General features: G+C 66.0%; 107 protein-coding genes and 1 pseudogene (2 of these 108 cut by a window edge). 41 read left to right on the forward strand and 67 right to left on the reverse strand.

Annotation, left to right across the window (positions count from 1 at the left end; all coding sequences use genetic code 11):
- The 5 genes from ACFXIV_RS27295 to ACFXIV_RS27315 all read right to left on the reverse strand — a co-directional run.
- Positions 1-1684 carry the 5' portion of a bifunctional 3-(3-hydroxy-phenyl)propionate/3-hydroxycinnamic acid hydroxylase gene (locus ACFXIV_RS27295; RefSeq protein ID WP_379399051.1) on the reverse strand. Its footprint begins 74 nt before the window's first position, so only the first 1684 of its 1758 coding nucleotides appear in the window; its start codon is at positions 1682-1684; the stop codon falls past the left edge of the window.
- Positions 1681-2709 carry a VOC family protein gene (locus ACFXIV_RS27300; RefSeq protein WP_379399052.1) on the reverse strand — a complete coding sequence of 343 codons (1029 nt, stop codon included), beginning with the start codon at positions 2707-2709 and terminating at the stop codon, positions 1681-1683. Before ACFXIV_RS27300 ends, ACFXIV_RS27295 begins: the two co-directional genes overlap by 4 nt.
- A gap of 2 nt (positions 2710-2711) precedes the next feature.
- On the reverse strand, positions 2712-3575 hold the full coding sequence (locus ACFXIV_RS27305) for an alpha/beta fold hydrolase (protein WP_379399053.1): 864 nt from the start codon (positions 3573-3575) through the stop codon (positions 2712-2714).
- A 510-nt stretch (positions 3576-4085) separates the two neighbouring features.
- Positions 4086-4841 carry a hypothetical protein gene (locus ACFXIV_RS27310; RefSeq protein WP_379399054.1) on the reverse strand — a complete coding sequence of 252 codons (756 nt, stop codon included), beginning with the start codon at positions 4839-4841 and terminating at the stop codon, positions 4086-4088.
- A 274-nt stretch (positions 4842-5115) separates the two neighbouring features.
- The gene (locus ACFXIV_RS27315) at positions 5116-6633 is read right to left on the reverse strand and encodes a flavin-containing monooxygenase (RefSeq protein WP_379399055.1); all 1518 of its coding nucleotides are present in this window, start codon (positions 6631-6633) and stop codon (positions 5116-5118) included.
- A 343-nt stretch (positions 6634-6976) separates the two neighbouring features.
- On the opposite strand from ACFXIV_RS27315, the gene ACFXIV_RS27320 reads away from it, so the two are divergent.
- Positions 6977-7978 (forward strand): hypothetical protein, encoded by a 1002-nt coding sequence (locus ACFXIV_RS27320; RefSeq protein ID WP_379399056.1) that lies wholly within the window; start codon positions 6977-6979, stop codon positions 7976-7978.
- 92 nt (positions 7979-8070) lie between these two features.
- Complete coding sequence (locus ACFXIV_RS27325; protein WP_379399057.1) at positions 8071-8850, forward strand: enoyl-CoA hydratase; 780 nt, start codon at positions 8071-8073, stop codon at positions 8848-8850.
- Between the two features lie 3 nt (positions 8851-8853).
- On the opposite strand, the gene ACFXIV_RS27330 is transcribed toward ACFXIV_RS27325, so the two are convergent.
- On the reverse strand, positions 8854-9519 hold the full coding sequence (locus ACFXIV_RS27330) for a TetR/AcrR family transcriptional regulator (protein WP_379421344.1): 666 nt from the start codon (positions 9517-9519) through the stop codon (positions 8854-8856).
- A 97-nt stretch (positions 9520-9616) separates the two neighbouring features.
- Here ACFXIV_RS27330 and ACFXIV_RS27335 point away from each other — a divergent pair, with 97 nt between their 5' ends.
- The gene (locus ACFXIV_RS27335; protein WP_379399059.1) at positions 9617-10651 is read left to right on the forward strand and encodes an MBL fold metallo-hydrolase; all 1035 of its coding nucleotides are present in this window, start codon (positions 9617-9619) and stop codon (positions 10649-10651) included.
- Here ACFXIV_RS27335 and ACFXIV_RS27340 read toward each other — a convergent pair.
- The 4 genes and pseudogenes from ACFXIV_RS27340 to ACFXIV_RS27355 form a co-directional block, all read right to left on the reverse strand.
- Entirely contained in the window at positions 10633-11955 is a 1323-nt protein-coding gene (locus ACFXIV_RS27340) for a phytoene desaturase family protein (RefSeq protein ID WP_379399060.1), read from the reverse strand. The two genes, ACFXIV_RS27335 and ACFXIV_RS27340, sit on opposite strands and share 19 nt — an antisense overlap.
- A 26-nt stretch (positions 11956-11981) precedes the next feature.
- The gene (locus tag ACFXIV_RS27345) at positions 11982-13142 is read right to left on the reverse strand and encodes an acyl-CoA dehydrogenase family protein (RefSeq protein ID WP_379399061.1); all 1161 of its coding nucleotides are present in this window, start codon (positions 13140-13142) and stop codon (positions 11982-11984) included.
- A gap of 3 nt (positions 13143-13145) precedes the next feature.
- Positions 13146-14345 carry an enoyl-CoA hydratase-related protein gene (locus tag ACFXIV_RS27350; protein WP_379399062.1) on the reverse strand — a complete coding sequence of 400 codons (1200 nt, stop codon included), beginning with the start codon at positions 14343-14345 and terminating at the stop codon, positions 13146-13148.
- A gap of 250 nt (positions 14346-14595) precedes the next feature.
- Positions 14596-14716: pseudogene (locus ACFXIV_RS27355) on the reverse strand (alpha/beta hydrolase); the annotation flags it as partial.
- 97 nt (positions 14717-14813) lie between these two features.
- Here ACFXIV_RS27355 and ACFXIV_RS27360 point away from each other — a divergent pair.
- The gene (locus tag ACFXIV_RS27360) at positions 14814-15527 is read left to right on the forward strand and encodes a TetR/AcrR family transcriptional regulator (protein ID WP_379399063.1); all 714 of its coding nucleotides are present in this window, start codon (positions 14814-14816) and stop codon (positions 15525-15527) included.
- A gap of 45 nt (positions 15528-15572) precedes the next feature.
- Here the strand turns inward: ACFXIV_RS27360 and ACFXIV_RS27365 are convergent, their stop codons facing one another.
- Positions 15573-15764 (reverse strand): ferredoxin, encoded by a 192-nt coding sequence (locus ACFXIV_RS27365; RefSeq protein ID WP_379399064.1) that lies wholly within the window; start codon positions 15762-15764, stop codon positions 15573-15575.
- Between the two features lie 150 nt (positions 15765-15914).
- Between ACFXIV_RS27365 and ACFXIV_RS27370 the strand changes: the two genes are divergently transcribed.
- From ACFXIV_RS27370 to ACFXIV_RS27385, 4 genes are all read left to right on the forward strand, one after another.
- Positions 15915-16712, forward strand: a complete 798-nt coding sequence (locus ACFXIV_RS27370) for an SDR family NAD(P)-dependent oxidoreductase (RefSeq protein WP_379399248.1) — start codon at positions 15915-15917, stop codon at positions 16710-16712.
- Complete coding sequence (locus ACFXIV_RS27375) at positions 16709-17341, forward strand: TetR/AcrR family transcriptional regulator (protein WP_379399065.1); 633 nt, start codon at positions 16709-16711, stop codon at positions 17339-17341. The genes ACFXIV_RS27370 and ACFXIV_RS27375 overlap by 4 nt, the downstream gene beginning before the upstream one ends.
- Positions 17342-17423: 82 nt before the next feature.
- Complete coding sequence (locus tag ACFXIV_RS27380; protein ID WP_379399066.1) at positions 17424-18575, forward strand: acetyl-CoA C-acetyltransferase; 1152 nt, start codon at positions 17424-17426, stop codon at positions 18573-18575.
- 4 nt (positions 18576-18579) lie between these two features.
- Positions 18580-19728 (forward strand): acyl-CoA dehydrogenase family protein, encoded by a 1149-nt coding sequence (locus tag ACFXIV_RS27385; protein WP_379399067.1) that lies wholly within the window; start codon positions 18580-18582, stop codon positions 19726-19728.
- A 542-nt stretch (positions 19729-20270) separates the two neighbouring features.
- Here ACFXIV_RS27385 and ACFXIV_RS27390 read toward each other — a convergent pair.
- From ACFXIV_RS27390 to ACFXIV_RS27405, 4 genes are read right to left on the reverse strand one after another with little or no spacing between them, the layout of a single operon-like run.
- On the reverse strand, positions 20271-21662 hold the full coding sequence (locus tag ACFXIV_RS27390; protein ID WP_379399068.1) for an aldehyde dehydrogenase family protein: 1392 nt from the start codon (positions 21660-21662) through the stop codon (positions 20271-20273).
- 31 nt (positions 21663-21693) lie between these two features.
- Complete coding sequence (locus tag ACFXIV_RS27395) at positions 21694-22959, reverse strand: cytochrome P450 (RefSeq protein ID WP_379399069.1); 1266 nt, start codon at positions 22957-22959, stop codon at positions 21694-21696.
- Positions 22960-22992: 33 nt separating this feature from the next.
- Positions 22993-24540, reverse strand: a complete 1548-nt coding sequence (locus ACFXIV_RS27400; protein ID WP_379399070.1) for an acyl-CoA synthetase — start codon at positions 24538-24540, stop codon at positions 22993-22995.
- 42 nt (positions 24541-24582) lie between these two features.
- A complete protein-coding gene (locus ACFXIV_RS27405) occupies positions 24583-24987 on the reverse strand; it encodes an SCP2 sterol-binding domain-containing protein (RefSeq protein WP_379399071.1) in 405 nt (134 codons plus the stop codon).
- A 215-nt stretch (positions 24988-25202) separates the two neighbouring features.
- Here ACFXIV_RS27405 and ACFXIV_RS27410 point away from each other — a divergent pair, with 215 nt between their 5' ends.
- Positions 25203-25760, forward strand: coding sequence for a TetR/AcrR family transcriptional regulator (locus ACFXIV_RS27410; protein ID WP_379399072.1), 558 nt, complete (start codon positions 25203-25205; stop codon positions 25758-25760).
- A 28-nt stretch (positions 25761-25788) separates the two neighbouring features.
- Here the strand turns inward: ACFXIV_RS27410 and ACFXIV_RS27415 are convergent, their stop codons facing one another.
- The 11 genes from ACFXIV_RS27415 to ACFXIV_RS27465 all read right to left on the reverse strand — a co-directional run bounded on the left by ACFXIV_RS27415 (position 25789) and on the right by ACFXIV_RS27465 (position 37409).
- The gene (locus ACFXIV_RS27415) at positions 25789-26772 is read right to left on the reverse strand and encodes a spirocyclase AveC family protein (RefSeq protein ID WP_379399073.1); all 984 of its coding nucleotides are present in this window, start codon (positions 26770-26772) and stop codon (positions 25789-25791) included.
- Positions 26773-26804: 32 nt separating this feature from the next.
- Positions 26805-27497 carry a hypothetical protein gene (locus tag ACFXIV_RS27420; RefSeq protein WP_379399074.1) on the reverse strand — a complete coding sequence of 231 codons (693 nt, stop codon included), beginning with the start codon at positions 27495-27497 and terminating at the stop codon, positions 26805-26807.
- Between the two features lie 62 nt (positions 27498-27559).
- A complete protein-coding gene (locus ACFXIV_RS27425) occupies positions 27560-28519 on the reverse strand; it encodes an MlaD family protein (RefSeq protein ID WP_379399075.1) in 960 nt (319 codons plus the stop codon).
- Positions 28516-29535 (reverse strand): MlaD family protein, encoded by a 1020-nt coding sequence (locus tag ACFXIV_RS27430; RefSeq protein ID WP_379399076.1) that lies wholly within the window; start codon positions 29533-29535, stop codon positions 28516-28518. The genes ACFXIV_RS27425 and ACFXIV_RS27430 overlap by 4 nt, the downstream gene beginning before the upstream one ends.
- A complete protein-coding gene (locus tag ACFXIV_RS27435) occupies positions 29536-30561 on the reverse strand; it encodes an MlaD family protein (protein WP_379399077.1) in 1026 nt (341 codons plus the stop codon).
- 1 nt (position 30562) lies between these two features.
- Entirely contained in the window at positions 30563-31585 is a 1023-nt protein-coding gene (locus ACFXIV_RS27440; protein ID WP_379399078.1) for an MlaD family protein, read from the reverse strand.
- Positions 31570-32583 (reverse strand): MlaD family protein, encoded by a 1014-nt coding sequence (locus tag ACFXIV_RS27445; RefSeq protein WP_379399079.1) that lies wholly within the window; start codon positions 32581-32583, stop codon positions 31570-31572. Before ACFXIV_RS27445 ends, ACFXIV_RS27440 begins: the two co-directional genes overlap by 16 nt.
- Positions 32580-33677, reverse strand: a complete 1098-nt coding sequence (locus ACFXIV_RS27450) for an Mce family protein (RefSeq protein WP_379399080.1) — start codon at positions 33675-33677, stop codon at positions 32580-32582. Before ACFXIV_RS27450 ends, ACFXIV_RS27445 begins: the two co-directional genes overlap by 4 nt.
- A gap of 3 nt (positions 33678-33680) precedes the next feature.
- Complete coding sequence (locus tag ACFXIV_RS27455) at positions 33681-34481, reverse strand: MlaE family ABC transporter permease (RefSeq protein ID WP_379399081.1); 801 nt, start codon at positions 34479-34481, stop codon at positions 33681-33683.
- 4 nt (positions 34482-34485) lie between these two features.
- Positions 34486-35379, reverse strand: coding sequence for an ABC transporter permease (locus ACFXIV_RS27460; protein ID WP_379399082.1), 894 nt, complete (start codon positions 35377-35379; stop codon positions 34486-34488).
- Positions 35380-35717: 338 nt separating this feature from the next.
- A complete protein-coding gene (locus ACFXIV_RS27465) occupies positions 35718-37409 on the reverse strand; it encodes a phytoene desaturase family protein (RefSeq protein WP_379399083.1) in 1692 nt (563 codons plus the stop codon).
- Positions 37410-37655: 246 nt separating this feature from the next.
- Here ACFXIV_RS27465 and ACFXIV_RS27470 point away from each other — a divergent pair, with 246 nt between their 5' ends.
- From ACFXIV_RS27470 to ACFXIV_RS27480, 3 genes are read left to right on the forward strand one after another with little or no spacing between them, the layout of a single operon-like run.
- Entirely contained in the window at positions 37656-38372 is a 717-nt protein-coding gene (locus tag ACFXIV_RS27470) for a hypothetical protein (RefSeq protein WP_379399084.1), read from the forward strand.
- On the forward strand, positions 38369-38974 hold the full coding sequence (locus ACFXIV_RS27475) for a cytochrome c oxidase subunit 3 (protein WP_379399085.1): 606 nt from the start codon (positions 38369-38371) through the stop codon (positions 38972-38974). Before ACFXIV_RS27470 ends, ACFXIV_RS27475 begins: the two co-directional genes overlap by 4 nt.
- Positions 38971-39234, forward strand: a complete 264-nt coding sequence (locus ACFXIV_RS27480) for a cytochrome C oxidase subunit IV family protein (protein WP_379399086.1) — start codon at positions 38971-38973, stop codon at positions 39232-39234. The genes ACFXIV_RS27475 and ACFXIV_RS27480 overlap by 4 nt, the downstream gene beginning before the upstream one ends.
- Before the next feature lie 63 nt (positions 39235-39297).
- Here ACFXIV_RS27480 and ACFXIV_RS27485 read toward each other — a convergent pair whose 3' ends face one another.
- From ACFXIV_RS27485 to ACFXIV_RS27495, 3 genes are read right to left on the reverse strand one after another with little or no spacing between them, the layout of a single operon-like run.
- Positions 39298-39930, reverse strand: coding sequence for a TetR/AcrR family transcriptional regulator (locus ACFXIV_RS27485; protein WP_379399087.1), 633 nt, complete (start codon positions 39928-39930; stop codon positions 39298-39300).
- Between the two features lie 54 nt (positions 39931-39984).
- Positions 39985-40971, reverse strand: a complete 987-nt coding sequence (locus ACFXIV_RS27490; protein ID WP_379399088.1) for a MaoC family dehydratase — start codon at positions 40969-40971, stop codon at positions 39985-39987.
- A complete protein-coding gene (locus ACFXIV_RS27495; RefSeq protein WP_379399089.1) occupies positions 40968-41840 on the reverse strand; it encodes an HpcH/HpaI aldolase/citrate lyase family protein in 873 nt (290 codons plus the stop codon). The genes ACFXIV_RS27490 and ACFXIV_RS27495 overlap by 4 nt, the downstream gene beginning before the upstream one ends.
- 77 nt (positions 41841-41917) lie before the next feature.
- Between ACFXIV_RS27495 and ACFXIV_RS27500 the strand changes: the two genes are divergently transcribed.
- Entirely contained in the window at positions 41918-43075 is a 1158-nt protein-coding gene (locus tag ACFXIV_RS27500) for an acyl-CoA dehydrogenase family protein (protein WP_379399090.1), read from the forward strand.
- A gap of 74 nt (positions 43076-43149) precedes the next feature.
- Here the strand turns inward: ACFXIV_RS27500 and ACFXIV_RS27505 are convergent, their stop codons facing one another.
- Positions 43150-44583 (reverse strand): wax ester/triacylglycerol synthase family O-acyltransferase, encoded by a 1434-nt coding sequence (locus ACFXIV_RS27505; RefSeq protein ID WP_379399091.1) that lies wholly within the window; start codon positions 44581-44583, stop codon positions 43150-43152.
- Positions 44584-45073: 490 nt separating this feature from the next.
- Between ACFXIV_RS27505 and ACFXIV_RS27510 the strand changes: the two genes are divergently transcribed.
- The 10 genes from ACFXIV_RS27510 (at position 45074) to ACFXIV_RS27555 (ending at position 55751) form a co-directional block, all read left to right on the forward strand.
- Positions 45074-46588 carry a PEP-utilizing enzyme gene (locus ACFXIV_RS27510; protein WP_379399249.1) on the forward strand — a complete coding sequence of 505 codons (1515 nt, stop codon included), beginning with the start codon at positions 45074-45076 and terminating at the stop codon, positions 46586-46588.
- Positions 46585-47481 (forward strand): hypothetical protein, encoded by an 897-nt coding sequence (locus ACFXIV_RS27515; protein ID WP_379399092.1) that lies wholly within the window; start codon positions 46585-46587, stop codon positions 47479-47481. The genes ACFXIV_RS27510 and ACFXIV_RS27515 overlap by 4 nt, the downstream gene beginning before the upstream one ends.
- 29 nt (positions 47482-47510) lie before the next feature.
- Positions 47511-48125, forward strand: coding sequence for a hypothetical protein (locus ACFXIV_RS27520; protein ID WP_379399093.1), 615 nt, complete (start codon positions 47511-47513; stop codon positions 48123-48125).
- A complete protein-coding gene (locus tag ACFXIV_RS27525) occupies positions 48122-49627 on the forward strand; it encodes a pyruvate, phosphate dikinase (RefSeq protein ID WP_379399094.1) in 1506 nt (501 codons plus the stop codon). Before ACFXIV_RS27520 ends, ACFXIV_RS27525 begins: the two co-directional genes overlap by 4 nt.
- Positions 49624-51249 carry a PEP-utilizing enzyme gene (locus tag ACFXIV_RS27530; RefSeq protein ID WP_379399095.1) on the forward strand — a complete coding sequence of 542 codons (1626 nt, stop codon included), beginning with the start codon at positions 49624-49626 and terminating at the stop codon, positions 51247-51249. The genes ACFXIV_RS27525 and ACFXIV_RS27530 overlap by 4 nt, the downstream gene beginning before the upstream one ends.
- On the forward strand, positions 51246-53591 hold the full coding sequence (locus tag ACFXIV_RS27535) for a nitrate- and nitrite sensing domain-containing protein (RefSeq protein ID WP_379399096.1): 2346 nt from the start codon (positions 51246-51248) through the stop codon (positions 53589-53591). The genes ACFXIV_RS27530 and ACFXIV_RS27535 overlap by 4 nt, the downstream gene beginning before the upstream one ends.
- An 11-nt stretch (positions 53592-53602) precedes the next feature.
- Positions 53603-54043 carry a roadblock/LC7 domain-containing protein gene (locus tag ACFXIV_RS27540; RefSeq protein WP_379399097.1) on the forward strand — a complete coding sequence of 147 codons (441 nt, stop codon included), beginning with the start codon at positions 53603-53605 and terminating at the stop codon, positions 54041-54043.
- A complete protein-coding gene (locus ACFXIV_RS27545) occupies positions 54040-54420 on the forward strand; it encodes a DUF742 domain-containing protein (RefSeq protein WP_379399098.1) in 381 nt (126 codons plus the stop codon). Before ACFXIV_RS27540 ends, ACFXIV_RS27545 begins: the two co-directional genes overlap by 4 nt.
- Positions 54401-55012, forward strand: coding sequence for an ATP/GTP-binding protein (locus ACFXIV_RS27550; protein ID WP_379399099.1), 612 nt, complete (start codon positions 54401-54403; stop codon positions 55010-55012). Before ACFXIV_RS27545 ends, ACFXIV_RS27550 begins: the two co-directional genes overlap by 20 nt.
- Positions 55013-55121: 109 nt before the next feature.
- Entirely contained in the window at positions 55122-55751 is a 630-nt protein-coding gene (locus tag ACFXIV_RS27555) for a TetR/AcrR family transcriptional regulator (protein ID WP_379399100.1), read from the forward strand.
- A gap of 82 nt (positions 55752-55833) precedes the next feature.
- Here the strand turns inward: ACFXIV_RS27555 and ACFXIV_RS27560 are convergent, their stop codons facing one another.
- The 8 genes from ACFXIV_RS27560 to ACFXIV_RS27595 all read right to left on the reverse strand — a co-directional run bounded on the left by ACFXIV_RS27560 (position 55834) and on the right by ACFXIV_RS27595 (position 63228).
- Positions 55834-56565: a hypothetical protein gene (locus tag ACFXIV_RS27560; RefSeq protein ID WP_379399101.1), complete on the reverse strand. Its 732-nt coding sequence runs from the start codon at positions 56563-56565 to the stop codon at positions 55834-55836.
- A gap of 49 nt (positions 56566-56614) precedes the next feature.
- The gene (locus tag ACFXIV_RS27565) at positions 56615-56893 is read right to left on the reverse strand and encodes a cytochrome C oxidase subunit IV family protein (protein WP_379399102.1); all 279 of its coding nucleotides are present in this window, start codon (positions 56891-56893) and stop codon (positions 56615-56617) included.
- An 11-nt stretch (positions 56894-56904) separates the two neighbouring features.
- Positions 56905-57480 carry a cytochrome c oxidase subunit 3 gene (locus ACFXIV_RS27570; protein WP_379399103.1) on the reverse strand — a complete coding sequence of 192 codons (576 nt, stop codon included), beginning with the start codon at positions 57478-57480 and terminating at the stop codon, positions 56905-56907.
- Positions 57468-58991 carry a pyruvate, phosphate dikinase gene (locus tag ACFXIV_RS27575; protein ID WP_379399104.1) on the reverse strand — a complete coding sequence of 508 codons (1524 nt, stop codon included), beginning with the start codon at positions 58989-58991 and terminating at the stop codon, positions 57468-57470. Before ACFXIV_RS27575 ends, ACFXIV_RS27570 begins: the two co-directional genes overlap by 13 nt.
- Positions 58988-59602 carry a hypothetical protein gene (locus tag ACFXIV_RS27580; RefSeq protein WP_379399105.1) on the reverse strand — a complete coding sequence of 205 codons (615 nt, stop codon included), beginning with the start codon at positions 59600-59602 and terminating at the stop codon, positions 58988-58990. The genes ACFXIV_RS27575 and ACFXIV_RS27580 overlap by 4 nt, the downstream gene beginning before the upstream one ends.
- Complete coding sequence (locus ACFXIV_RS27585; RefSeq protein ID WP_379399106.1) at positions 59602-61212, reverse strand: PEP-utilizing enzyme; 1611 nt, start codon at positions 61210-61212, stop codon at positions 59602-59604. The genes ACFXIV_RS27580 and ACFXIV_RS27585 overlap by 1 nt, the downstream gene beginning before the upstream one ends.
- A 99-nt stretch (positions 61213-61311) precedes the next feature.
- Positions 61312-62349 carry a tyrosine protein kinase gene (locus ACFXIV_RS27590; RefSeq protein ID WP_379399107.1) on the reverse strand — a complete coding sequence of 346 codons (1038 nt, stop codon included), beginning with the start codon at positions 62347-62349 and terminating at the stop codon, positions 61312-61314.
- A gap of 15 nt (positions 62350-62364) precedes the next feature.
- Positions 62365-63228: a hypothetical protein gene (locus ACFXIV_RS27595; RefSeq protein WP_379399108.1), complete on the reverse strand. Its 864-nt coding sequence runs from the start codon at positions 63226-63228 to the stop codon at positions 62365-62367.
- Between the two features lie 142 nt (positions 63229-63370).
- On the opposite strand from ACFXIV_RS27595, the gene ACFXIV_RS27600 reads away from it, so the two are divergent.
- Both ACFXIV_RS27600 and ACFXIV_RS27605 read left to right on the forward strand, forming a co-directional pair.
- Positions 63371-64003 carry a TetR/AcrR family transcriptional regulator gene (locus ACFXIV_RS27600; RefSeq protein ID WP_379399109.1) on the forward strand — a complete coding sequence of 211 codons (633 nt, stop codon included), beginning with the start codon at positions 63371-63373 and terminating at the stop codon, positions 64001-64003.
- Between the two features lie 153 nt (positions 64004-64156).
- On the forward strand, positions 64157-65779 hold the full coding sequence (locus ACFXIV_RS27605; RefSeq protein WP_379399250.1) for a phytoene desaturase family protein: 1623 nt from the start codon (positions 64157-64159) through the stop codon (positions 65777-65779).
- 76 nt (positions 65780-65855) lie between these two features.
- On the opposite strand, the gene ACFXIV_RS27610 is transcribed toward ACFXIV_RS27605, so the two are convergent.
- The 18 genes from ACFXIV_RS27610 to ACFXIV_RS27695 form a co-directional block, all read right to left on the reverse strand.
- Positions 65856-66605, reverse strand: a complete 750-nt coding sequence (locus tag ACFXIV_RS27610; protein WP_379399110.1) for a hypothetical protein — start codon at positions 66603-66605, stop codon at positions 65856-65858.
- A 206-nt stretch (positions 66606-66811) separates the two neighbouring features.
- Positions 66812-67762 carry an SDR family oxidoreductase gene (locus ACFXIV_RS27615; protein ID WP_379399111.1) on the reverse strand — a complete coding sequence of 317 codons (951 nt, stop codon included), beginning with the start codon at positions 67760-67762 and terminating at the stop codon, positions 66812-66814.
- A gap of 470 nt (positions 67763-68232) precedes the next feature.
- Positions 68233-69471, reverse strand: a complete 1239-nt coding sequence (locus tag ACFXIV_RS27620) for an NAD(P)/FAD-dependent oxidoreductase (RefSeq protein ID WP_379399251.1) — start codon at positions 69469-69471, stop codon at positions 68233-68235.
- Positions 69472-69528: 57 nt separating this feature from the next.
- Positions 69529-70392 (reverse strand): SDR family oxidoreductase, encoded by an 864-nt coding sequence (locus tag ACFXIV_RS27625; RefSeq protein WP_379399112.1) that lies wholly within the window; start codon positions 70390-70392, stop codon positions 69529-69531.
- 83 nt (positions 70393-70475) lie between these two features.
- Positions 70476-71669 (reverse strand): acetyl-CoA acetyltransferase, encoded by a 1194-nt coding sequence (locus tag ACFXIV_RS27630; protein ID WP_379399113.1) that lies wholly within the window; start codon positions 71667-71669, stop codon positions 70476-70478.
- The gene (locus tag ACFXIV_RS27635; protein WP_379399114.1) at positions 71666-73096 is read right to left on the reverse strand and encodes an OB-fold domain-containing protein; all 1431 of its coding nucleotides are present in this window, start codon (positions 73094-73096) and stop codon (positions 71666-71668) included. The genes ACFXIV_RS27630 and ACFXIV_RS27635 overlap by 4 nt, the downstream gene beginning before the upstream one ends.
- A 20-nt stretch (positions 73097-73116) precedes the next feature.
- Positions 73117-74322, reverse strand: coding sequence for an acetyl-CoA C-acetyltransferase (locus ACFXIV_RS27640; protein ID WP_379399115.1), 1206 nt, complete (start codon positions 74320-74322; stop codon positions 73117-73119).
- A complete protein-coding gene (locus tag ACFXIV_RS27645; protein ID WP_379399116.1) occupies positions 74319-75590 on the reverse strand; it encodes an acetyl-CoA hydrolase/transferase family protein in 1272 nt (423 codons plus the stop codon). Before ACFXIV_RS27645 ends, ACFXIV_RS27640 begins: the two co-directional genes overlap by 4 nt.
- A complete protein-coding gene (locus ACFXIV_RS27650; RefSeq protein ID WP_379399117.1) occupies positions 75587-75835 on the reverse strand; it encodes a hypothetical protein in 249 nt (82 codons plus the stop codon). The genes ACFXIV_RS27645 and ACFXIV_RS27650 overlap by 4 nt, the downstream gene beginning before the upstream one ends.
- A 10-nt stretch (positions 75836-75845) precedes the next feature.
- Positions 75846-76328, reverse strand: coding sequence for an aromatic-ring-hydroxylating dioxygenase subunit beta (locus tag ACFXIV_RS27655; protein WP_379399118.1), 483 nt, complete (start codon positions 76326-76328; stop codon positions 75846-75848).
- A complete protein-coding gene (locus tag ACFXIV_RS27660) occupies positions 76325-77602 on the reverse strand; it encodes a Rieske 2Fe-2S domain-containing protein (RefSeq protein WP_379399119.1) in 1278 nt (425 codons plus the stop codon). Before ACFXIV_RS27660 ends, ACFXIV_RS27655 begins: the two co-directional genes overlap by 4 nt.
- A gap of 2 nt (positions 77603-77604) precedes the next feature.
- On the reverse strand, positions 77605-79329 hold the full coding sequence (locus ACFXIV_RS27665; protein ID WP_379399120.1) for a class I adenylate-forming enzyme family protein: 1725 nt from the start codon (positions 79327-79329) through the stop codon (positions 77605-77607).
- A 70-nt stretch (positions 79330-79399) separates the two neighbouring features.
- Positions 79400-81013, reverse strand: a complete 1614-nt coding sequence (locus ACFXIV_RS27670; RefSeq protein ID WP_379399121.1) for a class I adenylate-forming enzyme family protein — start codon at positions 81011-81013, stop codon at positions 79400-79402.
- A complete protein-coding gene (locus tag ACFXIV_RS27675; protein ID WP_379399122.1) occupies positions 81010-81783 on the reverse strand; it encodes an enoyl-CoA hydratase/isomerase family protein in 774 nt (257 codons plus the stop codon). Before ACFXIV_RS27675 ends, ACFXIV_RS27670 begins: the two co-directional genes overlap by 4 nt.
- A 5-nt stretch (positions 81784-81788) precedes the next feature.
- Positions 81789-82598 (reverse strand): enoyl-CoA hydratase/isomerase family protein, encoded by an 810-nt coding sequence (locus ACFXIV_RS27680; protein WP_379399123.1) that lies wholly within the window; start codon positions 82596-82598, stop codon positions 81789-81791.
- Positions 82595-83368 (reverse strand): enoyl-CoA hydratase/isomerase family protein, encoded by a 774-nt coding sequence (locus tag ACFXIV_RS27685; RefSeq protein WP_379399124.1) that lies wholly within the window; start codon positions 83366-83368, stop codon positions 82595-82597. The genes ACFXIV_RS27680 and ACFXIV_RS27685 overlap by 4 nt, the downstream gene beginning before the upstream one ends.
- Entirely contained in the window at positions 83365-84105 is a 741-nt protein-coding gene (gene fabG / locus ACFXIV_RS27690; protein WP_379399125.1) for a 3-oxoacyl-ACP reductase FabG, read from the reverse strand. Before fabG ends, ACFXIV_RS27685 begins: the two co-directional genes overlap by 4 nt.
- Positions 84102-84554 carry a MaoC family dehydratase gene (locus tag ACFXIV_RS27695; protein ID WP_379399126.1) on the reverse strand — a complete coding sequence of 151 codons (453 nt, stop codon included), beginning with the start codon at positions 84552-84554 and terminating at the stop codon, positions 84102-84104. The genes fabG and ACFXIV_RS27695 overlap by 4 nt, the downstream gene beginning before the upstream one ends.
- Positions 84555-84668: 114 nt before the next feature.
- Between ACFXIV_RS27695 and ACFXIV_RS27700 the strand changes: the two genes are divergently transcribed.
- The 3 genes from ACFXIV_RS27700 (at position 84669) to ACFXIV_RS27710 (ending at position 90413) form a co-directional block, all read left to right on the forward strand.
- Positions 84669-85571, forward strand: a complete 903-nt coding sequence (locus ACFXIV_RS27700) for an alpha/beta fold hydrolase (protein ID WP_379399127.1) — start codon at positions 84669-84671, stop codon at positions 85569-85571.
- A gap of 198 nt (positions 85572-85769) precedes the next feature.
- On the forward strand, positions 85770-86753 hold the full coding sequence (locus ACFXIV_RS27705; RefSeq protein WP_379399128.1) for a lytic murein transglycosylase: 984 nt from the start codon (positions 85770-85772) through the stop codon (positions 86751-86753).
- A 117-nt stretch (positions 86754-86870) separates the two neighbouring features.
- Positions 86871-90413 carry a protein kinase gene (locus tag ACFXIV_RS27710; RefSeq protein ID WP_379399129.1) on the forward strand — a complete coding sequence of 1181 codons (3543 nt, stop codon included), beginning with the start codon at positions 86871-86873 and terminating at the stop codon, positions 90411-90413.
- Positions 90414-90461: 48 nt separating this feature from the next.
- On the opposite strand, the gene ACFXIV_RS27715 is transcribed toward ACFXIV_RS27710, so the two are convergent.
- Positions 90462-91466 carry an ABC transporter ATP-binding protein gene (locus ACFXIV_RS27715; RefSeq protein WP_379399130.1) on the reverse strand — a complete coding sequence of 335 codons (1005 nt, stop codon included), beginning with the start codon at positions 91464-91466 and terminating at the stop codon, positions 90462-90464.
- 155 nt (positions 91467-91621) lie between these two features.
- On the opposite strand from ACFXIV_RS27715, the gene ACFXIV_RS27720 reads away from it, so the two are divergent.
- Complete coding sequence (locus ACFXIV_RS27720; RefSeq protein ID WP_379399131.1) at positions 91622-92917, forward strand: TetR/AcrR family transcriptional regulator; 1296 nt, start codon at positions 91622-91624, stop codon at positions 92915-92917.
- Between the two features lie 37 nt (positions 92918-92954).
- On the opposite strand, the gene ACFXIV_RS27725 is transcribed toward ACFXIV_RS27720, so the two are convergent.
- Positions 92955-93533: a TetR/AcrR family transcriptional regulator gene (locus tag ACFXIV_RS27725; RefSeq protein ID WP_379399132.1), complete on the reverse strand. Its 579-nt coding sequence runs from the start codon at positions 93531-93533 to the stop codon at positions 92955-92957.
- A gap of 156 nt (positions 93534-93689) precedes the next feature.
- Between ACFXIV_RS27725 and ACFXIV_RS27730 the strand changes: the two genes are divergently transcribed.
- Positions 93690-96038, forward strand: coding sequence for an MMPL family transporter (locus ACFXIV_RS27730; RefSeq protein WP_379399133.1), 2349 nt, complete (start codon positions 93690-93692; stop codon positions 96036-96038).
- A 51-nt stretch (positions 96039-96089) separates the two neighbouring features.
- Here ACFXIV_RS27730 and ACFXIV_RS27735 read toward each other — a convergent pair whose 3' ends face one another.
- Together ACFXIV_RS27735 and ACFXIV_RS27740 are read right to left on the reverse strand one after the other, a co-directional pair.
- A complete protein-coding gene (locus ACFXIV_RS27735) occupies positions 96090-96530 on the reverse strand; it encodes a DUF4913 domain-containing protein (protein WP_379399252.1) in 441 nt (146 codons plus the stop codon).
- 281 nt (positions 96531-96811) lie between these two features.
- The gene (locus ACFXIV_RS27740; protein WP_379399134.1) at positions 96812-97441 is read right to left on the reverse strand and encodes a TetR/AcrR family transcriptional regulator; all 630 of its coding nucleotides are present in this window, start codon (positions 97439-97441) and stop codon (positions 96812-96814) included.
- 102 nt (positions 97442-97543) lie between these two features.
- Here ACFXIV_RS27740 and ACFXIV_RS27745 point away from each other — a divergent pair, with 102 nt between their 5' ends.
- Together ACFXIV_RS27745 and ACFXIV_RS27750 are read left to right on the forward strand one after the other, a co-directional pair.
- Positions 97544-98650, forward strand: coding sequence for a phosphotransferase family protein (locus ACFXIV_RS27745; RefSeq protein WP_379399135.1), 1107 nt, complete (start codon positions 97544-97546; stop codon positions 98648-98650).
- Between the two features lie 31 nt (positions 98651-98681).
- On the forward strand, positions 98682-99671 hold the full coding sequence (locus tag ACFXIV_RS27750; RefSeq protein WP_379399136.1) for a hypothetical protein: 990 nt from the start codon (positions 98682-98684) through the stop codon (positions 99669-99671).
- Between the two features lie 169 nt (positions 99672-99840).
- On the opposite strand, the gene ACFXIV_RS27755 is transcribed toward ACFXIV_RS27750, so the two are convergent.
- From ACFXIV_RS27755 to ACFXIV_RS27765, 3 genes are read right to left on the reverse strand one after another with little or no spacing between them, the layout of a single operon-like run.
- Positions 99841-99963 (reverse strand): hypothetical protein, encoded by a 123-nt coding sequence (locus ACFXIV_RS27755; RefSeq protein ID WP_379399137.1) that lies wholly within the window; start codon positions 99961-99963, stop codon positions 99841-99843.
- Positions 99964-99987: 24 nt separating this feature from the next.
- Complete coding sequence (locus ACFXIV_RS27760) at positions 99988-100536, reverse strand: DUF302 domain-containing protein (protein WP_379399138.1); 549 nt, start codon at positions 100534-100536, stop codon at positions 99988-99990.
- 27 nt (positions 100537-100563) lie between these two features.
- Positions 100564-101301 carry a hypothetical protein gene (locus ACFXIV_RS27765; RefSeq protein WP_379399139.1) on the reverse strand — a complete coding sequence of 246 codons (738 nt, stop codon included), beginning with the start codon at positions 101299-101301 and terminating at the stop codon, positions 100564-100566.
- Between the two features lie 129 nt (positions 101302-101430).
- Between ACFXIV_RS27765 and ACFXIV_RS27770 the strand changes: the two genes are divergently transcribed.
- From ACFXIV_RS27770 to ACFXIV_RS27780, 3 genes are all read left to right on the forward strand, one after another.
- On the forward strand, positions 101431-102057 hold the full coding sequence (locus ACFXIV_RS27770) for a TetR/AcrR family transcriptional regulator (protein WP_379399140.1): 627 nt from the start codon (positions 101431-101433) through the stop codon (positions 102055-102057).
- Between the two features lie 608 nt (positions 102058-102665).
- Positions 102666-103088 (forward strand): ribonuclease domain-containing protein, encoded by a 423-nt coding sequence (locus ACFXIV_RS27775; RefSeq protein WP_379399141.1) that lies wholly within the window; start codon positions 102666-102668, stop codon positions 103086-103088.
- A gap of 188 nt (positions 103089-103276) precedes the next feature.
- Positions 103277-104467: an AI-2E family transporter gene (locus tag ACFXIV_RS27780; protein ID WP_379399142.1), complete on the forward strand. Its 1191-nt coding sequence runs from the start codon at positions 103277-103279 to the stop codon at positions 104465-104467.
- Positions 104468-104592: 125 nt separating this feature from the next.
- On the opposite strand, the gene ACFXIV_RS27785 is transcribed toward ACFXIV_RS27780, so the two are convergent.
- From ACFXIV_RS27785 to ACFXIV_RS27795, 3 genes are all read right to left on the reverse strand, one after another.
- Positions 104593-105516 (reverse strand): universal stress protein, encoded by a 924-nt coding sequence (locus tag ACFXIV_RS27785; RefSeq protein WP_379399143.1) that lies wholly within the window; start codon positions 105514-105516, stop codon positions 104593-104595.
- A 126-nt stretch (positions 105517-105642) separates the two neighbouring features.
- A complete protein-coding gene (locus tag ACFXIV_RS27790) occupies positions 105643-106947 on the reverse strand; it encodes a family 1 glycosylhydrolase (RefSeq protein WP_379399144.1) in 1305 nt (434 codons plus the stop codon).
- A gap of 121 nt (positions 106948-107068) precedes the next feature.
- On the reverse strand, positions 107069-107437 hold the full coding sequence (locus tag ACFXIV_RS27795; protein WP_379399145.1) for a YrdB family protein: 369 nt from the start codon (positions 107435-107437) through the stop codon (positions 107069-107071).
- Positions 107438-108667: 1230 nt separating this feature from the next.
- Between ACFXIV_RS27795 and ACFXIV_RS27800 the strand changes: the two genes are divergently transcribed.
- The 3 genes from ACFXIV_RS27800 (at position 108668) to ACFXIV_RS27810 (ending at position 110780) form a co-directional block, all read left to right on the forward strand.
- A complete protein-coding gene (locus tag ACFXIV_RS27800; protein ID WP_379421345.1) occupies positions 108668-108937 on the forward strand; it encodes a hypothetical protein in 270 nt (89 codons plus the stop codon).
- 770 nt (positions 108938-109707) lie between these two features.
- Positions 109708-110277 carry a hypothetical protein gene (locus ACFXIV_RS27805; protein WP_379399147.1) on the forward strand — a complete coding sequence of 190 codons (570 nt, stop codon included), beginning with the start codon at positions 109708-109710 and terminating at the stop codon, positions 110275-110277.
- A gap of 302 nt (positions 110278-110579) precedes the next feature.
- Positions 110580-110780, forward strand: coding sequence for a three-helix bundle dimerization domain-containing protein (locus ACFXIV_RS27810; RefSeq protein ID WP_379399148.1), 201 nt, complete (start codon positions 110580-110582; stop codon positions 110778-110780).
- A 62-nt stretch (positions 110781-110842) separates the two neighbouring features.
- Here ACFXIV_RS27810 and ACFXIV_RS27815 read toward each other — a convergent pair whose 3' ends face one another.
- Positions 110843-111988: a methyltransferase gene (locus ACFXIV_RS27815; protein ID WP_379399149.1), complete on the reverse strand. Its 1146-nt coding sequence runs from the start codon at positions 111986-111988 to the stop codon at positions 110843-110845.
- 284 nt (positions 111989-112272) lie between these two features.
- Between ACFXIV_RS27815 and ACFXIV_RS27820 the strand changes: the two genes are divergently transcribed.
- The 3 genes from ACFXIV_RS27820 to ACFXIV_RS27830 form a co-directional block, all read left to right on the forward strand.
- On the forward strand, positions 112273-113127 hold the full coding sequence (locus ACFXIV_RS27820) for a hypothetical protein (protein WP_379399150.1): 855 nt from the start codon (positions 112273-112275) through the stop codon (positions 113125-113127).
- 101 nt (positions 113128-113228) lie between these two features.
- Positions 113229-113819 carry a TetR/AcrR family transcriptional regulator gene (locus tag ACFXIV_RS27825; protein ID WP_379399151.1) on the forward strand — a complete coding sequence of 197 codons (591 nt, stop codon included), beginning with the start codon at positions 113229-113231 and terminating at the stop codon, positions 113817-113819.
- 83 nt (positions 113820-113902) lie between these two features.
- On the forward strand, positions 113903-114917 hold the 5' portion of the coding sequence (locus tag ACFXIV_RS27830; RefSeq protein WP_379399152.1) for a cytochrome P450. It continues 185 nt past the right edge of the window; the window shows 1015 of its 1200 coding nt (coding positions 1-1015); it begins with the start codon at positions 113903-113905; its stop codon lies off the right edge, out of view.

Consider the following 114917-nt stretch of genomic DNA (forward strand, 5'->3'; position numbering starts at 1 on the left):
GGGTCGATCCGAGGACCTGCCGAAGCAGCTCGGTGGCCAGCGGGCCGCCGTGCCCGGCCGCGGCGGTGCCGAAGACGAACCGGTCCGGGCGTAGCAGCACGAGCCCGCGGGCGCCGACGCCGGCCTTGCCGAACCACCGGGTCAATGCACCGGTGTGGTCCTCGACGTCCGTGTGGTCGTGTCCCGCGGAGCGGCCGTCGCCCACCACGCCCTGTGGACGGCCTCCGAAGGGGTAGACGGTGATGAACCGCGTGCCCAGTGCCCGCAGCGCTGCGAGGTCGTCCGCGTCGAACGCTGTGCGGGGGTCCATTCCGTAACCGAGCACCGCGAATCCGAGCCCGAGCACATCATCGAGACGCTGATGGTGGCCGGCGTAAGTGCGTACCTCCGGCTGAGGAGAAAGGGTGCCCTCGACCCCGCGCAGCCCGAGCCGATGGCGGGGCAGTCCGAGGTAGGCGTCGTTCCGGAATCGCGGTCGCGGCTTCATCTTCGCCGCGCGAATCCAGCCGCCCAGCCCGGGGACACGCAGCGCGGTGGCGAGCGCGAGGTCTCGGCCCGCGGCCAGCAGCTTGTTGTCGATGGAGACGAAGCTCTTGTTGAACACCGAAAAGTCGATCATGGCTTTGGCATGCGGCGCACGTTCCGATTCATAACTGTTCAGAATCGCCTGGCTCGCACCGTGTTTGATGACCGCGGTGAGCTTCCACGACAGGTTGTCCGCGTCCCGGACCCCGGAGCCCATGCCCTGGCCGACGAACTGTGGGGTCATGTGCGCGGCGTCGCCCGCAATGAGGATCCGGCCGACTCGCCACCGGTCGGCGACGACTGCGTTGAAGGTGTAGACCAGCTTGCGCAGCACCCTCACCTCGTCCGGATCGACGTAGCGAGCGATGTGGCGGCGGACGGTCTCCGGATCCTCCATCTCTTCCTTCGTCTGCGAATCGGTCAGCATGAACTCGAAGCGGTGATGCCCGCCCGGCTGCGGACAGGACACGACCGGCAGCTCGGGATCACAGACGAAGTTGAAATAGGGCAGATGCCGGAACGCGTCCACGCCGTCCTTGGCCGCGAGGTCCACCACCAGCCACCGCTCGGGAAAACTGGTGCCGGTCATGTCGATTCCCAGCTTGGTCCGTACCACGCTGCGGCCGCCGTCGCAGCCGACCAGGAACTTGGCCTGCACCCGCTCGGTGGTGCCCGCGTCGATGTCGGCTTCCTGCTTGCCGTACCCGGTACCCCGGCACTCGGCGTGCTCGACGGTGACGCCATCGGCATCTTGGTCGAAGTCGACGACCGCCCGGCCGCGGCGCACGGTCACGTGCGGATATTCACCCAGCGCGCCTTCGAGGGTGTTTTCCAGGTACGGCTGGTACAGGAAGTTCACCACCGGCCAGCTCAGTGGCCGCTCGACCTGCTTGAACTGCACCAGCACGTGGCCGTCGCTGCGTACCCATTGCACGGCGGAGTCGACGTTCATGTCGGCCACGAGTTCTTCTGCGGCACCGGCGGTTTGGAAGATCCGCATGCATTCGTCATCGGTGTAGACCGCGCGCGCCAGGCCGTAGTACTCCGGTTCGCGTTCGAGTACCAGCACGCTGATCCCGCGCCGACCGAGCAGATTGGCCAGGGTCAAACCGGTCGGACCGAGGCCGACGACCACGACGTCGTAGTCGATGGTGTTCATCGTGACAATCCTTCTGCGAGCTGAGGAACGGTGATCTCCGGTGTTCCGACCGAACGCAGGGCCTGACGGAACTGGGCGAACTTGTCCAGCACGGTCTCTCCCACAGGGGTGTGCCCCCAGATGCTGATGCCCTGGTATGTGGTGGGCTCCCAGGTGGATTCGAGTTCCGGGCCGATGACGATCGGGTTCCAGCCCACCTCGAGTTCGAAGCCCGACGGGGTCACGCTGTAGTACGACAGCTGCCGATCGTTGGTGTGCTGGCCGACCGACCACGCCATCCGGAAGCCCAGGTCCTTCACCCGTTGGAAGGAGGCGAGCATGTCGTCCAACGTCAGGGACTGGATATTGATGTGCTGCACCCGGGTCCGGATCGGATCGATCTTCACGCCGCGCAGATTGGCGATGGCAATGGAGTGGTGGCGCTCGTTGACCCGCAGGAAACGGATCTTCATCTTCAGCCCAGAGACGTTCTCGTCGATGTAATCGGACAACCGGGAGTCGAAGACGGTCTCGTAATAGCCGCGCAACGCCTCGGGCTCCCGCGAGACGATCGCGACGTGCCCCATGCCGGCCTCACCGGTCACCCAGCCGGAGCTGAGCATCCGCAAGGGCTCGGGGGTGGTCACCGGCACCGTGAAGATCTCCTGCACCATGCCCTTCGGCCCGGCGAAGCGCCACAACCGCTCCACGCCGCGCAGGGCCGCCTCGTCGGCGGTGCCCTCGGCGATCGGCACGCCGCGATCGGTGACCCGGGCGATGATGCGGTCGAAGGTCTCGTGGTCATCGATCTGCCAGCCGAGTGCGGTCACGTCCTCGGCGGGACCACGCTGGACGAGGAAGCGACAGGTGTGGTCGTCGAGGCGGAAACGCAGCCCGACGCCGTCGAGGGCATCGACGTGCATCCCGATCGCATCGGCACCGAAGCGTCGCCAATCGGCCTGCCGATTCGATTGCACGACAATGTATCCGAGATGCACCGCGCCGAAGACCGAGCCGTCGGTGTTGGGACGCAGGAACGCGTTCACTGCTACGCCTCCAGAAAAGCGGTGGCCAGTGTGTTGAACAGATCCGCGCGCTCCCACTGCACCCAGTGGCCGGTGTTGGCCGCCAGGTAAAGGTCGCAGTTGGGCATGGCGTCGACCAGCATGCGACCGCCCTCGGGCCGGTTCACCTTGTCGCCGGTCCCCCAGACCACGAGCGTCGGCTGTTCGACCTTGCGCAGACGCGAGTCGCGCGTGAAGTCCATGCGCAACAGGGTGCGCAGCGCCAGCGGCCCGGACGGCCGCCGCAGCGGCGGATTCGCCACCACGGCCGGATCGAGGCTGGCCTGATAACGCGCCTCGATGAGCTCCTCGGGCACCGAATCACCGTCGAACACCAGGTATTCGCGAATGAACCGGGTGAGCTTCTCGCGGCTCGGGCCACTGCCGGTGTAGTAGTTCAGCAGCTGCTGAAGTCCGGCGGTAGGCAGTGCACGCGTGGTGCCCACACCACCGGGTCCCATGAGAATCAGCCGGTCGACCTTCTCCGGGCTGTCCATGGCCAACCGCAGCGCCGCGGCGCCGCCGTAAGAGTTGCCGATCAGATGTGCGGAGGCGATGCCGAGCTCGTCGAGCAGCCCGCCCACCGCCTGTGCGAGATCACCGAACGGGTCCGCCGGGTCGATCCACTTCGACGACTGCCCGTATCCGGGCATGTCCGGCACGATGACATGGAACCGCTGCGCCAACGCCTCGATATTGCGGGAGTAGTTCGACAACCCGGACGCCCCGGGCCCGCCACCGTGCAGCAGCACCACCGCGGACCCGGAACCGGCCTCGTTGAAGTAGATCTGCCGTCCGCCGACCCGGACCGTCCGCCCGGTGTCGACGCCCTTGTCGATGCTTGTCATCTCCGCCTCCAGAACCGATGTTGATCAAATCATCAGTTGCGATGGCATCCCTTGTCAAGACGATTCTGATAAGAGCATCAGAAATGCTGGATATTGACAGATACATCCATGCCCGGCGGCGGTGACCGGATCGAGGAGGAGACTGGTGGGCCGGCGGGCCTGGTCGCGGAGTCCTATGCCGATGCCGACCGGCATCCGCCCGTATTCGACCGGCCACCCATACGCTGCGGCCGCGGGAGTCGATCGACGCTTTGTGCGCGCATGGCGCCCCGAAGCTTCTTCCGCTCCCACCCGGCCAGTGGCGACCGGCCGGGTGGGAGCGATTCACCGCGGAAGGAGATCGTCGGAAGCCCGGGTGGCGTAGCAGGTTTCCAGTTCGCCGCACGCGTCTTCGAGACAGGAGGCCACGTCAGACGCTTGGCCCATCCGGCTACTCGGCCGCCGATCAGTCCGATCCCGACATCCAGCCTTCGGTCCCCTCACGCCTGGCGAAAGCGATCGACGGCGATGTTATTTCCCGCGGATCACGGCGACCGAGCGCTCGACCGTATAGGCGTGGGCCGCGGTGAGCACTCGGGCCTGATCTTCGATCACGGCCGACATGCCGGGCGAGGCGAGCAACTCGGTCAGGTGGTCGCGGCTGCTCGCACCTATCACGACCGCACCGTGGTAGCGGCGGTGTGTCGGATTGTCATGGGAGACACCGGGAGTCATGTGGGCGAGCGGGGTGTAGGGCAGGAAGGTATACGTCCTGAGGTCGCGGGCGTCCGCCGCGTGGAGGGCGGGACCGAGCTCGTCATGGACGAAGCGGCGGAAGGCACGGCCGCTCACGCCCCGGCGTCGCCGCAGCAGCACGGCGGTCCGATGCGGCACCGCATCGTCGTGGCCGGTGGTCCACCACCGACCACCGCCCGGACCAGTGGGCTGGCCGAGGACGCGCTGAAAAACGTTCTGCTCGTCGAGAAAAACTCCCCGCATGTGCACCGGCACGGTCAGGGCCGCGACCGCCAAGCTTCGCAGCCGCACCTCGGCGAACCCGTCCACCCGCCACACCGGGGCAACCAGCGTCCCGACCTGCGGTGTCGCCGGCCAGTACCCGTGGTCGGAGGGCGAGAACTGACGCTGGACGTACTCACGGATATGCGGATGCCGCCTGACGATCTCAGCATGCGGCCCGGCCCAGTAGGCCGTGGCGATCTCGCGCGGCATGTCGTCGCGCAACGACACCGGATACAAGGCGGAGCTCGTGCGGAGGGAACCGGTCATCGTCGAGCCTCCTTGTCGGCCAGGTCCAGCCCCGCGGCGAATCGGCCACTGCGCGTCAACGACCGTGCGCCCAACGAGATCTCCCTGCATGCCTTCTCCTAGTGATGCTTTTGTCAGATGTGACTCTAGCATCACTTCAATCAAAACTGATATCTCCATCACATTTGAGTGAGTGAGTCAGAATGCTGGAGGAGTGTGAGGTGGTCGACAGCCCGCTGAGCGAATCTCTCGAGATCGGCCCCATGCGGGGGTCACCACCACGCAGGATGAACAATCAACCCGTAATCGCCTGTGACGCTTCGGGTTCGATATCTTCCGCGAAGCGATGCTCCGCACGGGTGAATTGCAGGATGCCGTCCTCGAGTCTGTGGTGTCGGAAGGTCGGCAGGTCGCGGAGGTAGTTCATTCGCAGCCGCCAGGGGGCGCGGTCGCCGCTGATCGGGAAGTGGGCACCGCCCCGGCGGAAGTAGCCCGGAGTGAAGCCGGGGACAAACGGTGCGCGGACTGTATCAGGGTCGCGGACAGGCGTCACGCTGGTGTAAGCACGCCTGTCGAGGTGGCGCAGGAGCCGGACGACGTAATCGCACACCAGATCTGCCTTGAGCGTCCAGGATGCGTTGACGTAGCCAATGGTGAAGGCGAAGTTCGGGACGCCGGACAGCATCATCGCCTTGTAGGCCAGCCGCTTCGGGACATCGACCGGCTCTCCGTCCACGCTGAGCGCAATGCCGCCGAAAACCTGCAACTCCAAACCTGTTGCCGTCACGATGATGTCGGCGGGGACCTCGGCACCCGACGTCAACCGGATTCCCGATTCGGTGAGGGTGTCGATCCGGTCGGTGATCATCTCCAGCGCGCCGATACGGATCGCCTCGAACAGGTCGCCGTCGGGCACCAGGCACATCCGCTGATCCCACGGGTCATAGCGGGGAGTGAAGTGGGTGTCGATGTCGTATCCGTGCGGCAAGGCCGATGTTTGGCGAGCGCGCAGCCATGCCCGCGCCCGCTCGGGATACCGGCGGGAGAGTTGATAGATCGCGGTGTCGACGGCGATGCCCTTCGCCCGCAGCACTCTGTGTGCGACTCCGCGGGGAAGAATCCGTGGTAGCCAGGCGACCCAGCGGTCGCGAGCGGGCACGGACAGGATGTAGCTCGGTGAGCGCTGCACCATGCTCACCCGCGCGCCCAGCCGCCCCAGCGCGGGACCGAGGGTCATGGCGGTCGCGCCGGAACCCACGATCACGACTCGCTTGCCGGCCACATCCATATCACGCGGCCAGTGTTGCGGGTGTACGATCGGACCCGAGAAGTGTTGCCGCCCAGGAAACTTCGGCGTATAGCCGCGATCATGGCGATAGTATCCGGAGCAGCAGAACAGGAAGGACGCGGTCAGGACCACGGTTTCGCCGGTGTCGGTTCGCTCCGCGCTCACCGTCCAGCGCCGCGTCGTCGACGACCATTCGGCTGCGACCACCCGATGCCCGAATCGGATCTGCTCGCCGATTCCCTCCTCGCTCACGGTGTCGCGCAGATACGTCAGGATCGATGCCCCATCGGCGATCGACCGGTCCCCCGCCCACGGCCGGAACCGGTACCCGAGGGTGAACATGTCCGAGTCCGACCGGACGCCGGGGTACCGGAACAGGTCCCAGGTCCCCCCGATGTCGGCCCGCGCCTCCAGGATCAGGCAGCGGCGCTGCGGGAAGGCCCGCCGCAGGCGACTCGCCGCCCCGATGCCGGAGAGCCCGGCCCCGACGATCAGCACATCGACATGCTCGACAGCGTCAGCCACGGTAGGAACCCTTCGATCCGGCCTACCCCCTTTCGAATTACGACAGCCTAAACGACAGCCGACCACGCACCGGCCACGCCTGCGGGCTACTGCCTGGTAGCCAGCCACTCCCGTCGAAGCGGCTCCTCTTCCACAGCGCAAATATTTGAATATATCTTCAATAAGAAGCCCTTGCGGCTGCCGAACTAATATTGACACGTGCGTCAATATGTGGCTAGCATCACCACATCGGCCTGGTCTGTCGATCTGCCAGCACCGCCCGCCGAGTCCATGCAGCACACAGCGACCTCCCCCAACCGGCTCGACTTCCGGCGGAAGGTGCTGTTCAGAAAGGAAGACGGTGATGAACGACCCTGGCTACACGCCCGCGCCGGGCTACGGCAAGCTACTCCCCGACCCCCCGCCATTCCACGCCAGCACCTTCGGTGCGTGGTTCTTCCTGTTCTGGGCGGGCGCGGCCGTGGTGCTGATCGCCCTGCCCTGGGCCTTCAAGCGGATGCTCCGGGACCGCGACAACCTGCCGATCCTCATGCTGATCTCGGGTGCGCTCACCTCGGTCGGCGAGCCGATGCTCGACCACGTCGGTCACCTCCGCTGGGCCCACAACCTGCTCGGCCCCGCGTTCGTGAACTTCGATCTCCCGATTCCGGTGCTCATTCCGCCCTGCTACATGCTGTTCATGGGCCTCGAGTCGTACTGGGTGTGGCTGGTCATCCAGCGCGGTGTCGACGTGAAGCGCTTCTTCATGATGTTCGCGGCCATCGGCCTGAGCGACGCGATCATGGAACACCCCGGGCTGATGCTGAACACGTACGAGTACTACGGTCCGCAGCCGCTGAAGTTCTACAAGTTCCCGTTCTACTGGTCGTTCACGAACGCGGTCGCGATCACCACCATCGCCGTTGTCGTGCATTTCGTTTGGCCGCTGGTCCGCGAAAAGGGCTGGAAGCAGGTCTACATCATTCCGATCGGCCTCATCGCCACCACCGCAGGCGAATTCGGCTCCGGTTTCCCGGTGTTCCTGGCCATCAACGCGAACATCCCGACCTGGCTGCAGTGGGCGATCGGCTGCCTCACGGTGCCGCTGTCGCTGCTGTGGACGCGCATGCTGGCCGACCTGGTCTGCACGGAGAAGTCGGTGCCGTGGACCTTCTGGGGCCTGTTCAAGTCGCGATTCATGACGCCGAAGCAACGCGAGGCGTACATGGACCGCATCGGATGGGACGACGGCTATCGACCACAGCTGCCGACCTGGCCGCCGAACCACTGGCGGGCAAAGCAGGAGCAGACGGTCGCATCGTCCGAGGTGCGTTCGGCCGATGAGGTGGCGCCGGTCCGGGCCTGACATCGCCGTCCGAACAGAACAAGCGTGGTGTCGCATCCGAAGTGGGTGCGGCACCATGCTTTTCGACTATTTCCACGATTGACGAGGTAGTGGTGACAGCAACACACGACACGGTCCTGGTGACACGAGACGGCGCAGTCCTGGTCGTGACCTTCAATCGGCCGCAGCGGCTCAATGCCTTCACACTCGAAGACCTGCGCCGAACCGCGGAGGTCCTCGCCGATGCCGCACAGGATTCGACCGTCCGGACCATTGTGCTCACCGGCGCCGGCCGCGCCTTCAGCGCAGGCGCCGATCTGGGTGATCAGCAGGACCAGAAGCCCGCGTTGGCGATGCTGGATGCCGCCAATGACGTGGCGCGCGCGATCCGTGCCACGCCGCAGCCGATCGTGGCCGCGGTCAACGGACCGGCGATCGGTGTGGGCTGTTCGTTGGCCCTGGCCGCCGACATCGTCGTGGCCCGCGAGTCATCGTATTTCCTGCTCCCGTTCACGGATCTGGGTCTCATGCCCGACGGCGGCGCGACCGCGCTGCTCCCGGCTGCCGTCGGCCGCGCCCGAGCCATCCGGCTCACACTGCTCGCCGAGCGCCTACCAGCGGCCACAGCTCACGACTGGGGATTGATCTCCTTCGTCACCGCCGAGACCGATTTCGAGGACAAGGTCGCCGACATCGTGGCGAAGCTGGCATCGGGGCCGTCCGCCGCGTACGCGCACCTCAAACGCGCCCTCGATGCGGGCGCGCTGGCCGGGTTCGAGCAGGCCCTCGAAACCGAACGGGCCGGACAGGAGATCCTCTCCGGCACAGCCGATTTCACGGAGGGTGTGGACGCGTTCCGGCAGCGGCGCAAGCCGCGTTTCAGCGGCCAGTAGCGCCTACCAGAGCGCGCCCGCGAGCAGGTCGACGAACTGGTCCACCACCGATTCGAGCTGCTCGTGGCTGCCGACGAATCCCGCGTACATGCTCATCCCCCACATCACGGCGATCAGCATTTCGGTGATGGCGCGCAGGTCCGCATCCGGGCGGACCGTACCGTCCGCCACCGCGTCCTCGAGCGACGCCATGATGAATGAGCGGAGATCGTCGAGCTGTCCCAGCGCCCGGTCCCGGAACTCGGGGTTCCGGAACGAATCGAACAGCGACGCGGCGATGAAGCGCGCGAGCGTCCGATCCTCCGAGTCGATCTGCACGGCGGCCCGGAGAAAAGCCGAAAGGCGTTCGATCAGACCGCCTTCCAGCTCGGCTTCGCCGAGCCCGACCGCCACGACGCTGTCCCGGGTCGATTCGAACAGCGTCTGATACAGCTCATCCTTGCTGTGGAAGTAGTGGTTCACATTGGTGCGCGTGACATCGGCCCGCTCGGCGATGTCCTTGAAGGTCGCACTCTCGAAACCGACCTCACTGAACACTTCACGTGCCGCATGCAGAATGCGTTCCCGGGTATCCGAACCACTCGACCCGGACGGGCGGCCTCGCCCCCTGCGTTGTGCGCGCGCCACCTCGACCACGATTTCCTGCCACCTCGCATCCTGTACGCACACCGATGCCGGCCAGTTTACCGAGGCCGAAGGGGACCGGGTCCGGGCTCGCCGCAGGGCGAGCTCCCCGTAGCGGTTTAACTTATATTAAAATAACCCCGTGACCGATATCATCGAACAACCCGAGGACTGGATCGAGCCGGGACCACACCCGGTGGCACACGCCGTGCACCGGATCCCGCTGCCGCTCCCCCTCGACGGGTTGGCCGCGGTCAACGCCTATCTCCTGGAGGGCGAGAGCGGCCTGATTCTCATCGATCCCGGCTGGGCCGGCCCGACGACCGAGCAGGCCATGACCGCCGCTCTGCGGGTGTTGGGCTACCGGCTCGACGATGTGGCCGTGTGCCTGGCCACCCATCACCACTGGGACCATTACACGCAGGCCTACGCCTGGCGGTCGACCATTGGCAGCACATTGTTCGTCGGCGCGCAGGAGCGGCACAGCATCGCGGATTTCGATGCCACGAGCAGCCGGTTCCCGAATCATTCGACGCTCCTCATGCGCTGCGGCGCACCGAATCTCGCACGGCGGCTGTCCACCCGTTCGGCTCCGGCGCACGAAGTCGGCGTCCCTTTCGGCGCTCCCGACGGCTGGCTCGAGCACGGTGATCGGATAGCGCTCGCCCACGGTGCACTGGAGGTGGTGGCGACACCCGGGCACACCCGCGGTCACGTCGTTTTTCATCACCGGGAGCTGAACGTGCTGTTTTCCGGCGATCACGTCCTGCCGAGCATCACGCCGTCCATCGGGTTCGAATTGGCTCCCGAGCCACAGCCGCTGCGTTCGTTCCTGGCGTCGCTGCGGCTGGTCCGGGACCGCCCGGACGCCGCGCTGCTCCCCTCACACGGCCCGGTCACCTCGAGCACCCACAGCCGAATCGATGCTCTGCTCGAACACCACAGGGGCCGCCTCGATCAGGTGTCCGAGGAGGTCGCGGCGGGCCACGCCACCGCGTACGAGGTGGCGCGCGCCCTGCGGTGGACTCGCCGGTCCCGGCACCTGGACGATCTTCCGCTCGATCACCAACTGTCGGCGATCACCGAGATCGACGCCCACCTGGACGTTCTCACTCACCTGGGAAGACTGGCCCACGACGATGCCGGGCCGGCGCGCCGCTATTCCATCGCCGGCTGAATTGGAAAGCGATCGGCGATCCGGCGCACCACGAGCTCGGCCGTCTCGGCGCACGCGGTGGTGCCGCCATTGGCGTACTCCTTGACCGCGTCGCCGACATTCCACAGGTTCGCGATCGGCGTGGTGTTCGGCAGATCGAAGCCGGCGACGGCGCGCTGGGGCGGCCAGCCGTCCCGGGTGATCACGGTCGACAGGATGCGCGCATCGTCGAATCCCGGAATCTGTTCGCGCAGATCCTGCATCAGCAACGCGACCTCGGCGACCTCGTCGAACGAGCCGACGGCGGGCTTCGGCACGGATGTTCCGACATAGAGATGCCACCCGGCGGGCGCCATCTCCGGGCAGGTCTCGGTGAAGTTCGCAACGTAGCAGAGCCGCCGGGTGCTGGCGAAGCTCAACATGCCCGGCGCGGTGATCAGCGGGGTCCGGCTGGCGAAATTCACGGTGACCATGGCGCAGGGCCGGTCACCGCGGCGGACGAGCTCGCGATAGTCTCCGGGAAAGTGTTCCGCGCCAACCAATTCCACCGTCGCGGCCGGACCGATATCGCTCACCGCGAAGGCCGCGTCGATCTCGATCCGTTCGCCGGTCTCCCGCTCGATGACCGCACCGGCGATCGCCCCGTCCTGGACGCGCAGCGATCGGACCTCGCTCGACAGCCAGATCTCGCCACCCCCGGCGACGATCGTGTCGGCCAGCGATCGCCAGATGCCAATGGTGCCGTCCGGACAGAAGCCGAACTTCTTGAAAGCGCTCTTGCGCGTGAAATAGGTGAGGAACACCCGCGCCGGGAGTTCCTCCGAGCCGACCGCGAACACCGATCCGCACATATTGCGGAAGATGCCGTGCACCGCTTCGTTATTGGTGTACTTCGCCACCCACTGCGCGGTCGAGAGTTCGTCCTCCGGCAGTCCGTCGTCCTTGCGAGCGGCGCCGATACCCTTCGCCAGCTGCGCGCCGCGCCGCGTGAGCTTGGACAGCAGGAACCCCCACCCACCGCTGGTCACGTCCACGTCCTTCCCGCCGATCCGGTAGAGAATCGGCGGATTCGGCTGCCGGACATCGAATTTCGCGCCGACCTCCTCGAACGTGCGCTGGGTGACGCCGTCCACCTCGATGACGATGGCCCCGTTGTTGACCTTGAAGCCGTCGAGGTCGTAGGTCGACGCGCGCCCGCCCACCCGGTCCAGCCGCTCCACCACCAGGGTGCGGTAGCCCAGATGGGTGAGCCGGGCCGCGGCGCACAGCCCGCCGGCCCCGGCCCCGACGACCAGCGCATCGAAACGATGAGTGCGATCGACCATCATCAGTCCTTTCCCTCCGCGCCGTCTCAATACGACTGCGGTAAGCCGAGGCTCGTGTGAGCCACGAAATTGAGCACCATCTCGCGGCTCACCGGCGCGGTGCGCATCAGCCGCGTGATGAACCAGAGGTCGGTGAGTCCGTACTCCAGCGACAGCCCGTTCCCGCCATGGGTTTGAATCGCCTGATCCAATGCCTTCAGACCCGCTTCCGCGGCAGCGAATTTCGCGATGTTCGCCGCATCCGCGGCAGGCCGCCCGCTGTCGAGCAGTTCGGCCGCGCGCGCTGCGGCCAGCCGGGCCAGCTCGACCGCGATATAGGACTCGGCCAAGGGGTGTGCTATGCCCTGGTGCGCGCCGATCGGCGTGGACCACACCGTGCGCACCGAGGCGTAGGCCCGGGCCTTGTCCAGCGCGTACCGGCCGACGCCATTGCAGATCGCCGCCGCCAGAATCCGTTCCGGATTCAGTCCGGAGAACACCTGCCGCAGACCGTTGCCCGCCGCGCCGATCAACGCGTCAGGGCCGACTCGCACGTCATCCAGAAACACCGTGAACTGCTTGTCCGGGGAAACCAGTGCCGTCGGCAATGGCTGCAGGGTCACCCCCGGCGCATCGGTCGGCACAACCAGCAGCGAAAGTGGTTGCCTGCCATCGGATACCGGATTGCCATCGCGAACCACCAACAGCATGGCGTCGCAGTCGTCCACCGCCGAGATGAAATACTTACCACCGGATACGATCCAGCCCTCGCCATCCTTGCGCGCCGTGGTGCGCACATTGTGACTATTGGATCCCGCGTCGGGCTCGGTGAGCGCGAAGGCCATCTTCCGGGTGCCCGCCGCGATTCCGGGCAACCAGGCTCGTTTCATCTCGGCGGACCCGTGCGCCGCCAGGATCGACCCGCAAATGGCCGGAGAGATGACCGAGATCAGCAGCGGCAGGCCGTGCGCGGCAAGCTCTTCGACGACAATATTGAGCTCGGAAAGCCCGGCCCCACCGCCGCCGTACTCCTCCGGCAGGTGAACACCGAGCAGGCCGGCGGCACCGAGCTCCGCCCACAATTCGCCGATCCCGCCACCATTGCGCGAGCGTTCGGAGTAATACGACGGCCCGTACTTCGCGGCGATCTTGCCGACGCTTTCCCGAAGCAGCCGATGCTCGTCGCTGTCGATCAGGAGTCCATTCATCCTTCAGTTCCCCTCGAATTTCGGTGCGGTCTTGTTCACGAAGCCATGGACGGCGCGGGCGGTGTCGATGGTGCGCGCGGTGCGGGACAGCGCATCGATCTCCGCGGTCAGCTGCTCGGGCAGCGACGTCGACCAGGAATCCCGCAGCAGCCGCCGGACCTCCCCGAACGCGCGGGTGGGTCCGTCCGCCAGCGTCCGCGCTACGTCCAGGGCCCGGCCCTCGAGCGCCTCGGGCGGCACGACTTCCGACACCAGACCCCAGTCCAGCGCTTCATCGGCGGTCAATACCCGATTCCGGAAGTAGAGTTCGGTGGCGCGGCGCATACCGACCAGGCGGGGCAGGAACCACGAATTCCCGCCGTCCCCGGACAATCCCAGGGCCGCGAAGCCAGTGGCGAATTTCGTTCCGGCAGCGGCGAGTGCGATATCGGCGCTGTACAGCAATCCCAGTCCGCCACCCGCGACCGCACCGTGCACCGCCGCCACCACCGGCACCTCGAGGGCGTTCAGCAGGCGCAGTGACTCGTGGTACGGAGTGACCATGCAGCGCAGCAGATCCGGCAGCTCCGCCGGGTCGGTGGCGGCGAACAGCTCGATGTCACCGCCGACGGTGAAGGCCGGGCCCGCCCCGCTGATCAGCACCGCGCGGATATCGTCGCGGTCCGCGCAGCGCTGGGCGGCCTCGCAGAGCTCCTCCGCCAGCGCGAGATCGATCGCATTGCGGTGGCCGGGACGATCCAGCGTGATCCGCGCGACGGCGGCCTCGACGGTGAGCCGCACGCTGCCGAGTTCGCGATGGACCGGCTCGCCGAGGGCCGCCCGCCATCGGGCACTGTCGGTCATCTGGACCAGGCCGATGATTCGATCGCCGGAGAACGACAAGATGTGCACGAATCCGGCGTCCAGTACGCCACCTCCGGCGCGGGCTGTGCCGGTGTAGCGGCCTGTCACCATGAGCCGGCCGCCATCGAGTGCGGTGAATCCGGCGGGTTCGGCTCTGGCGGCGAAGTGTTGAGCGATCTTGCCCCAGAAGCCTTTTCGCATCGCTTCGGGTCCGCGGTAGTCACCGCCGAGTCCCAACGGCAACCCGGCTGTCGTCCGACCCTCGAAGTCCGGGTGCAACAGCCGGTCCAGGCCCGCGCGGTCGCCTTCGGCCAGGCACCGGTACAGCTCGGCGGCTCGATCCACTGCGTCCTGATTCACCGATGCATCACTCCTCTGTGTCGCATAATCTAACGTAAAGTAGATATTAGCAACACGTCAACAGGTTTCCGGAAACTCCCCGAGTGGGCCCCGGTCCGCCGCGAGAGCGACAGCCGGGCAACGCATTACGCCGATCGAGCTCGCCGCGTGACATTCGGGACCAGCGGATGGTGGGCGAACCCGGCCGCCTGCGCGACCCGGGAGAACCCGAGGAATTTGCGCCGCACCAGTGCCGCGGCGCGACTGTCCGGGCGCCAGCGACCGGCCGGCGCGATCGCGGTGACGGACCGGGCTCGACCACGCGCGGCGAGCTCGAGGGCCAGCCAGCCACCCAGCGAATTCCCCGCCGACAGGCCGACACTCCATCGCATAATGCAGATTCAAAATAGACGCAAGGTTCGACCGCGCAGCAGTCAAGATCGGCGAGCCAACTGATTTTCCATACCGCGGCTGCCATATAGTTGAACGGTGGCTAGAAAATCACGGGCGGAGTCGACACCGGAAGATACGCAGGCAGCCGAGTCGAAGGCCGCCAAGACACGTCGACGCATCCTCGACGCGGCAGCGCATGTCCTGAGCGTGAAGGGGTACTCCGGAACCCGCCTCAGCGATGTCGCCGAGTACGCCGAGATCCAGGCGCCCGCGATCTACTACTACTTCCCGTCCCGGGAGGACCTCATCGAAGAGGTCATGTGGAGCGGCATCGCCGAGATGGTCAAGCATCTCCAGTCGGTCCTGGACGAGGTTCCCAGCGATGTGTCCCCGCTGGATCGGATCATGATCGCGATCGATGCGCACCTGCGGCACGAACTCGACCTGTCCGACTACGCGACGGCCTCCATTCGCAACACGGGGCAGATTCCCGAGCACGTGCGCGCCCGCCAGCTCGCCGAGGAGGCCAACTACGGTGCGATCTGGCGCAAGCTGATCAAGGATGCCGCCGCCGAAGGGCAGGTGCGCGGCGATCTGGATCTGCATGTCACCCAGATGCTCATCATGGGTTCGCTGAACTGGGCCGCCGAGTGGTGGACGCCGCGCCGAGGATCACTCGAGACCGTGATCCGGACGGCACAGTCGTTGATTCGCAATGGAATCGCCACGCCCGGCTCGGTCGAGGAGACCTCGCCCCCGCGGCGCAGGCGCGCACCGCGGAAGGCCGTGGCCCGGGCCGACACCGCGTAGTCTCCGCCGACACCGCGTAGCCTGCGCCGAACCACGTAGCGCGGGTCAGCGTTCGATGCGCAGCGCCTCGGTCGGGCATCCCTGAATCGCCTCTTCGACGGCCTTGAGCTCGTCGCCGGCAATGTCCTCCTTCAGCAGTACCAGGTCGCCGCTGTCATCGACCTCGAAGAAGGCCGGCGCGAGCGATTCACAGATGCCCAGGCCCGTGCACTTGCTGCGGTCCACGACCACCTTCATTACTGCCTCCTCCGGCTGGATTCGATCCGGGTGTGCGGGTGCGGTCCGTACCGCCGCCCGCCGCGCTCCCGGGTGCTATCTTTTGAATCGAAGATAAATTAGATTCCCGATCCGGTCAACCGGCGGGAACCCGAGATGGAGGACGTGAACATGGACCTCGGACTCTCCGGCGCGCGTGTGCTCGTGACGGGCGGCGGATCGAACATCGGTCGCGGTATCGTCCACGGTTTCGCCGGCGAAGGCAGCCGCATCGTCATCGCCGATATCGACGGCGAGCAGGCCGAGAAGGTTCGCCTGGAGGCACTCGAATTGGGCGCCGCGGCAGCGGAAGTCGTCGCGGACGACCTCACCTCCCCCGCGGCCGCCGGCCGCGCCGTGCAAGCGGCGGTCGACGCCTGGGGCGGCTTGGACGCACTGGTCAACAATGCCGGGTGGAGCAGGCCCGGATTCCTGACCGAGGACACCGATCCGGCCCTGTGGCAGCGCACGGTGGAGGTCAATCTGTTCACCGCAATCGCCGCCACCCAGGCCGCCTTGGCCCCGATGATCGAGGCCCGGCGCGGCTCGATCGTCTTCATCGCCAGCGATGCCGCGTTCGGCCAGATCCGCCAGGGCATCTACGGCGCGACGAAGGCCGCCATGATCGCACTGGCCCGGACCACCGCGAAGGAGCAGGGACGCAACGGAATTCGCTCGAACATCGTCTGTCCCGGCCTGGTGGTACCCGAGGGGCCCGAGGCGGTGGGCCAGGACAGCCTCTGGGCGGTGGGCAATGACGCGGTCTTCAATAAGAAGCAGATCGATTTCCTGCTCAAGGACATTCCGCTGCGCCGCCTGACGACGGCCGCCGACGTGGCCAATTCGGTGCTGTGGCTGTCCTCGGAGCACGCGGCCCGCCAGGTCACCGGCCAGCTGTTCTCCGTGAGCGGCGGGTACACGATGCCATGACCGCCGACCGGTACTCCCCCGCCCCGATGAACGCGACCAGGGATCGCATTCTCGGCGCGGCCGCCTACGTGCTGAGCCGGCGCGGCGTGGCGGGCACGCGCCTCGCCGATATCGCCGCGCACGCGCAACTTCGCACTCCGGCCGTCTACTACTACTTCCGGTCCCGCGACGACCTGATCGAAGAGGTGATGCGCGAGGGTCAGCAGCGGGTTCGGAAGCATGTGGAACAGGCGATCGCCGCCCAGCCGCCGGACATTCCGGCCCTCGCCCTGCTCGACGCCGCGGTCGAGGCCCACCTGCGCATCGAGTTGGACATGTCGGATTTCGCGTCGGCGGTCACCCGCAACGCCGGGCAGTTACCGCCCGCGATGCGGGATTCCCTGCGCCAGGAGAGCGCCGCCTACCACGCCCTGTGGCGCGGCCTGCTGGAGCGGCTCGGCGACGCCGGAGCGCTGCGTCCGGGGCTCGATATCGGAATCGCCCGGATGCTCGTGATCGGCGCGCTCAACTGGACCGCCGAATGGTGGAATCCGGAACAGGATTCGCTCGACCACCTGGTCGCCACCGCGCAATCGATCGTGCGCCACAGCCTGTCTCCATCCGAAGGCACTCGATCCCGGATCGCGTGACCCGGGTCGTCCGGAGCGCATTGCACGCTGTACAAATTTGAGTCTATATTAAATTAATTCGCTCGACCATCAGGAGACACTCATGCCCGAGGCGTACATCATCGATGCCGTTCGCACCGCGGTTGGCAAACGTGGCGGCGGCTTCGCCCGGTCGCATCCGGCCGATATGGCGGCCCATGTGATCAAGACCGTGGTGGGCCGCAACGACTTCGACCCGGCCGATATCGACGACGTGATTCTCGGCTGCCTCGACAACATCGGTTCGCAGGCCGGCGACATCGCCCGGACCGCCGCGCTGGCCGCCGGTCTGCCCGAGTCGGTTCCGGGTGTCACGATCGACCGCCAGTGCGGTTCCGCCCAGCAGGCCGTGCATTTCGCGGCGCAGGCGGTGATGAGCGGCACCAGCGATCTCATCGTCGCCGGTGGGGTGCAGAAGATGAGCCAGTACCCGATCCTGTGCGCCTTCCAGGCGGGCGAGCCGTTCGGTTCGTCGGATCCGTGGACCGGCTGCGAGGGCTGGGAGTCCCGCTACGGCACCCAGGAGATCTCGCAGTTCCGCGGTGCGGAGATGATCGCGGAGCACTGGAATCTGAGCCGCGAGGCCAATGAGGAGTTCGCCCTCGAGAGCCACCACCGGGCGCTGCGGGCGATCGACGCGGGCTACTTCACCCGCGAAATCACCGAATTCGCAGGCATTTCCGTCGATGAGGGCCCGCGACGCGACACCTCCCTGGAGAAGCTGGCCCAGCTGAAGACGCTGCGCGAGGGCGGTCGGCTGACCGCGGGTGTCGCGAGCCAGATCTCCGACGGCTCGGCCGCGCTGCTGATCGCCTCCGAAGCCGCCGTGGAGCGCTACGGCTTCACGCCGCGTGCGCGCATCCACCACATGTCGGTGCGCGGCGCGGATCCGGTGATGCTGCTCAGCGCGCCCATCCCCGCCACCCAGCACGCCCTGAAGCGAGCCGGCATGAGCATCGACGACATCGACGCCGTCGAGATCAACGAGGCGTTCGCGCCGGTCGTGCTCGCCTGGCTCGCCGAGATCGGCGCCGACCCGGCCAAGGTCAACCCGAACGGCGGCGCCATCGCGCTCGGCCACCCGATCGGCTGCACTGGCGCCCGTCTCATGACCTCGCTGCTGCACGAACTCGAGCGCACCGGCGGCCGTTTCGGTCTGCAGACCATGTGCGAGGGCGGCGGCCAGGCCAACGTCACCATTATCGAAAGGCTCTGAACCTATGCGTCGCACCCTGTACGAGGCCGACCAGGAAGCGTACCGCGAAACCGTCAGGGCCTTCCTCGAGCGTGAGGTCGTGCCCTACAAGGACAAGTGGGACGAGGACCGCTGGATCGACCGTGAGGTGTTCAAGAAGGCCGCCGCGGCAGGACTGTACGGTCTCGAGATCCCGGAAGCCTACGGTGGTTCGGACGTGCACGATTACCGGTTTCGAATGGTGGTCTGTGAAGAGGTCGCTCGCATCAACGCGCTGTCGTTCGGCGTGACGGTGAGCCTGCAGGACGATCTGGTCCTGCACTATCTGCTCGACCTCACCAACGACGAGCAGAAGCAGCGGTGGCTGCCCGGGTACGCCTCGGGCGACACCATCGGCGCCCTCGCCATGACCGAGCCGGGCGCGGGCAGCGACCTGCGTGGTATCCGCACCAGCGCGGTGCGCAATGGCGATCACTGGATCGTCAACGGGCAGAAGACCTTCATCTCCAGCGGCATCATGGCCGACCTGGTCGTGCTCGCCGCGCGCACCGATCCGGACGCCGGTTCGCGCGGGTTCAGCCTGTTCGTCGTCGAGCGGGATACGCCCGGATTCCAGCGGGGCCGCAAGCTGGACAAGATCGGCCTGCCCGGACAGGACACCGCGGAGCTGTTCTTCGACAATGCGCGTGTGCCGCACGCGAATCTGCTCGGCGAAGAGGGCAAGGGCCTGCAGTATCTGATGAGTCACCTACCGCGGGAACGCCTCGGGGTCACCGCCAAGGCGATGGCGACCACGCGGGCGATCCTCCACCTCACCATCGAGTACTGCAAGCAGCGCCGCGCCTTCGACAAGCCGATCGCCGAATTCCAGCATGTCCGTTTCGAACTCGCGGAGATGCAGACCGAGGTCGAGATCGCGGAGACCTATGTGGATCGGTCCGTGCTCGCCTACAACGCTGGCGAGCTCGATCCGATCGACGCGGCCAAGGGCAAGTGGTATCTCAGTGAACTCCAGAAACGCGTCGTCGACCGCTGCCTGCAATTGCACGGCGGCTACGGCTACATGACCGAATACCCGGTCGCCAAGGCGTACATCGACACCCGGGTGCAGACCATCTACGGCGGCACCACCGAGATCATGAAGGACCTGATCGGCCGGGCCATCGTCCGCTGATCTTCGGAAGGCCTTCGCGCACAACAGAGGAGACCGCCTGAAACGAAGGCCCCGAACCCGCACGGCGGGTTCGGGGCCTTCGTCTTGCGCTGCGAGCCGTCATGTTCCGAGATACGGATCGCAGGGTGTGTTACCTCGTTGCTCGGGCGGATACAACGAGGCGTCGGTGGACGACACGTGCCCCGGGACCAGTCGTTGGTGGCTCGTAGGTCCCGGGGCACGCAGACCCTGGCCGCGAGTGGGGGTAGTGACTCGGGGCCAGGGGTCGCCGTCGTGGCCCGGCGGTGTCCGGACCGCGGGCCACGACGTGTTCGGTCTCCGGGAACGGCAGATGATCGCGAGAGGCGCCGTTCCTGGAGCCTATATCCTTGCCGCGCTGTCACCCACCGGCGGCAAGGAGTCGAGCGGCCGAGATGGCCACGTGTTGTGAAATGGTGCGCCCCGGGCTCCGTGAACGGTGGTTCTATGGGGCAGGCGGAGCCCGGGGCGCGCCGGCCTTGCCGTCGAAGGTTGGGATTCGCGGCAAGGGGTATTCGGCGGGGTCAGAAGATCTTTCGCATGACCTTCAGGGCCCACGCGGCGTAGGGCGGGTAGGTGAACTTCGGGTCCGGCTGGAAGGTCTTGCGCAGCACCGATTTCCGATGGCTGAGCGCCTCGAATCCCCAGCGGCCGTGGTAGGCGCCGATACCACTGGCTCCGACGCCGCCGAACGGCAGCTGCGGCACTAGGAAGTGCATGGCGATGTGGTTGATCACCGCACCGCCGGACGGGATTTCGTCGACGAGCCGGCGCTGCACCGGGCCGGACTTGCTGAAGAAGTACGCCGCCAGGGGTTTCGGCCGCGAGTTCACGAATTCGATGGCATCGTCCAGCGTTTCGTACGACAGCACCGGAAGGATCGGACCGAAGATCTCCTCTTGCATCACCGGTTCCTCGGGATGCGGATCGACCACGATGGTCGGCTCGATCGAGAGCGACGAACGAGTCGCCCGGCCGCCGAGTGCAATCTTGCCCTGAGTCTTCTCCAGGTAGCCCGCAAGGCGGTCGAACTGCCGTTCGTTGACGATCCGGCGGCCGTCGGACCCGCCGTCCCGCTCGAAGTCGGCGACGGTGGCGATGATCTTGTCCACCAGGCGATCCCGGATCCGGTGATCGGCCAGGACGTAGTCCGGCGCGATACAGGTCTGCCCCGAGTTCATGAACTTCACCCAGGCGACGCGACGGGCGACCACGTCGAGATCGGCGTCGTGGGCCACGACCACGGGGCTCTTGCCGCCGAGTTCCAGCGTGACCGGGGTCAGCGTCGGGGCGGCACCGGCCATGATCTTCTTGCCCACCTCGGTGCCGCCGGTGAAGATCGCGTGATCGAATCCCTGTGCCAGCAGTTCCTGCGTGACGGCGGCATCGCCCTCGACCACGGAGACCGCTTCGGCGTCGAAGTACTCGGGCACCAGCCGAGCCAGCAGCGCCGAGGTGGCCGGGGCCAGCTCCGAGGGCTTGATCACCGCGCAGTTGCCCGCGGCGAGGGCGGCGATCAGTGGTCCGAGGGTCAGCACGACCGGGTAGTTCCACGGGCCGATGATGAGAACCACACCGAGCGGCTCATATTGGACCCAGGCCGATCCGGGGTATTGGATCAGCGGCAGCGGCTGTCGCTGCCGGCGCATCCAGCTGCCGACGTGCTTGACCGCGTACACGGCCTCGCCGCGGGTCGACGCGATATCGCCGAACCAGGCTTCAGCGCGGCTGCGCCCGAGATCGCTGTGCAGCGCTTCGGCGAGCTGCTCCTCGCGTTCGTCGAGCAGCCGAATCAGGCTTTTCAGTTGTGTGACACGCCATTCCCGGTCTCGGGTTCGACCGGTCGCGTAGGCACGCCGGGCCCGGTCCATGACCGCGGGGACGTCCGCCGCTGTCGCAGTGGCAGGTGTGGACATATCGTCACCTCTTTGTTCCGATATCGGTCGTTCAGCCCAGGGTCGCGGGCAGGTGCTTCACCGAGCGCACGAAATTGCCGACCATGTACGAGGGTTCGCCGAACTGCAGGTTCGGCGCGCGGTGCAGCAGCTGCTCGAAGATCTCGCGCAGCTGGATCTTGGCGACGAAGTTGCCCATGCAGTAGTGCGGGCCGCCGCCACCGAATCCGACGTGGGGGTTCGGCGACCGTGTGATGTCGAACAGGTGCGGATCGGTGAACACCGTCTCGTCACGGTTGCCGGAGGAGAAGATCGTGGCGACCCACTCCCCCTTCTTGATCTCCTGGCCGGCGAGGACGGTGTTCTGGGTCGCGGTGCGCCGGAAGGTCATCACCGGGGTGACCCAGCGGACGAATTCCTCCATGGCAGTGCCGATCCGGCCCTCGAAGTCCTCGGTCAGCAGCGCTTTCTGTGCGGGGAAGTCGTGCAGTGCCTTGGCCGCCAGCGAGATGGTGTTGCGGGTGGTGTCGTTGCCGGCCACCGACAGCAGCACGAAGAACGAGGCGATCTCCTCGTCGGTCAGCTTCACACCGTCGACCTCGGCCTCGACGAGGTTGGTCATGAGATCGGCCTGCGGGTTGCGACGCCGCTCTTCGGCGAGATCCATGCCCATCATGAGCAATCCGACGAGCGAATCGTTGAGCGCCTCGACGGGTGCCTTGCCACCGGTGACTTCCTCGTCGGCCCAGGCCACCATGGAGTCGGCCATGCGGGCGCCTTCTTCCCGTAACGACGCCGGCAGCCCGACCATCTCGTAGATGGTCCACATCGGCAGTCGCTTGGAAACCTGCTCCACGAAGTCGAATTCACCGCTCCCGATCCGCAGCAGGTCGTCGACGATAACGCGCGCCTGGCTCTTGATCTGGTCGTGGATCTTCGCAACCTGCTTGGGGGTGAACGCGGAGCTGATGAGCTTGCGCAGGGCAGGGTGCCGGGGCGCGTCCATCGCGAGGAACGAGGAGGCGGCCTCGAGGATGTCCGCGGGCACCTCTTCGAGCTGAATACCCAGGCCCGAGCAGAAGATATCGGGCTTCTTGCTCACCTCTGTGATCAGGCGGTGACTCGTCACCGCCCAGACACCCTCGTTCTCCGGCGGCATGAGCGCGCCCTCGATGGGCGGGTGCCAGCTGATCGGGCGTTCGGCGCGCAGCACGCGGAACGTCTCGTCGCGCTCCTCCGCGGTCTTCGACCAGAAGGCCAGCGGGGAGATGCTCAGCGGATCGTAGGCCCGGGTGGGCGGTGTGATTGCCGTGGTCATGTCAGCACTTCCTCTGAAATCGGTTGAGCATCTTCAGCTCTGGGCGGACGATGCGGAGCTGTACAGCTTTTCCAGCTCGCGCTTGACGAGCTTGCCGGTGGCCGTGCGGGGCAGGGATTCGACGAAATCCACGCTCTTGGGCGCCTTGTAGTGCGCGACGCGGTCGCGCGCGTAGTCGATGATCTCCTCGGCCATGTCGTCGCCGCGGGCGACGCCGGGGTGCAGTTGCACGACCGCCTTCACCTGCTGGCCCATCACCGGATCGGGCACCCCGATGACGGCGACGTCGAAGATCGCGGGGTGCAGGGTGAGCACGTTCTCGACCTCCTGCGGGTAGATGTTCACCCCGCCGGAGATGATCACGAACGACTTGCGGTCGGTCAGGAAGAGATACCCGTCCTCGTCGACATAGCCGAGATCTCCGACGGCGGTCCAGTTCGGGTGCTCGGGATGCTGTGCGGCAGCAGTCTTCTCGGGGTCCTTGTGGTACTCGAAAGGCAAGGTCTCGCGCTCGAAGTAGACCGTGCCTACCTCACCGGCCGGCAGCTCCGTTCCGTCTTCGTCGCAGACGTGCACCGGCCCGAGGATGCTGCGCCCCACCGAACCCGGCCTCTTCTCCCATTCGGCCGCGCTGACAACAGCGAGACCGTTGCCTTCGGTGGAGCCGTAGTACTCGGCGACGATCGGCCCCCACCAGTCGATCATCGCGCGCTTGACCTCGGGCGGGCACGGCGCCGCCGCGTGCACCGCGAGGCGCAGGCTCGACAGGTCGTATGCCGACCGGGTTTCGGCGGGCAGTTGCAGCAGCCGCACGAACATGGTCGGCACCACCTGGGTGACCGTCGCGTGGTACTGCTCGATGGCGCGCAGGAATTCCTCGGCGCCGAACTTCTCCATCACGACCACGGTGCCGCCGTAGGCCTGGACGACACCACACCACCGCAGCGGAGCGGCGTGGTAGATGGGCGCGGGCGAGAGATAGACGTCGGATGCGTTGATGCCGAACAGCTTTCCCAGCGCCATGGTCAGCGGATCGCCGGGCTGGTCGACCGTCAGCTCGGGCAGCGGCGGCTTGATGCCTTTGGGCCGGCCGGTGGTTCCGGACGAATACAGCATGTCCGCACCACGCGGCTGTTCGGCGAGCCTCTCCCCCGCGGCGGCCAGCGCGTCTTCGTAGGAACGGTAGCCCGCGACCGGGCCGCCGAAGGCGAACCAGTGCTCGACCTCCGGTGCCGATTCCCGCACGGCGAGCGCGAGGTCGGCGATCCCGGCGGAGGCGATGACTGCCTTCGCATCGCTGTCGTCGACGATGTACGCCACCTCCGCGGCGGTCAGGTGCCGGTTGATCGCCGTGATGTACAGGCCGGATCGCAATGCGGCCCAATAGATTTCGAAACACTCCGGCGAATTGTCGGACAACATCGCCAGGACGTCGCCCGGACGGAGGCCGAGGTCGTGCAGGACCCGGGCCAGCCGGGCCGAATTCTCGTCCAGCTCACGGTAGGTGATCATCCGGCCCGTGCCGGCCATCACCACGGCGGGTTTGTCCGGGGTCGAAAGGGCGTGTACGCCTGGGAACATGGTGCGATACCTCTTCGCTCGATTCGTCGCGCTGGGCCTGGGTCAGACCAGCAGGTCCGCGCGCCCGTCCCGGTGGAGGCTGTCGAGGTAGACCGGGTACAGCTTGCTGCCGAGCGGTGCGAGCTTGAGCATGCTCGCCACATTGCCCCCGACCTTGATCTTGCCGCGCGCCATGGCGAACGGCAGGTTCACCTTGCCCTGCCAGTAGGCATTGCCGATGTCGGCCGTCATCCGCATGGTGGCGGTCGAGCGGGTGAAGTGGTCCGCCCCCGACTCCACCCGCTTGGCGGGCGCGTCGACGACGAGGTATGCCTCCGGATCGGAGAACTCGAATCCGAGCACCACTCCGGTCGCCGCCAGCTTCGGTCCGATCTCGGGGTCCGCGAAGGCGGCCTCGAAGATTCCCCCGATGTACTTGCGCACCTCGTCCGCGTCCTTGAAGGCCATCTCGATTCCTCTCCGGGACGACGCGCGCCCCAGTTCTCAGAATATAACTTTGATTAAATTTCTGTCGGCGATTCGGGTGGTGCCCACCCGACCGTTTGATTCGGACCCGATTCGAGGGGCCGTCCGACTGCGCCGCCACCGGTGTGGCGCGCCCCACATGCGATGGGAGTATCGTAAGCATAAGTCGACTTACGCACAAGTACCGATGGAGACTCATGGCCGTCAAGCAGGACTACTTCGATGCCGCCTTCGAGCTGCTGTCCGAGGAGGGCTACAGCGCGCTGAAGCAGGCCCCGCTGTGCCGCCGCCTCGGCGTGACCACCGGGTCGTTCTATCACTACTTCGAGAACTGGCACGATTTCACGTCGCAGTTCCTCGATCACTGGCTCACCGAGAGCACGACGCAATTGGTGACCATGGCGCAGCAGCGCGGCGATGCGGTCGACCAGCTCGAGGCCCTGCTGCAATTCACCCTCGCCCTCCCCCATCGGGCCGAGGCCGCGATCCGGGTCTGGAGCCGGGCCGACCCCAAGGTGCGCGCCGTCCAGGACACCGCCGACGCGCTGCGCACCCAGGTGGTGCTGGAGGCGGTCCGGGCCGTGTTCGACGACGAGGAAGAGGCGCTCAACCATGCGCGGTGGGGCATCTACCTGCTCGTCGGCTATCAGCAACTCGATACCGGTGAGGACACGAGCCCACTGGAATGGGTGTTGCGCAGGCTGCTGCGGGACGTCGTCGAACGACGAGCGGACTCCCCGGCGCAGGCAGGGTAGCCGGGGCGGCCGGTATCGCACCGGTCGCTCAGCCCGCGCGCATGTACGACGGCAGATCGACAACGGAGTCACCGGTCAGCCCGACCCAGTTGGTCGGCAGGTGGTAGATCAGAATCGTTGCGACCGAACAGAATCCGATGACGGCCAAGGTTCGGATCGGTCCCTGCCACCGCGCCGGCCAGCGCTCGAAGCCGCGCTCGACCGGTGACAGCCCGTCGGGATGCTCCTGGGCCGCCATGCGCATCCACGTGTACAGACAGCCCAGGGTCGCCACGAAAATGGCTTCGGTGAGCGGGAATTGGTGGATCTGCCCGGGCCAGAGGGTGAGCACGCGGAAGGTCCGCACATACGCGTACGCGTGTGTGGCCCGCATGATCACGACCTCGACGACGAGATCGAAGAAGAATTCGCCGAGCCAGACCAGGCCGAACAGCGTCACATTGCTCATGGCCGGGAACCGGGCGCGCAGCTTGTTCGCGTAGACGCAGGCGACGATCGCGACCCCGGCGCAGAAGTACACGTACATCGGCGGCCCCCACAGCAGCGCCTCGGCGTACCGCCCGGACACCGCCGGGTCGTGCAGGGGCATGAACGGCGACCAGCTGCCGAGGTTGACGCTGTGGGCGTTCCAGGCGAAGACGTAGGCGCGCAGGTTGAGCACCACGTCCGCCGCGAACGCCACCAGCCCGCCCAGGACGAATTTGCCGTCCAGGCTGAGCTTTCCGGAGGCGCGCCACGGTTTGACGACGCAGAACCACAGGAAGCCGGCCAGCACCGCGGTGCTGGCGACCTCCAACACGCGGATGCCCACCAGCCGCCACGGCTCCAGTTCATCCGGGCCGAGCACCGGGGCGGGTGCGAACTGGCTGTCCGAAAGCATCCAGCGCACATACGCTTGCGCGCTGATGATCAGCCAGACCGCACCCGCCAGGGCCCACACGGTGACAGCGCCTTTACGGCGGTCGTCGGTCGGTGCCGCCGTGGTGGCGACGACGATGTCAGGGTTCGTCATGTAGCTCTCCGAACGAGAGGGTGCCCGGTGGGTCATTTCGGTTGCTGTGGCGTCTGCGGGGACGAACCCTTGGGCGCGAGCGCGGAATCGATGCCGCCGATGTCGGTGATCACCCAGTTGTTCCGGCTGTCGATGGTCAGCTGGTAGGTGGCCGTCGACTGGATTCCGTCGGGCGCTTGATTGTTCTTCGTCAGCACGCTGACGAAGCAATCGATCGAGTAGACGCCGTTCGACTCCGACAGCGCCTTGGCGGCGACCGGCTTGGCGGTCGAAACCCATTGCAGCGGTGAGATGATCTGCTCCATCGAGGACGCGGCCTGGGTCAGCCGGTTCGACAGTTCGGGGCTGGTGCCCTTGGTCAGCCGCGAGCGCCAGGCCGCCAGATCATGGAAGTCCATATCGGCGGCCGCCGTCGCATAGTCGAGCGCGACCTGTTCGGCATGGGCGCGCTGCGAGTCGGCGGCACGCATGCTGTCGACGTCATTCGATTTCGCGTGCACCTGCCAGCCGAGCACGCCGGTCGTGACAACCAGTGCCGCGAGCACTCCGGCTGTCACGAGCGTCTTGAGAGTGACGGTGGATTCGCCCGCCAGCCGGCCGCGGCGGACCGCCGCGCCGAGGTGCGAGCGTCCGGCATCGCTCTTCGCGGTGGTCGCGTCGATCCCGGCTGCGGTGGAGTCCTCGTCGCGAAGGGTGTCGTCCAGCACTGCTGACTTCTTGCTCATGTCCATGTTCTTTCCTGAAATGTCTTGTCGGCGTGGGATTTCGGTCGGCATGCGGCGCGGTATCACCTCCCCGGAATCTGGACGTGGATGGCCACCGCGTCACCCGAGGCGGTTGCGGCGAGGGCGTTGTCGAGGACCTGCCCCAGATTCACCGTCCGCATCGCGGCGGCCCCGGCCCGGACTCCGGGCAGCAGATCGACACCAATTACCTGCAGATCCCCGGCGGACTTGTCGAGGAAGCCCTGCAGATCGTCGAGGAACGGACTGGCACCGTATTTGATGCCGTCGCGCAGCGGCCCGAAGTCGACCGCGAAGTGCATGCCTTCGATCACGTCGGTCAGACCTTGCGCGAACCCAACCATGTCGGGCGCGGCGCCCGCCAGATCGCCCGGTACCGAATCGCTCTGCAGCAGCAGCGGCTGCAGTGCCTTCAGCAGTGTGGTGAGATTCCCGGACTGCTGGGTAATGGTGGACGCGAGGAGTTCACCGGCCTGCTCGAGATCGCCGAGGACCCGGCTATCGTCCGGGAGAGCGACGTCGAGCATATGGAAGATGTCCTGAACCCGTTGTGGATCAACCTGTTCCAGCAGCCGCGTGAGCCGTGCCGAGAGCTCCTTGAAGGTCGTGGGCACAACGATCTGCTTCGTGTCGATGGTGGCGTGATCGCTCAGGTAGGGCCCGGCCTCGGTGTCGGGCAGCACGGCGAGGTAGGTCTCGCCGAGCGCCGAGAGGTTGTCGATGCGGAAGCGGCTGCCCGCGGGAATGTGATACCCGTCGTCGTATTTCAACGCGACCTCGATGTGGTCGGCCGACGCGTCGACCTCGGTGACCGTGCCGATCGCCACCCCGCGCAGCAGGACCCGGGACCCGGCCACCAGGCCGTTGGTGTCCGACACGGCCATCATCGCGGTTTTCGCGTGTTCGAATGCGCCCGTTTGCAATCCGAGATGGTTCATGTACACGAACGAGGAGGCTGCGATGACCGCCATGCCCAGCACCGATACTGCCGTCCGGTTGATCATTTCACGGCCCCCAGCATGCGCAGGACGTTCTCGACGTCGCCGATGAGCTGATCGCCCTGCGGCGCTTCGACCGAGCGGATGTTCACCGATGGATGCTGGACGAACGGCAGCAGCGTCGCCCGCAGGAAGGTGGAGAGCTTGTCCGTGGTCGCCGGTCCGTCGTCCCACAGCGCGCGCAGCGTCCCGCCCGCGCTCGCCAGGGAATCGAGCATGGGCACCATCCACAGGCCGCCTTCGAAGATGCTGCCGATGGACGGCAGCACCAGGCTGACGTAGGAGACGATGCTGACGGCCCAACGCCGCCAGAAGTACGTTCCGGAATGGGTGCTGTCGTCGGTGAACATGGTGGACAGCAGCGACGATTTACCATCGATCGCGACGGCCGTGGCGTCGAATCCATTGAGCATCCGGTCGATCTCGCCGGTGTGCTCGGACAGGTCGCGCAGATCGGTCGACACCACCGTGGCCAGCTGCCGCACATCCTGCATCGCGGGCATCACCGAATTGATGCGGCCCATCGCGTCTTCGACCTTCTGGATGCTGCCGCCGTTGACGAAATAGGCGAGCACCGCCATGGTGTCCTCCAGTTGCGGCGGTGAGGTCGTCCGGCTCGCGGGAACGGTGCCGCCCGGATCGAGGAAACCGGTAGCGGGGTGGTTCGGGTCCTGATCCAGTGCGATGTAGGTGTCACCCAGCAGGGTGTTCTGCCGGATCACCGCCCGGATGTCGGCGGGTACCCGGGTACCGGATTTCAGCTCGGCGGTCACCGTCACCGCCTGTCCGGCGACATCCACCGCCTTGACCTCGCCGACCTGCAGGCCGTTCATCATGACGTCGGCGCCGGCGGGCAGATTCATCACACTGCCGAATTGCAGGGTGATGTCGTATCCGTTGTCGACGCCGCCGCGCACCGACGGCAGATCGTTGGGCCCCAGTGAGCACGATGTCGTCACGAGGACCGTGCCGCACAAGAAGATCGCGCCGAGCCCTGCCCTGAGCCTCGTCGAATGATTCATCTACTTGCCTTTCGCGAGAACCAGGTCCAGCAGTCCCGTCACCGGAACCGGTGCCCCCGAGCCGATGTCGACCGTCGGCGGCTGATAGCTCATGGTCAGACCGTCCGCACCCGACTGCTGCCGCAGCATCGCGGCCACCGGCGGGATCGACGACAGCAGGCTCGCAATGTCTTTCGACCGTGTCGCGGCGAGATGGATGACATCCGCCACCGGGCCCTTCATGAACGGCCAGAGCGTGTCACCGTAGTTGTGCTGGATGTCATTGAGCGTGGCGACCAGCCAGCCGACGTTGTAGGCGACCGAGGTGGGCCCGGACCACAGGTCGATGCCCGCCGCCAGCACCCCCGGCATCTGGTCCAGGATCGACCGCAGGATCGCCCAGCGCCGCAGGGCCTCGTCGGTCAGCGGCGCCATATTCATGATGCTGGAACCGATATCGGAGATCAGCTGGTCCGGACTCTGCGCGGCGGAGGCGGCGTGCTGCAGCAGGGCGCGGGCGTTCTGATCGTTGCCGCGCATGGCGTCGTCGAAACCCGCGACCGCCGATTGGAAGCTCTGCTTGCCGTCGGCCGGCGCCATCGCATCGATGAAATCGGCGGCAGATCCCGCGATTTCGGAAATGCTCTTCGGAGTGAAGCTGTGCGACAGCGGAATACAGGAGCCGGAGGCGAGCTGCGCCCCGGATCCATAGTTTCCGACGAGTTCGAGACTACGATCGGCCAGCAGGGACTTCGACCTGGTCACCGCCTTCACATCGGCCGGGAGCCGGCGGTCGGAGGTCAGCGAGAAGGTGACCTCCACGTGGTCGCCCTTCGGCTCGATGCGGTCGATCCGCCCGATCCGGTAACCCATCTGGGTCACGGGGTTTCCGGCGTAGAGACCGACCGCGTCGGGCATAGCCGCGCAGAAGCCGGACCGGCTCTCCGGTGTGACTCGCGCGGCCACGGCATAGCCCCCGCCCGCGACGGCGGCGGTGACGCTCACGGCCGCGACCGTGATGATCAGTCGTTTGCGTTTCATGGTCATGTCAGCAGGTCCGTCCTGGAACAGGGACGCAGAGCGCCGCGGCCGAGATCGCTCCCCCGCTGACCGTGGCGAGGCCGTCGGGCCCCAGCCAGGCGACGAGCCGGTCCCGCAGGCCCTGCAACTGGTCGATCGCCGGACCCATGTTCTGCTGGAAGCCCTCGATGGCGCCGCGAATGTTGGTGACCGCGGACAGCACCTCTTCCTTATGGTTGAGATAGAACTTCAGCAGCGGCTGGATCCGGTCCAGCGTGTCGCCGAGCAGGTGGTACGCCTCGTTGAAGCCGGCGTGCCAGGTGTTGTAGGTGCTGAGGACGATTTCGATCTGCCGGATCAGCTCGTAGACGAAATCCCTGCTGCCATTGAAGGTCTGCAGATACTCCGCGGCGAGATCGGTGATAGCGCGGACCTGTTCCCGCTGCTGGTCCAGCACGGTCGCGATGCTGTTCATGCCGGAGATCATCGAGCCGATGGATTCCGGATTGTGTTGCAGCGCTTGGGCGACCTGATCGATATTGGCATCGATGGTGCCGCCGTCGACCTTGTCGGTGACCTGGGGAGCGGCTTGCAGGACATCACCGATCGAGTACGGCACCACGACCCGGTCGACCGGGATCACCGTATCGCCCAGCGCCGCAGTGCCGAGCGGGACCACGGTCACCGCGTAGCCCCCGACCGGGGTCAGCATCCGGACCTGAACCCGCGAGTCGGACCCGATGAAGGTGTCGGCGGAGACCTCGGCCTCCACCCGCACCGTGCTCGGCTGAATGGACACCTTGGTGACCTTGCCGACGGTGATGCCCGCGACGCGGACCTCTTCACCGGTGGACAGCGACGAGGCGTCGGTCGTCTCGAACGCGATCGTCCTGCGGTTCAGCGGGTGCAGGTACAGCACGCTCGTGGCCGCGAGGGCGACGACGGCGACGAGGACCACCACCGCGCCGAGCAACATCTCGTTGTGACCGATGCGGCGGACGATCGCCAGCGGGCCGGTGACGCCGGCCGAATTCCTCAGTGCGCGTTGCATACCACGACCTCGCTGTTGTTCAAGAGGACCCGCACCTCGGTCGGAAGGGTGGCGACGCCATTGCTGCACGCCATCGCACCTGGCTGCGCCGACAGCTGGGGTAGCTGCAGTCCGGCGAAGGCCATCGGCAGAAGCCGCAGGGCGTCGGCCGCGGCGGGCATCGACTGGAACGCCTGCATCAGCATCGTGTCGACGTCCAAGTCCTTGTTCAAACCGAGTTCGATGATCAACTGGTGCACCGGCGCCATGAACTGCGGCCCGAACGTGGCGGTCTTGCGGAACTCGTCCAGCACCGTCATGGCCTTGCCGATCGGAATGCTCAGCGACTGAACGAAATCCATCACCTGAGGCGACCTGCCGCCCATCGAATCCGAGATCCGGGAGAGGTTCGCGGCCAGGGTCGAGATGACCGCTTCGCGGTCATGAGCCAGATCCGCGAGCTTCTGGACGCTGTCCAGCATCGGGGTCAGACCGCCGCCATCTCCCTGCAGCAGTGAGATCGCGTTCTGGGTGAAGGTATTGATCTGATCGGTGCTCATGGTGCTGAGCACGGGCTGTAATCCGTTGAACAGCTGCGTGATATCGAACGACGGCCGCGTCATCGCGGTGCCCAGGTGATCGACCGGCTTGCCCGCTTGCTCGGGCGTCTCCAGGTCGACGTAGCGGACACCGGTGAGGTTCTGGTACTTGACGGCCAGCACTGTGTTGTCCGTGAGGCGGTACGGCTGCTCGAGCGAGAAGCCGACCTCGGCGATGCTGCTGCCATTGCGGCGGACCAGCTCGACCGACTGCACCTTGCCGATGCGCACGCCCTTGGTACGGACGTCGCCGTTCACGTGCAGACCCGACGCGTCGGTGAATTCCGCTGTGTAGCTGGTTGTTCTGCCGTCCACCGGGTTCTTGATGGCATTGATCACGATGACGAACAGCAGCACCGAGACCACCGCCGCGACACCGAGTTTCGCCAGGGTGACGAGAGTCTTGACCTTCGGGCTCATCGCGGCACCTCCGACTGCGGTGCCTGCGGTGCCTGCGGCAGGCCCGTCAGGGCGAGCGGCGCCGCCAGCATCGGCAGATTGTCCAGTACCAGACGGAGATTCAGGGTCTTGGCGCCGTCCGGACCGCTGAACGCGCCGTTGTACCGGTCGACCAGTGTCGAGAGCTTCCCGAGCGCCGCACCGCCGTCCAGCAGCTGCGGCACCGTGTCGGTCAGCGCCTGGACCAGCTGCGTCACCGGGGTCAGTTCGGTCTGGTGCGAGGCGAGCAGGCGGCCCGCGGAGCCGAAGAGGTTGTTGGCGGCCAGGTACAGACCCTGGTCGGCCTGGTCCATGGCTTCGTCGTCGACGTGAAAGCTGCCGTCGGGCGCCTTGTTGAAGCTGATGTCGAACAGGGCCCACAGCGCGTCGACCGTCTGGCCGCTGAAGGCCGGGAGCACCGCGAGGATGTCGTTCGCGCGCCCGAGCAGCTCGCTCGGCATCGCCTGCTGTGTCTTGGCGGCGCGATCCGCGACCACGATGCCGGTCTGGATCAGCGGGGTCAGTCCGTCGGTGTAGCGGATGACCTTGTCCAGGGTCGTGATCATGGACAAGGTCAGCGTGCCGTCGATCGCCAGCGAACCCTTTTCCAGCATCGTGGACATGGTGAAGTCACCGGCCGGCATGCGGTCGAGCACCCGATCCGCGACCAGGTTGCCACCGCCGGACTTGCTGACCAGGTTCACCGCGGTGATACCGAAGTAGTTCTCAGGCCGGAAGTCGACCTCGAACGAGTCGGTCAGTCCGTGGATCTGATCCGGTCTCAGCAGCAGGCTCATCCGCAGCGAGCCGCTGCGGGTCCGGTCGAGGCCGGAGACCTCGCCGACCTCGGCGCCGTGCAGAATCACCTTGGTGCCCTTGCCGACACCCGGGCCGACGTAGGGCACGTCGACACTCACCGGTAGTCCGTCGGGTTTCTCGTAGCGGGGGCGGACCCAGACGGCCGCGACGATCGCGATCGTCACCACCACGATCACCGCGGCGGCCGCGACGTTCACCACGCGCGCCTGCTGACTGTCCGTCCCCCGTAAGAAGTCCTGATTTCTCGTCTTCCCCATTGCCTATCCCTTGAAGATCAGAAGCGGGCTCAGCCCCCAGATGGCAACCGTCATGCAGAAATTCAGCACCACGATCGCGACCAGGCTGGCTCGGATCGCCCGTCCCGACGCGGCGCCGACACCGGCCGGACCGCCGCTGGCGAAATACCCGTAGTAGCAGTGGATGATGGTCACCACGGCGCAGAAGGTGACCGCCTTGATCACCGAAGCGCCCAGGTCCGGGAGGCTCAGAAACTGAGCGAAGTAATGGTCATAGGTCCCGGCCGGCTGCCCGTGGAAGGTCTTCACGATGATGCCGCCGGTGATGAAGCTGATCACCAGGGCCATCAGATAGCCCGGCAGCACGACGAGCATGCCGCCGATCAATCGCGTCCCGACCACGAATGGAATCGCTTGCAGGCCCATCGATTCCGTGGCGTCGATCTCCTCCGAGATCCGCATGGCGCCGATCTCCGCCGTCATCCGGCAACCAGCCTGCGCCGCGAACCCGATACCGGTGACGATCGGCGCGATCACCCGGATATTGCCGAATGACCCGATGATGCCGGTCAGCGGACCGAACCCGAGCAGGTCCAACGCCATGAACGCCTCGATCGCCACCACGGCGCCGACCGCCACACCGAGGAAGAACATCAGGCTCACCACGCCACCGTCGACGATGAGCGAACCGCTGCCCCACGCCATGTTGTTCATGGTTTTCCACGTCGCCTGGCGATAGTGGCGAATCGTCTTGGGCAGCAGGTAGATCGTCTTGGTGACGAAGACCGTCACCTGACCGATTTCACCGAAGGCACGAGTAATCATTCGTTCACGCCAACCGTGCCGGGAAGAACATCATCTGCAGCTGGCTCACCAACAGATTCGTAATGAAGATGCAGAAGACGCTGAGGACCACGGAGGCGTTCACGGCATTGGCCACGCCCTTGGGCCCGCCCTTCGCCTCCAATCCGCGCAGGCTCGCGATCAACACCACGATCGTGGCGAATATCAGGGCTTTCAGGACGGAGAACACCAAGTCGGTGGGTGTCGCGAAGGCACCGAAGGACTGCCAGAAGCTGCCGGGGACAACGTGATTGACATTGGCGGAGATGATCAGGCCCGCACCCACGCCGGCCGAGATGATGATGATGCACAGCATCGGCGCGATGGCGATCATGGCGAGGAACCGCGGCATCACCAGGCGTTCGACCGGGTCGACACCCATCACGCGCATGGCGTCGATCTCTTCCCGGATCGATCGGGCGCCCAGGTCCGAGGCGATGGCGGAGGCCGCCGCGCCACTCATGAGCAGACCGGCCGCCATCGGCGCGCCCTGCCCGACCACGCCGAGCCCGCTCGCGGCGCCGGCCAGCGAGTTGGCTCCGACCTGGTTCATGATGCCGCCGACCTGGACCGACACCTCGGCGCCGATCGGGACCGCCATCAGCAACGCCGGCAGCGCGGTCACCTTCAACAATGACCACATCTGCTCGATGACCTCATGAATCGGCATACGCAGCTTGATCGAATCCACAACGGCATACCGCACCACCGCAGCGGTCAATTCCGCGGATCTTCCGATAGTGGCGAGAGAGCGCTTCGGCGACTCTTTCGCATAATCAACGACCCGAGCGCCGAATCGCGGACGCTGCCGTATCACCGGTGGTTCCATTGGTTTCTGTGCCGGTTCCGGAGCAACTACCGGCTGCAATGTAGCCGTCATTGTTTATCACGCATTCCTAACTTGAAGACTTTTTACTTCAGATTAAAAATCTAGGATTAGCAGGGGCTCCTTGCCTTTCCATCTCATTCGGAATATGTGACATACGATCCCGACATCCACGATATGTGGTCGGCGTCACTGCACGGTCAGCATAGCATAAGTCGGCTTACGCGCAAGACAGTTCGATACGAACTGAAAAATTCAACCGGAATGTTTCAATAAAAACGGAATACCGTAGGATTTAATCGTCGACCATAAACACAACTGCCCTCCGATTCACGAAAGTGAACCGGAGGGCAGTATTTCAAATTGTGTGCGGGTTTCCGGCCCGCGGACTTCTAGTTGGATCCCGCGGCCATGGACTCCACTGCCGCCAGTCGCTCGGAGATGGCCTGCTCCCGCTGCCGCTCGACCGCACGGCCGAACAATCGCAGGCCCTTGTCCTCGGAGCGGAAGTGCTTCAGCATCGCCTTCGCCGCGTTCTGACCGGGCATGCCGCTGATGCCGGCGACCGGGTGGGTGCCGGAACCGGTGAGGAACAAGCCGGGTACTGGCGTCCGGTAGCCCGCGAAACCCGCGGCGGGCTTGCGCGGTCCGAACCGGGTGATGATCGGGTCGACGTGGTACACATTGCCGTCGATCGCCCAGAATCGATCCTGAATATCGGGCAGTGCCAGATCCCGGCGGGCCACCTCGAGATCCTCGACGCCCTCGTAGAAGAGGTTCGCATCCTTGATCACGCTCTCGGTGATCTGCTTCTTCGCCTCATCCCACGGCAGACGCGGGATGCTGGGCGTCAATCCACTCCAGAACCAGTACAGGTCGCTGCCGGGGGGCGCCATCGACTCATCGAACGCCGTCGACACCATGCCCAGACCCGGAACATGTTGCGGCACATCGCCGCGCACGCAGTCGCGCATCGCGGCCAGAGTCTGCTCGTAGGTGTGATAGGAGTTGCACGCGACGCGCAGGTCCAGGCCGTCGCCACGCCACTTCTCGTGGCGCGTCATCCGGATCTTGCCCTTCAGCGCGACATTCAGCTTGTAGTCCGTGATCCCGCGCTTCAAGGTCGGGATATTGTCGACGGCCACCTGCAGCTTCGGCGGCAACACGCCCTGAGGCAGCAAGCGGGTCAACGTGTTTCGCGGGCTGCATGCGGTCAGCACACCGCGGCGAGCGTAGATCTCTTCGCCGTTGGCCAGGTGCACACCGGTGACCCGGCCACCGCGCACGATCAACTGATCGACTGGCGAGCTGGTGCGGATCCGGCCGCCGTTGGACTCGATGCTGGCGATCAGCGCCTTGGGCAATGCACCGGTGCCGCCGTGGAACATCGCGACGCCGTAGCGGCTCAGCACACCCAGGTAGATCAGCGACCAACCGCTCAGGTCCTGATCGAACTGCATGAACGGCAACGCGATCAGCAGGGGCGCGCGGATCATGTCGTGCTCGAAGCTCTCCTCGATCGCCTCGGTCTGCGACGACGCCATCCAGCGGCCGATCGCGATCAGCTCGCGACGGTTCTTCACCATGCCCTTGGCGGCCTGCATGATCGCGCGGATCTCGGGGCGGGTCGGGCTGGTCTGCATCAACGGAATGCCGATCTCGACCGCGGCGTCGATGACGCGGTACAGATCGAGCAGGGCCTCGGCGTCTTTGCGGGAGAAGCGTTTCAGTTCCTCCGCGGTTTTGCGCGGATCGCGCCACAGTCCGAGTGACGAACCGTCGGCCGCCAGCTGATAGTGGGCGGGGTCGATGATGGTCTGCTTCAGGCCGAACTTGGCGCTGAGACCGAGTTCCTTGTCGATATTCGTGGTCCGGAACAGCGATGCCTGCATCGAGGCCTCGTTGATCGTGTAGCCCGGAGCCTCGGGCAGGAAGGGATTCGTCGCGGTCATGCCACCCGCGGTCGAGTGCGCCTCGACGACGAGTACATCGAGACCGGCCTGGGCCAGATAGGCGGCGGCCACCAGGCCGTTGTGCCCGGAGCCGACGACGACGACGTCGGCCACGTTGGAACTGGGTGGCATAGATCGAACCTCTCATTCTTTCGTTGATGCGGATCCGTCCATGCAAGACGGAATAGAAAAACCGCTGGTCTTGCGCGGAGGCGCAGTGCCCACACCTGACGACGATCGTGATCGGAGCCACCGAAGGTCTCCAGGTAGTGATGCTAGCCACTAATTAACGTTGACGTCAATATCGGCATCTTCTAATCTAGATTTGAATCGCCACGTACGCAACGTGGCGACACAGCACGACCCGAAAGGTGCACGATGACCACCGGTGTTCAGAGAGTTTGTGCCCTCAGCGGGCCGCTCTTCGCGGCCTCGCTCTTCGTCGGCATGATCATGGCCGGCCTCTTCCCGCCCAAGCCGCCCAGCTGGTCCGCACAGCAGGTTGCGGAGTTCTGGAGCACCGACGCCGACCTGAAACGGGCCGGGCTGGTGATCATCATGATCGGCTCCGGCCTGCTGATCCCGTTCGGCGCCATCCTGGCGGTGCGGCTCAAGAAGATCGAGGGCGCCTCCTCGCCGTTCACCTACGTGATGCTGATCAGCACCGGCATCAGCTCGGTCGCGATTCTGCTGCCGGTCTTCATGTTCGCGGTGGCCGCCTACCGGCCCGACCAGCGGTCGCCCGAGCTCACCCAGGCCTTCAACGACGCGGGCTGGCTGCCGTTCGTGATGAACTGGCCGGCCGTCACCGGCATGGCGCTGGCCATCGCGTTCGCCATTCTCGGCGATCGCAGCCGGACGCCGCTGTGGCCGCGCTGGGCGGCCGACTACAACCTGTGGACCGGATTCCTTTTCGCCGCAGGCGGTTTCGCGATCTTCTTCAAGCACGGCGTCTTCGCGTGGAACGGACTGCTGGCCTACTGGATGGCCGCGGTCGTGTTCGGCGTCTGGTTTGTCGTGCTGGCCTATCTGCTGTGGACGACCACCGGCGCGCACGCGACCTCCGACGACGACACCGCCGTGGCGGCCCGATGACACAGACCGCCGTCGACCTCGACGTCGCGGTGCCCGCGCGGCGGATTCCGGGCGAGGAGGGCATCTGGGTCTTCGTCATCGGAGACATGACCGTCTTCGCGCTGTTCTTCGGCGTGTTCATGTACACGCGTGGACACGATCCGGCCGCCTTCACCCCCGGGCAGCCCGGCCTGGACCGGACGCTGGGCGCGATCAATACGATGCTGCTGCTCACCGGTTCGCTGCTGGCCGTCCTGGGTGTGCGGGCCTGCCGAACCGCTCCGGCTCGCACCCGGATGGCGCTGTTCCTGTCGGCGGCCGCGTGCGCGGCCGGGTTCGTCGTCATCAAAGCGGTCGAGTGGTCACGTCAGTTCGCCGCGGGCCATACGGTGGGTACGAACGACTTCTATTCGTACTACTTCGTTTTCACCGGTATCCACCTGCTCCACGTGCTCATCGGCATCGTCGTTCTGCTGCGGGTCGCGTTCGTCGTCCGTAAGGAGACCCTCGAATCCCGTGATCACGTGCTCGCCGAGAGCGGCGGGATCTTCTGGCACATGGTCGATCTGCTGTGGATCGTCCTGTTCGCACTCTTCTATCTGATGCACAACGGAGTGTCATGACCACCACGCGTCGCATTGGCCTGGTGTGGGCCGTCCTGATCGCGGCCACCGGCGTTTCCTGGCTCACCGGAACCGAATTCGGCAATCGTTCCGAATCCGCGGTCACCGTCCTGCTGCTGGCGGTGTCCTTCTTCAAGATCCGCCTGATCGGCCTGCACTTCATGGACATCCGCACCGCCCCGCGCGGCCTGCGAGCCTGGTTCGAGGCCTACATCGCCGGCGTGCTCGGGATACTGATCGCACTGTCCGTCCTGGCGTAGCGCGGATGCCCCTGAGGCGGATGGCCGGTGAGACAACGTTCTCGCCGGCCATCCGCGTTCGTCTCACCAGCCATTGCCTTCCAGCAGCTTGGTGAACTGTGCGACAACCGATTCGAGGTCGTCGTGGCTGCCGACGAACCCCGCGTACAGGCCCATCCCCCACATCACCGCGATCAGCATCTCGGTGACCGCCTCGATATCGGTGCCGGGCGGCAGCACACCCCGGTCCGCGGCCGAGTGCAGCGTCTCACCGAGGAATCCCCGCAACTCGTCGAGCTGGCCGAGGGCCCGTTCCTGGAACTCCGGATGGCGCACGGAGTCGAGCAGCGATGACGAAATGAACTGTGCGTACGAACGATCGGACGAATCGGCGTGGACCGCAGTTGCGAGGAACGACGAGATCCTGGCCGCCAGCGTCGGCTGCTCGCTGGCCTGATCGATTCCGGCGGCGACCACCTCGTCCCGGGTCGCTTCGAACAGCGCCGTGTACAACTCGGTCTTGTCCCGGAAGTAATGGTTGACGGCGGGCCTGGTCAGATCCGCGCGCGCCGCGATCTCACGGAACGTGGCGCTCTGATAACCCACCTCGGAGAACACCGCCCTGGCGGCGTGCAGAATACGCTGACGCGTGTCCGCACCGGCGGTCATCGCCGGGCGTCCACGCCCTCGTGCGCCGCGACCGACTTCACTGGCCATGCGCTTCACCCCACATCCATGCTCACCGGGACCGGAACGAAATTCGACACCGGGTCAGGTGAATACAGCGACGTAGCGCCAATCCAGTACCGGCCGTTCACGGCCCGCGATGCGGCCGTCCGCGAAAACCTCGGATCGAAGCTCGATCAGGTGCGCACCGGTGGTCGACGGGAGCACCCGTTCGATAGTGATCACACTACGCAAGGTGTCCCCCTCGTGCACGGGCCCGAGATGGTCACAGCCGTGCCATCCCACGACCGTCGCGAGATTCGGGAACGCCCGGGAGGCCTGGGCCAGCGCCAGGCCGATGGTGTGCCCACCGTAGACGAGACGCCTGCTCCCCGCGGCGGATTCGTCATGGTGCACGCGCGCGATATTGAGACTGAGGCGGGCGAGTTGCGCGGCGCCGTCGACGAGATCGCCGCCGACGATGTCGATCTTCTGCCCTGGTTCGGGAATCGTCCCGGCCGCGCCCGGCGCCCGGCGCAGCGTCTCGAAGTCCCATGCCGCGAGCGATGCCGACCAATCCGGTTCCCCCGACGGACCGAGGTGGTCGAGATCGTCAGCACGACCGGTCTCCATATCCGCGCGCAGCGGGAGCATGGCGCACCGCCAGAAGTCGAGAACATCTCGGCCAAGTTGATCGACGGTATGAATCCGCAGGGCCACCAACCCGGTCGGCGCGCGATCGGGGCGCCGCCGGTTCTGCCGCAGTCCTTCGACCGTGGTGGTCGTGGTGAGAGTGTCTCCCAGATGGGGCATGCGCCGGAAGGCGAGCCCTCGATAGAACAGATTCGCCTTCACATGGTGGGTGACCACCGTCGACTGACCGATGGCGATATCCCACACCAAGGCGGGGTGTGCCAGCCCCGGAGCACCGGTCACCGCTACCGACAGCCCGTGGTCGAGGGGAAGACGCAGCCGGTCGCCGACGATCGACTGATGTACCGCCGCAAGACCTTCGGTCAAGGTGACCGCCGGCGCACCGTCGAACACCTGCCCGCGCTCGAGCTCCTCGAAGTACGGTCCTTCCGCGTTCATTGCGCCACCGCCGTCTTGAGCAGTGTCCGGCGCGCGGCCACCGCGACCGCCTCGTCGATCATCTGGCCGTCGAGTTCCACTGCGCCACGGCCGCTGTCATGGGCCGCCGCCAGCGCGTCCACCACACGGCGCGCGTAGTGCACTTGCTCACTGGAGGGTTCGAACACGGCATTGATCATGTCGACCTGACGGGGATGAATGGCCCATTTGGCGTCGAAGCCGATCCGCGCCGCATGGCTCACCGCCGCTCGGAATTCGTCATCGACCCCGACGCCCAGGTACGGGCCGTCCACCGCGTCCAGGCGATGGGTGCGCGCGGCGGTGATCACCCTGTCCTGCACCGCGATCCAGAGCGCGGGTTCCAGCCCCGCCGCCCGGCCCAGTGACGCCGCGAGATCGGCGTATCCGGTGATCAACGCCGTGAGCCGGGTGGTGGTCGCGGCGATCTGCTCGATCCGGCTCAGTCCGTCGGCGGTCTCGATCAGCGCCTCCACGGACAGCGGCGCACCGCCGTCGGCCTCGATCCCGTCGAGCAGGCGGTCGGCGAACTCCAGATCCCCCGGCGACTCGACCTTGGGCAGCACGATCGAGCTCGCCGGGATTCCCGACCGGGCGACCGCGTCGATATCGAGGTGGCACCAGCGGCTGCGAGTCGCGTTGACCCGCACCGCGATCGACGGCAGCCGATCGAAGTCGTCCCACTCGATCGCGCCCAGCAGCGCCCGCGCCTGGTCCTTGTCCGCGGGCGCAACGGCATCCTCGAGGTCGATCACGACCTGGTCCGCACCGGCGGTCATCGCCTTGCAGATCTTGCGCTCGTCGCCACCGGGTACGCAGAGGACCGACCTCCGCGGTGGACGTTCCGTCATCGACAGCCACCCTTTCTGCTTTTTAATCTATGTTAAAGTATATCGATAACTTATCGGAGCCCCACGAGGAGTCAACTGTGAGCGAGCTGTCCGCCGAGGAGCAGCAGGTAGTTGCGACGGTGCGTGAATGGGTCGACCGCGAGGTCCGCCCGGTCGCTCGCGACCTCGAACACGCCAACGAATACCCCGAGAAGCTGATCGAGCAGATGAAGCAGCTCGGCATCTACGGCCTGGCCATTCCCGAGCCGTACGGCGAAGCGCCGGTGTCGATGCCGTGCTACGTCGGCGTCACCGAGGAGCTCGCGCGCGGCTGGATGAGCCTGGCCGGCGCGATGGGCGGCCACACGGTCGTCTCGAAGCTGATTCTCGCCTTCGGCACCGAAGAGCAGAAGCAGCGGTATCTGCCGAAAATGGCGACCGGGGAAATCCGGGCCACCATGGCCCTCACCGAACCGGGCGGCGGCTCCGATCTGCAGGCCATGACCACCACCGCCAAGCGAGATGCGGACGGCTACACCATCAATGGCGCGAAGACCTGGATCAGCAATGCCCGCCGTTCACAATTGATCGCGTTGCTGTGCAAGACGGATCCGACCGCCGAACCGCGGCACCGCGGCATCAGCATTATGCTCGTCGAGCACGGCCCCGGCCTTACCGTCTCGCGCGATCTGCCGAAACTCGGCTATAAGGGCGTGGAGAGCTGCGAACTCGTCTTCGACGGTTATCGTGCGCCCGCGGACGCGGTGCTCGGCGGCGTCGAGGGCAAGGGCTTCTCGCAGATGATGAAGGGCTTGGAAACCGGTCGCATCCAGGTGGCCTCGCGCGCCCTCGGCGTCGCCCAGGCCGCCTTCGACGACGCCTTCGCCTACGCCCAGCAGCGCGAGAGCTTCGGCGTTCCCATCTGGAAACACCAGGCCATCGGCACCTACCTGGCCGAGATGGCCACCAAGCTCACCGCCGCGCGGCAGCTGGTCCTGCACGCCGCCCGCAAATTCGACGCCGGCGACCGCTGCGACATGGAGGCCGGGATGGCCAAGTTCTACGCCTCCGAGGTCGCCATGGAGATCGCGCTCGACGCGGTGCGCATTCACGGCGGCTACGGCTATTCCACCGAATACGATGTGGAACGCTATTTCCGCGACGCGCCGCTGATGATCGTGGGCGAGGGCACGAACGAGATCCAACGCAATGTCATTACCGCTCAACTGATCTCCCGCGGCGGCCTCACTCGCTGAAGCCCGGGATCCGACCGGCTCGGCGGTGGTGCGCCACCCCTCGCGACCCACCACCGCCGGCCCGGCCGAGACGATCACGCCGAAGTCTGTTGTCCCGCAACCGCGGTCGGCACCCCGAGCACTCGCTCGATCTCCTCGAGTTCCACATCCGTGTACGCCGCCAGGTCCGCCACGTTCGGGACCGACCGGCTGCACGCGGTGAAACTGATGTCGACCTGCTGTGCGTAGCTGGACATGGTCACGTTCAGGGCCTGACCGTGGAACAGCACCGACGGACCGTAGATCTGCTCTACCGGCGCTCCGTCGTAGTACAGCGGCTGCGTCGGACCGGGGACATTGGACACGATCAGGTTGGCGCTGGGCCGGACTCGGCCGCTCAGTCCGAGGATGAACAATCCGATCTGCGGACCGGTCAGCAGAATCGTGAACGGCGCGACCACATGCGCGGGCAGCGATCGTTGCATCCGCTTGGCCGCGGTGGTGGACCGATGCACGGCCCGCAGCCGAGCCAGCGGATCGCCGATCTCGGTGTGCAGCCGCGCGAACAGGAACGCCAGCGCGTTCCCGACCGGCGCCTGACTCGCGTCCCTCAGGTTGACCGGCAATTGCCCGACAACCGATTTCGCGGGTAATTTGCCCCGCTCCAGCAGGTACCGGCGCAGCGCGCCGCCGAAGACGGTGAGGAACACATCATTGACGGTGACATCGGCGGCCGTGGCTATCCGCTTCAGGCGCGCGAGTTCGTAGTGCCGGGTGACGAATGTCCGCTTGCTCCCCACCCTGCGGTTGAACACCGTGTCCGGGGATTGGAACGGTCCGGCCAGGGCGCCGGTGTGATCGCGGTGGATCGCGATGAACATGCGAATCAGCGCCGACACCGCGAGGGCGCCGGAACCTACTGCCCGGCACAGTGTTCCGACGATTCGCAACGCCGGGTGCCGTGCGCCGCGCCCCGAGATGACCCGCAGCTCAGGCGCTGCGCCGTTGCCGCGGATGCCCGCGCTCCAGGGCGGCAGCATGCCACGGGCCGCCGGGTCCGGACTCAGGATCCGCCCCAGCAGTCGCGCGGCGCCGACACCGTCGAGCTGCCCGTGATGGAGCTTGAGGTATATCGCGAAGCGACCGTGTTCGAGCCCTTCGATCACGTGGCATTCCCATAGTGGCCGACGCCGATCCAGGGGCAGCGAATGCAGGTGCGACACCAGCGTTTCCAGCTCTCGTTCACCCCCGGGCGCGGGCAACGCGATGTGGCGGAGATGGTGGTCGAGATCGATGTCGGCGTTGGGAACGGTGTGCCAGCCCGGTAGGGGTGTCTTGCGTAGTACCAGGTTGAACGGCGGGGCGAAGGTCCGGTCCGACCTCCACCGGGTGACCAGGTCCCCCACATAGGTGCCGGCGGCGCCCTCCGGGGGCGACAGGATGAGCAGCGGTCCGAAATGTGATGGTGCATCGCGCTTTTCGATGTAGAACCACGCGGCATCGAAAAGGTTCAAGAAGGTTCTCGTCATCTACCTGTTCTCACTCGACTGGAACGGACGGATGGCCTTCGTCGTTGAACGCCGTCGCAAGAGCAAGGGGTGCCTGGCGCGCGCCTGCCGGAGACCCCCGATCTCCGGCGCTGATCTAATGTACGTTAAATTTCCTGCCTCGTCCGGCCAATCAGCATCGGCGTTACGCATGACACACGACCGGCCCGGAGCAGGCTCTTCCGGCGGTGATTTGCCCACTTCAGAGTGTAATTTCAGCGGCCCCACCGCGTTCTCGGCGAGCCAGGGGCGACTCGATGCAGCATCCGCCAGTGTGACCGGTCCCACATATTGACATGAATGTAAATTAGATTACTCTGAGGCCACCGTGCGCGGTGTGTCATACGAAAGATCAGGACTCATGACCGTATCGAAGCCAACCGTGGTCGCCATTCCCAATGCGCTCCACAGCGAATCACCACCGAACGCCTCGTGGAGTTCCATCAACCTGGCCGAGGCGGTCCCGGGTGTGATGACCCCCCTGTGCGCCAGCGCCTGGGTTCCTGCCAGTGAGCTCGGGCTGCGCGCGCCCTTCTTCGCCATGGGCGCGCTGGACGCCGACCGGCGGGCGATCCCGGCGGATCCGCTGGACCGGATCACCAATGTCTTCTACGGCCGCATGGCGGTCCGAGTCGATTTTCTCTGTGAGATGGGCGATCTGATCCCGGGACAATCCGGTGAGGCGCTCTCCCGGGACTTCTTCGGTTTCGTCCCACCCGATTTCGTCAGCAAGCCGTCGAACCGACGGCTCCCGATAATCCTGATGCGTTATCCCCGAACGCTTCTCGGCATCGCCGCCGAGATCGAGCGACGACGGCGCGAGACCGACGCCTGGTGGCGGACCGCCATCCCCAGCAGCGCCGCGCTCGATCTGAAGGACGCGCAACGACTCCTGAACCAGGCGATGGATCGATTCGCCGACAACCTCGCCATGCAGGCGGTGGTCAGCGCGTGCGCGATTCAACCGGTCTACGAACAGCTCACCACGATGGCCACCGCCGCCGACACCGCACCGGCCGACCTGATGCGTGGGCACGGATCGCACGAGGAGAGCGCGGTCCTGTCCGACCTCTGGGCAGTGTCGCGCGGGCGTCTCGAGCTGCCCGAATTCCTGTGCCGGCACGGATATCACGGCCCCGGCGAGGGCGAACTGTCCACCACGGTATGGCGCGAGGACCCGTCGCCCATCCTGCGCATCATCGATCAGTACCGAAAGCTGGACGGCACTGCGGCACCGGAGGAGACCGAGGCCGATTCCGTGAGTCGCCGTGAGGCGGCCGAACGGCGGCTGTTCGACAATCTCCCGTTGTCGAAGCGGCTGCCCGCGCTGCTGCTCCTGCGACTCGCACGCCGTTTCGTGCCGCTACGCGGCGTCGGCAAGGTCTCGTACCTGCAAGCCCTCGATGTCATCCGGGCGTGCGCCCGGCGCATCGGCGCGCTGCTGGTCGCGACGGGACAGCTCGAAACCCCCGACGACGCTTTCTATCTCACGCGCGAGGAGATCACCGGCTCGCTCGGCGGGGACCTCCACGCGATCGTGGACCGGCGCCGTACCGATCGGAGGCTGTACCAGTCGCTCGAGGTCGAGACCTCCTGGACCGGTACGCCCGTCGCGACACCGATCGAGGTCCCGGCGCGGGATCGAACCAGCACACTGTCCGGCGTCGGCGCCTCACCCGGTGTGGTCGAAGGCCGTGCCGTGGTGGTGCTCGACCCGTCCGAGACCGAGATCGACGCCGGCGACATTCTCATCGCACACACGACCGACCCGTCGTGGGTCTCGCTGATGTTCCTGTCCGAGGCCCTGGTCGTCGATATCGGCGGCATGCTCAGCCACGCCGCCGTGGTCGCGCGGGAGCTCGGCATTCCCTGCGTCATGAACACCAAGAACGGAACACAGGTCATCCGCACCGGTGACGTCGTCCGCGTGGACGGCGCCAGCGGCTCCGTGGAGATCATTCACACCACCGAAGGAGATTCTCTGTGAACGCCAGCCTCACCACGACCGCGGCCTGGGGCCCGCTCGCCGAACCCATCCACACCGAGGCGGCGGCACCGGGCGATCCGGTCTGGAAAGACAATGCGTACCTGTCGGTCTGGGATACCGATGCCGAGGTCTTCGGCACGCTGCACGTGTCGACCTCCCCCAACGACGAACGGGGGCGCCGCACGCGCTGCAGCATGTCGGCGGGCGGTCGCACCGCCGAGATCATCGAAAGCCTGGAACCCGGCAGCTTCACGAGTTCCTCCATCGACTTCGGGCTCGACGGGGTGGTGCGGGTCGAGCACCCCGATCTGACCTTGGAATTGACCAGTACGCCGCTGTTCGTGCCCGCGGACTACGCGGTCGGCGGGCTCATCCCCGAACTCGTCCCCGGCAAGCCGCTGCAGCACTATCAGCAGGGCTGCGCGATCGCCGGGACCGCGACCTTCGCCGACGGCACGACTCACGCCTTCCAGGGCTACGGAATGCGCGACCGCACCTGGGGATTCCGCGACGAATCGGCCCAGTGGATCGAGTACGCCGGCCTGATCGCCGTGTCCGAGGACAGTTTCCTCACGGCGATGAAATTCCTCGGGGCGGACGGCACGGTACGCGGCGACGGCTTCTACATCACGGGCGAATCGTCCACTCCCATCACCGGTATCGCCTTCGCTCGCGACGCGGCCGCACAGTTCGTGCGGGCGACGCTGACGCTGGCCGACGGCTCCGAGCACGTCGCGCACCTCACCGATCGCGCGGCCGGGTTCTGGGTACCGATGGGCGCGGCGAGCGAAGGCCCCGCCTTCGGCACCTACGACGATTTCATGCGGCTGGTCCTCGATGGCCGACCGGGCGCGGGACTGTTCGAACAGGGCATCCTGCACCGCGTTTGGTGATCGACCGGCACCGACCAGGAGTACTGGAAATGAACGACGAAATTCGGATTCTGCAAACGACCAGGCTCAAGGGACGCCCCCGGATCGAGGACCTGAGCGAGACTCTCGATCTGGCACGCGACACCCTCGAGTCGGCTCTGCGTCCCATGCTGGGAGCCGGTCTGCTCGAAGAGGTCAAAGGGCGCGTCAAGCTGACCCTCGAAGGCAGGCAGCGGCTCGAAACACTGTTCGCGGCCGTGCGCGCCGGGACCGATCAGACGGCCCTGTCCGCCGCGTACCACGAATTCGATTCCTACAATTCGCGATTCAAGCAGCTGGTGACCGACTGGCAGCTGATCGACGGTGAACGGCCCAACGACCACACCGACGCCGACTACGACAACACGATCATCCGGCGACTCTCCGACCTGCACGCGAACTTCCTCGAGCTCGTGGCCCGGTTGGCGGGTATCGCTCCCCTACTGTCGGACTATCCGCGCCGATTCACCGACGCGCTCGGCCGAATCACCGCGGGCGAGCACCGCTGGCTGGCCGCACCGCTGATCGACAGCTACCACACCGTGTGGTTCGAGCTGCACGAGAACCTCATCGGGCTTGCCGGCCTGTCCCGGGTCGCCGAAGCCGCCGCCGGGAGGGCCGAATGAGTACGCATCCTTCCGTCGTACAGCTCAAGGGTCTCGCCGGTCTCGACCGAACTGTGGTGGGAGGCAAGGCCTGGAGCATCGACCGCATGCTCGCGCTCGGAATTCCAGTACCCCCGGCCTTCGTCCTGACCACCGACGTGTGCCGCGACTACTACGCCAACGACCGGCGAGTGGACGACTCCGTCTGGGATGCGATCCCGGCGGCCATGGCAGAGCTCGAACTGATCACCGGCCGCCACTTCGGCGCCGCGGCCCGGCCGCTGCTGGTGTCCGTCCGCTCCGGCGCCGCGACCAGCATGCCGGGCATGATGGACACGGTTCTCAATCTCGGCATGACCGACGAGGTCGAGCGGGCCCTCGCCATGGAGAGCGGGGATCCCGGCTACGCGGCCGACACCCGGCGTCGATTCCTCGAGCAATTCGAGCGGGTGGTCGGGGTACCGGTGCCGCTGGACCCCTGGGAACAGTTGCGGCTCGCAGCCACCGCGGTACTGCAATCCTGGAATTCCGATCGTGCCATCCATTACCGCCGCGAGCGGGGCATCCCGGACGATGGCGGCACCGCGGTCACCGTGCAGGCCATGGTCTTCGGCAATTTCGATGACAAATCCGGCACCGGAGTGCTGTTCACCCGGAACCCGCTGACCGGCTCGGCCGAACCCTACGGCGAATGGCTGCCGCGCGGGCAGGGTGAGGACGTCGTATCCGGCCGCGCCAATGCGCAGCACCTGGACGACCTGGGTGCGTCGATGCCGCACGTCCACGCCGAACTGATGGCCGCCGCCACGCGTCTGGAAGAGGATCGGCGCGACGTACAGGACATCGAGTTCACCGTCGAAGGCGGCACACTGTGGCTGCTGCAGACCCGCAACGCCAAGCGGACTCCGGAAGCCGTTGTCCGGCATGCCGTTCTGCATCAGCGGCAGGGACTCATCGACACCCGCGAGGCGCTCGACCGGATCGGCGTCCAGGATGTCCAGGCACTGTTCACCCCGCATCTGGACCCCGCGGCGGTCGCCACGGCCACGCGTGTGGCAAGCGGTAAACCGGCGTGCCCGGGCATCGCATCGGGGGTCGTCGTCACCGACGCCGACGAGGCCGAAGACCGTGCGGCCCGAGGCGAATCCGTGATCCTGGCCCGGCCCACCACCGACCCGGATGACGTCGCCGCCATGTCGGCGGTCTCGGCCGTGCTCACCGAGTTCGGCGGATCGACCTCGCACGCCGCGGTCGTGTGCCGCGAGATGGGCGTGCCCTGCATCGTCGGCTGCGGCGCGGACACCGTCACCGCCCTGGCCGGACAGTTCGTCACCGTGTCCGCGACCACCGGGACCGTCTACCACGGCGGGCTGCCGATCATCACCGGTTCGGAATCCGGGGACCCGGACCTGGCGCTCCTATCCGATTGGCTCCGAACCGAACTCGGCGCGGCGGCCACCGGCAGCCTGCCGGAACTGCTCCGGCTGCGCGCCCACCGCCTGAACACCGAGAGGACCGCATGACCGACCGCCACACCGTCTACTCGCTGCTCGACTCCCCGGGTTGCGATCCTCGTAAGACGTGGACGACAGGCAATGTGGCAGAGGCGTTTCCGGGTGTCTTCACCACCTTCGGATTCACCTTCATCCACGAACCGATGGAGCTCGCCTTCCGGAAGATGTTCGTCCGGCTCGGTGTGTTCGCACCGTCGCAGATCGTGCTGCCCGATCGGATCGAGGACATGTTCTGGACGCTGTTCGCCGGACGCGCGGCAGCGAACATCGACATGTTCCGCGACCTGGCCAATCTCATCCCCGGCACCTCGCCGACGGCGGTGGAACAACAGCTGTTCGGCTATGTCCGCCCGACCACCGTCGATGCCCCCTCGTACCGGAGATACCCCGCCATCCTGGCCAAGGCGCCCTGGACCGTCGCGACGCTGCCGCGCCGCCACGACGCCATGTTCGCCGGGTTGCGTCGCTGGCGCCTCGATCGGCTGGCCGACATGGCCGCCCGCACCGAGTCCGAATGCCTGGACATCCTCGCCGATGCGCGAAAGCGCTTCGAGCAGATCATGATCGAACACCTGGTCGTGGCCTTCGTCAGCTCGGGTCTGGCGGATCGCCTGCGCGACACCGTGGCCGAGCTCGGCCATCCGGGTCTGGAAGCGCAGCTGATGTCCGGCGTGGGTTCCGACGAGAACGAGGTCGCGCACGATCTGTGGGCGCTCGCCCACGACGAGATCACCCTGGACACCTTCTGTGACCGTCACGGCTACCACGGCTCCAATGAAGGCCAGCTGTCGGGTGTTTCGTGGCGCGAGGATCCGGGTCCCATCCTGAACCGCCTCGGCGACTACCGTGCCATCGCGGCCGACAGCCCGCGCGCACCCCGGCAGCGCAGCCGCGAACAGGCCGCGGTCCGCGAACGCGCGATGGCCGAACTGAGCAGTGCCACTTCGGGATTCAGCCGACGGACCGTCTCTATGCTCACCGGGGTCACCGCTCGCTTCCTGGCGCTGCGCGAACAGGGCAAGGCGGGTTATCTGCTGACCTTCGACGTCGCCCGCGCGGCGACCCGGCGACTGGGCGGCCATCTGGTGGCACGCGGCGTGATCGATCGTGTCGAGGACGTCTTCCACCTGTCCTACGACGAGCTCGTCCGCGGCGTCGACGGCGATCATCGCGAACTCGTCGCGGACCGTTCAGCCGTTTACCAGGAGCGACTGGCCTACCGGCTGCCGCAGTCGTGGACGGGACAACCGGAGGTGCGCAAGGCCGGAGAGGCCACTGCCGTAACGCCTTCCGACCCGGGAATCATTACGGGTGTCGCCGCCAGCGGCGGTGTGGTGGAGGGCAGGGCCCGGGTCGTCCGCGATCCCGACACCGTCGAGCTCGAGGAAGGCGACATCCTGGTCTGCGAAACCACGGACCCCAGCTGGGTCTCGCTGTTCCTGGTCGCCGGCGGCGTGGTCACCGACCACGGCGGGCTGCTCAGCCACGGCCCCATCGTCGCCCGCGAACTCGGCATTCCGTGTGTCTGCGGAACCGAGAACGGCAGCTACCGCATCGAAGACGGCCAGCTCCTCAGGCTGAACGGCGATCTCGGCACCGTGGAAATCCTGGGCCCGCAGGCTGCCCCGTGACCAGACGCTCGCTCCGCACGTCCGGCCTGCGCCACCGGAGTATCCGTATCCGCGTGCTCGCCATCGCGCTGATTCCCTGTGCCGCCCTGCTGGTGACGGGATCGGTCGCGGTGGCCGGCCTGGTGCAGGATGCCCGTTCGGCGTACCGCTGGTCCGATTACCTGACCGAGCAGCTGAATCCGCTCGTCACCTTCATCATCGCGGTGCAGAACGAACGAACAGCCAGTCTCGCCGCGCTGGACGGCAGTCCGCAGACGGTCGCGGAACTGCAACGGCAACGGGCGAAGACCGACGCCGCGCTGGCCGAGATCGCCCGGCTGGCACCGCAGATGCAGGCGCTCAACGAGAATGCCGTGGCACAGTCGACACCGGCGTTCGCCGCGCTCGCAGCCCAGGCGCCCATCGTCCGGAAGAACGTCGACGCCCGCCAGGCGAGCGCCACCGAGGTGGACGATTTCTACACCAGGCTGGCCGATGTCATCGCGATGGGGCTCGAGGGGCTGGCGCACTACACCCCCGATTCACTGACCGCCGCAGAGGAGATGAGCGCCTCGGATCTGATGCGGATGACCGATCTGCATTCGCGCGCAATCGGTTTCGCCGCGGCGGCGGCTCCGCACGGGACTCTGCCGCTCGACGATCGACACCGGGTCACCGAGTTGACCGGCGCGTACCGGCATCAACTCGACGGGCTGACCTCGCGCCTCACCGGCGCCGAGCAGTCACAGCTGCGGAAGCTGAGGGAATCCCCCCAATGGCGGACCGCCGTCGAGTCGGAAGACCAGCTCGCCGACGAGGGCGATCTTCCGATCCCGTTCGGGGACTGGCGTGTTGCCGAACAGTCGGTCGACACCGAGCTCATGGCCCTCTTCAAGGGTCATGCGCAATACGCCAACGGCCTGGCCTCCGACGCCGCGCACCGGTCACTCGTGCGTTCGATCGTGGCCGGAACAGGCGTCGCGATCATCGCGGTGACAACATTCGCGTTCGCGGTGCTGCTGGCCAACCGACTCGTCCGGCGACTGCGCTCGCTGCGTTCGAGGACCCTTCAGCTGGCCAACGAGACGCTGCCGGCCATCGTCGAGCGACTGCACGACGGCGAGCACGTCGACATCGATGCCGAGATGACCCAGATCGATGACCGCGATGACGAAATAGGTCAGGTCGCAGCGGCATTCGGTTCGGCGCAGCGCACCGCGATGATCGCGGCGGCCACCGAGGCCCGCACCCGGGACGGGTTCAACAAGGTCTTCCTCGATATCGCCTACCGCAGTCAGGTCATCGTCCGTCGCCAGCTCGATGTGCTCGACCTCGCCGAGAACAAACAGGACGATCCCGAACATCTCGAGCTGCTCTTCCAGCTGGACCATCTGGCCACCCGGGCCCGGCGGAACGCGGAGAATCTGCTGATTCTCGGCGGCGCACAACCCGGCCGCCGCTGGCGGCAGCCGGTGGCGCTGGAGCAGATCGTCCGCAGCGCGGCCTCCGAGACGCAGGATCTGGCGCGAGTCAGCGCAATTCGATTGCCGCAAGCCCATGTACTGGGCACCGCGGTGGCGGACCTCGTTCACCTGCTGGCCGAGTTGATCGACAATGCGACCGCGTTCTCACCGCCGCAGTCGCCGGTGACCGTGCACGGCAATATCGTCGGTCGCGGCGCGGTCGTCGAGGTCGAGGATCAGGGCCTCGGCATCAGATTCGACGAACGCGAACGGCTGAACGAACTCCTTCGCGATCCACCGGACTTCCAGGAAATGGCCCTGGCCGGACAACGGCATCTGGGGCTGTTCGTGGTGAGCCGGCTGGCACACCGCCACGGGATCACGGTCAGTCTGCAGGAGTCCGCCTACGGCGGCATCAAGGCGATCGTGCTGGTCCCCACCAAGCTGCTGGACTCCAGCATGTTCGACGCCGAACCGGTGGCGGCCGCGATCGGCTGGGCCTCCGGGCCCACGGTGATCGACGCGCCGGTTCGGCCGGCCCACGACCCTGTACCGCGCCTGCCGGGCCGCGAATACCAACAGCTCCCCCCGTGGCCGACCGAGATCATCGCCGATGTGGTCGAAGCGAACGGATCCGCCCCGGCGCAACACACCGCGATCCCATTCGAAGGCCGTCACGCGTCGGCTCCCACCGCAGGTTCCCGGAACCCGTTGCCGCGACGACAGAGGCAGGCACACCTGGCACCGCAACTGCGGGTGGACGACGACGCGACCGATGCCCCGTCACCCGCAACCGCCGATCGGCTCCGGCCCGCTGCGGAGGTGCGTCAGGCCATGGCCTCCTTCCAGCGCGGCACCCGTCAAGCGCGCGCCCGCACGTATCGAACCCCCGAATCATGAACGGTCACAGCATGAATGACGACGCGCAGGTCCAGATCGGCCGCAATGCGCTGGACTGGCTCCTCGACGGCCTGGTCAACCGGCTGCCCGGGGCCGAGCACGCGGTGGTGCTGTCCGCCGACGGCCTGGCACTGGCCCGCTCGGCCGGACTCGACCCCGAAGACGCCGAACATCTCGCCGCCATCGCCTCGGCGCTGCACAGCCTGGCGCGCGGTGCCGGCGCCCGCTTCGGCAAGGGTCCGCTGCAGCAAACGGTCGTCGAGTTCAGCGAGGGCTACCTGGTGGTGACCGAGGCCGGACAGGGTGCGTGCCTGGCGCTGCTGGCCGCCATCGAGGCCGACCTCGGTCTGGTCGCCTACGAGATCAATGTCATCGTCGGACAGGTCGGCGAAGCGCTCTCGGCAATGCCCCGCAGTACGCCAGGCGCACTGCGGACACAGTGGGCGCCGTGAACCACTGCTCAGACGACCCCTGGGCGTTCGAGGACGATCCCGGTCCCCTGGTCCGGCCCTTTGCCGTGACCCGGGGGCGAGCCGGCAAAGACCGCCACAACCTGGACATGCTCACCCTCGTCGTCGCGGTGCGCTCGGAAGCCGAAGTGACAGCGCTCGATCGGGAGTACGGCGACATCGTGCGGCTCTGCCAAGGCAGACCGCAGTCCATCGTCGAGCTGGCCGCCCACCTGCACCTCCTGCTGGCAGCCGTCAAGGTGCTCGTGGGGGACCTGATCGACTCCGGCTACCTCATCTTCCGTTCGCCGCCGCCACCGGCGAGCGGGCCCGACCCTCTCCTTCTGCAGGCGGTGATCGATGGCATACGCAGGCTCTGAGTACGCCGACCCTTCCAATTTCGGCACTACCCAGGTCGTCAAGCTATTGATCGCAGGTGGTTTCGGAGTAGGCAAAACAACCTTGGTCGGAACGGTCAGCGAGATCACGCCCCTGCGCACCGAGGAACGATTGTCCGAAATCGGCGCGGCCTTCGATGATTTGACGGGCGTGGAGAACAAGACGACCACCACCGTCGCGCTGGACTTCGGCCGCATCACGCTCGGCCCGAGCCTGGTCCTGTATCTCTTCGGCACGCCGGGGCAGGACCGATTCTGGTTCATGTGGAAGGAATTATCGGTCGGCGCGCTCGGTGCGATCGTGCTGGCCGACACCCGCCGCCTCGAAGACTGCTTCCCCGCGGTGGACTACTTCGAATCCCGCCGGATCCCGTTCGTCGTCGGAGTGAACTGCTTCGACGGGGCCGACATCTACGACGAGCAGGAAATTCGTATCGCTCTCGACCTGCCGCACGACATCCCCATCCATCTCTGTGACGTCCGGCGTCGAGAGTCCGGGAAGGCCATACTGATCCGCCTGCTCGAACACATCCGGACAAACAGTACGGCGAGCCACCGGCCTGCGGTCGGATAGCGTTCGACGGTTCGCCGGCGTATCGCGTAGTGTGAATAGGCTTTCATCCAATGAAGGCCTATTCACGTCACTGCCCGGACCGACGATCGAAACCCCGCAGAGGATCGCTGTGAACCAGACCCAGCAGACCAACGTTCCGACCCGCCGGGACCGCCGGCGGGAACGCAACCGGCGCAATCTGCTGGATACCGGCCGCGCACTCATCGCCGAGAGAGGTGTCGCGGGGCTGCGTATCCAGGAGATCACCGAACGCGCGGATATCGCGCTGGGCTCGTTCTACAACTACTTCGCATCCAAGGAAGAACTCGTCGAAGCCGTTGTCAGCGAAAGCCTCCAGGAGTTCGCCTCGGCGACCATCCCCGCCGACGAGGCGAACATCGACCCCGCGATCACGGTCGCCCACGCCATCACACGATTCATGCGGCTCAGCGATTCGGATCCGGATTTCGCCCGGCTCATCGTGAACCTGAGCCACGCGGACGTCCTCTTCACGACCGCCGTATACCCCTATGCGCGAATCGCATTGGAGAGCGGCATCGATCAGGGACGGTTCGTGATCGCCGATATCGAGGTGACGCTGACGGCCGTGATGGGGGCGGCGCTGGCGCTCATCCGAGAGATCCTCGAAGGCCACAAGACGCCGGATATCGACCGGGCGTTCAGCCTGCACGTGCTGTGCTCGCTGGGTCTGAGCCCGTGCGAGGCATCGGAAGTATGGAACAAGACGGGCCGCATTTGATGGAAACGTGAAGGGTGATCCCGCAGATCCGCGGGATCACCCTTCACGTCGTGCGCCTCGTTCTCCGGTTGCGGCGCAAGGTTTACGCGGCCAGGACTCCGCCGTGGGGTTGCAGGTGCTGCGCATCTTCGGATTCGGGGCGACCGATCGCCTTCAGCACCATGACGACATTCAGGAAGAACTGAATGCCGAAGACCGTTGCCGGCACCCAGAAGACGAAGATGCCGCCCCAGCTGAACGGGCCCGAACGAAAGAATGGCAGCAGCACGGCGGGGAAGAACATGATCAGCACCCAGATGTTCACGTAACCCAGCCAACGCGGGAACAGCGGACGGTTCCGGTTGTCGGAGAAGATCGCGTAAGCGAATGCCAAGCCCTGCACCATCACCGGGGGAAACGGCATGACCAGGAAGATCCAGCTCAGGTCGTTCATCAGCACGGTCAGCTCCGGCGAACGCTCCGGCCGGAATGCGGTCACGACGAAGAGGAGACCCGGCAGCAGGAACGTCACGCAGGCGAAAGCGCCACCGGCCAGCTGAGTGAAGACGACAGTCGGGTGCACACCCGGTATGCGCTGAATCTGGCCGGAAATGACTGCGGTGAACGACGCGTAGAACATCGAACTGAGCATGACCATCGCGGCACCGGCCCGCACGCCGTTCGCGTGATCCCGATAGTGAGCCACGACCTCCGCGGTGGTCTGCGAGGGCAGCATCGGTGGAAACATGCCGGCCACCACCAGGCCCGCGAAGAACACGAGCGGGCATACGATGCCTGTCCATGCACATATCCGCTGGAAGGTCATCTGATTCATTTCAACAATTCCTTCATTACTCGTTTACAGCTCTGACTTCGATATCGGGTCAGGCCCACTGATACATGCCGATGACCACCCCGCACACAATGAGGCAGTAACTCTCGTAGAGGGTGCGCAATAATAGTGGGGCGGCGCGCAATTCCATAAAGTACATACCGATCAGTCGTACCTTGATGAACGCGACCAACACGATCACCACACTCGAGATGGGGTGACCGGCGGTCCGATCGTGACCGCCGTGGGTGCCGAGAAACCAGGAAACCACGGTAGCCATGACCAGGACACCCCATATGGCGGTCACCCGCCCGCGCACAAGTGTCGTCAATGCCGACATCGTCACCTCACCAGATACAGCAGGGGGAACAGGACGATCCAGAGCAGATCGACCATGTGCCAGAAACAGGCACCACCCTCGAAGAACGCACTCTGCCGCGCGGTGAGGGCCGGCTTACGGCCCAGCACGAGCAGCACCGACAACACCAGCATGCCCACGATCAGGTGAAACCAGTGCAACCCGGTCATGACGAAATAGAGCATGAAGAAATTGTTCGTCGACGGCGTTAGGCCATCATGGACCTTCTGGCCATACTCGATGACCTTCAGAGTGGAAAATATGACACCACACGTCATTGCACCGATGATGAACCCTGGCGCAAGCGGGCTCTGCGTACGCACCGCACGAACAGCGAGCACCACCAGCAGTGAGCTGAACAGCAGGACCACCGTATTCGCGGCGCCGAAATCTTGATTCAGAGCCCGCTGCGATTCTGCGAACAACACAGTGTCTTTCGCGCGGTAGTACAGGAAAGTCGCGAAGAGCACCGAGAACGTGACCATATCGCCGAGGATGAATACCCAGACGCCGACCTCACCCGGGATACGCCGGCTCGGGCTCGCAGTCACGACATGCATCGACCGTCTCGGTTTCGTGCCGCTGCCCGCTGCCGTAGTAGTTCGGAGAGAGTTCCGGTCCATTCGGCCTCGGCTTCGCCGCGGACCCAGTCCGATACCTGTGCGAGATCTGGGTCTTCGCGCTCGGAGCTCGAGATGATGGGCAACCGGCCTTCATAGACGGCGCCAGTGGTCGCGCACACGGTGACGGTCTTACCCACCAGTGTTGTGACGGTGTCGGGGCCGCACCCGACGATGCACGGCACCCCCATTTCTCGGCACACGACCGCGGCATGTGACGTCGACCCACCGAATTCGGTCAGTACGGCCGCGACCACCGACATGGCGGCGACGTCGTCCGGGTCCGTTGTCGGCCTGGCGAGGATCACCGACTCACCGCGCGCTGCGCGCTCTTCGGCCTCGTCGGCGTCGCTGACAACGACGCCCGAAGCGATGCCGGGGCAGGCCGGCTTTCCGCTCGCCGCGGTCCTTCCGGCCGCGACCGCAGTCGGGTCCAGATGCGGAGTCTGCAATGCCTCCACGTCCTGGACATCGATCCGTTCGAGGGCCTCCTCCACACTGATCAGTCCCTCGTGCTGCAGCTGTACCGCATGCCGCACCACGGCTTCCGGCGTGCGCTTCGCGCTCCGGGTCTGCAGCAGCCACAGCCGGCCGCTCTCCACGGTGAACTCGATGTCCTGCACGTCCCGGCCCTGTTCCTCGAGGCGGCGGGCGGCGAGCATCAGATCCGCGTGGACATCCGGCATGGTGGTCGCCAGGGAATCGAGGGGCAACGCGTCGGCGCGGCCGGAGACGACATCCTCGCCTTGCCCGCGCGGCAGCCATTCACCATACGGTTCCGGGGTGCCGCTGAGCGGGTTGCGCGTGAAAAGCACACCGGTACCGGAAGCTTCGTCCAGGTTGCCGAACACCATGGCCTGGACCGTCACGGCAGTGCCGCCCGTGTCGGACAGACCACGATCGCGGCGGAACGCGATTGCCCGCGTCGAGTGCCAAGACTCCAGAACGGCGACGACGGCCTGGCGCAACTGCTCCCACGGATCGACGGGTGCGGCAACGCCTGTCACACGTTCGAACTGTTCGAGGAAGCGGCGGCGGGTGTCGGAGGCGTATGCGGCATCACCGCTCTGCTCGGCCAGGGCTCGCACGATGTCGTCGGTCATGCCGAGGTTGAGGATGGTATCCATCATCCCGGGCATGCTGGTGGCCGCACCCGAGCGGACCGAGATCAAGAGCGGGCGTCGTGGATCACCGAATCCGCGGCCGGTGGTCTCCTCCAGCCGTGCCATCGCATCCGGAATCTGGGCCCACACGTCGGCGGGCAGTTGTCGGCCGTCTGCGTAGTAGCGTCGGCATACTTCGGTGGTGAGGACGAAGGCCTGCGGTACGGGAATTCCCAGTGCGCGCATCTGCTCGATGCTGAATGCCTTGCCGCCCAGTACTTCCCGGTCCTCGCCTGTGGTGCCGTCCAGGGTCAGGACACTGATCGAGGGGGTTGTGGTCGTCGTCATTCCGCTCTCCCTGCGGCCGCCTCTTCCACGCGGGAGCGGCCGGTCAATCCGATAAGGTCCTCGTGCAGTTCGAACCACACGGTGTGATAGCTGTCGATCAGCGGCCTGGCGAGCCATCCGTGCTCGCCGCTGAGAACCTTGGCCAAGGCGACGGAGAATCGATGGGGGTACGGTGCCAGCCTGGGTGCGATCGCGCACATGCCGTGCAGGATCGGAAGAAACCGTTCGTGCAGGACCTCGAGTCGGGCGATGACAACGGCGTCGTACTGTGCGTCGCTGTGATCGTTGGGGGTGCTGCCGTCCTTCAGCTGCCAGTCGGCGACCAACTGTTTGAATCCGGAGTTGAAGTAATCGAACTGGTGGTATGCGACCGACAGTGCTTCGAGGTCGAGGTCGGCGCGTTCCACCTCGATCAACGCCGAGAGCCTGGTCCGGCCTTCGGCGGTGATCTTCACCCGGCCATTCGTTTCGGTCACGTCGCCGCTCTCTAGCAGTGGGCCGAGCACCTCGGTCACGGAGTCCGAGGAGAGGCCTGCGCTGTCGGCGATCTCGGTGGCTCGCGGACGCCCCTTCAAGCGCACCTGTTGCAGCACGCGAATCTCGGCAGTCATCAGCCGACCTCCTGTACGGCGTTCTCCGCCGCGCGTTCCCGGATCTGGACCAGCCCGGTGGAACCGTCGACCAGCAGTCGATCACCCGTTTTGATTGCGCGCGTACCGTTTCCGGTGTTGATGACACACGGGATGCCCATCTCCCGTGCCACGATCGCACCGTGGCTGAGCGGTCCACCGATATCGATGACCACTGCCCCGGCGACCAGGAAGCACGATGCCCAGCTGGGATCGGTGGTGGCGCAGACGAGGATCTCGCCGTCCTCCAGGTCACCGGCATCGGCGTCATGGACGACGCGCGCGATCCCTTCGACCGTGCCGACACTCACCGGCATCCCGCGAACCTCGGTGACGTCCTCCGGTTCCGCCGCTCTGCTGGGCTGCGCCACGGGAACCCCGACCCACTGGTCGGGCAACTCCAGTGCGACGAACTCGTTATAGATCGCCCGCCGTTCGTCCACGCGCGCAAGGCAATCGACCGGGAGTTCACCGGTGATCTCGTCGAAGGTCAGGTAGTACATGTCGGCGGCGGAGCGCAATAGTCCCCGCGTCACCAGGTCCGCGCCGATCACCCGAGCCGCCGCCCGGGCAGCATCGACTGTCTGTACGAACGCTGCCTTACCGACCTCGCGAAGCGGAATGTAACGCCGCGCGATATTCAGCACCATCCGTGCTTTGCGCCGGTCGAGGGCACCGAGCCCGGCGAACACGCTGCGCTCGGCAGTGGCCCGCTCCTCGCGCTGTCGTTCCGCACGGGCGAGCGGCGACGAGGACTCCGGCAAGCCCCGGTAGGTGGTGACCAGGCGCTGCAGTGGTGTCGGGTCCTCGCGCCAAGAGCGCGAAGAGATTTCGGCCTCCACCGGGCCGTGGTAGCCGTGGTCCGCCACGAACTCGCTGAGGGATCGTTCGCCGCGCGAGACCTCCCAGAGCTGACCGGCGGATTTCGCTTCCTCGACATCGCCGAAGCCGGTGATCAGCGAGGTGGACAGGCTGGAATTCCCACTGGCGGTGGCAATTTCGCTGATCTGGTCGAAGATTCCGGTGCCCAGCAATGTCACGATCGAGTGCGGGCACATGACGTCCTCGAAGCGCTGCGCGGCCTCCAGCAGGACCTTTCGCGCCGCGGCGGGATCGGGGATGCCACCTGGCGCGGTGACCGTACGCCACCATCGATCGGTATCGGCGCGCAGCCTCCGGATCCGGGCAGGCAGCCGCAGCACGGTCCAGCCCATCTTGCCCGCGATGATCGGGTACCGCCGCATGGACGGATGGCTTTCCACCCCGGGGCGAACCGAACCGAGCAACTGCTCTTCGAGTGCATCGCCGGAGGTACCCGGCATCAGGTCCGCAGCCCGACGCAGGCAGTCGATATTTGCGGCGAACCGGCCGAAAACCGCAGCGGAGAAGCGATCATCGACGGATTCGGGCACTGTCACGGCACGGCGCGGCAGTACCCCCAGGTCGCAGAAGGCGCCCTTCATGCCCAACTCCAGCGGGTCTCGCCAGAAGGTCCAGCCCAGCGGGGTTGCCACCCCGGGAAAGTTCTCCCGCGTGTTCACCGTCGTCCACGCTGTCTCTGGAGAACCGATCTCGTGTAGCGGATTCGTCATCGGCCCTTCCTTTCTGCGCCGGCAACGATGACCTCGTGTCCGTTCGTGTGCCTTGCCATGAATCTCGTCTTTCGTCGACTGAATCGAAATGTGTTCGGATCACCGGTGTCCGGCGACTGCACGGCGCTTCATCGCCTGCTGGTAGCGGTCGAACCAGATCTCCTGGTATGTCGCGTACGTGACGCGCCCGTGCTCGTCCTCCCACCGGAAGACGCTGTCGCGGAACGCCGCATTGGGCCAGGCCGGGATGTTCGCGGCCGCGATGGCCTCGCCACGGAAGCGATGGATCGTCCCGTGCTCGTCCTCGGCCTCGATCTCCTGCCGCACCGCCATGTACAGGTCCGGGTGGTACTCGAGCACGCTCCGCCGCACCCGGGTGATCGACCGGGTCTCCTCCCCCAGTCGGATCCAGGCGTAGTGGTGCGACGGGCGGTCACCGACGTAATAGAGACCCGCCCAGGCCGGATCGGTGTCCAACGGTTCGAAACTGATCTGGTTGAAGATCAGATCCGGTCCGAAGTACATGGGTGACCAACCCACCGGCGGCACCGGCACGGCGCCGCGCTTCTCCACCCGCACTTGATTCCACGAGCGGTCACGTGGCGCGAAGCAGTCGACCGGATACCGTTCACCGCCGAGCGTCAACTCGCCGGTGACATGCATGAATTGCTCACTGCCACCAGGGCTTCGGCCCACGGAATGATGGTCTTCCTCACCCGGCATGACATGGCCGCGCGCGAGTAGCGGCGTTACCGCCTCGGCGACGATGTCGAAGGAAGCGTCATCGCTCTGATAGCTCGTGCGGATCCGGTGGCCGGGCTCGAGGAATTCGATCACCAGTCCGTTATCGGTGGTGATCGTGTTGTTCGCGATCACCGGCCAGGGCATCGTGATCTCGTAGTCGAGGAAGGCCATATCGGTGAACTCGATATTGTCCATCCCCTGGAAGAGGCAGACGCCACCCTGCGAGAGCGAAAAGGCCGGCTGCAGCCGCAGGTAGACGAACGCGCCGATCGCCGCCTCGGGAACCGAGAAGCCGAAGTAGTAGGTGTGAATGGTGTGCGGATCCCACTGCTCGCCCTCGGCGGGCAGGGGACGCAGCAGATCTGTTGCGGGCGAATGAATTTCGACGGACATCGTAAGTCTCTCTGCTCAGAAGCGGGCACTGGCGACCGGCGCGGCCGACACCTCGGGGGAGTTCAGGGACATGATTTTTCGGAACAGTGACTCGTCGCCGGCCTCGGCAGCGGGCCGGGCGACGGCGATACCGATCAGCCACACCATGAACAGTGCGAGACCCAACGTGGCGAAAGCCGCGAAGTAGGTCCAGAAGAACGACACGTCCTGCTGATTCAGGGCCGCGAACACCGGCCAGCCCGCAGCGCCGTTGGCCGCGCCGTCGGCCATCGGAATGACAGCGATGACCGCGAGCAGCTTCCACGCCTGGTCCAGGTGGGGCAGGATCTTGTAGATCACGGCACCGGCCAGCATCGGCATCAGCGGGTTGACGAAGCCCCACCAGAGCGGGAAGCCCCACAAATTGAACGGCTGATGGCCGTAGTAGAGATAGGTCTTGGCCGTGATGCCGGGCGTCTCCAGAACGATGTTGATGGCGAAGTCCATGGCCCAGATCGCGAACAGGTTCCGCATCGTGACTCCACGGGCGAAGAGTTTGGATGCCAGGTATCCGAGGCCGCCTACGTACCACGGGTAGACGAACACGATGTAGAGCGGCATCGTCCGGTCGAGCACCGTGAATGTGCCCAGTGCTCCGTTCTCCTTCAAGAAGCACATGCCGAGCACATCGACCAGCGGCTCCCAGATCGCCGCGAACAGTCCGCCGATCAGGCAGAAGAGCAGGACCGGCCCTCTACCCTTCAGCAGTCCGCGCAGCGCGACCAGGATCGCTACGCCGAGCGGAACGAAGATGAAGATGTTGAAGAACGTCTCCGGCCCCTTCGGCATCACCTCCTCGACGGGCGGCTGCGGGATCGTCGTCGCTAACAGCGTTGTCAACACAGGGGCCTCCATCACTACTTTCTGTCCACCGTGCGCGGCGTCACATTTGAAGCTAGCTTAAATTGAAAGACATTTCAATAGTGAAAACATGTTCACAATGCTGACGCGAGCAGCCGCCCAGCTCCGAGAGGATTGACCTGTGGACCACACGGAACCGCCCCGTCCACTGACCCGCAACGGTCGGCGGCGCGAACTGACCCGCCGCAGCCTCCTCGATACCGGGCGAGGGCTGATCACCGAGCGAGGCGTCGCGGGCCTGCGCATTCACGAGATCACCGAGCGCGCCGACGTCGCACTGGGCTCGTTCTACAACCACTTCGCATCCAAGGGCGAACTGGTGGATGCGGTGCTCGGCGAGACCCTCGCCGAGCTGGCGGCAAGCAGTGTCCCGGAGGCCGATATCGACGCGGACCCCGCCACGGTCGTCGTCGGCGCGATCGTCCGATTCATGCGGTTGGCAGATACCGATCCCGACTTCGCCCAGTTGCTGGTGAATCTCAACCACGCCGAAGCGCTCTTCCTACGGTCCATTCACCCGTACGCGCGCACGGCCGTCGAGCGCGGCATCGCCAGTAGGCGCTTTGTCGTGGTGGATATCGAGGTGACGGTATCCGCGGTGATGGGCGCCGCATTGGCGCTCATCCGCGAGATCCTCGCGGGCCACAAGACGCCCCAGGACGACCGGGCCTTCAGCCTGCACGTGCTGGCGGCGCTCGGATTGACCCCGGCGGACGCCGTGGAGGCCTGGAATCGCGCCTCGACGATCCGCTGAAGGGCGATCGCTCGGCCAGTGGATCGCAAACCCCTGCTCTGACTCGGAGGGCCGGTGCAGGGTGCGGTGCGCGCACGGACGAGTCGGCAAGTTTTCTACAATGAAAAAAGTTTCATGATTGAAAAATCATTCTTCTTTGTGAATGATTGTCGTATGAACCCAGACACACCCCACCTCGCCGGCCCGCTGCCTCGCGAGACCGACTACGTGGTCATCGGCGCTGGTCACAACGGCTTGACCGCAGGTTGCTACCTATCCCGCGCAGGGCATCAGGTGACCGTGCTCGACGCGTCCTCGCAGATCGGCGGAATGACCGTCACCACCGCGATCCTGCCGAGCGCGCCACAACATCTGTTCAACGAGGGCGCGATCCAGGCGACCGGGATCTTCGGAATGTCCGGCATCGCGGATGATCTCGAGCTGCACAAGTACGGCCTGCGGATGATCTCCGTCGATCCCGCACACGTGCAGCTCGCACCCGACGGAAGCTCTTTGGCAATCTGGAAGGACCCGCGCAAGACCGCCGATGAGCTGCGCCGCTTCTCCAAGCGGGACGCCGAGGCGTGGCTGGACCTGGCGAATGCGCTGGACCCCGCGATGGACCTCGTGATCGCCTATATGAAGGCACATCCATTGCGGCCGTGGACGAAAGAGATGCGCAAGGCGCTTGCCCGGGCAGCGCGGCACCCCAAGCGACTGTATTCGCTGCGGCACTTGGCGACCGCTTCGCACACCGAATTCCTCGAAGAGACCTTCGAATCCGAACTGCCCAAGGGCGCGCTGGCGGCCATGGCCGCTTTCTCGCAGATGCGCCTGGACATGACCGCCTGGGCGATGATCTATCTCGGTGTCGTGCAGAAGATCCCGAATGCCATGCCCGTCGGCGGCACCGGCTCCCTGCCCGCGGCTCTGGAGCGTTATCTCGCCGCGCACGGCGGCAGCGTCCACACCGGTTGCCGCGTAGCGGAAATCGTCCTCTCGAATGGCCGGGCCACCGCGGTCAAGCTCGACACCGACCAGATCGTGCGGGCGCGCAAAGGCATCATCAGCACCTGCAACCCGGTCATCACGCTCAATGAGCTGCTGCCCGAAGGGGCACTGGACCGCACACTGACCGTGCGCGCCAAGGACATCCCAATCCGCAAGACCCACGCCACCTCGCTCAAGATCAACGTCGCCTTGAAGGGCGAGGTCTCGATGAAGCGCCACGAAAAATGGCGCGGGAACGATCTCGATCTGCGCGGCTACCTCGCGGCCTGGCACACCCTCGAGCAGCAGGACGCCGCCTGGAACGCCGTGGTACGCGGCGAATGGCCCGATCCTGTCCCGGTCAGCTGCTCGATGATCCCCTCGGCCGTCGACCCCTCGCAGGCGCCCGCCGGGCAGAGCACCTTCTACCTGTGGTCCGGTGTCATCCCCGTGACGCCACGGGAGCCCTGGGAGGACGTGCGTGACAAGATCGGCGACGCCGTATTGCGTGACTGCGCACAGTATTACGAAGGGCTCGACAGTTTGGAGATCGACCGGGCGGTGCTCGGCGGGCCGGACATCGAGGCGCGTTTCAACGCCCCCGCCGGAAACGTCTACCACGTCGATCCGCTGATCACCCGCTTCGGACCCATGAAACCCGCGCCGGGACTGGGCGCCTATCGCCTGCCTGTCGACGGCCTCTACCTCAGCGGTGCGGGAACACATCCCGTCGGTGGTGTCTGCGCTCTGCCCGGAAAGCTCGCCGCCGAAACAGCGATGCGGGTCGAGGCGAAGTCCCGTCGATGAAACGAAAGGGGCTCTCGCGGCGCACGACCGGCCACGAGAGCCCCCTTTTATTCTTCAGAGATTTGTTCTTCAGAGATCAGGCGACCGCATACCGGCTGCGTTCGGCGGCCGCCTCCTGGTTGATCGCGCGAATGACCACCCAGGTCATCACCAGATACCAGATCCCGAACGCCGCGGCCGGAATCCAGAAGCCGATGATTCCGGTCCAGGCGAAGACGCCCGTCTTGAAGAAGATGATCAGGCTGGCGGGCAGCAGCAGGGATCCTACCCAAACGTTGTACCACGCAACCCATTTGGGAAAGATGCGCTCGTCGTTATGATCGGTGAGAATGGCCACGACAATGGCGCCGAGCTGACCGAGAATCGGCGGCCACGGCAGGATCAGCATGACGTAGCTGATGTCGTTCATGAGCTGGGTCAGCTCAGGCGAACGATCGGGCCGGAACACTCCGCCAATGAACAACAGCATCGGGATCATCAGGACGACGGTCACGATGATGCCCGAGGCGAATTGCAGGATGGCCAGCGATGGAATTCGGCGCTCCATCCGCCGCAACTGCATGCTGATGACGAAAAAGTAAGGGATCGTCAAGAATACGCCGATCATGCCGAGCAGCAGCCCGATCTTGTGCAGCGCGACGTCCTCCCCGTACCGCGTGGCCACCTGCGCCGGACTGTCCCCGGCCGAGATCAGCGGAATGAACCCGCCCATCAAACCCCACCCGCCGAACAGCAGGACGACGAAGGCGGGTCCACACCACGCGCAGAACAGTTGTATCCGGCGGGAAAGCTCCACATCCGCCAGCTGGATTTCATGATCAATCATCGACGACCTCTCATTGCCCGATATCGCCCGGTTCAGCCGACCAGGCCGAGATCATGCTATCCAGAATTGAAATTCTATTCAATTATGAATTTTTCTTCACATTAAATTCCGGAGCGTCACGGACCTGCCGCGGCGGCGTGGCACAGCAGCATCGAGAAAGGGTGGTCCGCTCCGAGGAGCGGACCACCCTTTCGTGTCCGGCGATGTCACTTCCGCGCGGACCTCGCCGGCGCTCGTTTCGCCGGTGCGGGCTTGGCGGCAGGCTGCTTCGCCGTGGTGTCGGCGGGCTGCGGCGCGGAGGCGTCCGTCGCGGGCGCGCCGCTGATCCGGGCATCGTAACCACTGCGCGCCGCATGGTCGAAACTCAGGAACGCGGTGTCGGCGCCGAGCAGGTGGTTCATCCAGTCCCGCAGCCTCCGGCCGATCAAGGGCTGCGTCCGCACCATCGGGCCGAGGACCGCGGGCAGATACACATCCGGTTTGCGCAGCACGATCGCGCGCACGATGGCCTCCGCCACCTCCGCGGGCTCCAGATTCTTGAGCAACTTCGTCCCCTTGGTACCGGCGACCAGCTCGGTATTGGTGAACGACGGCAGCACGCAGGTGAACGAGACACCGGAACCCGCGAACTCCACGCGAGCGGACTCGGTCATCGAGATGACCGCGGCCTTGCTGGCTGCGTAGCTGAGTCCGCCTGGCACCGGCGCGGTTCCGGCGATCGAGGCGACATTGACGATGTGTCCGCGGCGACGCGAGAGCATCCCGGGCAGCGCGGTGCGCATGCCGATCATCGGGCCCGCGACATTGATATCGAGCACCCGCTTCGACAGCGTCGTCGCCTCGTCGAGGAAGGGCCCGATCGGCATGATCCCCGCATTGTTGACGAGCACATCCAGCGGACCGAACCGCTCTTCCGCCCGGGCCAGAAAGGCGGCGAACGACTTCTCGTCCGTGATGTCGACCCGTACGGCCTCGACACCGTCGCCGCCGAGTTCGGCGGCGGCCTGCACGGCGGCGGCTTCGTCGATATCGCCGATGACGATCTTGGCGCCGCGGCGATGCAGGGCCTTGGCAGTCGCCAGACCGATTCCTCGCGCTGCACCGGTAATGGCCACGACCTTGCCCTGCATCCTGCGGGTCAGTTGTGCTTCGTTCATTCCCTACCTACTTCGTTGGAGGTCGTGAGCCCGCGGCTGGCGCCCGGGAACTCCGACGGCCTGCTCTACTGCCGACAACGCTGATCAGTCGGCCTTTCGACCATCATATTAGAAAATAAATTAAATACTAGGGCTACCGGAGCGGTCGCTCGTGGATGGATGCACGTCCATTATCCGTACCTCCACAGATCACGACACGGTAGATGCCGCAGGCCTTTCCGCACCCTTCGGTCGACGATGACACGACGGCCGCGCTGCCTCATGGCCGTGCAGAAGTGCCGCGCCTCCGATGCCGTCGCGGCGTATTCGAGGCGGATCTCCCCTATACGGTCGTCGAACCAGACTTGCACGCGCCACAGCGACTCCGCTGTGCCCGCGAGCGCCGCCACACCACATCCCAAGCACATCCCACTGACCTCCTACACCGTCAGGGGCGCCTCCGTGTTCGACGCACGCGGCACCTTCGGGGGTTATAAAGCCGGCGCGGCGGCGGCCCGACGGCTCGCCGCAAAGGCGAGGCCCTCGTCCCAGGTCGCCTTCCGCATGATCAAGCCGCGGTATTTCATGATGACGTTCTGGCCGTTGATGGCGAGCACTCCGGCCAGTCGATCGCCCTGGCGATACAGCGCCACACAGCGTCCATCGGTGGCGAGATCACCATCCACGACCTGGATTTCGTCCGCCGTGGGCACACCGACGAACTGGATTCGGCTGTCGTACCAGTCCGACCAGAAGTAGGGCACGGTCTGATACGGCTTTGCCGCGTCGGGGTCGAGAGCGTTGCGGGCGGCGAACGCGCCCTGTTCGGCGGCACTCGTCCAGTGTTCGAGCCGCATGGGCCGATCGAACAGCGGATTGTGCCACCGCGCGACATCGCCTGCGGCGTATACCCGTTCGGCTCCGGTCCACAGCGTCTCGTCACAGACGACGCCGTTGTCGATCTGCAGCCCCGAGCCTTCCAGCCATCCGGTGGCCGGGATCGCACCGATACCGACGACCACCAGGTCGGCGTCGATCGCGGTGCCGTCGGTGAGCAGCACACGCTCGACGCTGCCATTGCCCTCCACCGCGCTCACGCCCACACCGCACCGCAGGTCGGTCCCGTGCCGCTGATGCAGTGACGCGCAGGCCACGCCCATGGTTTCGCCGACCGCGCGAACGAGCGGCGTGGGCAGTGCCTCGACGATGGTGACGTCGAGACCACGCTTACGAGCGCCGGCGGCGACCTCCGAGCCGATGAAACCCGCGCCGATGACCACGGTCCGAGCACCGGCGTCCAGTGCTTCCCGGACCGCCAGGGCATCGTCGAGGGTGCGCAGCGTGTGCACGCCGGCCAGGTGCTCCGACCCGGGGAGAGTTCGCGCGGCGGCTCCGGTGGCGATGACCAGCGCGTCGTATCGGATGGCTCGATCACCGAGCTCGACCTGCTTGGATTCTGTGTCCAAACCCGTTGCGGGGACTCCGAGTTCGAGCCGGACGCCGAGTTCGTCACGCAGCACGTCCGCGCTCCGGAAGAGCGTCGACGCGGGCGACTCCCCGACCGGCAATCGGTCGAGGTATGCCTTCGACAGCGGCGGCCGGTCGTAGGGCAGGTGATGCTCGGCACCGATGAGCGTGATGTCACCGTCGAATCCGGTCTTGCGGGCGGCCTCGACCGCGCGGAGGCCCGCCAGTGACGCCCCCACGACCACGAGGTTCTCCTGTGCCAACTCGCTCACCTTCCGATTTCGTATCTGTATGTCCTGCTGAGGATTTCGTCGCCGGTGTCAGCCGACCGGATTGACTCCGGGCTGCGCCGCGGTCATGTCGGTGATGTCCTTCCACCGCTCGGCGATGTCGTCGATGGTTGGCGTGCCGTCGAAGGCCACTCCGGGCGACTGGAAGTACTGGACGCGGTGCACCTGCCCGCCTCCGGCCACGATCACCGAACCGCTGTCGGCGCACGCGTCGCTCACGAGGTAGCCCACGACCGGTGCAACCTGTGCGGGCGGCAGCTTCGCCAGCAGTTCCGGCGGAGCGATGTCGGAGGTCATGCGGGTGGCCGCCATCGGCGCGATGGCATTGGCGAGGATGCCGTACTTGCGGCCTTCGATGGCGAGGGTGTTGATCAGGCCGACCAGCCCGGCCTTGGCGGCTCCATAGTTGGACTGCCCGTAATTTCCGTACACCCCACTGGTCGACGTGGCGACCACGATGCGCCCGTACCCCTGCTCGCGCAGGTGCGGCCAGACCGCCTTGACGACGTGGTAACCGCCATAGAGGTGGACCTGCACGACGGCATCCCACTCGGCGATGGTCATGTTCTGAAATCCCTTGTCGCGCAGGATGCCCGCATTGCTGATCAGGCCGTGCACGGCACCGAATTCGTCGAGGGCGGTGCGCACGATCCCCGCCGCGCCCTCCTCGGTCGCCACGCTGTCGTAGTTCGCGACCGCGCGGCCACCGGCCGCCCGGATCTCCTCGACCACGCTGTCGGCCATCGAGGTACCGGCGCCGGAGCCATCGCGGGCGCCGCCCAGGTCGTTCACCACGACCCATGCGCCGTGCGCGGCGAGCAGCAGCGCGTATTCGCGACCGAGGCCACCCCCGGCTCCGGTCACGATGATGACCCGATCTTCGACTCCTGGCATGTGGCCTTCTCCTAGATCCGAGAATAATTGAATTGAGATTAAATTAAATATCCGCCGGACGTCAAGGTGTCCGGTCGACCCGATCAGCCGATCTGTGGGCCCACCACCGAGACGAAGGAAACACAGCTGCCCGGGCGGCCACCGAGGTTGTGCGTCAAAGCGAGTCGCGGGTCGCGCAGCTGCCGCTCCCCCGCCTGGCCCCGAAACTGGAGCCAGCACTCGTACAGCATGCGCAGACCACTGGCACCGACCGGATGCCCGAAGGACTTGAGGCCGCCATCGGGGTTGATCGGCAGTCGCCCGCCGAGCTCGAACGCGCCGTCGAGGATGTCGCGCCAGGCTTTGCCGCGCTCCGAGAAGCCGAAGTCCTCCATCAGGACCAGTTCGGTGGGAGTGAAGCAATCGTGCACCTCGGCGAAGGAGATCTCGCTGTGTGGATCGCGAATGCCCGCCTGCGCGAAGGCATCCCGTGCGCTGGCCACGACCTCGGGGAAGGTGGTGAAGTCGTAGCCCGGATCGGCCGCGCCGCGCGCCGGCCCGGCCGCCAGCGACAGCCCCTTCACGTACAGCGGGGTATCGGTGTAGTCGAGCGCCGCCTCGGCGCGCACGATGAGCGCGGCAGCCGCCCCGTCGGATACGCCGGAGCAATCGAAGATCCCCAGCCGGCCCGCGACCTTCGGGGCCGCCTCGATCTTCTCTTTCGTCACACCGGACTTGAACTGTGCCTTCGGGTTTCGAGCGCCGTTGGCGTGGTTCTTCCAGGCGACGTGCGTCATCGCGGCCCGCATGTCGGCCGGATCCACGCCGTAGCGAGCGCAGTAGGCGGGGTCGAGGAGCGAGAATGCGGCCGGTGCGGTGAGGCCGAGCTCGGCCGCAGTACCGTCACCGGGAGGGTCGGTACGCAGCAGACCGGAGAATCCAGAATCCTTCAGCTTCTCGACGCCGATCGCCATCGCAACGTCGTACGCGCCGGAGGCGACCGCGTAGCAGGCGTTCCGGAACGCCTCGGACCCTGTCGCACAATAGTTCTCGACCCTGGTGACCGGTTTGTAGTCGATGCCGAGCGCCTTGCTGAGCGTCATGCCCGACTGTCCCGAACCCAGGGTGCCCAGCCAGTACGCGTCGACCTCGGCCCGTGAGATCGCCGGAGTGGTGTCGAACGCCTCCTGCGCGGCATCGATCAGCAGGTCCTCCGCCGACCGGCCCCAGTGCTCACCGAACGCGGTGCACCCCATGCCGACGATGGCCACTCGGTCGCGGATTCCGTTACTGCTCATACCATTTCCTTCGCAGGATGATGCTGTTCTTCGGTCACCGGAGGATGCTGCTCGCCGAGAACACGGGCTTTCCAGAAGTAGTTGTGCACCCCGCCCGCAGTGAACAGCTTGCGGAATACGAGACCGACCCGGGTGCCGACGGCGAGCTCATCCGGCAACGCATCTGCGATCTCGAGCGTGTACCGGCCGCCGCCGTCGAAATCGACCACCGCCTCGATCAGCGGCGGCGAGGGCGTGAAGGCGAGCCGGTCGACCGTGTACGTCGCCACGGTTCCCGCGGCGGTAGCAAGCGGCCGGGCCTCCATGCGGTCCACCGCACCGCACTGCCGACAGACCCGCATCGGCGGCAGATGCACGAAACCACATGCCGTACAGACAGTTCCGGTGAACGAGAACTTCCATCCGGCCGCCCGCGCACTGGGTGGCCCGGCGGGCCGGTCGGGCTCGGGCCGGCGTGGCGGTTCCCGGTCCAGCCAGCCGCGCCAGGTGAGGTAGGTCGGGTAGGAGACATCGAGGCCGTCGCCGAGCTGCGCGCGCACGGGCCGAGCCTGGCGAGCCTGCGCGAGCCGATCCGTGGTGCGCAGCAGGACGGCGTCGCAGCCGTCGGCCGCGGACAGCACCAGGATCGTCTCGCCGGGTGCCGCCCGGTCCAGTGCGTCGGCCAGGGCCACGCCGAAATCCGCGGCGCCCGCATGTCCGAGGGGCGACACCGAGGTCGATATCGCACCGGCGATCAGCCGCGGAGCCTGCTTCCTGACACCGATATTGGGCGATACGACGACCACGTGGTCCGCCTGGCCGACCCCGCCCACCGCGAGCACCTCAGCGGCGACCTCCTGCAATAACGGGAGGTAGGACTCGGTGCCGAACCGCTCCTCCCATTGACCGCCCGCAGCCTCACCCGGTGTCCGCCACCGGTCGAGAATCTCGATCGACCGGGACTGCTCCCCGATGATGTCCGCGATCGCCCGATCGGAATCGCCGAACAGCAGCGCCACGGCTCCGTCGCCGCCGAGCTGCTCGTCGCTGGATCCCGGTCGGCCGGTGCGCACATCGGACAGCACGGCGAGACCACCGGTGGCCGCGGCGGCCCGCCAGGCCGCAATGCCCGACCGCGCCGAGCCCGCCATATCGGCGGCGAACGCGGTGCGGGGCAGGGCGAGCGCCGCGTGGATGGCGGTCGCATTGGCCTTGTCGAAGTACGCCGGGGAGGTGGTCGCGAAGTACAGCGCCGTCGGTGCCCCGGCGGTCCGGCGGAGCACCGCGGCCGCCGCCTCGACTCCCATGGTCGTGCTGTCCTCGTCGAACGAGGCGACCACGCGAACGCCCTGTCCCGGGCCGCCGCCGAGCGCGGTCTTCACGTCCGACAGCCGTAGTCGATATCGCGGCACATAGGTGGCGTAACCGACGAGCGCGGTAGTGGTCACGATGATCCTTTCCTCCGGCTTCAGGGGGCCTCGATGAGCGCGGCCATGCCCTGTCCGCCTCCGATGCACATGGTTTCCAGCGCGAAACGTCCACCGCGGCGACGCAATTCGTGCAGCACGGTGGTGAGTATGCGTACGCCGGTCGCGCCGATCGGATGGCCGAGCGAGATTCCGGACCCATTGACGTTCAGGCGGTCGGCGATCTCGTCGTGCTTGACGCCCCATCCGGCGAGCACGGCCAGCACCTGGCAGGCGAAGGCCTCGTTCACTTCGATCAGGTCGAGGTCTTCGAAGGTGAATCCGGTGCGGGCGAAGAGCTTCGCGACCGCGGGCACCGGTCCGATGCCCATGGTCGCCGGTTCGCATCCGGCCGCCGCCCACCCCCGCAGGAACCCCAGCGGCTCGAGCCCGAGTTCGTCCAGCTTGTCCTCGGCGACGATGAGGCAGGCCGCGGCGGCATCGTTCTGCTGGCTGGCGTTGCCCGCGGTCACAGTGCCGCCGGGTATGAGGGGCCGCAGCCTGCTCAGCATTTCGGGCGTCGAATCCGGCCGGATGCCCTCGTCTCGGGCGAATACCACGGGATCGCCCTTGCCCTGCGGGATTTCGACGGTGACGACCTCATCGGCGAACTTCCCGTCCTGCCAAGCCTGTGCGGCGCGACGGTGGCTGCGGGCGGCGAAGGCGTCAGCGTCGTCACGGCTGATGCCGTACTGCTGGGCCAGGTTCTCGGCGGTCTCGATCATTCCGCTGATCGCACCGAATCGCCATTCCGGCTGCGATCTTTCGCGGCCACGGTCGAGCCGGTCGTACATCGCAACATTGCCGGCCCGGTGCCCCCAGCGCATGTCGGTCGTGTAGTGCTCGATATTGCTCATGCTCTCGACGCCCCCGGCGACCACGACGTCGGCCGCGCCGGTCTGCACCATCATGGCGGCCGTGACGACCGCCTGAAGCCCGCCACCGCAGCGCCGATCGGTCTGAAAGCCGGGGACTTCGACCGGTAGCCCGGCGTGCAGCGCGGCCCAGCGGCCGATGCACGGCGCCTCCGAGTTGGCATAGGACTGCGCGAATGCGACGTCGTCGATGCGCGCCGGATCGATGCCGGATCGCCGCACCAGCTCACGCAGGACGGTCGCCGCGAGTTCTTCGGCGGGCATCGACCGCAGGGCGCCTCCGAAGGCGCCGACGGGGGTGCGCAGGGGGCTGACTATCGCAGCTCGTCTCATGCCGGTACTCCAGGCTTGTCGAGGGCCGCTTCGAGCGCGGCACGGTGGTCGGGGTGGGCGATGGCCAGCATCGATTCGCGGCGCTCGCGTAGCGTGCGCCCGCGCAGGTCCGCGATACCGAATTCGGTGACAATGATTCCGGCGTCGGAGCGGGCGGTACTGGCAGGTCCGTTGAGCGCGGCCACAATCCGGCTCCCTGCACCGGCGGTCGCGGGCAGGGCGACAATGGGCAGCCCGCCTCGTGATCGGGCCGCGCCGCGCAGGAAATCGGCGCCTCCCCCGACCGCTCCGACATAATCGGCGCCCGCGGTTTCGGCATTGATCTGGCCCGACAGGTCCACTTCGATCGCGGAATTGATGGCGACCAGGCGGTCTTGGCCAGCGAGTACCTGGGGATCGTGGGTATAGCGTGTCTCACGTAGTTCGATCGCCGAATTGCCGTCAGCGAAGTCGAACAGCCGTCGACTTCCCATCAGAATCCCCGCGACGGCTCGCCCTGTGTCGATGCTCTTGAACCGGTTGGTGATTGCGCCCTTTTCCATGAGGTCGGCAACCGCATCGTTCAGCAGCCCGGAATGGACACCCAGGTCCAACCGCTCGCCGAGTGCGGCCAGCACCGCCTCCGGAAGCGCGCCGATGCCGAACTGCAGTGTCGCCCGGTCGTCGATCAGCGAGGCAACATTGCGCGCGATCGTCTCGGTCACCGAATCCGTGGTGCGTGGCCGCATTTCCGCCGGGGCCCGGGACGTTCGGACTACGACGTCGAGATCTCGATCGGTGAGGTACCGCAGACCGGCGGTGCGTGGTGCCTGCTCGTTCACTTCCGCGATCACCATGCGTGCGGTGGTCACCGCGGCCGTGATGTAGTCGTGCGCGAATCCGAGGCTGTACCGGCCGAATTCATCGGCCGGCGGCAACTGCAACAGCAGCACATCGACCCGGAGCGGGCCGGTCGTGAGCAGATCGGGCAGCGTCGAATAGTGCGCCGGGATCACATCGAGCACTCCGGCCCGGAACAGGTCCCGGTTCGCACCGCTTCCGCAATACGACACGAACGAGATGTGGTCGGCGTGCTCAGGGCGCACGGTCCGCGTCGCCGGAATCCCGAGAAAGCAACGGAACGAACCGATCTCGGCACGCTGCCGCATCAATTGCCCGGTCAACGTGAGCGGTTCGGCACAAGCCTGCCCCCAGGCGACCATATCGCCTGCTCGGATGTAGCGGCCCAGATCCAATCGTTCCGGGTCGATGTACTGCGTGCACCTCACCGGTCTTCGCGCCACCTGTCGGCGGACGGATCCAGCAGCTGCAGCAGATTGCCTTCCGGCAGCCAGATGATGGTCTCCACCTCGAGCGCGTCCAGGAAGCGCACCCGCCCGGTGCGGTGATCCTCCAAGCGCAGGCGCGGACCGTTGCCTTCATGGTCGACCGAGACCGAGACCTCGGCAAACTCGCTACCCACCACCGCAGTGGCGTGCGGCCCGGTGACTACCCCGGCGTCGTTGTCGGACATCGCAGACTCCTCAGATCAGGAATGCCATGGTCGGGATCGGACGGTCGGCGTCGACGAGGTTGACCTTCTTGTAGGCCAGCCGGATCTCGCCATCGACCACTCGCAGGCGGTAGGTGTAGCGCCCTGCCCACAGCCGAGTGCCGCGCTCCTTCGACTCGGCGGCAAGGAAATTCGCGCCGACGACGGTGTCGCCGTTCTCCACGCCGAGCACCTCCACATTGGAGATGAGGCGGCGCAGGTTCGACGGCGGCGACTGTGCGTACCGTTTGCCGGTGCGCAGCTGCTTGAGCCGGGTCGAGATCCGGCTCCGGTTGTCGAAGATGACCGAGACATGGCTCGACGGGTCGGCCGTCTCGTCCGTGGGCACCCAGTAGAGGGCGTCGTCGGTCCACAGCGCTTCCCAGCCGTCGTAGTCGTGCTCGTCGGCCAGGCGCGCTTCCCGGTACAGGAACTGCTCGATCTCGCGGAGATCGAGGCTGGTCGCGGCTGTCACTTCTGCTCCTCCATCAGCTTCTTGTAGTGCGCCCAGAATCCGCGCATACCGGTCTCGTCGGTCGCTCCGCCGATCGTGAGTCCACGCTCGTCGGTCCGCTCCCGGACAAGTCCGCGACGCAGGTCCAGCCATTCGGGCCGCAGTTGCTCGGCACCGATCTGGTTGCGTTCGTACATTTCGGTGTCGTCGGCCAGCAGCATTCCGGCCGGGCCGACCGAGCCGATCGACTGCGACACCATCCGGGTGTTCAATTCTGGCGCGCCCGCCAGCTGCACGGCCGTCGAGAACTGGATGCACTCGTTCACCGAGACCGGCTGGATGTTGAAGACCTGGATCTCGGCGATGAACAGATTCGGGAAGATCATCACGTGCGGCGCGCCCTCGATGAGGATCTGCTCGGCCGCCTCGCCGTGCAGTTCGCGCATCTTCGAAACGTATTCCGGTACCCGCAACTCCGTGGTTCCGAACCAGCGCATCGGCTCGGCGAAGTTCCGGAATTCGGGGCGCAGGTCGTTCTCGCTGTGCCCGTTGCCGAGGTTGCGGGTCACCGCGGTGGAGTTGTCGCTGTAGAGCGCGCCGATGGGGCTGCCGGTCACGCTGAAGATGGAGCCGTGCACAAACTGGGGGTGGTATCCGTCGGTTTCGTTCTCCGCCAGGAGTTTCCAGTTCGCCCGGGTGCGATGCTGCAGCCAGCCGGCGGTCAGCTCCACCTTGCCCTCGGGAGACAACCGGGCCAGTCGGTCGATCTCACCGGCGGCATTACCGAGGTGTTCGATCAGGCTGGGGCCGTCCTCGGCGAAGCTACCGAAGACGAAGCCCTGGTAGGAATCGACCCGCGGAACCCGGCCCATCGACAGCTCGAGCTTGCCCTTGCCGCCGTAGCCCTTGTTGTACGGGTACCCGAGCAGCTTGCCGTCATTGCTGTAGGTCCAGCCGTGATACGGGCACCGGAACGCGTTGGCGTTGCCCTTGGCGTCCTCGCAGACCAGGTTGGCGCGATGGGCACAGCGGTTCAGCAGCAGGTGCACCTGACCGTCGCCGTCCCTGGTCATCACGACGTCCTGCGGCCCGAACTTCTTGCGGACGTAATCGCCCGGCTGCGGGACCTCGCTCTCGTGGCCGATGAAAACCCAGGTGCGGTACCAGATTCGCGCGAGCTCGCGGGCGAAGATCCGCGGGTCGGTGTACAGCGATCCGTGCACCCGGTCGGGCTGGATCAGGTAGTCGAGGTCGGGTCGCGCGATCGGCGCGGCCTCGGGTTCGGTGGTCGTCACGGTTACTCCTTCTTGTCTCGTTCGTCGGCGGCCGCCGCCAGTTGTCTATGCGCCCAGGCCACCAGCCGGAACTTCTGGACCTTGCCGGTGGGCGTGGTCGGCAGTTCGTCCGCCGTCAGGAACAGGACGTGCTTGGGAACCTTGAAGCGCGCGAGCTTGTCGCGGCACAGCGTTCGCACGCCCGCGGCGTCGATCTCGCCGTCCGGTGCGCGGACGATGCACACGCATCCGGCCTCGCCCCACCGGTCGTCGGGAACCCCGATGGCGAAGACCTGGCTGATGGCCGGGTGCCCGGCGAGCAAATCCTCGATCTCCTTGGGCATCACGAGTTCGCCGCCGCTCTTGTAGAGCTCCTTGCTGCGGCCGACGACCTCCAGATAGCCGTCGGGTCGGACCCGGCCCAGATCTCCGGATCGGAGCCAGCCGTCCTGGAGAGCGGCTGCGGTCTCCTCCGGTTTCCGCCAGAAGCCGGTCATGGTGGTCGGTCCGTGAGATGCCAGCTCCCCCACCGCGTTCGGCGGCAGATCCGCGCCGGTTTCCGGGTCGATCGTCTTGTAGACCGTGAGGGCGTCCGCGCCGGAAACCCCGGCAACGCCCGCCAGCTTCGGCCTGCCGACTGTTTCCGAGGTGTAGGACAGGTCGTCCTCGGGCAGCGTCAGCGTCATCGCGCCACCGCATTCGGTCATGCCGTAGCCGGTGCTGATCTCATCGACCCCCAGTTCGGCCCGCACCCGCTCCCACAACCAGATCGGCGCGGGCGCCGCGCCCGACAGGATGGACCGCAGCGACGACAGGTCGAACTCGCTGCGGCGCGGCTCTTCCAGCAGCGCGACCGACATGGTCGGAACGCACAGGATGTCGGTGGCCCGGTGACGCTGGATACCCTCGAAATAGCGCACCGGATCGAACGCGGTCTGCAAAATGATCGCGCCGCCCACCATCATCGCGGCCAGCAGGCCCTCGACATAACCGAACATGTGATAGCACGGCAGCGAGAACAGGATCCGGCGACCGTCCTCGAAGGCTCGCGTCAAGGCCGACGCGTACGCGGTGCGCAACACCGCGTCGTGCGTGACCAGTACTCCCTTGGGTGATCCGGTGGTTCCCGAGGTGTACAACATGTCGGCGATATCGTCAGGGGCGGCAAGCGATTTCGCCAGACCGCGGGCATGCTCACCGACTTGCGCGAGCGCTTCGACGGTCAGCACCCCCCGACGAGTCCGGCCGTCGGTGGGCAGCTGGACGACACCTTCCAACGCGGGTAGCCCTGACGGGTTGCCCCGCTCCCAACCGGGTGCGATCTGGTCGAGCATGGCCAGGTAGTCGAGCCCGGCGAAGCCGGTCATGGTGATCAGGGCCGAGCACTCGGATTGCGCGAGCACATATCCGAGCTCATCGGGCCGATACAGGTAGTTGAACGGGATGGCCACCGCCCCCGTCTTGGCGATGGCGAATTTCAGCGACACGAACTCCGCGTAGTTCGCCATCAGCAGCCCAACGCGATCGCCATTGCCCACGCCGCCCATGGCCAGGCCGTCAGCGAGCCGATCCGCCCAGTGGGCGATGTCTGCGTAGGTGTAGATCCCGTCGTCGGTGATCACGAACGGCCGATCGGGGAACTGCTCCGCGCAGTGGTCGAGCCAGTCGGCCAGAGTGCGCGGCCGCCACCGGGTGAACCGGTCCCGGAGGTCGGTACGTCGCTGTTCGATGTCCGAGGACATATTCACCTCCTTTTGAATTGAAATTAGATTAACTGAACTTCGCACAGGTCCGCAAGCGCATCCCACGGCAACGAGGTCAGGTCAGCGGACGCAGCACATTCCCGATTATCAGATCGACCAGCTTGAATTTCTGCACCTTGCCCGTAGCAGTGGCGGGCAATTCGGCGGCGACCAGCCAAAGCTGCGGAATCTTGTAGGGTGACAGGCGTTCTCGGCAGTGCGCCACGAGTTCCGAACGCAATCCGTCCCGGGGCTCGGCACGCAGACGCACAACGGCCGCGACTGCTTCTCCCCACTTCTCATGGGGCACGCCGACGACCGCAGCTTCGAGGACGTCCTCATGTTCGACCAGGCAGGATTCGATCTCGGCGGGAGCGATGTTCTCCCCGCCGCGAATGATCAGATCCTTCAGCCGCCCGGTGAGCGTGAGCATTCCGCGTTCGTCCATGCGTCCGAGATCACCGGTGTGCACCCAGCCCTGGGCGTCGACGGTGCGCGCGGTCGCTGCCGGATCGTGCAGGTACTCGATCAGCTGCTGGTGACCGCGGGCACAGATCTCACCGGCGACGCCGAGCGGCTGGATCGCGCCGTCGACCGGATCCACGATCTTGCACTCCACCTGTGGCAGTGGCCGGCCGACCGTATGGACCAGATCATCATGATCGTCGTCTCGCCTAGTCATCGCGAGGACCGGCGCCAGTTCGGTCTGACCGAAGAGATTGTGTATCCGTGCGCCGAACAGTGTTTCGGCGGCTTCGATCAGAGCCCGCGGGACATTCGCCGCGCCGACCAGCACCGTGCGCAGGACCGGCGGATCCGCTTGCGCGCGAGCCGCCTCCACTACCGCCCCGAGCACGGTCGGCACCACGAACAGCAGGTCGGCGTCCTCGGCGCGCATGGCCGTCAAAACCGCAGCGGGCGTGAACTGTTCGATCAGGACCACAGCTCCGCCCAGCCACAGCGGTCCGAGCGTGCCGATCACGCAGGCCGCGGTATGGAACATCGGCAGCGGGTTCACGGCGGCGGAACCACGCGTCGCCTCGGCGGTCTCCATGGTCAGCTTCGCCACATTGACCAGCGAACGATGCCGCAGCAGAACACCTTTCGGCGTTCCGGTGGTGCCGGAGGTGTATTGGAGCATGGCCGGCAGCTCGGGGTCGACCACAAGCAGCGGTTCATCCTCGTGCCCGTCGGACAGCCATCGGTCCCACTCCGACAGACTGATCACCCGGCGCAGCGCTGGACAGTCGGCCCGGGCAGCGGACACCACGGCGGCAAGGTCGTAGTCGCGGCTGCGATCGGCGTGTATCAGCACGACGGAGCGGGAGTGGTTCAGCGCATAGACCAATTCGGCCTGCCGCAGGACCGGATTCAAGGCCACCAGGGTGACTCCGGCCAGCGCGGCACCGAACTGGATGATCGGCCATTCGACGACATTGGGTGCCCACAGGGCCACGAATTCCCCTGGGCGGGTGTGCTTCAGCAGCGCACGTGCCACCCGGGTGGCTTCCTCGTGCAGTTCTCGGTAGGTCAGCCGTCGTTGCGTGCCCGCGCCGTGCGAGTTGCCCACCAGAGCGAGCCGATCACCCATCTCGGCGGCGCGCCGGCCGAGCAGCGTGCCCGCGGTGAGCTCCACAATGGCCGTGGATTCGTCTCGCGGCCACGAGGATTCCAGCAGTACGCCGCTCATCGTCCGCGGAACTCCGGCTTGCGGCGCTCCCGGAACGCGAGCACGCCCTCCTCGAAATCCTCGGTGTCGAACAGGCGGGCTTGGAGTTCGACCTCGCGGTCGAGCACGGTCCAGGGATCGCCCGGCCAACCCGCGAACAAGGATTTGATTCCGGCAATGGCCAGCGGCGGTCCGGCCGCTATGGCCGCGGCGTCGGCCAGTGCCGTATCCAGGGCCGAGCCGGTGTCGGTCAGTTGATCGACCAGACCCAGTTCGTGCGCCTCCATGCCCGAAAGCCGACGCGGCAGCAACATCAGCTGACGTGCTGTCGCGGGGCCGACGCGGGCAGGAAGCGAAGCGAAAATGCCCATGTCCCCGGCCAATCCGACGCCGGTGAAGGTGGTGCTGAAGACGGCGTCGCGCGCGGCGACGACGCGATCGCACGCTATCGCCAGTGACGTCCCGGCTCCGAAGGCATATCCCTCGACCGCGGCGATGACCGGTTTCGGCCCGCCCCAGATGGCTCGGACCACACGTTGTGCGGCCTCGGCTCGCAGCACCGTGCGCTCCGGCGACTGGCGCTCCATCGTCGAGATGTCGCCGCCGGAGCAGAAAGTACCGTTACCGCCGGTCAAGACGATCGCGCGCACGCCGCCGTCGGCCATGGCGGTCTCCAGCACCTCGGCGAGCACGACCCGCAGTTCGAGATCGATGGCATTGCGCTTCTCGGGCCGGTTCAGAGTCACCACCCGCACCGCGCCGTGGTCGGCGGTGAGTACACAGTCGTTCATGCCGCCTACTCCCCGGTGAAGATCGGAGATCGGCGTTCCAGCACCGCCGCCAATCCCTCACGGGCGTCTGCGGTTCCGGACAGCTCGGAAACCACGCGCGCCTCGTGCGGCAGTTGCGCCTCGAGCGTGGCGCCGACGCCGTTCCACAGCAGTCGTTTGGTGGCCGCGAGCGCCTTCGGGGGCGCGGCGGCGAGAGTTCGGGCCAGTCCCCGCGCTTCGTCGAGGACGGCATTGTCCGGCACCACCTTGGTGAGCAGCCCGATCTCCAGTGCTTCGCGCGCGGTCAGCGTCGGATTCGTCAGCAGGATCTCCATGGCCTTGCGCAGTCCGACCAGCTGGGTGAGGGTCACCGAGGCGCCGGCGTCGGGAGCCATACCGACCCGCACGGCGCCGGACATGAATTTCGCCGACTCACCGGCGATCACGAGGTCGGCGGCACACACCAGGCCGAAACCTCCACCCCCGGCGGCGAATCCGTGCACCGCGACGATGACCGGCGGGCGCAGCTGCACCAGAGCGGACACCGCGATCTGGAGCCAGGCTGTCGCCTCGCGCAGATAATCGGGCAGCGCTTCGCCTTTGCTCGCAAAGGTGCGGACGTCACCGCCCGCGCAGAAGTGCGGCCCTTCACCCGACAGGATCAATACGCGCACCGCGGGCTCGCCGTGACAGCGCATGATCGCCGCATGCAGTGCCTGCAGCAGCTCGACATCCATGCCGTTGGCGGCGTCGGGTCGGTTGAGTCGCAACGATGCGACACCGTCCTTGTCGAGGTCCAGCAGTACCGGACCCGAACCGATCAATACCTCGGTCACGACCGAACTCCTTTGCCCTGTGTGAAAGTCGAGATTCCCGCTCCCGCGGAGTCACCGGCCACATGCCCGATGACGGTGTCGAGCTCCATGGCCAGGCCGTCTTCCAGCGGCAACCGGAGTCCCTGATAGACCAACCGCTTGATACCGGCGAGGGCAGCACGTTCCACCCCGGCGAGCCGGGTAACAAACGTCCGCACACCGTCTTCGAATTCCTCAGGCGCGAAACTGCGGTAGGCCAGACCCCATTGTTCGGCCTGGGTTCCGGAAAGCCGCTCGCCGCTGAGGATGTGGCCCAGCGCACGCTGTCTGCCGACCAGCCGTGGCAGGCGCTGTGAACCACCCCCGCCGGGAATCTGCCCGAAGTTCGCGTGGTTGTCGGCCAGCTTCGCGTCCGATCGCACGAGTGCGACATCGCATGCCTGCATGAGCTCGAAACCCCCTGCCATGGCATAGCCTTCGACGACCGCCACCACCGGCACGGGCAGCTCGGCGATGGCGGCGCACGCCCGGCCGAAGTTCTCGAACAGCGGCCGCAGCGCCGCCGCTCCCTCGGCGCGCAGCCGCTCGAGCTCGTGGAAATCGCCGCCCACGGAGAAGTTGCCGCCCGCTCCGCGGACGACGATGACGTTCACCTCTGCGGCCAGCGCCCGCAGGGCGCGTTCGAGCTGAGCACCGAGATCGACCGTGATGGCGTTCATGGCCTCGGCCCGATCGAGAGTGGCATATCCGACGACGCCCTCGACCCGTGTAGTTACGACTGTGCCGGTCACATCAACCGCCCACCGCCGACTTCCAGCACCGCCCCTGTCATATAGCTGGACAGATCCGAGGCCAGGAACAGCACCGCTCCGGCGACCTCGCTGGGCAGGCCCGCTCGCTTCATGGGGATACCGGCTTCGCGTTCGGCGAAGACCTCCGGCGGCATGGCATCGGTCATCGGCGTCCGGATCAGGCCCGGCTGCACGGCATTGATGCGAACGCCCTTGTGCGCCAGTTCCTTCGCCGCCGCTTTGGTCAATCCGACGATGCCCGCCTTGGCGGCACTGTAGTTGGTCTGGCCCGGGTTGCCCGACTTTCCGGACAGCGACGACATATTGACGATCGAACCGCCCCCGGCCTCGCGCATGACCGCCGATGCCGCGCGCACCCCCAGCCACGTGCCCTTCAAATGCACGTTGATCACGGCGTCGAAATCCTCGGGCCGCATCTTGCGCAGCGATGCGTCGCGGGTGATCCCGGCATTGTTGACGTAGATGTCGAGTGCGCCGAATTCCGCGACAGTCCGTTCGATCACCGCGTCCACCGCGGCCTCATCCGTGACATCGCAGCCGATGGGAAGCACCGAATCACCCAGTGCGGCCGCCGATTCCGCGGCCCTCTCGGCATCGAGATCCACCAGTGCCACATTGGCCCCGTGCGCGCGCAGCAGCCGGGCGATTTCCAGCCCGATGCCCTGCGCAGCTCCGGTCACGACCGCGGTGCGGCCCGCCACCAATCCATCCATCACGCGATGTACCTCACGATCGATTCGACGATGCAGGCCGGCTTCTCGCCGCCCTCGATCTCGATGACCGTGGACAGCGTCGCCTGCACGGCACCCTCCAGCAGGGCCACCTCGGCGATGCGCGATCGGCCGCGCACTTTGGAACCGGCCGGCACCGGCGCGGGGAAGCGAACCTTGTCGAGGCCGTAGTTGACCGCCATCGCGACGTTGTCCACCCGATAGATCTGATGCTGGATCGCCGGCAACAGCGACAGCGTCAGCAGGCCGTGGGCGATGGTGCCGCCGAAGGGGCCGGACGCCGCCTTGTCGACGTCGACGTGGATCCACTGGTGGTCGCCCGTCGCATCCGCGAAGAGCCCGATTCGTTCCTGGTCCACGACGATCCAGTCGCTGACTCCGAGCTCCTCCCCCGCCGCATCGGCAAGCTCGGCTATAACATCGAAAACCCTCATGCCCGCTCCACATCGTCGTGTATTTTTCGAATCAAACATAAATTAATCAACATGCTAGGTCAACAGCCCCAGCGCCCGACGGGGCGCGCGAAACCAATGGAGCAGAGCACACCCATGACCTCAACCGACACCCCGGCCAGATTCACCTACACCGCCCGCGACGGGCTCGAAATCGTTGCCTACAAATGGATTCCGGCCGCTCCCCCGCGCGGAATCGTGCAGCTGACCCACGGGATGGGCGAGCACGTGCGCCGGTACCACGACCTCGCGATGACGCTCACGGAGGCGGGCTATCTGGTCGCCGGCCAGGATCATCGCGGTCACGGCGCCACCGCCCGGCCCGAGGCCGGTTACGGCACCATCGGCGCCGCGGGATGGGGGGAACTCGTCAACGACATCCACCTGCTGAACGAGCTGCTCCGGGCGCATCATCCCAGCCTGCCGCTGATCCTGATCGCACACAGCATGGGTTCGTTCGCCGCACAGCAGTACCTGCTCGAGCACAGCGCCGAGGTCGATGCCGTGGTGCTCACCGGCACCGGCCTGGTGGATCTGATCGAACCGGTGGTGGATCTCGATCAGCCATTGGACCTCGCGCTCTTCAATGCCCCGTTCGCGCCCGCCCGGACGGATTTCGACTGGCTGTCCCGCGACGAATCCTGCGTGGATGCCTATATCGCGGATCCACAGTGCGGCTTCGGAATCGACGTCGGCGCACTGAAGGCGCTGTTCGCCGCCGGCCGGGCGATCGCCGACCCGCAGCGCATGCATGCCGTGCGGCCCGATCTGCGCCTCTACATCACCGCCGGTGACCAGGATCCGGTCAACGGACAGCTCACCGGGATCCACACCTTGATCGATCGGTATCTCGCCGCCGGCCTGACCGATGTCGCGCTCAGCATCTACCGCGGCGCCCGGCACGAGCTGTACAACGAGATCGATCGAAGGACCGTGATGGCCGACCTGATCGCGTGGATCGATCGCACTTCGACTGCCCCACCCGGCGAAACCCAATAGACCCGAACACCCCGGTGACCGGGCGATCTCCCCATGTTCCGGCGGTAGTCATTGTATATGAACAGTATGTTCAGTTATGCTGTCGGTCACAGCGTATGAACATGATGTATAGCCACCGAATCTGGTGGGTACCGGGAGTTCACAGTGCGGTCGTCTTCGCGAACAAGCAGCACACGAGCCTCGAGCGCGAAGCGCGGCGTGCCGGTCATACTCGCCGTCGCCGGGATGCTCGCCACGAGCTCGGCCGTCGGCCCGTCCCATGCACAGGAGACGCGTCCCCTGCCGGTGTCTCCGGCGGTGCTCGCAGCGCCGCCGGAGACGACCGTCGGCATCGTGCCCGCGAGTGTCGTTCCTTTCCAACCACATTCGGCTCCATCGAGGGACGAACGACCCGTCGCCGCCGATTCCACACGGCAGGACGTCGCGGCCCCGGCCGGTCCCGGCATCCAGGGGATTCCGGAAATCACCCTGGCCGCGTACCGAAACGCCGAGCTCCAGCTCGATCAGCTCGAACCCGGCTGCGGCCTCGATTGGAGCCTGCTCGCCGGGATCGGCCGTATCGAATCCGGTCACGCCGGCGGTGGGAATACCGACGCGAACGGGACGACGCTGTCCCCGATCCTCGGCCCGGCCCTGGATGGTTCGCTCCCGGGCAACGAGATCATCGCCACTGGCAGTGGCGGTTTCGTCCGCGCGATCGGGCCGATGCAGTTCCTACCGAGTACGTGGAGCGCCTACGCCAGCGACGGCAATGGCGACGGCATCGCCGACCCCGACAACGTCTTCGATGCGACACTCGCGGCCGGCAAGTACCTGTGTTCGGGAGGCCTGGACCTGCGCGACCCCGCGCAGCGACTGCGAGCAGTGCTGCGGTACAACAACTCGACCTCCTACGCCGCCAATGTCCTGCATTGGTCGGATGTGTATCGCGGCGGCGGAGACTCCTCTTCCACAGTGCTGCTGGATCTTCCGGCCACGCCGGCACCGAATCCGGTACCCGCGGACCAAGGGCCCGCGCCGACCCGACCGGCCCCGGACCAGCCCGAACAAACACCGGCGCCCGCCCCCGACTACACTGCCCCGGCAACGACGGCTCCGCCGGCGCAGCCGATGATCACCATCCCGGGCCTGCCCCCGATTCCCTGCGTCATCTTCTGCCCGCCGCCCCCGTCCACGCCCTGATGGGCCCGGCCGATGCACACCCGCCTGTCGCCAGGAACGCCCTCGATGTGCCGCCCCTTTGCTGGACGGCCGTCGTATCCTGGACGCACGAACGGCATCGGTATCGAGGACGATGGCATGAACCCTGCCGCCGAAGACCCCTCGAGCACCCAGCGCCAGGCGACCCTCGGGATCGAGGCGGAGCTGGAGGCCGAGGGTTTCGAAGACGCCGAGCTGATCGGTCGGGGCGGCTTCGGTGCGGTATATCGCTGTGCGGAGCGCGCGCTGGAACGGCAGGTAGCCGTGAAGGTGCTGCGCCCGGAATCGGACGGGGCCGACCTCGAGCGGTTCCTGCGCGAACAACGCTCCCTGGGACGGCTTTCCGCGCACCCCAATATCGTCACGGTATTGCACGTCGACGTCACCGCGACCGGTCGGCCGTACCTCGTGATGCCGTTCTACCGGCGCGGCTCGCTACAGGACGCGATCGCCGATTCGGGCCCGCTCGATTACGCCGCGGTGCTCCGCCTCGGAGTCAAACTCGCAGGGGCGTTGGAAACCGCGCACCGCGCGGGAATCCTGCACCGGGACGTCAAGCCGGGCAACGTGCTGCTCACCGACTACGGCCAACCGGAACTGTGCGACTTCGGGATTGCGCACATGGCCGACGGCGCTTTCGAGACCGGATCGGGAGAGATCACCGGATCACCGGCCTTCACCGCACCCGAGGTGCTGTTCGGGCAGCCGTCGACGGTCCGGTCCGATATCTACAGCCTGGGTGCGACCTTGTTCAGCGCCTACACCGGTCATGCCGCCTTCGAGCGGCGGGAGGGCGAGGACGTTGTCGCCCAATTCATCCGGATCAGCCGGCACTCGGCGATTCCGGTGGAGGACCTCCCCGAGGACCTCGGCCGGCTGATCTCCGACGCGATGGCAAGGCAACCCGAGGATCGCCCGGCCTCGGCTCGGCAGTTCGGGGATGCGTTACGAGAGTTACAGCGCCACAATGGATTCACTGTCGACGAAATGAGCATCCCCGACTCCTCCCCGGAGTTTGACGAGGCCCGCTCGCGCGACAGCGATGGATCGCGGCGAGCGGTCCGACGACCGCGTCACGACATGCCGGCGCTGGTCACCCCGAACACGAGGTTCCGGCCTCCGCATCCGCTGGAGCACCTGATTCGGCGGCCACGCCTGGGCGCGCTGCTGCGACCGGGCGAGCGCCCGCGCCTCATCCTGATACACGCGCCTGCGGGATTCGGAAAGAGCAGCGTCGCAACCCAACTGGCCGAGCAACTCTTCCACGACGGAGCGCAGGTGGCGTGGCTGACGACCGATACCGACGACAACAACGTCGTCACCTTCTGCGCCCATGTGCTCGAGGCGTTGCGTCGCACGGATCCGTCGCTCGGCGGCGAACTGAGCCTGGCGCTCGAGGAAGCCGGAAGCCGGGCCGAACGCTTCGTACTCACGTCACTGATCAACGAACTCCACGAACGCAAACACCATGTCGCCCTGGTGATCGACGACTGGCACCAGGTGACCAGCGAGTCCAGCCGCGCTGCCCTGCGCTTCCTGCTCGAACGGGGCTGCCATCACCTGCAGCTGATCGTGACCACCCGAACCAGGGCCGGTCTCCCGCTCAGCGCGCTGCGCGTGCACAACGAGCTGGTCGAGATCGATTCCACCGCACTGCGTTTCACCGCGGAGGAAACCGGCGCATTCCTGGCCCGCTGCGATGGGATCGACCTGGCATCCGCCGACATCGAGCGACTGACCGAATCCACCGAGGGCTGGATCGCCGCACTGCAGCTCGCCGCACTGTCACTGCGACAGCACGGGCGTTCGGCCGAACTGCTCCACGAGATCTCCGGTCGCCACCACGCACTGGGCGAATTCCTGGCCGAGAACGTCCTGGACTCCCTGGATCCGGCGCTGGTCGACTTCATGATGGACACCTCGATCACCCGCCGGATCTGCGGAGACCTGGCCACCGCGTTGACCGGAACCGATCGCGGCCAAGCGCTGCTGGAGAATGTCGAAGAGCGCAATCTGTTTCTGCGCCGAATCGACGAGACCGGGGAATGGTTCCGCTACCACTACCTCTTCGCCGACTATCTCCAGCGGCGCCTGGAAAGGGATCGCCCCGAACGCCTGCCGGTGCTGCACGCGGCCGCTGCCGCGTGGTTCAGCGAACACCAGATGGTGCAGGACGCGGTCACCCATGCGCTCGCCTCCGGCAATGACCGATGGGCTGCCGAACTGGTGGAAGAGGCCGGTATCGCCCTGCTCGAGCAAGGCCAGATGGCGACCATACTCGCGCTCACCGACCTGCTGCCGCCCGAGGTTTCCGCGCACCGTCCGCACCTGCTCGTCACCATCACGCTGGCCAACCTCGGCGTGCGCCGCGACGCCGCCGCCCGCGAAACGCTCGACAGGGTGTACGCGGCGCTCGAATCGTCCCAGCTCGACCCGTACGAGACGGCGAAGCTCCGCATCCAATGCCAGGTGATCGAGGGCGTCGCCGCCATGCTGCAGGATCGCAGCGAAGGCATCGCCGACCTGATCGAAACTCCCCTGCGGGATCCGGATTCCTTCGAGCCGTGGTTCGCGGCCGGAGCCGCTGTCATCGCGGCATTCATCGACCTGTCGCACTTCCGATTCGACGCGGTCAAGGCGTGCCGGGAACGCGCGGCCGTCTACTTCGAGACCTCCACTGGGCCACTCACGCAAACCTATGCGTACTGCCTGAGTGCGCTGGCGGCGCGGGAACAACTCGATATCCGCACGGCAGAGTACTTCCTGCGAAAAGTGATGCAGCTGGCCATGACCGGACGGAGGACGAGCGGTCTGGCGGCCCGGATGGCCGGAGCACTGCTCGGCGAACTCCGCTACGAGCACAATGACGTGGACGAGGCGAACAGGCTGATCGACGCCGCGCACGAGTTCGCCGCCACCGCCGGAACCGTGGACGTGATGATCGCGGTCTATGTCACCGGCGCGAAAGTGAAGGCCGCCCTGGGAGATCACGAGGAGGCGGCCCAGCGTCTCGACGACGGCATGCGGATTGCCGCCGACCTCGATCTGCCGCGTTTGACCGCCGCCATCGAAGGCGAGCGGATCCGGCAGGGTATCGCCCGGGTCGCGGAACCTCCGCCGAGTCTCGGGCCCCCCGCTGATTCCCCGGCCGAGCCCGGAACCGCCGAGCTGACCCGAGACATCCAGTCGTGCAACCTCATCCGGCGGTCGCTCGCGCTGGGCACAGCTCGATCCGTCACCGAGGCCACCACTGTCGCGCGGGCGCTGACAGAAAAGCTTGTTGCCCAGCATCGGCCCCACGCGCTCATCACGGTCAAACTGCTGCTGGCCCGCTGTTTGTCGATGTCGGGAGACACATCGGCCGGACGCGGTCTGGTCGCGGAGGTCGTCGAGGAATGCGGCCGTGTCGGTCTGATCCGGCCCCTACTCGACGAAGGGCCGGAGGTCTGGGAACTCCTCGACACCGGCGTCGCGCCGGTCTCGAGTCATGCGCACCTCTTCGCCGACGCCATCGCGGTGGAGAAATCCCGCGCGACGGGCAACCCGAGCCCGGCAGTTCTGCCGAAACGAGGACAGCATCAGCACCAGGACCGTCCCCGCCACGACGACGAAGTAGAAGGCATAGAGGATGTAGAGCGTTAGCATCGAAGTCCGGTGATTCTCACTGCTTCACAACATCATTCGCGGAAATCAGCGCACCACCAGCTCGCCCTGCGGGACATCGTCGAAGCTGTTCGTGATCGCCACCTGCGCCGCGGCCGGCAGCGTGTGCATGATTTCCCGGACGCGATCCTGGCGGCGTGTCACGGCCTGCCGGAACGGCATTCCGGGGGTGGCCTGCATCTGCGGAATAATGCCGTCGATGTCCTCGACGCCACCGATGTGGTGACCGGCGTCGACCAGCGCCTGTTCGTGCGCCATCTGTGCTTCGTCCTTCTCCTCGCTCATGCCGATCGGACCGATCATGCGACCGTTGAGGAACTGCTTGACGACCGGTTCTTCGGAGGTGAGCAGCACCTCGCGCGGTCCGAACATCACCAGCTGCCGACGGAACAGCATGCCGATGTTGTCGGGCACCGTGCGGGCGAGGTTGATGTTGTGCGTGACGATCAGGAAGGTCGCGTCGATCTGGGCATTGATGTCCAGGAACAGCTGGCTGATGTAGGTGGTGCGGACCGGATCCAGGCCGGAGTCGGGTTCGTCGACCAGAATGATCTCCGGATCCAGCACCAGCGCGCGGGCCAGCCCCGCCCGCTTACGCATGCCGCCGGAGATCTCGCCGGGCAGCTTGTCCTCGGCGCCGGTCAGACCCACGAGGTCGAGCTTGTCCATCACGATCCGGCGGATCTCGGACTCACCCTTGCGGGTGTGCTCGCGCAGTGGGAACGCGACATTGTCGAACAGGCTCATGGAACCGAACAGTGCGCCGTCCTGGAACAGTACGCCGAACAGCTTGCGAATCTCGTACAGCTCCTTGCTGGTACACGTCGTGATGTCGGTGCCATCGATCACGATCGAGCCGGCCTCCGGGCGCAGCAGACCGATCAGAGATTTCAGGAAGACCGACTTGCCCGTGCCGGACGGCCCGAGCAGTACGCTGACCTCCCCTTTCGGCAGGGTCAGCGTGACGTCCTCCCAGATGGTTTGTGAACCGAACCGCTTGGTCACTCCGACCGTGCTGACCTCGACGCCCATCGCCGCCCTCCTCTGTGGTGCCCGTTACAGTGCACTGTAAATGCTATTGAACACCGTGTCTACACTTCGTGTATGAACTTGCCGTTCACGCACGTCGGCGTACACGCGATCACCATGACCAGTCAGACTGTCCAGACATGAACTAGGGTGACGGAGTGGACAGCAAATCGATTGCGCGCCAACGCCCCCGTCGCCACAGCGGCCGGGGTAGCGCGGAGCTCGCAGTCTTCGCCGCTACCGAGGAACTGCTCCGGGAAACCCCGCTGCAGGACCTCACCGTGGCCCACATCCTCGCCCGCGCGAAACTCTCGCGGGCGAACTTCTACCACTACTTCGCCTCGAAATACGACGTCATCACCGCGATGGTCGCGCGACTGCTCACCGAGAACGCCGAGGAAACGCCCGACTCTCCCACCGAGCCACGACCGCAGACCGCCGAGGACGACATCCGGCACGCATTCGCGGCCTGGTCGGCCAACGAAGCCCTGATCTGTGCCGTAGTCGAGAACATGCATGTCGTCCCCGAGTTGGCGACCGCGTGGAATCTCCTGCTGGACCGCTTCGCCGCAGCACTCGGCCGCGACATCACTCCCGCACACGATGACAGCGATACCGCGGTGGCCGCGACGCACGACTTGATCGCCGCCATCCTGGCCCGAGCATGCGAGCGCGGGTTCTATATCGGGGCGCGGTGCCACGATCGACGACTCCCCGATCCGGGCGCCGCGGTGGACTCCCTCATCGAGCTGGCCGCTATGGCCGCCGGTGCGGATCGCCGACCCGCAAAGCGCCGCAGCCGGAGAAAACCCGCCCCGTCGACCCCGATCGACGCGTCCGTCCTCGCCGGATCAGCGGCGACCGACAGCCGAGCCATGGACCATCCCACGGCGGTCGCGATTCTGGACGCGACGACCACACTGCTCATGGAGCACACGCTGGAACAGCTCAGCGTGGCAAGGATTCTCGAACAGGCGAATGTCTCCAGGGCGACGCTCTATTTCTACTTCGAGAACAAGGACGACGTCTTCATCGCGCTCTTCGAGCAGATCGCGCACGAGATCACCGGTCGATTCAGCACGCTGCTCACCGCGGACCGCAGCGACCGGGCCGCGGTCGAATCGGTTGTCGCGCAATGGCTCGACCTGAACCCCCGCAGCCTCGGTGTGCTGCGCAGCGCCATCTACGAATGGCCACGGCGACCGGAGCTGGGTCGCCGCTACCTCGATGCCATGGCCCGCATGACCGACGGCCTCGAAGCGGTTATCACCGCCGACCGCGACAGCGGCCTCGCCCTCCCCGGCCCGCCCGCTCCCCAGCTGGCCACCGTCTTGATGTGGACCCTCGAACGAAGCATCGCCGGATCACTGGCCGAAGAGTCCGGACTGTCTGACACCACTGCGGTGGCCACCTACCTCGGCAAGCTGTTGGCGTCGGTCATCTACGGCCACTGACGAGGGCCGTGAATCGACAGCAGCCGGATCAGCTGTCTCACATGGGTGGGAGCGCGGTCGCCTGCGTCGGATTGAGCGCGTCCAGCATGAAACTCAAGTACCGGCGTCGCGCTGTCCTATTCAGCTCGACGGCGCTGAGCGCAGTGATCACCATGGCGAAAACATAAGGCACGTCACGCGGTTCGATGTCGGGACGCAGGTTCCCCGCGGTCTGGGCGCGTGCGACAGCGGGGCCGAAGATCTCGTCACTGCGCGCCAGGAAGTCCGCGGTGACCTCCGTCAGGTTTCCGACCGAGTCGGCGAGGCCCCGCTCGCTCTGGACGATGTCGGCCACCCGTTCCGCGACCTCGAGCAAGACGGATCGGGGTAGCGCGTCCTTGTCGAGCTCGGCGAGCATCGGCAGGACTTCGGTGGTGAGGATCCGTTCGTAGACGGCGCGCGCCAAGGCTTCGCGGTTGGGAAAGTGCCGGTACAGCGTCGCCACACCGACGCCGGCTTCACGCGCGATGTGCGCGAGGGTCGCCGAACCACCTTCCGAGGCGAACAGTCGCCTGGCCGCCTCGATGATCCGCGAGATGCTGGTGAAGGCATCTGCCCGAAGCGGTTTCGTCGCCACGCAGACTTCGCTCCCTCTGTTGATGCACCGATGCCGGGGTTGTGACCGAGCCTACCTTGCCACGCGAAATGATAGTTCACTACCGTTTTGATAGCTTACTATCAGTTTGTTGTGGCGGGACCAGCGTGGCCGCCGGGCGCCCGAGAGGAATCCACCATGTCGTCCCTGCTGTACCGAATCGGAAGAACCGCCTATCGGCGACCCTGGCATTTCATTGCCCCGTGGGCCCTGGTCGTGGCCGCGATCATCGGCCTGCTCACCTGCTACCCGCCTCATCTGGGCAGCGAGGTGCGGATCGACGGCACGCCGTCCCAGCACCTCATCGACGATCTCGCCGAGAAGATGCCCTTGATGTCGGGCGGTCAGGGGATCATCGCCTTCGAAACCGACAACGGCTCCCGCATCGACGGCGGCGACAACCTCACCGCGCTCCTGGCCGCTGTCGACAAGGTGTACACGAGCGACCATGTCATCGACGCCCGCAACGTTGTTCGGCAAGAGGCCGCGAAAGGCATGGACAGCCCGACGATCCGGGCAGCCGGCGCACTCGCCGCGTCCGGCCCGCCCTCAGATCACGCCGCCCCGACACCGCTGACCGTCAACGGACAGGCCGTTCCGGGTGTCGTCATCTCCCCGGACCGGACCAGCGCCGTACTGCAATTCCAGTTCGACAAGCAGACTTTCGAGCTTCCCGCCGACACTATCGACAACACGGTGGCGGCGGCGCGCCGAGCCACCGCCGACCACGACATCGCCGTCCTGCCCTCGGCGTCCATGGTCCAGGTTCCGGCCATCGTCGGCGCAGGTGAGGTGGTCGGCGTCGGCCTCGCCGCGCTGGTGCTGCTGGTGACCCTGGGCTCGGTGGTCGCGGCTGGACTACCGCTGGTGACCGCGCTGACCGGTGTCAGCGTGGGAGTAGGTGGCGCCCTGCTGGTTTCGCATCTGGTCTCGTTGCATTCGCTCGGTGCCGTGCTCGGGCTCATGATCGGTTTGGCCGTCGGCATCGATTACGCATTGTTCATCGTCAACCGCCAACGCCGGTACATCCTCGACTCCGGTGCGACCGCCGAGGAGGCCGTCGGGCGCGCGCTCGGAACATCGGGCACCGCAGTGGTTTTCGCGGGCAGCACGGTCGCGATCGCGCTCACTGCCCTGGCCATTGTCCGGATTCATCTGATCACGACCATGGGTATCGCTGCCACCGCCACGGTTGTGATCGCTGTACTCACCGCGCTGACGCTGCTGCCGGCCCTTCTCGGTCTCGCCGGCGAAAGGATCTGCTCGCCGAAGGCACGCCACAAGGCCGCCTTCGCCCAGGCCGCCCGCGCTTCTTCACGCACGGGACGTAAGGTCGCGACCGCCTGGGCAGGTCTGGTGACCGAGCACCGGTTCGTCGCCGCGACCGCGGCATTGCTCATTACCGGGCTGCTCGCTCTGCCCACCACGCAGATGAGTCTCGGATTGCCTTCCGGGGCAAGCTACGACCGGGGAACCGCGCAACGTGAAAGCTATGAGGTGGTGAAAGACCACTTCGGCCCCGGGCTGAACGGACCGCTCATTGTCGTCGCCGATGCCGGTAGCCGATCCGGCCCGATCGCCACCACCGATATCGTCGGGCTGTACCGGGACCTGGCGCAACTGCCCGGCGTGACCTCGGTGACGCTCGGCGCGGTCAGTGACGACGGGCGGACGGTCGTCTTCTCCGTCGCACCCGGCAGCGGGCCGACCGATTCGGCTACCGAGGCGCTCGTTCACCAGATCCGCAGCCAGGCAGCGACATTCGCGAGCCAACGGAACGCGGACGTCGGCGTCACCGGCTTCACGGCACTCGGAATCGACGTCTCCGCGCGCCTCGCCGATGCCCTCCCGGTGTACCTGGCGGTCGTGGCCGTTCTGTCGATCGTCCTGCTGACCATGGTTTTTCGCTCCATCGTCATTCCGATCAAGGCCACCCTCGGCTTCATCCTCAGCATCCTCGCCGCCTTCGGCGCCACGACCGCGGTGTTCCAGAAAGGCTGGGGCCAGCAGCTACTCGGGTTCCACGCCACCTCACCGATCCTCGCGGTACTGCCCATCGTCGCCACCGGACTGCTGTACGGCCTCGCCATGGACTACGAAGTCTTCCTGGTCTCCGCGATGAAGGAATCCCACGCCCACGGACGACACGGCAACGCCGCCATTACCCACGGTTTCGAACAAGCCGCCCGCGTCGTGGTCGCCGCCGCAGCCATCATGACCGCCGTATTCGCGGGATTCGTCTTCAACGACGACCCGATGATCCGTCAGTTCGGCTTTGCTCTGGCGGTCGGCGTCGTCGTGGACGCATTCGTCGTGCGCATGATGCTGGTACCCGCCATCATGTCCATCTTCGGCGACGCCGTGTGGTGGCTGCCGCGTTGGCTCGACCGACTGCTGCCCGATATCGACATCGAAGGCCGCGGCCTTGCCCCCGAAATCACTGATGGCCTTGCCGCACAACAGGATTTGGTTTACTCGAACTCATGAGCGGGTACCACGTTCCGAGGATAAGTCAGGCCGAATCCGCGCTCCTCGACGCTATATAAGCACCTGGGCCGCCGAACCATCCCGTCGGAACGGATACGGCCGGCAGTCCGGGCTGGGAGACGTGACGCTCGGGGGGGTCCAGCGATGCAGGGGCCCTCGGCGGCGTCGAGGATCACCCGTAGGTGGCGGGTCGATGTGGGCGACGAACAGCGTGCTCATCGCGGTGTCGTCGTCTGAGCGTCGCGCTGCTTCGAAGGCGGCGTGCACTGCTGCGAACCGGACCCCGAGGCCGTGATGAGCCCACCATTGTCGGCACCAGGTGTAATGGCCTTCACAATGATTCGCCGCAGTGCGCACGGCCGTGACCGGAAGTAGCCACTGATGGACGAAGTCGGCGTAGTGCGCAAATCGCGGGGGTGGAGGCTGGTGTCCATCAGAGTCAGGTCCGCCCTTCGGCGGCGTCCGCGGCTGGCCGAACCACCCCACCGGCACCCGTTGGGCCGATAACGATTGCAACGGAACATGTGTAGCTCAGGTGCACCGGTGCAACGGTCCGTTGGGGGGCGTCGAGGACGATACGCATGTGGGCGTCGATGTGTCCCAACCCGGGAACGCCGGTGGTATGGGCGGTTCAACCGTCACTGCGGGATGCGCGAAGGCGGTCTGCGTGATCCAGCCGAGGGCGGCAAATCGCGCCGCAGGCAGTGTTCCGTCGAGCACAGTGGGAATCGGTGTGATCAGCGATGAACGGGAGCGTGTAGATGCGGAGATCGTCAAGGTCGATGCGTCGGCCGCGACCTGTTCGTGTTCACGACGCCGAGGGTGCGTAGCAGTAGTCGCGCGCTGGCGTCCTCCACGTGGTTCACGGCCGTGCCGGCGAGTGCGGAACGCACGACGGCCAGGGTCGCCCCGGCGACGAATGTGACCGCGGTGTCGAAGTCGTCGGCTACGAACTGGCCGGACTCGACGCCGTGGACAAGTATGGGACGCAGGTAGCCCGCGACGGCCGCGCCGAAAAGCTCGTCGGCGTGATGAAGGTTGACGAGGATGCGGGCGAGCTGCGGATCCTCGGTCGCGAGGCGGACGAACATTCGGTGCGCGATGGACACGACGACGACGGGGTCGTCCTCGTCGCCGATAGCCCCGAAAACACGGTCGGCCAGTTCGCTGACGACCTCTGTGAACACGGCGTCGACAAGCGCGGCTGTGTCGGGGAAGTGACCGTAGAACGAGCCGAACCCGACGTTCGCAGCAGCCGTGACATCCCGGACGCGCAACCCTGCCACGCCCTTTTCCGCTATCAGCGCGCGGGCAGCGGCGATCAGCGCAACACGGGCGGCCTCCTGCTTCCGACGTACTCGCGGGGAGGGTACGTGGTCTCGCCCACGTTCCGTGGCGGTCATGCCGTCATCCTAACTTCAGCCGTTCTCGAAAGAAATTTCAATCTGGAGCATATGATCAAAAAATTGTTACGCTGCTCACGTCCCCGATGAAAGGCACCGATCATGGCCCTGGCGAACACCCTCGACGCTTCCGAGGCGCAGGCGCGCCTCGCCGACTGGCTTGCCGGAGTGCTGCCACACGTCACCGATCTCGCGGTGACCGATGTGGTGGTGCCACAGGCCAGCGGGATCTCGAACCAGACCGTTCTCTTCGCAGCCATCTGGACCGAAGACGGCCGACGCCGGAGCAATGACCTGGTTGCACGGCTGTTCAGCGACGGCCTGGGCGTCCTTCCGTCGTACCCGCCCGCGACCGAGTACGCCGTGCTCACGGCCCTGCGGAGTGGAGCCGACGTCGGCGTTCCGGGCCTGCGATGGTTCGAGCCGGACAACGCCGTGCTCGGCGGGCCGTTCCTGGTCATGGACCGGGTCCCCGGCCGGACCGCAGCAGACGACCCGCCGTTCACCAGACAGGGCTGGGTCCTCGACCTCAGCGAGGCGCAACGACGCGAGCTCAACGACAACGCGCTGCGGGCGCTCGTTCGTGTGCACCAGGCGCCGCCGGAGGTCCTGGACGACGTGCCCGGTCTGCACCGCGGACTGAGCGCCCAACTCGCGCTCTACGAGGACTTCTACGATCGCGTGCGCGGTGAGAGTCGCATCCCGACCATCGACGCGGGCATCGACTGGGTTCGCGACAACCTGCCCGACGAACCGGAGACACTGGGCCTGAGCTGGGGCGACGCGCGGCTGGGCAACCTCCTGTTCGCCGACGACCTTTCCGTTGCCGCCGTGCTCGATTGGGAGATGGTCGGACTCGGGGCGCCTGAACAGGACCTGGGCTGGTGGCTCTTTTTCAACCGCCATCACACCGACGGGATCGGTGCACCTCTGCCATCGGGACTGTACGACCGCGACGAGACCATCGCGCGTTATGAGGAGCTGGCCGGTCGCACAGTCAGCCGCAGCGACGTCGACTTCTACGAGGCGTTCGCTGCCCTTCGTACTTCGGTGATGATGGTCCGCGCCGCCGCGATCATGGCCGAGGCAGGACTGCTGCCGCCCGAGAACACGCTCGCCGCCAGCAACCCGATGCTGCACTTGCTCAGCGTCCTCACCGGCGTCCCCGCACCCTCCGAAGCCAGCAGCCACTTCATCGGCAACCGCTGAACGCGCCATCCGACCCCACTCGAGGAGAATCATGACCACCGCAGACACCTCGGAAATCCCTGACGTCGTCGAGCACGACGAGACATCCGAATGGGCTCACGAATCCGACGGCACCGAATGGTGGCAGGAAGGTGTCGCGATCAGCTGGCGCGACCCACACGCCGGTATCGGCGGCTTCCTCCGGATCGGCCACGAACCGAACCACGCCGGCGGTCTCACGGTCGTCACCGGTGGCGTAGTGACCGACACCGGCACGAGCTTCCGTCGAAACTCCACCAGTCCACTCGGCCCGCGCGACCGGCTGACCAACGGCTTCGGCGCCCTCGACGGCGCCTATCGCCACACTTACGACGGCGGACTCCGAATCGAGGTCGACGACAACGAATTTCACGCCGACCTCGTCGTCGACGACTTCTACGCCCGCACCGACTTCTTTCCCAAGGACGCCGGCAGCCTCGTCGACGAAATCGCGAGCAACCACTTCGAGACCTCCGGCCGGATCACCGGGCAGGTGACTCTCGACGGGCGGACATTCGAGGTCGACGGACTCTGCCACCGCGACCACAGCTGGGGGGTGCGCCGATGGGAAACGATCCTCAACCACCGTTGGTGCCCAGTAACTTTCGGGCCGGACCTGTCGCTCGGGTGCATCGTCTGGCACGCTCTCGACGGGTCCCTGGGCGGCTACGGGTACGTGGTCCGCGATGGAGTGGTGACCCGAACCCAGGACGTCCACGTGCTCCTGGAGATGGAGGCCGACGGGATGAGCGCCGCCGGCGCGACCGCGACGATCGGTCTGCCCGACGGCGACCGCTACGTCCTCCGGCTCGACCCGGGGCCCGTCCTCCTGAGCGAACACCACGGAGTCGCATGGGTCGACGCAGTGGGCTCCGCCGTGCTCGACGGCAGAGTCGGATTCGGCGATCTGGAGTACTCCACCAACCCTCGCGCCGGCACCGGGCCCGTAACCCGACTCCTCCGCGGTCAGGTCGGCCAGGGGCTGCAGCGGGCCGCCGGATAGTCATCCCAATTACGGCGTGACCGTCATCGGCGGCAATCGGCATGCGCCTAAACGCGAGTCGTCGTTCACTAGCAAAGAAATGAACCCCAGTTCTTTCTGGGGTCCATTCCTACATCTGGCTACCCGCTCGATCCGCTCACGCATTCAGCACGTAGGCCGTTCACGTCCACTACTCGAGGCGGTTCCACGTCGCGCGGGCGCGGTCACGCTCGACGGCACGCGCCGATCCGGCGTCGGCCTGCATCGTGTCCCGGATGCCGTCGGTCCACCATTGGCCAGACAATGCCTGCATGCAGTTTGCCCCCGGCGGCACGAACTACACGGTCTGCCGTGATAGTTCGTCCGGCACCTCCACGCCGAGAAGCACCAGCAGCGCGGCGATCTTCTCATCGAGGAGCCGGCCGACCGCGCTGATGTTTTCGTCGTCGAAGGTGTCGAAGCGTGTCGACGGCTGGTCGAAGCTGACGAACGTCCGATCGTTGTCGGTGTAGATGGCGACGCGGATCGGCGCGTAGAGCATCACGCCCGGATCGTGGCGGAACATGCGCTCCGCGATCAGGTTGTTGCCCACCATGTAGGTGACCAACTGCGCGGTGCTCCCCCGCAGCGCCATCATGGCAGTCGGGTCCAAGGTCCAGAAGTTGGCGAAGGAGTTCGGTGTTCGCGCTTCGGTGTACTTCTTCACTCGTTCCAGATCACCGGTTGCGATCAATTGACTCAACTCGTCGAGTTCGATGTCGGGGACCAGCTGCTCGAAACGCGTACGCAGCTCCTCGAACGTGGCGTCGGCTGCGATGGTGATCCGGTTCACCTCGTGCCGAACACGTTGGACACGAGCGCTTTTGTCGACGGGGGTGGTGCTCATTGTGCTTCCTTTTCTGCCGAGGAGTATTCAGGCACGGACGGCCGCGACGGGCGCGGTGGCCCGCAGCTTGGCCAGCGAGATGACGTGGAAGACGAACAGGATGGGAACTCCGGTCGTCGGTATGAGCACCAACGGCAGCATCGACAGTGGCTGTGTCGATGGGGTCAGGTGCAGCAGCTGGGTACGCCCCGGTCCACCCAGGAACCCGACAATGATGGCGTACAGGAAGTCGATCAATCCGAATACGTTGAGCCAGAAGATGCTTCGAGTTCTACTTTCAAGACGAGGACTGCGGACCAGCCATGACGCAGCCAGACCTATTGCTATGTCACCGATTCCGGCCGGAAGTGCGAACGCAGGCGGCAACTCACCCAACGCCAAGGCGGTCAGGAAGACGATGCCGATGAAGCGCACCTCGTGCGGCCGGACCAACGTTGCGGCAATACCTGGATGAGAAAGCATCCGCTGGATCAGCGGTAGTCGGGAACTCGCCAGCAGGACCACGATCGGTGCGACGATCGCCACGCCCAGCCACGGTCTGACCGTGCCCTCGTCCAGCCGTAGGGCGTTGTTGGCCGCCAGCACGACGACCAGGGCCGTCCAAGCTATCCAGCCGACAATGAAGAGGGTCGAAATTCGTTGCGCCACAACCCTATCGATGCCGACCTCGACGGCCGATGACCGCAAGGTGCGGGTGGTGACAAGAACTATCGCGACCAGCCCTATGATCTCGAGCGCCCAGAGATAGGGAGGTGCAGAGGACATCACATGCTCCGCTCGGTGTTTCAAGAGTGTCGTTCAGGCGAACCAGCGGGATGTAACCACTGGTTACATCCGAGTGTGCGACCAAATGTGACCGTTGTCAACATCCTGGATCCGTGGAATCCTTGCCCCATGGGTCAGGCCACTACCAGTCGCGATCGCGCGAAGCCGTACCACCACGGCGCCTTGCGCGCGACCTTGATCGAGGCCGGCATCGCCCTGGCCCGTGAGGGCGGCCCGGACCGAGTAATCCTCCGCGAAGCCGCCCGAGCCGCCGGCGTCACTCACTCGGCGGCCTACCGCCACTTCACTGACCGAGAAGCCCTCCTAGCCGAGGTAGCACATCACGCACGCCAGGCCCTCGCCTCCGAGATGCGCCACCAAGTAGCCCGCACCAACGATCCCCGCCTCCGCCTACGCGCAGTCGGCACCGCCTACGTCCACTTCGCCCTGGCCGAACCAGGCCTGTTCCGAACAGCCTTCATCGCCTATCCCCCTGCGCCCGAACTTCCCCCACCCGCACTCCCCACCGAGGAATGCGGCCCCTTCGAAATCCTCGGCCAGGTCCTCGACGAAGCCCAAACCGCAGGCCTCCTCAACCCAATCCGCCGCCCCGGCGCCGAAATAGCCGCATGGTCAGCAGTACACGGCCTCGCCGGCCTACTCCTCGACGGCCCACTGCCCGCCACACCCGAGAACATCGAAGACTCACTCGAGCGAGTGCTGGACGCGACCGAGCGCGGCCTCTTGACCATGTAAGTGCGCGATGCCCGCCACGATCAGAATGGTGCCGCTGGCGGGCGAACCTGGGATCGTGGAGCACCCTCGGCATGGGCATTGCGCACATCGCGAATGGGCGATCTCACGGATGTCCCGACCTCCCATCGAATTTCGAGCTCGTCATTGCGCAATACCGACCTGACGACGGACCGCACAGCGTCCATGTTCTGCGGCTGCACGAGGCGTTGCGCAAGTGAGTCCCCCGGCCCGGATCCAGCACACACCGGCGACGACGAGATAGGGCACCGCGTACACGATCGCGATCGCTGCATCCAGAACGATTGGGGGGCATCGGTTCTCGCGATTCCGAGCTGATCTACACCGGCCGGGGATCGGTGGGGCTTGCTGCCACGTCCGCCATGACCGGCGAGCTGGCGGCGGCGTGCTGACACCGGCCGTCGCCATGGGTACGCCCCTGACGAAGCGTCTCACCGCAGCAGGGGTCGAGCTGAGCATGGCCGAGATGTGAGATCGATGGCGGGCCATGGGACGGCTGGGCCGCGAGCCTGTTCCATCTGGTCCGCATTCACCCGTACGACAGCTCGCCGTGAGGGCCGATTCAGACCCATATGACACCGTGGGCACTCATGACGGTGGAGACGATCGCGCTGAGAACGTTGTGGGGTAAGGCAATTGCTGTCGCTTCAGTTGCACTCGCCACGGTGGCATTGCTTTTGTCAGGTGGCCACACAGAGCAGGTGACCCAGCACTCGACGGTGGCCGGTGTCGAGGTACGCCTGGTGGACTCCACGGTTCCCCAGCGAGCCTGGACAACATTGAGTCTGATCGACCAAGGCAAATGGCCCCCGACCGACTGTCCCGGAACCAAAGGTGGTACCACATGGCAGAACAGAGGCGGCCAGTTGCCCGAGGGTGTCGGCTATCTGGAGTGGGATGTCAACTGCAAGCAACCAGGCCGATCCCGCGATGCGGAGCGGATCGTGACCGGCAACGACGGTTCGGCGTGGTACACAGACGATCACTACGCCAGTTTCACGAGAATGCGCTGATCGCGCTGCGCCACGTGGAGTAGCGGCTCGACGATGTGGCAGGTTCGAGGGCATGACCGCGGCAGGGGCGGGATTCCGCTCGATCGAGCGACCATCGGCGCTGGGCTGCTGCAGCTTCCGCGCGGCCGGAACACGCGGGCACATGCGCACTGCGACGCTGATCGGCCGGACGCCAGTACGTTTGCGGAGTGCCCCAGGACGAATCCGACTCCGGAGAGCAGGAGCAGAGCCCGGACGACGACGCTGCGGCGGAGGTCAGGCCGGACCGGCTGGTCGCGTCGGTGGTCCCGGCCTGGTTGCCGCGGGCCTATCTGCTGGCAGCGGCCACGGTGGCCGGGGTCGTCATCACCTTCTGGGGGCTGATGCGCCTGCGCGGTCTGCTGACGGTGCTGGTGGTGTCGTTGTTCCTGGCCTTCGCCATCGAACCCGCGGTGAACTGGCTGGCCGCGCGCCGCTGGAAACGCGGTGCGGCGACCCTGGCGGTGTTCGTGGTGGTGACCGTGGTGCTGGTCGGATTCGTCTGGACCATGGGCGAATTGGTGGTCGGTCAGGTGACGACACTGATCGAGAACCTGCCGCGGGATATGCACAGTGCGGTCACCTGGATCAACAGCACGTTCCACACCGACCTCTCGGTCACCGATATCACCGATCGCACCTCGGACATCAGCTCGAAACTGCAGTCCTGGGCGCTGAACCTGGCCGACGACGTCTGGGGCATCGGCACCACGGCACTCGGCGTGCTGTTCCAGGGCCTGGGCGTGCTGCTGTTCACCTACTATTTCGCCGCGGACGGACCGCGCTTCCGCAATGCGGTGTGCTCGCTCCTGCCGCCGCAGCGGCAGCGACATGTGTTGCGCGCCTGGGATATCGCGGTCGAGAAGACGGGCGGCTACATTTACTCGCGCGCACTGCTCGCGTTCTGCTCTGCGCTGGCACACTACGCGGCAATGCGGGTGCTGGGGATTCCGTCCGCCTTCGCGCTCGCGCTGTGGGTGGGGGTGGTGTCCCAGTTCATCCCGACCGTCGGCACCTACCTCGCGGGTGCACTGCCAGTGCTGGTGGCGCTGGCCCACAATCCACGGTCGGCGCTGTGGATTCTCGGATTCATCGTCGTCTACCAGCAATTCGAGAACTACGTCCTGCAGCCGCGCATCACCGCGACCACCCTCGACATGCATCCCGCGGTCGCCTTCGGCGCGGTTCTCGCGGGCGCGGCCCTGTTCGGAGCGACGGGCGCACTACTCGCCATCCCGGTGACAGCCACCGCACAAGCCTTCCTGGCCGCGTACGTCCGCCGCTACGACGTGGAGATCCCACCGAAACCCGAACCCGCACGACGAACTAGTTCCCGACATCGAGCCCCGAACGCCGAATAGCTGCCCCGGAACACCCGCGGCTATCCGAAGGAGGTTGAGAGACATGAAGATCCAAAGCCGCGAGGGCCTCCTCGTCGGTATCTCCTACATTCCCGAGTTCCACACCGACCAGCCCACCTGCCGGCTTACGACTCCGGGTGGACCACCATGACCGGACAGTTCGCGCGCTGCACGAGCGCATTGCTGGTGGAGCCGAGCAGCATGCCGACGAACCCGCCCCGGCCGCGGCTGCCGACAACCAGCAGTTGGGCCCCCTCGGACCAGGTCAGCAGGTGCTCGACCGGATCGGCGAGGTGGATGTCACGGGTGATCTCGACGTCGGGGTACTTCTCCTGCCACCCTGCCAGCCGTTCGACCAGCAACGCCCGCTCCGCCTCGGTCGCTTGCGCGGCCTCGATGGAGGTATCGATGAATCCCGAGTACCGGGCCAGGTACAGGTCGCTCCACGCGTGTACAGCCACGAGCCGCGCGTTGCGCACGGACGCCTCGTAGAACGCGGTGGCGACCGCCGCGTCGCTGACCGGGCTGCCGTCGACGCCGACCACGACCGGCGCCGTGCGGCGGTCCACCCATTCGGGGTCGTCGTCGCGCACCACGACCACCGATCCGGCCGCCTGGCTCGCCACCGAGACCAGGATGGAACCGATCCGGTTCAAGCCCCGGCGTTCGGCCGGACCGCCGAGCACCGTCATATGGGCGGTGGCCGAGAGGTCGATCAACATCCTCGCCGGATGCTGCGGGAACACCTCGGTGCGCACCATCACGGCGGGCGCGGCCATTTCGGCGACCTCCCGGGCCTGTGCCACCAGGTCGGCGCCGAAAGCCTGAATCGATTGCTCGACTTCGGAATTCACACTCGAAAAGGTGCCCATCACCCCCACGATCACATTCACGTTCGTGCCGTGCGCGATCAACAGTTCGCGCCCGCGCGCCGCCGCGGTCTCCGCCGCCCAGCGCACGGCCGACAGCGCGGCCGGAGAATCATCGACACCGACCACGATCGGTGCGGTGGATATCGAGTGCGGATCGCGCGACTTCGGGGAACTCATGACTTGCCCACCTCCTGGGATGCCGTGAACCGAGCAGAACCAGTGGGTCTCGCAAATCCGAACATAGCACCGCCCACCACCTCGACCCGGAATCGCCACTGCCAGTCCCGGCCGGAGGGGTGTGGGTCAGCGGCCCGGGACGGTTACCGGGTTGAAGCAGCTGGAGGGGAGGTCCTGGATGGAGCAGAGGGCCGGAGGGCGGGTGGGGAGGTAGTCGGCGGGGACGCCGCCGGAGGTGGTGATGTCGCGGTAGGCGGGGACCGCGGCGGTGGGGTGGCGGGTCAGGGTGGGGTCGGTGGTGACGTTGACGGTGTAGAGGCCGAAACGTGGTGAGTAGCTGCCCCATTCATAGTTGTCGGTGATGCTCCAGTAGTTGTAGCCGATGACGTTGATGCCGTCGGCCTTGGCGCGCTGGACCCAGTAGACGGTGTCGCGCAGGTCGTCCTCGCGGGTCATGCCGTCGGTGGTGGGTGAGCCGTTGTCGGAGGGCATGCCGTTCTCGACGATGTAGAGGGGGCGGCCCGGGAACTTCTGCGCGTATCGACGCAGGACGTAGTAGATGCCGTCGGGTTCGAGGACGAGGCTCGAGGGCTGGTTGGTCAGCAGGGCCGCCAGATTCGGGGGATTGGTCAGGGATCCACCGTAGTAGTAATCGATTCCGATGTAGTCGAGCTTGTCCGCGATCCGGTCGACGAAGGACGCGTCGGCCTGTGCCGTGCCGATGGCCGAGAAGGCGATGTTGCTCGTGACCATGGCACCGGTCTGCCGGAGGTGGATGTGGTCGTAGATCGCGCGGTGCGCGGCGACCATCCGATCGATCATGGGTGCGACGTCGAGTGCGCCGAGATCGCCGATCTGCTGCTCTTTTCCGGTATAGGCGAGGGGCTCGTTGAAGGTGACCCACAGCGGATCGAAGTGCGCGTAGCGGTCCACGACCGCGCGGGCGTTGGTGAGCCAATCATCGACCATGCCCGGATTGCGCCAGCCGCCGCGATCGACCTCCCAGCCCGGGAACACCCAGTGGTCCAGGGTGATCATGGGCCGGATTCCGGCCGCGCGAATTCGCGCGATCATGCTGTCGTAGAAGGAGAAATCCCATTCGCCCGGATTCGGTTGCACCCGGGCCCATTCCACGCTGATCCGGTAGACGCCGACACCGAGGTTGGCGGCGTGCTGGATATCCTCATCGTAGCGATGAAAGAAGTCGACCGAATTGCGGTAGTCCTCGGCTCGACCGGATCCCGCGTAACGGCTCCAATTGCTGTCCGGCGCAGAGCCTTCACTCTGAAACCCGGAACTGGACACTCCCCAGAGGAAATTGCCGCCCACCGGCGGTAGCCCCGGATCGGCGGCAACCCTGCCGGGCGTGGCGACCATGCACCAGGCGGTGAGAACGATACATGCCAGTGTGAACAGTGCACGTTGTCCCATCGCATCGAGATTACCTCCCGGAGAACCGGTCTCGGGGCACTCTGACCAGATCGAGCCCCGTTTTCGGTCCCGGATCCGGAATGTCACACAGCCATCGGACCGCTCACGACGAGAGCTCCACTCAATGCGCAATCAGCCAGCCGACTCGGTCATACGCGAGGACCTGGTACAACACCAAGACAACCGCCGACACGAGCGCCGCCATCGACAGCCCCGCACCCCACAGCGCGACCGCCCCGCCACCCAGCACGAGCACTTCGATCACCAGCCGCACAACGCCGGGCACGGCAACCGTCGCTTCCCCGTTCCGGCTCGGATCCCCCGGCACGGCAAACATCCCCCACACCGCCGCCACCACGATCGGCAGTACCAACACCAGGGCAAACCGCCACGGCACATCGAACCCTCGCCACCCCAGAATTCCGAACGACACCACAGCGGTCAGCTCGAGCAGAAATCGCACGCCGAGCATGAACGGGTTCAACGACATCCGACAATCCTCATCATTCACATCCCCATCTCGCCCGAGGACACCCGCCAACTCTACGAGCGGCCACCGCCCCGCCCGGTGGTCAATTCGCGCCGAAAAGGTGACCGAACGCGCCAAGGGTTCCAAGTAACGTCATTTCACAAGCCATAGCATCGGGAGCCAACTCCCCGAGAGCCTTGTCACCCGCGCAAAGATGCTCGAGCGCCAGACGTTCGGCCGGGCTACGCGAGACCTACTTCACAAACGCATCCCGCCAAGCGTTGCGAATCGCTTCTGCTACTGGTTGCCTCGATGCAGGATGCGCTGGGCTGCAACCTAATCGCCGTGGTAACTGGTTCCTGGATCGAGCATCTGTTGGTGCTCGGGATTAACCGATCCATTGGTCGTGGACCGATCACTCCAGGCCAGATCGGACAGATCGCCCACGGAGTCGGTCGCAGACGGCTGAACCTCGAGATCTGTTTCTATGAACCCGATGCCGTACCGAATGGCCTGCCGCCGCCAGGCAACGCGCACCACTGTCGAACGTCTTCGATCGCGCACACCCAGTCGAACTGCTCCACCAGCCACGCGATCCGAACCGCCCCAGCCATATCGACCGGCTCCGATGTCATACCCCCGCCGATCCCCCTGCCCAGACCGCTTCTCGCACATATCCAGTCAACGCCGATCGGCTACTTCAGACCCGCGATGGGCCAGCACACAGTCGTGGGACCCCGGCCGACGGCCACGACAAACGCAGGCAAGAACAGACCGTGCCGCGCGGCTCAAGCCAGGGCTCCGCCTACCAAGGACACCCGGCGACTCACGATGTGCGATCAGATGTCCAGCTTTGCCTGAGGGTTTCGAGCCGCCAGCCAGACCGTATTTTTTTCCGATTCAACCGCCCCCGGGATTCGGTTTCCAGGAAAAGTACAGTGTATGGGACGGTCAAGTCCAATCCCACCGGGTTCTACCGGACAGACCACACCCGAACGCGCATAATCGCTATCAATACGACTGGACCGCGCGTCGGGGCTCTCAGCCCTATAGGTTCAAATCGATAGACATTCATTTTGGGGACGAAATCAAGTGGCAGTAATATCGAAAATCAAGGAATCCTGGAAGACCAATCACGAGAAAATCGGGAACTCAGTGGGCAACTGGATACTGTTCACCGTGATAACCGGACTACTCCCCATTGGCGCGCTAGCCCTACGGTTGCAAATCAAGAGAAATGAACCTCTTACCATGGTCAGCATCCTCGGGCACGGCGACCTCCTGCTGATCGGGGGTGTGATTGCATTCGGATCAGTTGGCGAGTTGATCTCGGCACCAAACAAGGGCTTCCTGGGAAAACTCCTGGTATTCGGCGTATTCATCGTCAGTCTTGGTTCGATTTCCGAGTACCTAGTGTTACCTGACGGCGCCACCCAGTCGACAATGCAGTTGTGCTTCTGGGCATACCCAACCGCCCTTATTGTGAGCTTTTTCGCCGTCGTGAAAGGCGCTATGGCATGAGTGAAATCATTGACATAGTTGCGAGAATTCTACTGGCAGGCGGTGCACTGTCCTCGCTATACGCGATCGTCATCGACATGTGGCGGAGAATGCGCAACAAGAACACCTCCATACATCTCCACGTATCGGACGGCAGAGATTTCCACTTGGAGGCAAGCGGCGAAGTTTCCGACAGCGAACTGGGTGGAGTCATTTCGGAAGCAATTGCAAAAGGAACTGAGGCATCGAGGCCCCGCGGCCGCACGCGTTTCCGACGACCGCGCAAGTAGTGCGGCCAGTTGGGTCTTGACACCAGCCACGTCTAGCGGGCGGATGCAGAAGGCGTACGGGACGTCGGCTATTCGTTTGAAGCATCCGAGGAGGTGCTTGGCTCAGCGGATGCGGGTCCGGCGGAGCCGCTGGCGGGGCGGGTGCCCAGATTGGTCGCCAAAGTGGCAGCTGAAGGTGTGTTCGCTCGCGCCGGCCCGGATCGCCATAGCTGCGAGGGTCCGGTCGGTCCCAAGGTGCCTGGGCAACAGGTTCCGAGGTGGCGGAGTGCCCGCGGCCCAAGTCACCTTGCTCACCGGCATGCTCAATCTCGTGTGGGCCCTGGTCACGATCCCAATGATCGCGCGACCCGACTCCATCGCTGGAGCCGAGTCACTGTGCGCGCCGAGGAGCCCATCGACGACGTCGCGCGAACAAGCGTGAGAGGCCCGCCCCGGGCGGCGACCCGCCATCCTTCCGACAGAATCTGTTGTGGCGGATAGGATTTGGTCGTGCTTTCTCAGTTGCTCGGCACGCTGAGCGGTGTGGTCATCGGTGGTGGAATCACATTCCTCGCGTCATATGTCAACGAACGATCCAAATGGAACCGCACGCAGGCCGCGCGGTGGGACGAGCGCAGGCTGCAGGTCTACTCGGAGTATCTGATCGTCACCAGGAAGATGCACTCCGTAGCCGGCCAATTGGTCAGATTGCGGAGCGGCGAAGCGGATCCTGAGGCTCCGTCGCTGGAAGAGGCTCTCACTCGACTCGCCGACCTGGAACGTGACCGCATTCAACGGTGGCAGGAAGTGCAGCTTCTGGGAAGCCCGTCCGCCGTCGCGATCGGCGACGAACTCAACAGGTACACATGGACTTTCGAGTGGTTCGCAAAGGGCAAACTGACCGATCCGGATGATTGGCTACTGATCAACCGGGACGCCTACCACCTGCGGAAGGAGTTCGCCACCGCCGCCCGTGATGACCTCTGTGTGGCAGCGCCGAGCCTTCCGGTCCCCGCGTGGCTCAACGAATGGACTCCGCGGGAGCACCTGGCCGAGGTTCGCGAACGGGCCCGGCCGCTTCCCACCCGATAGCTCTGGCGGTGCCGATCCCGATTCGAATGGCGTTGTTGCAAATGAAATTTCATTTGCATTTCTCATCCGCAAGCGGCCAGGACCTGGTGTGCCTAGTGCGCGACAAAATGTGCCAGAAAGCGGTTCCGGGGCGAAAAGCTCGTTCTTTGCCGCAACACTCGAGGGGCACGGTCCGGGGTGAGCGCACCCCGGACCGTTGTCCACTTCGCTGGTCATCCGTTGGGACGGGACGGGTGCCGGCGCACGAACGCTGGTGATGGAGGCGAACTCGCGGTATGACGGGATCCGATGAAGAGCAGCAGATGAGCGATCTTGTCGCGCGGCTGTCCAATCGATTTCCTGATTTGACGGCTCGCGTCGTCGGGGAGGTGGTTCGGGGTATTCATCGGGATTTCGAGGGGCACCGGGTTCGGGAGTTCATTCCGCTGCTGGTGGAGCGGATCGCCGAGCGGCAGTTGAGCCGTCGGGTGTGCTACAGCTCGGCCGTGCGGGTCGACGGGTAGCAGGTTGTTCAGCCGTGGTGCCGGCTCCGGTAGGGGGGAGCCGGCACCACCGCTCGGACCGATCAGTCGTTTGGCACCAGTCGCCACAACGAGGTGACCTCACCCCGCCGAGCCTCGTAGAGAGGATCGCTGCTGTCCGACGCTCGCGGATGCCGCGGAGGTGTGTCGTACCGAGCTGCCACGCGCAGCCCGGAGGCGGCGATGCGCGCACGGAACTCGTCCCGGCTTCGCAATTCGAGGCGTTCGGCGAGGTCGGAGAGAATCAGCCAGCCCTCACCGTGCGGGGCGAGGTGGTGGCGCAATCCGTCCAGGAAGCGGTGCAGCACAGTCGATCCGGGGTCGTAGATGCCGAGCTCCAGCGCTGAGGTCGGGTGCGCCGGCAGCCAGGGCGGGTTGCAGACGATCAGGTCCGCACAACCCTCGGGCCACAGATCGGCTTCCGCGACCCGAACCAGGCCGGTGAGGCCGAGGCGGTCCAGGTTCGCCTCGGCACAGGCCACCGCGCGAGGATTGATGTCGGTGGCGGTCACCCGCGCACCGCGCCGGGCCAGAACCGCGGCGAGCACCCCGGTCCCCGTGCCGAGATCGGATACGGAGGGCCGCTGCGCTTTCGCCGGAAACGGCGCGCCGGCGACGAGATCGACGTACTCGCCGCGAACCGGGGAGAACACGCCGTAGTCAGGATGGATGCGCGCGCCCAGCGCTGGAATCTCGACGCCGTTCCGATGCCACTGATAGGCGCTGAGCACCCCGAGCAGCTCGGTCAGCGACACGCACATCCGCTGGATATCTGGGCAATTCGGGCGCACCGCCGCGTAAGCGTGTTCGCACGCCGACCGAACATCGTGCGCGCGCCGTAGCTCGAGAGAGTAACCAGGTTCGAGCACGATCAGCAGCCTGCCGAGTATCCCGGCGCGCTCGGCCTGCGCGGCACGCTGCTGATGGAACACCGCTGCCGGACTGCTTTCGCGCCCAATCGGTCGTGCGGCTCGCCGCAGACGGCGGTCGAGGGCTCGCAGCAACTGGCGAGCATTGTGAAAATCCCCGCGCCACACCAGGCCCGTGCCCGCCCGCGCGAGCCGGTGGGCGGTCTGCGCGGTCGTGCGGTCGTCGGCGACGACGATGCGGGCGGGGGCCGGAGCCCCGTTCTCGGAATGCCAGTGGGCGGTGTAGACCGATCGATTCTCGGTCCAGCTGAGGGTGGACATGACGAACTCCTGCGGAAACGAAGGCGCCTGGGGCCGGCGACGCTTCGAGGCAGGAGTCCGGAGAGCGACTTTCCGTCAGAACGAGGGCGATTCGGACCGTTCCCGCGGCGAAGCGCAGGAGCGGTTGTCGCCCAGCACCATTCCCATGCCCACGGTCGGTCCCTCCGTCAGATGTCCGTCCCCATGATTGCACACGCCCGGATCGGACGTGTCTCAGCGCCTTCTCAGCGACCGGCGGGCAGACTCCCCCGTGTCCGGTAACCGACTGCTCGAAAGGGATCCGCATGTCCGCGGCGCAACCGCATACGAACTACAAGCTCCCCCAGGTCACCGCCCTGTTCTGGGTGCTGAAGATCGCGGCGACCACGCTCGGCGAGACCGGTGGGGATCTGCTGGCCCAAACCCTGAGCCTCGGCTATGCGGCGGCGTCGATGCTGTTTCTGGGCATCTTCGCCGTCAGCCTGGTTGCCCAGTTGGGGGCCCGCCAGTTCCATCCCGCGCTGTACTGGACCGTGATCGCCGCGACCAGCACGGCCGGCACCACCATCTCCGATTTCCTCAATCGCGGCCCCGGTTCGGGCACCTCCACCGACGGCGGCCTGGGCTACGGCGCGGGCGCGGCCGTCCTGATCACCGGCCTGGCCGTCGTCTTCGTCATCTGGAAGCTCAGCGGCCAGACCTACGACGTCACCGGAATCACCAGCACGCGTGGCGAACTGCTGTACTGGGCGGCCATTCTGCTGTCCAACACACTGGGTACCTCCCTGGGCGACTACCTCTCCGACAGTTCCGGACTCGGCTACGGCGGGGGCGCGCTGCTCATCGCCGCGGTCATGGCCGCCCTGCTTGCCGCCCATTACCTGACCCGGATCTCGGGGGTCCTGCTGTTCTGGCTTGCGTTCATCCTCACCCGACCGCTCGGTGCGACGGTGGGCGATCTGCTGTCCAAATCGCACGACAAGGGCGGGCTCGGTTTCGGCACCTGGGGCACCACCGCAGTCCTGCTGATCATTCTCGTCGCGGGAATCACCTACAGCTACAAGAGAATACGCACCGTCACCGGGCTCCAACAGGATCGAGTGGGCGTAGCCGCCATCGACGCGGAGCGCACCGCCGGTGGTCTCCGACGCAAAGGGTAAGCCGAGGTAGCCCCGGCACTGCCGTCGCCGCCGAGTCTATGGTCGCGGCAGGAGCCGACGGCGTACGAGCCGCGCGTCGGCGCGGCGACATCGGAGGGCGAATGGGTACCGGGAGCGAAACCAGCGGGCGGCACAAGGATGCCAATGCCACCCGCTCGGCCCTGCTGACCGCGGCGCGGGAGGTGTTCGCCGAGAAGGGTTTCGAGGGCACGACCGTGCGGGAGATCGCGGCCCGGGCCGGAGCGAATCAGGCGCTGCTGTTCCGGTACTTCGGGAACAAGGACGAGCTGTTCCGGGCGGTCGTCGCGGATCGCGGCCATCGGGTGCTGTCGGAAGGTCCCGCGGACGAGCTGCTCGGCCGGCTGCTGGCCGGGATGCTGAATACTGCTGCCGATCAACAGCTTTGGCTGCAGGCCGCGCTACGATCGAGCGGACATGCCAGCGGCGTGTCAGTGATCCGGCGGGAGCTGGACGAACGATACGTGCGGGCACTGTCCGAACTCGGCGACGGCCCGGACGCCGAATTGCGGGCCGATCTGGTGGTGGCCTGGCTGCTGGGCATCGGTCTGCTGCGATCGGTCTATCACTGGGAGCCGCTGGCGAGCGCCGACCCGGCCGTCGTCGCCGATCACGTCCTGCGTTCGGCGCGAGTCCTCCTGGACCGGGTAAGTACGAATTTCCCTCCGTCATAACGGAAATCGAGCGTTGACGGTTGGGTGGCGCACTCCTACGATCGACCGCTGTAAGCATTTGCTTACATCAGAAGGAGTTTCGCGTGACCACACCTACCGAAGTCCGCCACTATCCGTTCGGCGATCCGGTCCGGCTCGATCCGCATCCGACGGCGATGACACTGCTCCGCGAGGAACCGATTTCCCGCGTCCGGCTGCCCTACGGCGGCGAGGCCTGGCTCGTCACCCGCTACGCGGACGTGCGCTCGGTGCTCAGCGATCCCCGGTTCAGCCGCGCCGCCACGGTAGGCCGCGAGGATGTGCCGCGGGTGCGCGAGACACCGGCCATGCCGAACATCCCGACCAGCATGGACCCGCCGGAGCTGACCCGGCTCCGCAAGCTGACCATGACCGCGTTCACCACCCGTCGCGTGCAGGAGCTGCGCCCACGCGCCGAGGAGATCGTCGAGGACATGCTGACGGCCATGGCCGCGGCCGGCTCGCCCGCCGACCTGGTGGCGGCGCTGGCGCTCCCGGTGCCGGTCACGGTCATCTGCGAAATGCTCGGCGTGCCACCGCAGGACCAGCATCGTTTCCGCGACTTCTCCGACGCGATCATGTCCACCACCGCCGTCCCCGACGAGGAACGACTGGCCGCGTTCGCCGCCGTCGCCGAATACCTGACCGAGCAGATCGCCGAGCGCCGCGCCCACCCCGCCGATGATCTGCTCGGCGCGCTGGTGGCGGCCCGGGACAACGATGACCGGCTCAGCGAGGACGAGCTGATCACGCTCGGCCTCACCCTGCTGGTCGCCGGTCACGAGACCACGGCCAATCAGATCGCCAATTTCGTCTACGTCCTGCTCACCGCGGGCGAATGGGACCGTCTGCGTGCGGATCCCGATCTCGTCCCGGCCGCCATCGAGGAGCTGCTCCGCTACATCCAGCTCGGCAATGGCGGCGCGTTCCCGCGCATCGCCGTCGAGGATGTCGAACTGTCGGGCACGCTCATTCGCGCGGGCGAGGCCGTCTTCGTGGATCTGGCGACCGCGAACCGCGACGAGACGGTCTTCCCGGATCCGGACACCATGGACCTGGCCCGACATCACAACTCGCACT

The organism is Nocardia sp. NPDC059236, assembly GCF_042754085.1.
GTDB lineage: Bacteria > Actinomycetota > Actinomycetes > Mycobacteriales > Mycobacteriaceae > Nocardia.

Excerpts from the sequence above, each read along its gene's own strand:
- ACFXIV_RS27615 (WP_379399111.1), bottom strand. The coding sequence starts at position 67,762 with ATGAACGAAGCACAACTGACCCGCAGGATGCAGGGCAAGGTCGTGGCC.
- ACFXIV_RS27420 (WP_379399074.1), bottom strand. The coding sequence starts at position 27,497 with ATGAGCAAGAAGTCAGCAGTGCTGGACGACACCCTTCGCGACGAGGAC.
- ACFXIV_RS27785 (WP_379399143.1), bottom strand. The coding sequence starts at position 105,516 with ATGAGTTCCCCGAAGTCGCGCGATCCGCACTCGATATCCACCGCACCG.
- ACFXIV_RS27435 (WP_379399077.1), bottom strand. The coding sequence starts at position 30,561 with ATGACCATGAAACGCAAACGACTGATCATCACGGTCGCGGCCGTGAGC.
- ACFXIV_RS27320 (WP_379399056.1), top strand. The coding sequence starts at position 6,977 with ATGAACGACCCTGGCTACACGCCCGCGCCGGGCTACGGCAAGCTACTC.
- ACFXIV_RS27550 (WP_379399099.1), top strand. The coding sequence starts at position 54,401 with ATGGCATACGCAGGCTCTGAGTACGCCGACCCTTCCAATTTCGGCACT.
- ACFXIV_RS27695 (WP_379399126.1), bottom strand. The coding sequence starts at position 84,554 with ATGAGGGTTTTCGATGTTATAGCCGAGCTTGCCGATGCGGCGGGGGAG.
- ACFXIV_RS27775 (WP_379399141.1), top strand. The coding sequence starts at position 102,666 with ATGACGGTGGAGACGATCGCGCTGAGAACGTTGTGGGGTAAGGCAATT.
- ACFXIV_RS27700 (WP_379399127.1), top strand. The coding sequence starts at position 84,669 with ATGACCTCAACCGACACCCCGGCCAGATTCACCTACACCGCCCGCGAC.
- ACFXIV_RS27415 (WP_379399073.1), bottom strand. The coding sequence starts at position 26,772 with ATGACGAACCCTGACATCGTCGTCGCCACCACGGCGGCACCGACCGAC.
- ACFXIV_RS27585 (WP_379399106.1), bottom strand. The coding sequence starts at position 61,212 with ATGACGAATCCGCTACACGAGATCGGTTCTCCAGAGACAGCGTGGACG.
- ACFXIV_RS27340 (WP_379399060.1), bottom strand. The coding sequence starts at position 11,955 with ATGGTCGATCGCACTCATCGTTTCGATGCGCTGGTCGTCGGGGCCGGG.
- ACFXIV_RS27425 (WP_379399075.1), bottom strand. The coding sequence starts at position 28,519 with ATGATCAACCGGACGGCAGTATCGGTGCTGGGCATGGCGGTCATCGCA.
- ACFXIV_RS27540 (WP_379399097.1), top strand. The coding sequence starts at position 53,603 with ATGAATGACGACGCGCAGGTCCAGATCGGCCGCAATGCGCTGGACTGG.
- ACFXIV_RS27410 (WP_379399072.1), top strand. The coding sequence starts at position 25,203 with ATGGCCGTCAAGCAGGACTACTTCGATGCCGCCTTCGAGCTGCTGTCC.
- ACFXIV_RS27405 (WP_379399071.1), bottom strand. The coding sequence starts at position 24,987 with ATGGCCTTCAAGGACGCGGACGAGGTGCGCAAGTACATCGGGGGAATC.
- ACFXIV_RS27625 (WP_379399112.1), bottom strand. The coding sequence starts at position 70,392 with ATGCCAGGAGTCGAAGATCGGGTCATCATCGTGACCGGAGCCGGGGGT.
- ACFXIV_RS27570 (WP_379399103.1), bottom strand. The coding sequence starts at position 57,480 with ATGCATGTCGTGACTGCGAGCCCGAGCCGGCGTATCCCGGGTGAGGTC.
- ACFXIV_RS27305 (WP_379399053.1), bottom strand. The coding sequence starts at position 3,575 with ATGACAAGCATCGACAAGGGCGTCGACACCGGGCGGACGGTCCGGGTC.
- ACFXIV_RS27730 (WP_379399133.1), top strand. The coding sequence starts at position 93,690 with ATGTCGTCCCTGCTGTACCGAATCGGAAGAACCGCCTATCGGCGACCC.
- ACFXIV_RS27505 (WP_379399091.1), bottom strand. The coding sequence starts at position 44,583 with ATGACGAGAACCTTCTTGAACCTTTTCGATGCCGCGTGGTTCTACATC.
- ACFXIV_RS27310 (WP_379399054.1), bottom strand. The coding sequence starts at position 4,841 with ATGACCGGTTCCCTCCGCACGAGCTCCGCCTTGTATCCGGTGTCGTTG.
- ACFXIV_RS27475 (WP_379399085.1), top strand. The coding sequence starts at position 38,369 with ATGACACAGACCGCCGTCGACCTCGACGTCGCGGTGCCCGCGCGGCGG.
- ACFXIV_RS27470 (WP_379399084.1), top strand. The coding sequence starts at position 37,656 with ATGACCACCGGTGTTCAGAGAGTTTGTGCCCTCAGCGGGCCGCTCTTC.
- ACFXIV_RS27465 (WP_379399083.1), bottom strand. The coding sequence starts at position 37,409 with ATGCCACCCAGTTCCAACGTGGCCGACGTCGTCGTCGTCGGCTCCGGG.
- ACFXIV_RS27525 (WP_379399094.1), top strand. The coding sequence starts at position 48,122 with ATGAGTACGCATCCTTCCGTCGTACAGCTCAAGGGTCTCGCCGGTCTC.
- ACFXIV_RS27760 (WP_379399138.1), bottom strand. The coding sequence starts at position 100,536 with ATGAGCACCACCCCCGTCGACAAAAGCGCTCGTGTCCAACGTGTTCGG.
- ACFXIV_RS27650 (WP_379399117.1), bottom strand. The coding sequence starts at position 75,835 with ATGTCCGACAACGACGCCGGGGTAGTCACCGGGCCGCACGCCACTGCG.
- ACFXIV_RS27590 (WP_379399107.1), bottom strand. The coding sequence starts at position 62,349 with ATGTCCGTCGAAATTCATTCGCCCGCAACAGATCTGCTGCGTCCCCTG.
- ACFXIV_RS27790 (WP_379399144.1), bottom strand. The coding sequence starts at position 106,947 with ATGGGACAACGTGCACTGTTCACACTGGCATGTATCGTTCTCACCGCC.
- ACFXIV_RS27820 (WP_379399150.1), top strand. The coding sequence starts at position 112,273 with ATGTCCGCGGCGCAACCGCATACGAACTACAAGCTCCCCCAGGTCACC.
- ACFXIV_RS27440 (WP_379399078.1), bottom strand. The coding sequence starts at position 31,585 with ATGCAACGCGCACTGAGGAATTCGGCCGGCGTCACCGGCCCGCTGGCG.
- ACFXIV_RS27580 (WP_379399105.1), bottom strand. The coding sequence starts at position 59,602 with ATGACTGCCGAGATTCGCGTGCTGCAACAGGTGCGCTTGAAGGGGCGT.
- ACFXIV_RS27485 (WP_379399087.1), bottom strand. The coding sequence starts at position 39,930 with ATGGCCAGTGAAGTCGGTCGCGGCGCACGAGGGCGTGGACGCCCGGCG.
- ACFXIV_RS27675 (WP_379399122.1), bottom strand. The coding sequence starts at position 81,783 with ATGAACGACTGTGTACTCACCGCCGACCACGGCGCGGTGCGGGTGGTG.
- ACFXIV_RS27605 (WP_379399250.1), top strand. The coding sequence starts at position 64,157 with ATGAACCCAGACACACCCCACCTCGCCGGCCCGCTGCCTCGCGAGACC.
- ACFXIV_RS27810 (WP_379399148.1), top strand. The coding sequence starts at position 110,580 with ATGAGCGATCTTGTCGCGCGGCTGTCCAATCGATTTCCTGATTTGACG.
- ACFXIV_RS27710 (WP_379399129.1), top strand. The coding sequence starts at position 86,871 with ATGAACCCTGCCGCCGAAGACCCCTCGAGCACCCAGCGCCAGGCGACC.
- ACFXIV_RS27460 (WP_379399082.1), bottom strand. The coding sequence starts at position 35,379 with ATGACGGCTACATTGCAGCCGGTAGTTGCTCCGGAACCGGCACAGAAA.
- ACFXIV_RS27740 (WP_379399134.1), bottom strand. The coding sequence starts at position 97,441 with ATGACCGCCACGGAACGTGGGCGAGACCACGTACCCTCCCCGCGAGTA.
- ACFXIV_RS27375 (WP_379399065.1), top strand. The coding sequence starts at position 16,709 with ATGACCGCCGACCGGTACTCCCCCGCCCCGATGAACGCGACCAGGGAT.
- ACFXIV_RS27770 (WP_379399140.1), top strand. The coding sequence starts at position 101,431 with ATGGGTCAGGCCACTACCAGTCGCGATCGCGCGAAGCCGTACCACCAC.
- ACFXIV_RS27530 (WP_379399095.1), top strand. The coding sequence starts at position 49,624 with ATGACCGACCGCCACACCGTCTACTCGCTGCTCGACTCCCCGGGTTGC.
- ACFXIV_RS27400 (WP_379399070.1), bottom strand. The coding sequence starts at position 24,540 with ATGTTCCCAGGCGTACACGCCCTTTCGACCCCGGACAAACCCGCCGTG.
- ACFXIV_RS27560 (WP_379399101.1), bottom strand. The coding sequence starts at position 56,565 with ATGAATCAGATGACCTTCCAGCGGATATGTGCATGGACAGGCATCGTA.
- ACFXIV_RS27390 (WP_379399068.1), bottom strand. The coding sequence starts at position 21,662 with ATGTCCACACCTGCCACTGCGACAGCGGCGGACGTCCCCGCGGTCATG.
- ACFXIV_RS27825 (WP_379399151.1), top strand. The coding sequence starts at position 113,229 with ATGGGTACCGGGAGCGAAACCAGCGGGCGGCACAAGGATGCCAATGCC.
- ACFXIV_RS27380 (WP_379399066.1), top strand. The coding sequence starts at position 17,424 with ATGCCCGAGGCGTACATCATCGATGCCGTTCGCACCGCGGTTGGCAAA.
- ACFXIV_RS27445 (WP_379399079.1), bottom strand. The coding sequence starts at position 32,583 with ATGAGCCCGAAGGTCAAGACTCTCGTCACCCTGGCGAAACTCGGTGTC.
- ACFXIV_RS27715 (WP_379399130.1), bottom strand. The coding sequence starts at position 91,466 with ATGGGCGTCGAGGTCAGCACGGTCGGAGTGACCAAGCGGTTCGGTTCA.
- ACFXIV_RS27800 (WP_379421345.1), top strand. The coding sequence starts at position 108,668 with ATGGTCAGCATCCTCGGGCACGGCGACCTCCTGCTGATCGGGGGTGTG.
- ACFXIV_RS27455 (WP_379399081.1), bottom strand. The coding sequence starts at position 34,481 with ATGATTACTCGTGCCTTCGGTGAAATCGGTCAGGTGACGGTCTTCGTC.
- ACFXIV_RS27750 (WP_379399136.1), top strand. The coding sequence starts at position 98,682 with ATGACCACCGCAGACACCTCGGAAATCCCTGACGTCGTCGAGCACGAC.
- ACFXIV_RS27450 (WP_379399080.1), bottom strand. The coding sequence starts at position 33,677 with ATGGGGAAGACGAGAAATCAGGACTTCTTACGGGGGACGGACAGTCAG.
- ACFXIV_RS27370 (WP_379399248.1), top strand. The coding sequence starts at position 15,915 with ATGGACCTCGGACTCTCCGGCGCGCGTGTGCTCGTGACGGGCGGCGGA.
- ACFXIV_RS27345 (WP_379399061.1), bottom strand. The coding sequence starts at position 13,142 with ATGAATGGACTCCTGATCGACAGCGACGAGCATCGGCTGCTTCGGGAA.
- ACFXIV_RS27490 (WP_379399088.1), bottom strand. The coding sequence starts at position 40,971 with ATGAACGCGGAAGGACCGTACTTCGAGGAGCTCGAGCGCGGGCAGGTG.
- ACFXIV_RS27670 (WP_379399121.1), bottom strand. The coding sequence starts at position 81,013 with ATGAGCGGCGTACTGCTGGAATCCTCGTGGCCGCGAGACGAATCCACG.
- ACFXIV_RS27510 (WP_379399249.1), top strand. The coding sequence starts at position 45,074 with ATGACCCCCCTGTGCGCCAGCGCCTGGGTTCCTGCCAGTGAGCTCGGG.
- ACFXIV_RS27395 (WP_379399069.1), bottom strand. The coding sequence starts at position 22,959 with ATGACCACGGCAATCACACCGCCCACCCGGGCCTACGATCCGCTGAGC.
- ACFXIV_RS27640 (WP_379399115.1), bottom strand. The coding sequence starts at position 74,322 with ATGAGACGAGCTGCGATAGTCAGCCCCCTGCGCACCCCCGTCGGCGCC.
- ACFXIV_RS27765 (WP_379399139.1), bottom strand. The coding sequence starts at position 101,301 with ATGTCCTCTGCACCTCCCTATCTCTGGGCGCTCGAGATCATAGGGCTG.
- ACFXIV_RS27815 (WP_379399149.1), bottom strand. The coding sequence starts at position 111,988 with ATGTCCACCCTCAGCTGGACCGAGAATCGATCGGTCTACACCGCCCAC.
- ACFXIV_RS27745 (WP_379399135.1), top strand. The coding sequence starts at position 97,544 with ATGGCCCTGGCGAACACCCTCGACGCTTCCGAGGCGCAGGCGCGCCTC.
- ACFXIV_RS27575 (WP_379399104.1), bottom strand. The coding sequence starts at position 58,991 with ATGACGACGACCACAACCCCCTCGATCAGTGTCCTGACCCTGGACGGC.
- ACFXIV_RS27430 (WP_379399076.1), bottom strand. The coding sequence starts at position 29,535 with ATGAATCATTCGACGAGGCTCAGGGCAGGGCTCGGCGCGATCTTCTTG.
- ACFXIV_RS27480 (WP_379399086.1), top strand. The coding sequence starts at position 38,971 with ATGACCACCACGCGTCGCATTGGCCTGGTGTGGGCCGTCCTGATCGCG.
- ACFXIV_RS27755 (WP_379399137.1), bottom strand. The coding sequence starts at position 99,963 with ATGCAGGCATTGTCTGGCCAATGGTGGACCGACGGCATCCGGGACACG.
- ACFXIV_RS27365 (WP_379399064.1), bottom strand. The coding sequence starts at position 15,764 with ATGAAGGTGGTCGTGGACCGCAGCAAGTGCACGGGCCTGGGCATCTGT.
- ACFXIV_RS27610 (WP_379399110.1), bottom strand. The coding sequence starts at position 66,605 with ATGATTGATCATGAAATCCAGCTGGCGGATGTGGAGCTTTCCCGCCGG.
- ACFXIV_RS27795 (WP_379399145.1), bottom strand. The coding sequence starts at position 107,437 with ATGTCGTTGAACCCGTTCATGCTCGGCGTGCGATTTCTGCTCGAGCTG.
- ACFXIV_RS27520 (WP_379399093.1), top strand. The coding sequence starts at position 47,511 with ATGAACGACGAAATTCGGATTCTGCAAACGACCAGGCTCAAGGGACGC.
- ACFXIV_RS27385 (WP_379399067.1), top strand. The coding sequence starts at position 18,580 with ATGCGTCGCACCCTGTACGAGGCCGACCAGGAAGCGTACCGCGAAACC.
- ACFXIV_RS27630 (WP_379399113.1), bottom strand. The coding sequence starts at position 71,669 with ATGAGCAGTAACGGAATCCGCGACCGAGTGGCCATCGTCGGCATGGGG.
- ACFXIV_RS27495 (WP_379399089.1), bottom strand. The coding sequence starts at position 41,840 with ATGACGGAACGTCCACCGCGGAGGTCGGTCCTCTGCGTACCCGGTGGC.